Genomic DNA, 86,031 nt, shown 5'->3' on the forward strand with positions numbered 1-86,031 from the left:
CGATATGCGTGCTCATCGCGGGGCTTTTGTCCCCGACCGCCGCGGCCACCGCCCAGACGGCCCCGGGCACCGCGGAGGCGGCCGCGTCGAACGACTACTGCGGCGGCCGGTGTTCGGACATCCTCCCGCCCGGCGAGAACGGCAACGCCACCCTCGCCCAGATCCTGCTCAACCAGGTCTTCGGTACCCAGCCCGACCACGCCGAGGACCAGCTCGGCCCCTACGCCAACCTGGCCACCGGCTACTCCACGCTCACCGACGCGAAGATCGACAACTTCTTCAACGACGCCTCGTTCGGCGTCCCGTCCGATCAGGTCGCCTCCACCGAGAAGCCCGCGGGTCGCGGCGACGTGACGATCGTCCGCGACAAGAAGACGGGCGTCCCGCACATCACCGGTACCACCAGGTACGGCACGGAGTTCGGCGCCGGGTATGCCGCGGCCGAGGACCGGCTGTGGCTGATGGACGTCTTCCGGCACGTGGGCCGCGGACAGCTCACCTCCTTCGCGGGCGGCGCCGCCGCCAACCAGGGCCTCGAACAGGAGTTCTGGCGCAATGCGCCCTACACCGAGGCGGACCTCCAGGCACAGATCGACAACGCGGTGGCCGCCGCCGGCGACCGCGGCAAGCAGGCCCTCGCCGACGTGGGCGCCTACCTGGCCGGTGTCAACGCCTACATCGACGCCTCCGACAGCGGCCGCTACTTCCCCGGCGAGTACGTCCTGACCGGTCACAAGGACTCCATCACCAACGCCGGCACGATCGACCACTTCAAGGTCACCGACCTGGTCGCGCTCGCGTCCGTCATCGGCGCGCTCTTCGGCTCCGGCGGGGGCGGCGAGGTCAACAACGCGATCTCCCTGCTGGCCGCCCAGTCCAAGTACGGCGTGGAGGAGGGCACCAGGGTCTGGGAGTCCTTCCGCGAGCGCAACGACCCCGAGGCCGTCCTCACCGTCCACGACGGCCAGAGCTTCCCGTACGCGGCCAAGCCGTCCAGCCCCCAGGGCGAGGCGCTGCCCGAGGCGGGCTCGGTGACCCAGGAACCGCTCGTCTACGACCGCACCGGCAGCGCGGCGACCTCGAGCGCGACCAGCGCGTCGAAGACCGCGGCCACCACCGCCCTGACCTCCGCCAAGCGCGGCATGTCCAACGCCCTGGTGGTGAGCGGCAAGTACACCGCGAGCGGCCACCCCATCGCCGTCTTCGGCCCGCAGACCGGCTACTTCGCGCCGCAGCTGCTGATGCTGCAGGAGATCCAGGGGCCCGGCATCAGCGCCCGCGGCGCCTCCTTCGCGGGCCTGAGCATGTACGTCGAACTGGGCCGCGGCCAGGACTACTCGTGGAGCGCCACCACCTCCGGCCAGGACATCATCGACACCTTCGCGGTCGAGCTGTGCCAGGACGACTACCACTACCTGTACCACGGCACCTGCACCGCCATGGACAAGGTCGAGCAGAAGAACTCCTGGTCACCCACGACCGCCGACTCGACCCCGGCCGGCTCCTACACCATGCGCGTGTGGCGTACGAAGTACGGGCCCGTGGAGTACCGCGCCACGGTCGGCGGCAAGAAGGTCGCCTACACCACCCTGCGCTCGTCCTATCTGCACGAGGCCGACTCGATCATCGGCTTCCAGATGCTGAACGACCCCGGCTACGTCAAGGGCCCGAAGGACTTCCAGAGCGCGGTCCAGCACATCAACTACACCTTCAACTGGTTCTACGCCGACTCCCAGCACACCGCGTACTACAACAGCGGCGACAACCCGGTGCGGGCGAGCGGTGTCGACGCCGAGTTCCCCGTATGGGCGCAGGCGGCGTACGAGTGGCGCAACTGGGACCCGGCGACCAACACGGCCGACTACACCGCGCCGTCCCAGCATCCCAACTCCATCGACCAGGACTACTACATCTCCTGGAACAACAAGCAGGCCAAGGACTACACGGCCGCTCCCTGGGGCGAGGGCTCGGTCCACCGCGGCAACCTGCTGGAAGACCGGGTGAGGAAGCTGGTCGCGGCCGGCGGGGTGACCCGGTCGTCGCTGGTGAAGGCCATGGCCGACGCCGCCCTCGCCGACCTGCGCGCCGAGGACGTGCTGCCGAAGCTGCTGAAGGTCGTGAACAGCTCGACGGTGACCGACACGACGGCCGCGGCGGCAGTGGGCAAGCTGCAGGCGTGGGTGTCGGCGGGCGCCCGGCGCACGGAGACCTCGGCCGGCTCGAAGACGTACGCCGACGCCGATGCCATCCGCATCCTGGACGCCTGGTGGCCGCTGCTGGTGAAGGCCGAGTTCCAACCGGGCCTCGGCAGCGACCTGTACACCGCCTTCGGCGCCAACCTGCCGATCGACGAGTCCCCGTCGGCCGCGCACGGCCCGACCGGCTCGCACGCCGGAAGCTCCTTCCAGTACGGCTGGTGGAGCTATGTCGACAAGGACATCCGGGCGGTCCTCGGGGAGCCGGTGCAGGGCCCGCTCGCGCAGAAGTACTGCGGCGGCGGCAGCCTGGGCGCCTGCCGCGACATCCTGATCAGCACGCTGAAGCAGGCGGCGGGCATGACCGCGTCCCAGGTCTACCCGGGCGACGACCAGTGCTCGGCCGGTGACCAGTGGTGCGCCGACTCGATCGTCCAGCGCACCCTGGGCGGCATCAAGCACGGCAGGATCAGCTGGCAGAACCGGCCGACGTTCCAGCAGGCGGTGGAGTACACCTCACACCGGTAGGCCGGGAGGCGACGTGCGGCGGCGGGTCAGCTCACCCGGCCCGCCGCCAGTACCACCCGGGCCAGCTCCGGATGCACGATGTCGCTGTGCGCGCCCGACGGCGGACCGCCTTGGCAGACCACTGCGCAGGCGTCGACGTTGACGCAGCCGGACGTCGGCAGTCCGCCGCCGAGCGCGTCGGCGAGCGTCATGCTTCGCGTACCGTCCACCGCCTGGATCCCGTCGTGCCCCATCGCCCCCCACCGGGGGCCGAGGAGCCGGCCGATGTCGAAGTCCGCCGCGAAGTCCCCGGTCAGCGACCGGTCGTCGTCCGCCATCCGGGACGCCAGCGGGTAGAGCGTGCCGAGCGCCGAGTCGAAGTGGGAGTAGCAGCACACCAGGGGGCCGTCGACCCGGTTCTGCCGCCCGTCCAGCACACCGCTGGTATGCGGGTCCTCCGGCAGCCGGGCCGCGAACGCGTAGTGCGAGAAGGCGCCCTGCAGCAACGTCACCGACTTCACCGTGCGCACCCCCTCCGGCAGCCCGCGCAGCGCGAACGACACCAGCCGCCCGCCGAAACTGTGCCCGACCAGGTGCACCCGCACCCCCGGCGCCGCCTGCGCCAGCTGCCCGATCACCTGCCCGAGCCCCCGCTCGCCGACCGTCCCCGCGCGCCGCTTCATCGCGTAGTACGTGGCCTGTCTGAGCAACTCGCGCGCTCCGTCCCACACCCCCTTCGGAGTGAACGAGAACCCCTCCGGCGACTCCCCGCCGGCCGACTGGACCTGCTCCAGCGCCCGCGCGAAGCTCCGGCACACCTCGGTCGTGTCCCCGGTCAGCATTCCGGGCTCGTCCTCGGGCGCCCCCTGGGTCAGGGTGTCCGCGGCGAACGCGACCTGCGGCTCCTGTGGCCGCACCTCCACCAGCAGCCGTACCAGCCGCCCGAACTCCTCCAGCGAGGCACCGTCGTCCGGGTGCCGCTCCAGCAGCCGTGAGAGCTGCTCCACCACGGTCGCACGGCCGGGGAACACCTCGAGCAGCGCTTGGCGGCTGTCCTTGTCCAGCAGCGGAGCCGTCGGCGCCTCGGCCGCGACCGACGGCGGGAAATGGGGGATCGGCTCGTCCGCGAACATCATCGACGGCCAGATCACTCCCACGTACCCGAGGCGGGCCCTGGGCGCGATCAAGGGCATCGGCGCGAAGAAGCTGCTGTAGAGCCGGGTGGCGCCGGAGCGCTGGTTGTTCCAGCCGTGCGCGAAGACCAGCAGGTCGCGCACTCCACGCCGTGTCACCTCGGCCGTCAGTCGGTCCCGCTCCGGCCCGTCGACGTCGCCGTCCGCGTCGAAGGTCAGCTCCCAGTAGGGACTCACGCTCACTGCCGGTATCGCCATGACGGGCCCCCTTGCCCCGAGGTCGAGTGCGCTGCGCGCGGTGCGCGTATCGTCCTGCGGGCGGACACGGTTGGCCATACGTCACGGCTCATCCGTACAGCAGGTACTCCCTGCGGATCCGCCGAAAGGCGGCCAGCTCGTCCTGCCACGCCGCCGTCACCTCGTCGGCCGTGGCGCCGGCGTCGATCATCGTGCGCACCCGCGCGGAGCCCGTGAGCTTGTCGATCCAGTCGTCGGAGCGCCAGGCGAAACCGCTCCACACCTTCTTCGCGGTCACGAGCAGCGCGATCCCGGTGCGGACGGGGTCGTAGGCGGCCCGGTCGTGCACATGGATCTGCACTCCACCGATCGTCTTCCCCTGGAACTTGGAGAAGGTGGGCGCGAAGTACGCCTCCCTGAAGTGCACGCCCGGCAGCCCCAGCCGCTCCGCTTCGGCTGCCCACCGGCCGTCGACGCCCTCCGCGCCGAGGAGTTCGAAGGGGCGGGTGGTGCCGCGTCCCTCGGACAGGTTCGTGCCCTCGAACAGGCACGTCCCCGAGTAGACCAGCGCGGTGTCGGGTGTCGGCATGTTGGGGCTCGGCGGCACCCAGGGCAGGCCGGAGGCGTCGTAGAAGTCGGACCGCCTCCAGCCGGTCATCAGGACGGTGTCGAGCGGAACGGGCGCGGCCAGGAACTCCCCGTTGAACAGCCGCGCCAGCTCCGCGACCGTCATCCCGTGCGCCTGTGCGATCGGCTGTCGGCCGACGAAGGTCGCGAACTCCCTGTGCAGGACCGGGCCGAGGGCGGCGCGTCCGGTCACCGGGTTCGGCCGGTCCAGGATCATGAACCGCTTGCCCGCGAGCGCGGCGGCCTCCATGCAGTCGTAAAGCGTCCAGATGTAGGTGTAGAAGCGGGCGCCCACGTCCTGGATGTCGAAGACGACGGTGTCCACACCGGACGCGGTGAAGATGTCGGCGAGCGGCCGGCCGCTCTTCAGGTACGTGTCGTATACGGGAAGCCCGGTCGCCGGGTCGTCGTGGCGGCCCTCCGATCCGCCGGCCTGGGCGGTGCCGCGGAAGCCGTGCTCGGGACCGAAGACCGCGACCAGGTTCACCCGGGGGTCGGCGTGCATCACGTCCACGATGTGACGCACGTCCCTCGTCACGCCCGTGGGATTGGTCACGATGCCGACCCGGTGGCCCGCCAGCGGCGCGTAACCGTCCGCAGCCAGCCGTTCGAAACCTGTGCGCAGCCGCCTGCCGCCGCCGGGCCCGGACGCTGCGGGGAACGGCACGGTCGCCGCCGTGGTGGCGGCGAGCAGCCCTCGTCTGGACAGCCTCATGCGATGACCTCCCTGCTCGATGGAACTGTCATGCCCGCGTAATGGCCGATGAAGCAGCCTCTTCCCTCGTTACATACCGACTGGTTAGTCTGGCCGCCGTACAGAGCCGACGGCAGCAGAGCCGGTGCGTGTCGCGTCGAAGGAGACCGATGGTGGAAGCCGTGCAGGATGCGGGAGTGGTCGTCACCGGGGCGGGAGGCGGCATCGGGGCCGCGCTGGCCCGCCGCTTCGCCGCCGAGGGGGCCCGGGTCGTCGTCAACGACCTGGACGCCGGGAGGGCGAAGGCCGTGGCCGACGAGATCGGCGGCATCGCCGTCCCGGGCGACGCCTCCGCGATCGTCTCCGAGGCGCGGGACGCCCTCGGCGGCACGATCGACGTCTACTGCGCCAACGCGGGCCTCGCCTCCGGCGGCACCGAGGCCGCCGACGAGGACGTCTGGGCGCGGGCCTGGGACGTGAACGTGATGGCGCACGTCCGCGCGGCCCGGGAACTCCTGCCCGCCTGGCTGGAGCGCGGCGCGGGCCGCTTCGTCTCCACGGTCTCCGCCGCCGGACTGCTCACCATGATCGGCGCCGCCCCCTACAGCGTCACCAAGCACGGCGCGTACGCCTTCGCCGAGTGGCTGTCCCTGACGTACCGCCATCGCGGCCTGAAGGTCCACGCGATCTGCCCCCAGGGCGTCCGCACCGACATGCTGACCGCCTCCGGCACCGCCGGGGAACTGGTGCTGGCACCGACCGCGATCGACCCCGAGGACGTCGCCGACGCCCTGTTCAAGGGGATCGAGGAGGACCGGTTCCTGATCCTGCCGCACCCCGAGGCCGCCGCGTACTACCAGGCGCGCGCCACCGACCCGGACCGCTGGCTGACGAGCATGAACCACATCCAGCAGAAGTGGGAGGCCGGCCGGTGACCGCCTCCCGCTACGCCGCCAAGCCCTGGCTCGCCCTTCTGAACGACGCGCAGCGCGCCCCGGTCAGCCCCGCCGACTCGCTCCCGCAGGCCCTGCGCGAGGTGCCCGCGGACCGCACCGCCCTGGCCTACTTCGACGGCCGGATCAGCTACGCGGAACTGGACGCACTGACCGACTCCGTCGCCGGGTTCCTCGCCTCGCGCGGTCTGGAGCGCGGCGACCGGGTCGCGATCCTGCTGCAGAACTCCCCGCACTTCGTGCTGGCCCTGCTCGGTGCCTGGAAGGCCGGCGCCACCGTCGTTCCCGTCAACCCGATGTACAAGTCGGGCGAGGTCACGCACGTCCTGAAGGACGCCGAAGTGACCGCCCTGGTGTGCTCCGACCGCGCCTGGGAGTCGTATCTGCGGGACACGGCCGCCGCGTCGCCCGTGCGGATCGTGCTGACCGCCTGCGAACGGGACCTCCAGACCCGGGACGACGCGCGTGTGCTCACCTTCGAGCGGCTGGAGCAGGCCGCCGACGCCGACGACCTGGTCACCGTCGCCCGGCAGGGCCACAAGGCGCCCGAGGGCCGCGACGTGGGCCCCTCCGACATCGCCCTGATCAGCTACACCTCGGGTACGAGCGGCACCCCCAAGGGCGCCACCAACACGCACGGCAACATCATGTACAACGCCGAGCGGCAGCGCACGGGCCTCGGCCTGCCCGAGGCGCCCGTCTACTTCGCGCTGGCACCGCTCTTCCACATCACCGGGATGGTGTGCGAGCTGGTGGCCTGTCTCACCAGCGGCGGCACGCTCGTCCTCGCCTACCGGTTCGAGCCGGGCGTCGTCCTCGACGCGTTCGCCGAGCACCGCCCGCACTACACCGTCGGCCCCTCCACCGCCTTCATGGCGCTCGCCGCCCACCCGTCCGTCACCCCGGACCACTTCTCCTCCTTCCGGGTCATCTCCTCCGGTGGCGCGCCGCTGCCGCCCGCCCTGGTGGAGAAGTTCCGGGCCGGCTTCGGGCCGTACATCCGCAACGGCTACGGCCTGACCGAGTGCACCGCACCCTGCGCCTCCGTCCCGCCCGGTCAGGAGGCCCCCGTGGACCCGGTCTCCGGGACTCTGGCGGTCGGCCTGCCCGGGCCGGACACGGTCGTCCGCATCGTCGACGAGCGGGGCGAGGAGGTGCCGTTCGGCGAACAGGGCGAGATCGTCGTCCGCGGCCCCCAGGTCGTGCCCGGCTACTGGCGGCGCCCCGAGGCCACCGCCGAGACCTTCCCCGACGGCGAGCTGCGGACCGGCGACATCGGGTTCATGGACGAGCGCGGCTGGCTGTACGTCGTGGACCGCAAGAAGGACATGATCAACGCGTCCGGCTTCAAGGTGTGGCCGCGCGAGGTCGAGGACGTCCTCTACACCCACCCGGCGGTGCGCGAGGCGGCCGTCGTGGGGGTGCCGGACGGGTACCGGGGCGAGACCGTCAAGGCGTACATCAGCCTGCGCCCGGGCGCGGAGACGGACCCCGACGCGCTCGCGGCGTACTGCAAGGAGAGACTGGCCGCCTACAAGTACCCGCGCCAGGTGGAGATCCTGCCCGAGCTGCCGAAGACGGCGAGTGGCAAGATCCTGCGTCGGGAACTGCGTTCCCGGACCCAGACGAGCCAGTAGAGATCGCCGGTACATCACGGAAAGGCAGGTGGCGGCAGTGCCCAGAACGACGGACGGGGACGGGACGCCGGTCCCGCAGCGGCTCCTGGCCGCCGCCACACGGCTCTTCGCCGAGCAGGGCTACGACCGCACGTCCGTGCAGGAGATCGTCGAGGCGGCCGGCGTCACCAAGGGCGCGCTCTACCACTACTTCGGCTCCAAGGACGATCTGCTGCACGAGGTGTACGCGCGCGTGCTGCGTGTCCAGCAGGAGCGGCTCGACGCCTTCGCGGACGCCGACGAGCCGGTGGACAAGCGCCTGAGGGACGCTGCGGCCGACGTCGTCGTCACGACGATCGAGAACCTCGACGACGCGATGATCTTCTTCCGGTCCATGCACCACCTCAGCCCGGAGAAGAACAAGCAGGTACGCGCGGAGCGGCGCCGCTACCACGAGCGGTTCCGTGCGCTGATCGAAGAGGGCCAGAAGGAGGGCGTCTTCTCCACCGCCACCCCGGCCGACCTGGTCGTCGACTACCACTTCGGCTCGGTGCACCACCTGTCGACCTGGTACCGCCCCGACGGCCCGCTCAGCCCCCGGGAGGTCGCGGACCACCTGGCGGACCTGCTGCTGAGGGCGCTGCGGCCGTAGCCGTAGCCGATCGACGCACATGGGTGAGGGGCGGACGCCGCGGCGTCCGCCCCTCACCCATGCCTCACAGGTACTTCTTCAGCTCCCGCCGCGCCAGCGACCGCTGGTGGACCTCGTCCGGGCCGTCCGCCAGTCGCAGGGTGCGGGCCGCCGCCCAGAGTTCGGCCAGCGGGAAGTCCTGGCTCACCCCGCCCGCGCCGTGCAACTGGACCGCCTTGTCGATGATGTCGACGACCGTGCGCGGAGTGGCGATCTTGATGGCCTGGATCTCGGTGTGCGCGCCCTTGTTGCCCACCGTGTCCATCATCCACGCCGTCTTCAGCACCAGCAGCCGCAACTGCTCCACGGCCACGCGCGCGTCGGCGATCCAGTTGTGCACCACGCCCTGCTGGGCGAGTGCCTTGCCGAACGCCGTACGGGACACCGCCCGCCTGCACATGAGCTCGATCGCGCGCTCCGCCATGCCGATCAGCCGCATGCAGTGGTGGATACGGCCGGGGCCCAGCCGCGCCTGGGCGATGGCGAACCCGCCGCCCTCCTCGCCGATCAGATTCGCCACCGGCACGCGCGCGTGGTCGAAGACGACCTCGGCGTGGCCGCCGTGGTAATGGTCCTCGTAGCCGTACACCTGCATCGCGCGCTTGACCGTGACACCCGGCGTGTCGCGCGGGACCAGCACCATCGACTGCTGACGGCGGATGTCCGGCCCGTCCGGGTCCGTCTTGCCCATCACGATCAAGATCCGGCAGTCGGGGTTCATCGCCCCGGAGATGTACCACTTGCGGCCGGTGATGACGTATTCGTCGCCGTCCCGTTCGATGCGCGTGGTGATGTTGGTGGCGTCCGAGGAGGCCACCTCCGGCTCGGTCATCGCGAACGCCGAGCGGATCTCCCCGGCCAGCAGCGGCTCCAGCCACTGCTTCTTCTGCTGCTCGTCGCCGAACTGCGCGAGCACCTCCATGTTGCCGGTGTCGGGCGCCGCGCAGTTCGTCACGGTGGGCGCCAGCTGCGGGGAACGGCCGGTGATCTCGGCGAGCGGGGCGTACTGAAGGTTGGTGAGCCCGGCGCCGTACTCGGCGTCCGGCAGGAAGAGGTTCCACAGGCCCTGCCGGCGTGCCTCGGCCTTCAGCTCCTCGACGACCGGCGGGATGTCCCACGGCGAGGCGAGCCGCGCGTGCTGCTCGTGGGCGACCGCCTCCGCCGGGTAGACGTACTCGTCCATGAAGGCGAGCAGCTTGGCGCGCAGCTCCTCGGTGCGCGCGTCGAACGTGAAGTCCATGACGGATCAGCCCTCCTGCAGGGTGGTCAGGCCGTGCTCGATGAAGACGGGCACCAGCTCGCCGATGCGGTCGAAGCCCCGCCCGACCGTCTGGCCGAGCGTGTAGCGGTAGTGGATGCCCTCGAGGATCACGGCGAGCTTGAACCAGGCGAACGCCGTGTACCAGGAGACGGCGGAGACATCGCGCCCCGAGCGGGCCGCGTACCGCTCGATCAGCTCGGCCGGATCGGGGTGGCCCGGGGCCTCGGCGGTCGTGGAGACGGGGGAGTCGGGCGTGCCGAGCGGCACGCTGTACATCACCAGCAGACCCAGGTCGGTCAGCGGGTCGCCGAGCGTGGACATCTCCCAGTCCAGGATGGCGGTGATCCTGTCGTCGTCACCGAGGAGAACGTTGTCCAGGCGGTAGTCGCCGTGGATCACGGCCGGCGCGGGGGAGTCGGGCAGCGCGCGGCCGAGCGCCGCGTGCAGCTCGTCGATGCCGGGCAGCTCCCGGTTGCGGGAGGCGTCCAGCTGCTTGCCCCAGCGGCGCAGTTGGCGGTCCAGGAAGCCCTCCGGGCGGCCGAAGTCCGCGAGCCCCACCGCCTCGGGGTCCACCGCGTGCAGCTCGACCAGCGTGTCCACCAGGCCGAGGATCGCGTTCCGGGTGCGCTCCGGGCCGAGCGGCGCCAGCTGTTCGGCGGTGCGGTAGGGGGTGCCCTCGACGAAGTCCATCACGTAGAAGGGGGCGCCGAGGACCGACTCGTCCTCGCACAGCAGCACCGGGCGCGGCACCGGCACCGGCGTCGGGTGCAGCGCGCTGATCACCCGGTGCTCGCGCCTCATGTCGTGCGCGGTGGCCAGGACGTGGCCGAGCGGGGGACGGCGTACGACCCACCGCGCCGTGCCGTCCGAGACGGCGTAGGTGAGGTTGGACCGCCCGCCCTCGATCAGCCGCCCGGTCAGGGGGCCGTTCACCAGGCCGGGCCGCTCGGCGTCGAGCAGGCCGCGCAGCCGGCCGAGATCGAGACCCGGCGGGTGGTCTGGGCTCATCGTTGCTCCTCACGTGCGACGTACGCGGAAAACAGGACCTGCCTCATGATGCCGACCGGTCGGTATGTCGTCCAGTGTGCGGGGCGAACGTGATCGGCGCCACGGTGCCATCGTGGCGCCGGCGGTGGCGGGTGTCACGAAGGCGGGGCGCCGCCGCGGCCGGCCGCGGCCCTCACGCGTGGCTGGCCATCATCTCCCCGCCGTTCATGACCGCCATGTCCCGGAAGGCCGGCAGCGGATCGAGAGGCGCCCCCTCGGCCAGGCCGTCCAGCTCGGCGTAGGCGCGGTGCAGGTTGGCCACCAGTCGCTCGCTCTCCCGCCACTCGGCGAACTCCCCGAGATCCGTGGACCGCGCCGCCTCGAGCGGCGTACGGCCCGCCGCGTGGTGCTTCTGCGCGACCTCGGCGACGAACCGCAGATAGCGCTCCGTACGGTCGAACGCCGACGGGTCGGTCACCGGCCCGTGCCCGGGCACCACCGTCTCGGCGCCGAGCGCACGCAGCCGTTCCAGCGCGCGCAGGGAGCCGCTGAGCGAGCCCATCAGGAAGAACGGCGTCCCGCCCTCGAAGACCAGGTCGCCGGTGAACAGCACGCGCCGGTGCGGCAGCCAGACCACCGAGTCGCCGACGGTGTGCCCGACGCCGGGGTGGATCACCTCGGCGTCCACCGCGCCCGCGTGCACCGTCGTGTGGTCCCGGTACGTCAGGTCGGCACCCTGTATCCGGACGTCCCCGTAGTCGATCGTGGGCCAGATCAACGGCAGGTTGTGCCCGGCGGCGAGTGCTTCCCGGCGGCAGTCGGCGTGCGAGACGATCATCGCGGCCGGCGCGAAGAAGGCGTTGCCGTAGGTGTGGTCGCCGTGATGATGGGTGTTGACCACGACCCGCGGCGCGGGGGCGCCCGTCGCCGCGATCGCCGCGCCAAGGGCACGGGTGCGGCGCTCGGTCGCGGTGGTGTCCACCAGCAGGGTGGCCGTCCCGTCGCTCACGAACCCGGCGTTGTTCAGGCACCAGCCGCCGTCCGGCTGGACGTAGGCGTGTACGTCGTCGGCGAGTGCGACCGTGTACGGCTCAGCCGCGGCCATGGAACCCCCTGTTGTGTTGCCAACCGGTACGGGACAGCCTGCCAGTCGACAACGAGACTCCCTTGTCGGGGGTACCTCTCACCGGCCTCGGTCAGTGCCATCAGAACACCAGGGCCGCCGCGCACACCGCGAGCGCGGCCGTGCACAGGGTCGCGGCCGCGGCGTGGCGGGGCGTGAGCCGCGGGGGGTGGCCGGGCTCGGCGGTCGCCAGGGCGTGGATGCGGCGTCCGGCCAGGGAAAGGAAACCGAGCCAGAGCAGGCAGCACAGCGCGACGGCGACGAAGCCGCTCGTCGTCCTGCCGTGCAGTGCCGTCTTCGCGGCCAGGACGGCGGCCACGGTGCAGGACAGGGTGGTACGGCGCCATGCGAGCCGGGTGCGTTCCGGCTGGAGCCCCGGGTCGCGGTGACCGGCCGGGGCGCTCATCCGGCCCAGCCGACGACGACGATCACGACCATGGCGACGGCCACCACGGCGATGGCGAGGCTGAGCACCGCCGGGAAGCGGGAGGCGGGAAGGTCCTCGCCCCGCCGCATCGCCCGCTCGCAGCGCACCCAGTGGTTGATGGCCCGCAGCGAGCACAGCACCCCGGAGCCGAGCAGCGCGAGGGCGAGCCCCGCACGCCAGCCCCAGCGCAGGCCGGGCAGGAACTGGTCCACGGCGAAGCCGCCGCCGATCAGCGCCAGCGCGGTGCGCAACCAGGCCAGGAAGGTGCGCTCGTTGGCCAGGGAGAAGCGGTAGTCGGGCGTACGGCCTTCCTCACGGACCTCCTGGGGCGCGAACCACAGCCGGACGTTCCGTACGAATTCGATCACGGGCAGGACCCTACCGGGGGCGCCGTGCCGCGCTCAGTCTGTGGACCGGCGGTACTCCTTGAGCCGCCGGTACGCGGCGAGCCCGTCCGGGACCCACTCCCACTGCGGCAGCCGCCGTTCCACCTCCTCCTCGGGCAGGAAGGCGTGCCAGGCGACCTCCTCCGCCTGGGGGTTCACCGGCAGCTCGCAGATGACCTGGTAGACCGAGGACCACCAGCTCCGGCCGGTGCCGTCGTCGTACAGGAACTTGAACAGCGGCTCGGGCCGGGGGAGCCCGCTGACGCCGAGTTCCTCCTCCGCCTCGCGCAGTGCGGCGTCGTCGTAGGTCTCTCCCGCGCCGACGACGCCGCCGACGAACATGTCGTAGAGGGAGGGGAACACGAGTTTGGTCGGGGTGCGGCGGTGCACGAAGACCCGCCCGTCGCCATCGCGCGCCAGCACGAACACGCAGCGGTGCCGCAGCCCCTGCGCGTAGGCCTCGCCGCGCGGCGACTGCCCGACGACCCGGTCGTCCTCGTCCACGATGTCAAGAAGCTCGTCAGCGGCACTCATACGGCCATCCAACCAGGCGCTCCCGTCCGCCGGTCGCCGAGGTTTCGCCCTTCGGCCCGCCGCAAGGGGCCGACCGTCCCCGCCGGGGGCCGGCACCGAGCCCTCACCGGGGCTGCAGATCCTTCTCCTGTTCCACTTCCCCGAGCCCCCGAGGCATCGCCGGGTGCAACCCGAGCAGCACGATGCCCAGCACGATCGCCGCGAGGCCGGACGCCTCCCAGGCGAGCGCTCCCGTGTCGGTGCGCAGACGGTCACCGAGGAAGCCCACCCCGCATGCGATCCCGGCCAGCGGCTGGGCCGCGGTCAGGGCCGGCAGGGACATCCGCAGCGGCGCCGTCTCGAACGCGCTCTGCACCAGCACCAGTCCGGTGACCCCCAGCGCGAGCACCGCGTACGGCTGCCAGCCCGTGATGAACTCCGCCCACCCGCCGGTGGTCAGACGCTGCCCGCTGACCCGGGTGAGCGCGTCCTGCACGCCGTACAGCAGGCCGGCCGCCAGTGCCAGCAGCGACGGTCCGATGATCATCCGGGACTTCTTCGCATACGTCGTCAGCACCAGTGCCGCGCCGACCATCGCCCCGATGATCACCCAGTGCCGTACCGGATCGGTGACCGCGTCGCCCGCTCTGGGCCGGCCCGCCACGATGAACGCCGTGACACCGCCGGCCAGCAGCACCAGGCCGGTCCAGCCCTGACGGCCCAGCGGCTGCCTCGTCTGCCGGCGGGAGAGGGCGAGCGCGAACAGCAGGTTCGTGGCGACCAGCGGCTCGACCAGCGAGATCTCGCCCTGGGACAGCGCGACCGCGCTGAGGATCATGCCCGCCACCATCAGGCCGATGCCGCCGAGCCAGCGCGGCACCCTCATCAGGTCCAGCAGCAGCCGGGGGGAGAGGAAGTCGCTGAGCGGTGCCTGCTGGGCGGCGTTCTGCTGCAGGACGAACCCGGTGCCCAGACAGAAGGCCGCGCTCACGGCGAGAGCCAGAACCAGTACCGACACGCTGTGTACCTCAATGATTCAGCGGGGTCACGGGATGCGTATCACGCTGACTCTAGCGCTCGCGGCTGTGACCTGCCCGTGCTTGACAACTTCTCGGCACGCTCCCGCTCGTACGACACGCCGGGTGTACCGCACCCCCGCCCGGCACCGGGAGGACCTCAACAGCCCTGCCAGGGGCTCCTTTTCGCCCCAGGTGAGAGCCCGCTGCCGCACGACGGCGCACGCGTCCGCGCGGCGGACGACGTGAGTTTGCCGACAGCGGCGAGTACCCGGAAACATGCGGTTGACGCCGTCACTCTTCTGCCGAAGGATCTGACCCGTCAGTAACAAGGAGACGGACCGGTCGTCACCGTGAGTGGACGGGCGCATGGCCTACGACGCTGATGTCATCGTGATCGGGGCAGGCCTCGCCGGGCTCACCGCGACCGCCGAACTGGTGGACGCCGGCCGGAAGGTCATCCTGCTCGACCAGGAACCCGAACAGTCGATGGGCGGCCAGGCGTTCTGGTCCTTCGGCGGCCTCTTCCTCGTGGACTCGCCGGAACAGCGCCGCCTCAGGATCCGCGACAGTCATGCGCTCGCCCTCCAGGACTGGATGGGCACGGCCGCCTTCGACCGCCCCGAGGACCACTGGCCGCGCAAGTGGGCCGAGGCGTACGTCGACTTCGCGGCGGGCGAGAAGCGGGCCTGGCTGCACGGGCAGGGCGTGCGTTTCTTCCCGGTCGTCGGCTGGGCCGAACGCGGCGGCTACGACGCCACCGGGCACGGCAACTCCGTCCCCCGCTTCCACATCACCTGGGGAACCGGGCCCGGTGTGATCGCCCCCTTCGTGCGGCGGGTGCGGGCCGGTGTCGCGCGTGGCCTCGTCGAGCTGAGGTTCCGTCACCGCGTCACCGGCCTCGCGCGCAGCGCGGGCACCGTCGACACCGTCACCGGCGAGATCCTTCAGCCCTCGGACGCGCCGCGGGGCAAGGCCAGCAGCCGCACGGTCACCGGCGCCTTCGAGCTGCGGGCCCAGGCGGTGATCGTCACCTCGGGCGGTATCGGCGGCAACCACGACCTGGTCCGCGCCAACTGGCCGAAGCGTCTCGGCAACCCGCCCGAGCGCATGGTCTCCGGCGTGCCCGCCCACGTCGACGGCAGGATGCTCGGCATCGCCGAGGAGGCGGGCGCCCGTCTGATCAACCGTGACCGGATGTGGCACTACACCGAGGGCCTGCACAACTGGAACCCCATCTGGGACAACCACGGCATCCGCATCCTGCCCGGCCCGTCCTCCCTCTGGCTGGACGCCCGCGGCCGACGCCTGCCCGTCCCGCTCTTCCCCGGCTTCGACACCCTCGGCACGCTCGAGCACATCATGAGGACCGGGTACGACCACACCTGGTTCGTGCTCGACCAGAAGATCATCGGCAAGGAGTTCGCGCTCTCCGGCTCCGAGCAGAACCCCGACCTCACCGGCAAGTCCGTCCGGGACGTGATCGTGCGGGCCCGTGCGGACGTGCCGGGCCCGGTCAAGGCGTTCATGGACCACGGGGTGGACTTCGTCGTGGAGAAGGACCTCGGCGCGCTGGTGCGCGGCATGAACGCGCTCACCAAGGAACCGCTCATCGACGAGGCCGAACTGCGCCGCGAGATCGTCGCGCGCGACCGGGAGATCCTCAACCCCTTCACCAAGGACCTCCAGGTGACCGCGATACGCGGGGCCCGCCGCTTCCTCGGCGACCGGCTGATCCGTACGGCGGCCCCGCACCGCATCCTGGACCCCAAGGCGGGCCCGCTGATCGCGGTACGCCTCAACATCCTCACCCGCAAGACGCTCGGCGGCCTGGAGACCGACCTGTCCTCCCGGGTGCTGACCGAGGGCGGCGACCCGCTGCCGGGCGTGTACGCGGCCGGCGAGGCGGCGGGCTTCGGCGGCGGCGGCGTGCACGGCTACCGCTCCCTGGAGGGCACGTTCCTCGGCGGATGCCTGTTCTCGGGCCGCACCGCCGGACGGGCGGCGGCGAAGGCGGTCGGCTGAGCGCCCGCGGGGCGGAGGCGGCGGCGCCACGACGACCGCCACGCCCCACATCCATGCAGCAGCCGGTGTTCAACACCCGTGCCGCACAGCGCGGTTGACACGTGTATGCACGGCGGTAGGCCCTTGACGCACACCGCAGGCGGAGGGTTTGCTGTGCGTGACCGCACTCTGACGAGCCGCGTTCGGTAAGGAATCACCGCGGTGCCACCCCCACCCCCACCCCCACCGGCGTTCGGCCGTGCCCGCAAGCGCGCGGACCGGCTCTTCGACGCCGCGCTCGACGACACCGAACTCATCGCTGCCCGGGCCTCGCTCGCCCGCGGACGGTGGGCGACCGTGCGCGCCCTGCTCGCCGCGACCCGGGACGACTGGGACCGCCGCGGGCACCGCGTCACCGTCCTCGCCCAGGAGCCCACGGCGCTCGCCTGGGCGCGCGACTGGCAGCTCGCCGAACCGGAGTCGCCCTGCGCCGCGGTCCTCGTGGCCCACGCCGTCGTCCACCGCGCGCTCAACGGCAAGGAGAGCCCGGACGCGGCCCGCGAGGCCTGCCGGGCCGCCGCCGCGCTCGCCCCGGAGGACCCCACGCCGTGGCTCGGCCTGCTGATCCTGGAGCGGTCGCTCGGCACCGAGGAGGACGTGGTCCGCCTCTTCGACGAGGTGCGCGCCCGCTACCCGGACCACCATCACGCGCACCACCTGGTGGTCGCCCGGCTCGCCGAGCGTCGCGCCGACGCCGGCCAGGACCCTTTGCACGAGGTCTACGACTTCGCCAACTGGGCCGCCGAACAGGCACCCGCCGACTCGCCGCTCGCCATCCTCCCGGTCGTCGCGCACGCCGAGCGCTACCGCGTGCTGGCCGCCACGGGCAGTGAGCCGCCCGATCCCGTCGCCTCCGGGCACTGGGTGGGGCGGCGTGCCCGCCAGGTGATGAAGGCGGCGTTCGACTGGTGGCTGGAGTGGGAGCACGACGACCACCCGCGCCGCCATGTCGACCTCAACTTCCTGGCCCACGCCAAGTACTGCGAGGGCCGGGGTGCCGAGGCCGCCGCCCTGTTCCACCGCATCGGGTCGTACGCGACCCCGGCGCCGTGGTCGTACCCCGACCGCGACCCGTACACGGCGTTCCGTACGGCGCGCGACACGGCGTTGGGCACGGTGTGACGACACCGACGGCCCCGAAAGCCCCTGAAGTCCCGAAAAGTCCCGACAATCCAGTCCCGTCCAAGGCATCCGAAAGGACAACCGCGCGATGACGACCGGCAGTTCGAGCACGAGCAGACCGGCCGCCGCCGACGGCGGCGCCATCCCCACCTTCAAGGGGCAGGAACGCGCCCTGCGCGCCGACCGGCTCGGCACGACGGGCCTGCTGCTGTCCGTGCTGGCGGCGACCGCCCCCCTCATGGTCGTCGCAGGTGTCATGCCCACCACATTCGGAGTGATGGGCATCGTCGGCCAGCCGCTGCTGTTCGTCGTCCTGGGCGTCGTGCTCGCCCTGTTCTCCCTCGGATACGCGGAGATGAGCCGCCACGTCCACAACGCGGGCGCGTTCTACGCCTACATCTCCCGGGGGCTCGGCGGCACGGCGGGGGCGGCCGCGGCGGCGGTGGCCCTCGTCGCCTACAGCGCGCTGCAGTTCGGGATCTACGGCATCTTCGGCTTCGAGGTCTCCGGACTCTTCGCCACCTATCTGGACGTCCAGGTGGCCTGGTGGATCCCGGCACTGGCCGCCGTCCTCGTCGTCGGCACGCTCGGCTGGCTGAAGATCGACGTCAACGCGCGCGTGCTCGGAGTGCTGCTGCTGGTCGAGGTCGCGCTCGTCGTCATCTTCGACGTGGCGGCCGTCGCCGATCCCTCCAAGGAGGGGCTGTCCCTGCACGCCTTCAACCCGGACACCCTGACGGGGGCGGGCGTCGGCACCGCGCTGTGCTTCTGCCTCGCCGCCTTCACCGGCTTCGAACAGGCACCCGTCTACGCCGAGGAGACCAGCCGCCCGCATGTCCTGGTGCCCCGGGTGATGTTCCTCGCGATCGGTTTCGTCGCCGTCTTCTTCGCGGTTGGCTCATGGGCGCTGACGGTCGCCGCCGGGCCCTCCCAGATCGTCCCGGCCGCGCAGAAGCAGAGCGCCGGGCTGCTGTTCTGGCTGACCGAGTCCCTCCTCGGGCACACCTTCACGGACGTGCTGCACGTGCTCTTCGTGACCGGCATGTTCGCGGCGCTCCTCAGCTTCCACAACGTGGTCGCCCGATACGCGTTCGCCATGGGCCGCGAGGGACTGCTGCCGGCCGCCTTCGGGCGGACGACCGGCGCGAGCGGGGCCCCCGGCACGGGCTCGCTGCTGCAGAGCGCGGTGTCCGCGGTGATCGTGATCGCGTTCGCGGTGGCCGACGACAGGCCGAACGGCGACCCGACCGCGCCCGTGCTGCACCTGTTCACCTGGTTCGGCAGCGTAGGAGCGCTCGGCGTCACCGTGCTGATGGTGGCCGCCTCCGCCGCCGTGATCGTCTTCTTCGCCCGGCGTGGCTCCGCCCGCGCCCAGGCGTGGCGGCTGGCCTCCTCCGCGGTGGCAGGACTCGCCCTGCTGGTGATCGCCGCCTACACGGTCAAGGACTTCGACGTCCTGGTCGGCACGGGCCCGGACTCGGACCTCGGATGGCTGCTCCCCGCGATCATCGGCGTCGCTCTGCTGCTCGGCCTGGTGCAGGGTCTGCTGCTGCGCTCCCGCAGGCCCCAGGCGCACGCCCGCATCGGCCTGGGCAACGAGGCGTTCCAGCTGGAGAAGGCGGCGGAGTCGACGGCATGACCGGCGCCCGCCGCTGATCCACCTCGCTGGTCCGGCTTCCTGAGAAGCCGGTGAGAAGTGTGACGGAATCCTGACGGGCACCCGGTTCCCCTGGCATCGAGGGGGTGCCGGGTGCTCGAATCGTTGTGTGAACCCTGAACGACCGCAAGAGCCGGACGCACCGGAGGCCCCGGCGACCGGTACGCCGATCGGCCGCCGGGTGCTGCTGGGCACCCTGGGACTCGGCGCGCTCGGCGTGATCGCGGCGCCCACCCTCCAGCGCGGCCTGGAGTCCTTTCTCGGCGGTGTCGCCGGCAAGGACCCGACGGGCCTGACCGGACTGCTGCCCAACGGCGGCGGCTTCCGCTACTACTCGGTGACCGCGTCCGTCCCGCACCTCGGCGAGACGAGCTACCGGCTCACCGTGAACGGCCTGGTCGACCACCCGAAGACGTACACCCTTGCCGACCTGCGCGCCCTGCCCCAGACCCGGCTCGTGCACGACGTCCAGTGCGTCACGGGCTGGCGGGTGCCGAAGACGCCGTTCGAAGGCGTGCGGCTGTCCGCGCTGCTGGACGCCGCGGGCGTGCAGTCCTCCGCCGGCGCCGTCCGCTTCACCTGCTTCGACGGGGCGTACACCGAGAGCCTCACCCTGGACCAGGCGCGCCGCGACGACGTCCTGGTCGCCCTGAAGATGCAGGACAAGCCGGTGACCCACGACCACGGCGGCCCGGTCCGGCTCTATGTCGCCCCCATGTACTTCTACAAGTCCGCGAAATGGCTCTCCGGCATCACCGTCACCCGGGCCGTGCGCCCCGGGTACTGGGAGGAGCGCGGATACGACGTCGACGCCTGGGTCGGCCGGTCGAACGGACGCGACGATGCCCCCACGAGTTGACGCCCCGCAGCCCCCCGTCTCCGCCCCGGCCCGCGTTCGCCGCTTCACACGCGCCGAACGCTGGGTCCACCGCGTGACCGCCGTCCTGATGGGCGTGTGCGTGGTGACGGCGGCCTGTCTCTACATCCCCGCGTTCGCGGAACTGGTGGGGCGCCGCGAACTGGTGGTCAGGGTCCACGAGGTGGCGGGCGTGCTGCTGCCGGTCCCGGTCCTGCTCGGCCTCGCCTCCCGCGCCTTCCGCGCCGACCTCGGTCACCTCAACCGCTGGGGGCCGCACGACCGGGTCTGGCTGCGCGCGGCCCTGCGGCGCGACCGCCGCCGCGAGTCCCGGCCCGCGGGCAAGTTCAACGCGGGGCAGAAGACGTACGCGGCCTGGATCGCGGGCGCCACGCTCGTCATGCTCGGCACCGGACTGCTGATGTGGTTCACGCACCTGACGCCGCTGATGTGGCGCACCTCGGCGACGTTCGTCCATGACTGGCTCGCCCTGACGATCGGTGTGGTCCTGGCCGGCCACATCGGCATGGCCCTCGGCGACCCGGAGTGCCGCCGGGGCCTGCGCACGGGCCTGGTCGGCCGCGACTGGGCGGAGCGGGAACACCCGCTGTGGCGCCCGTAGGAAGAACGGCGAAGGAACGGGCGCGGATCAGGGCGGCGGTCGACGGCCTGACCGCCGCCCGCGACGCCCACGACTCACCGGCGGGCCGCCCCGGTCAGCCACCCCGGCCGAAGTCCAGCAGCACCTTGCACGACCGGCTCCGGTCCGCCGCCAGGGCGAACGCCGACTCCGCCTCCCGCACCGGGACCACCTCGCTGATCAGCGCGTCGAACGCCGGTTCCGAGGCGAGCAGGCCGAGCGCGTCGTCGAACTCCGTGTCGAAGCGGAACGCGCCGCGCAGGTCGATCTCCCGGCTCACCAGCAGGTTGCCCGGGAAAGGACTCCGACCCGGGGGCAGCATGCCCAGCTGGACCACGACACCGCCCCGGCGGACCAGCCGCAGACAGGTGTCGAGCCCGGCGGCGACCCCCGACGCCTCCACCGCCACGTCCACCTCGGCGGGCCACCCCGCGTCGTCCGGGTCGTCCGCCCGTACGAGGGTGTCGGCGCCTGCCGCCGCGGCGAACTCCAGCGCCCGAGGCAGCAGGTCCGTGACCGTGACCCGTGCCGCGCTCGCCGCCTTCGCGGCCGCCACCACCAGGCAGCCGATCGGGCCCGCACCGGTCACCAGGACGTGCCGGCCGGCCACATCACCGGCCCGGCGCACCGCGTGCAGCGCCACCGACAACGGCTCGGCGAGCGCCGCCCGGCGCAGCTCCAGACCGGCCGGGAGCGGCCTCAGCTGCTCGGCCGGAACGGCCGTCCGCGCCGCGAAGCCGCCCTGCACGTGCGGGAAACGGGCCGCGCTGCCCAGGTAGCGGGTGTCCCGGCACACGTTCCGCCGCCCGCCCGCGCACTCCGGACACACACCGCACACAGTGGCCGGGTGCACCGCGACGGCCGTACCGACGGCGGGACCTGACGCACCGTCACCGTAGTCGATCACCGTCCCGACCACCTCGTGACCGAGCACCATCGGCTCCCTGAGCCGGAAGTCCCCGACCCCGCCGTGCCGCCAGTAGTGCAGATCCGAGCCGCACACCCCGCCGTAGCGGACGGCGACCAGCGCCTGCCCGGGTCCCGGCTCCGGGACCGGCAGTTCGTCGACCCGCAGGTCTCCCCGGCCGTGGATGACGCAACCCGGCATCGTGGACATCTCGAGGGCCCCCTTCACAGCACGCTGGTCATTCCGCCGTCGACGTACAGCACCTGTCCGCTGACGAAGTCCGCCGCGGGGGAGGCGAGGAACAGCACCCCGCCCACCAGGTCCTCCGTACGCCCCCAGCGCCCGGCCGGAGTGCGCCCGCGCACCCAGGCGCTGAACTCCTCGTCCGCCACGAGCGGCCGGGTCAGCTCCGTCTCGATGTAGCCGGGACCGAGCCCGTTGACCTGCACACCGTGCGGACCCCAGTCCGCGCACATGCCCTTGGTGAGCATCTTCAGCGCGCCCTTGGTCGCCGCGTACGGCGCGATCCCCGGGCGGACCACCTCGCTCTGCAGCGAGCAGATGTTGATGATCTTGCCGTGGCCGCGCTCGGTCATGTGCCGGGCCGCCTCACGGCCGACCAGGAACGCGCTGGTCAGGTTGGTGTCCAGGATCCGGTGCCAGTCGGCGTCGGTGAACTCGAGCAGAGGCGCGCGCAGCTGCATGCCGGCGTTGTTGACCAGGATGTCGAGCGGGCCCACCCGCTCCTCGACGTCCGCGATCCCGGCGGCGACCGAGGCGCCGTCGGTCACGTCGAACACGGCCGTGTGCACGTCGCCCGGCAGTTCCGCCGCCGCCTTCGTGAGCCGGTCGGTGTCGCGCCCGTTGAGGACCACCGTGCAGCCGGCCTGCGCCAGCCCGCGGGCGAGCGCGAGGCCGATGCCCCGGCTGGAGCCGGTCACCAGCGCCGTACGGCCGCCGATGTCGAAGAGGGGGTGAGCCGTCATCGCCGTACCACTCCTAGATGATGAGGGAGAGCAGGAGGACCAGTCCGCCGGCGACCACGGAGATGATGCACTCCATGACCGACCAGGTCTTCAGGTTCTGGCCGACACTGAGCCCGAAGTACTCCTTCACCAGCCAGAAACCGGCGTCGTTGACATGGCTGAGGAAGAGCGAGCCGGCGCCGATGGCCAGCACCAGCAGGGCCGCGTGCGTGGTCGACATGTCGGCTGCGAGCGGCGCGACCAGACCGGCGGCCGAGACGGTCGCCACGGTCGCCGAACCGGTCGCGAGCCGGATCGCCACCGCGATCAGCCAGGCCAGCAGCAGCGCGGGGATCGACCAGTCCTTCGATATGTCGAGGACCATCTGGCCCACGCCGCAGTCGATCAGCGTCTGCTTGAAGCCGCCGCCCGCGCCCACGATCAGCAGGATGCCTGCGATGGGTGCGAGGCCCTTCTCGACGAGCCGGGAGATCCGCTCCTTGCTGAAGCCGGCCGGGCGGCCCAGCGTGAAGATGCCCACGATCACGGCCGCGAGCAGTGCGATCAGCGGCGAGCCGATCACGTCGAAGACCCGCTGCACCATCTTGGCCGGGTCGTCGACGACGATGTCCACCAGCGCCTTCGCCAGCATCAGCACGACCGGCAGCAGCACGGTGGCCAGCGTGGGGCCGAACCCGGGGCGCCTCTCCAGCTCTTCGGAGGCGCGCGGGGGGATCATGCGGTCGGGGACCGGGGCGTCCACCCAGCGGGCCGCGACCCTCGAGAACAGCGGGCCCGCGATGATCACCGTCGGCACGGCGACCAGCACGCCGAGTGCCAGCGTCACACCGAGGTTCGCCTTGACCGCGTCGATCGCGACCAGCGGACCGGGGTGCGGCGGGACCAGACCGTGCATCACGGACAGGCCCGCGAGCGCCGGGATGCCGATCCGCATCAGCGAGTAGTTGCCGCGCTTGGCGACCATCAGTACGACCGGGATCAGCAGCACGATGCCGACCTCGAAGAACAGCGGCAGCCCGATCACCGAGGCGATCAGCACCATCGCCCACGGCATCGCACGGCCCTTGGCCTTGGCGAGGATCGTGTCGACGATCTGGTCCGCGCCGCCGGAGTCGGCGAGCAGCTTGCCGAGGATCGCGCCGAGCGCGATCAGGACGCCCACACCGGCCACGGTCGAGCCGAGCCCGGTGGTGAAACTGGTGATCGCCTTGTCGAGCGGCGCCCCGGCGAACGCGCCCAGCGCGAGCGAGCCGATGGTCAGGGCCAGGAAGGCGTGGAGCTTGAACTTGGTGATGAGCAGCACGATGACGGCGATGCCCGCCACCGCCGCGATGCCCAGTTGAGCGTGGCCCGCCGACGTGATCGGCTCGACGGGGTCCGCTGCCAGCATCTCGACGCTGAGTCTGGTCACGGGTGTTCCCTAGGAGTGAGGAGAGGAACTCTCGGTTTCGGGTGAGGACGACCCCCGGCGGCCCCTGGGGAGAGGGCCGTCGCCGAGGGTGGGGGGAGTTACTGCGAGGACCGCGCGGAGGACCGCTCGAGGTCGCGCAGAGCGCTCACGGCGCGGGCGGTGATCTCCTCGGGGCTGCCCGAGACGTCCACCGCGACCCCTGGCTCGTCAGGCTCCAACGGCTGGAGCGTGGCGAACTGGGAGTCCAGCAGCGCCGTGGGCATGAAATGCCCCTGGCGGTGCGCCATCCGTTCCTCGATCAGCCCCCGGTCGCCCGTCAGATGCACGAAGACGATGCCGGGAGCCGCGGCCCGCAGCCGATCGCGGTACGCCCGCTTCAGCGCCGAGCTGCTGACCACCCCGCCCAGCCCCGCCCGCTCGTGCGCCCAGCCGCCGATGGCGTCCAGCCACGGCCACCGGTCCGCGTCGTCGAGCGGGATCCCGGCCGACATCTTGGCGATGTTGGCCGGGGGGTGGAAGTCGTCGCCCTCGGCGTACGGAACGCCGAGCCGGGCCGCAAGCAGGGGACCGATGGTGGTCTTGCCGGTGCCTGCGACGCCCATGACCACGACGACGTGGGGGGTGCTCATCGCTGCCTCGCTGTCTTCGTCGACATCTGGTGTCGACGTCACTGAAACCGATTAGGTACGACGAATTCAAGACCCTGTGACATATAAGTCTGACTTTTTCTTCTCGTGACCTTCCTCGTACGCTGAGTCCATGAGCACACCGGGCCGGGGGCTGCACGGCCATGTACTGGACACCCTCGGCCCCGCGATCACCGCGGGCGAGTACCCGCCGGGCAGCGTCCTGCGCACCGACGAACTCGCCCAGCACTTCGAGGTGTCCCGGTCCGTGATGCGCGAGGCGGTGCGCGTCCTGGAGTCCATGCACCTGGTGGAGTCGCGCCGCCGGGTGGGCGTGACGGTCCTGCCCTCCTCCCAGTGGAACGTCTACGACCCCCAGGTCATCCGGTGGCGGCTGGCCGGCGCCGACCGCCCCCGCCAGCTGCGCTCGCTGACCGTGCTGCGCTCGGCGATCGAACCGGTCGCGGCCGGCCTCGCCGCGCGTCACGCCACCGCCGAGCAGTGCGCCGAACTCACCGAATGCGCCCTCGGGATGGTGGCCAACTCACGTGGGCACAGACTGGAGGGCTACCTGGTCCACGACATGGCCTTCCACCGGGTGATCCTCGAGGCGTCCGGCAACGAGATGTTCGCGCGCCTCGGCGACGTGGTCGCCGAGGTCCTCTCGGGCCGCACCCACCACGACGTGATGTTCGAGGACCCCGACCCGGCCGCGGTCACCCTGCACGTCCAGGTCGCGGAGGCGGTACGGGAGGGCGACGCGGCCCGCGCCGAGCAGCTCACCCGCGAGATCACCGTGGGCGCGCTGCACGAACTGGACATCCTCGCGCCGTGACGGCGCCGGGAGCCGTCACGAGCCGTCAGTCCCGGTCGAGGAACTCCCCGTCGACGTACACCCACGCTCCGTCGACCCGCTCGAACCGGCTGCGCTCGTGCAGCGAGCCACCCCGGTAGGAGGCGCGGAAGGTCACGGTCCCCGTGGAGTGGAACGCCGAACCCTCCGTCGTCCCCAGGATCTCCAGCCCCGTCCACCGCATTCGCGGGTCGAGGTCGAGCCGCGCCGGGCGGGTGCGCGGATGCCACGTGCGCAGCAGATACCCCGCGTCCCGCCGAACGAAGGCGCTGTACCGGGACCGCATGAGCGCCTCGGCGGTCGGCGCGGCGGCGGCCCCCGTGTGGAAGCGGCCGCAGCAGTTCTCGTAGGCCTCGGGCAGCCCGCACGGGCAGGAACGCGTGGTCATGACCGCCATTCTGCCGGGCCCGGCAACGCGCCCCGCGGGGGACTGTGCGGCACGCGCCCATCGGAGTCACAGTGGAAGGGGGCCGCACCCCTTTCAGTCCTCTTGCCTCGCACCCGCGTGAGGAGGGACGGACGATGACCCGAGCCGCCGACAGCCGCCCTGTGTCCGCCAAGGAGTGGACGCTGCACCTGTACCTGTCCGAACACGACCCGGCGACCACGGCCCGGGCCGTCCTGGACACCGGCGAGAACGTGCTCGAAAGCCACGCGGAGGCCCACCGCAGCCCGTACGACACGGCGGTGCCAGAGATCGGCGACGAACTCGCCGCCGGACGGGCCCTGATCGCCCTGGGCCACCGGCTGGTCGCCGCCGCCGTCGGTGACATCACGGCGGCAGGGGGGCCCGAGGAGCCCCCGCCCACACCGCTCTGGTCCCCCCGGGAGTGAGGAGGCTGCATCGTGGTCTTCACCGATCGTCTCGAAGCCGGACGGCAGTTGGGCGCCCGCCTCAGGCACCTCAGGGGCCGGGACCTCGTGGTGCTGGGGCTGCCCAGAGGAGGCGTGCCCGTCGCCGCCGAGGTCGCCGATGCGCTCGGGGCGCCGCTGGACGTGTGCCTGGTCCGCAAACTGGGCGTGCCCTTCCAGCCGGAGCTGGGGATGGGGGCGATCGGCGAGGACGGCGTACGCGTGATCAACGACGCGGTGGTACGGGACGCCCGCGTCACCCCGGAGGAACTGGCGCAGGTCGAGGAGCGCGAGCGCGAGGTGCTGGAACTCAGGGCCCGGCGCTACCGGGGCGGGCACTCACCGGTCCCCGTCCAGGGGCGGACCGTGGTGGTCGTCGACGACGGGGTGGCCACCGGCTCCACCGCGCGCGCCGCCTGCCGGATCGCCCGCGCCCGGGGGGCGGCAAGGATCGTGCTGGCGGTGCCCGTCGCGCCATACGACTGGACCGATCGGCTCGCCGACGAGGCGGACGAACTGGTCTGCCTGGACACCCCGCAGATCTTCTTCGCGGTCGGCCAGTTCTACGCCGACTTCGCCCAGGTCGACGACGCCGAAGTGGCCGCCTGCCTGCAACGGACCGCGGGGCGCACGGGCACCGTGGACCGCGAGGTGGAGGTCGCCGCCGGTGACGTACGCCTCGGCGGACGGCTGACCGTGCCCGATGACCCGACCGGGATCGTCGTCTTCGCCCACGGCAGCGGCAGCAGCCGGCACAGCCCGCGCAACCGCTTCGTGGCCGAGGGCCTGAACCGGGCCGGGCTCGGCACGCTGCTGTTCGACCTGCTCACCGAGGAGGAGGAGCGCGACCGGGCCAACGTCTTCGACACCGAGCTGCTGGCCCGGCGGCTCTCCGACACCACCGGCTGGCTGCGCACCCGGCCGGAGACGGGGGAACTCGCCGTCGGCTACTTCGGCGCCAGCACCGGCGCCGCCGCCGCGCTGTGGGCGGCCGCCGAACCGGGGACGCACATCGCCGCCGTCGTCTCCCGCGGCGGCAGGCCCGACCTCGCCGGACCGCGCCTGCCCGAGGTGACGGCACCCACGCTCCTCGTCGTCGGCGGCGCCGACCCGCTCGTCCTCGACCTCAACCGGCAGGCCCAGGCCCGGATGCGCTGCGAGAACCACCTCGCGGTCGTCCCCGGCGCCACCCACCTGTTCGAGGAACCGGGCGCCCTTGAGGCGGTCACCGACCTGGCCCGCGACTGGTTCACCGACCACATGGCCCCCGCGCACGTATGACCGGGACCACGCGGGACCGCGACCCTTCGCGCCGCGCCCGATACCGCCTTAGCGTGGGAGAGTGCACACGGGCGCGGTGAACCTGTTCCTGTGCGGGGACGTCATGCTCGGCCGGGGCGTCGACCAGATCCTCCCGCACCCCGGCGATCCGGCGCTGCGCGAGACCTACATCCACGACGCCCGGGCCTACGTCGGGCTGGCCGAGGCCGCCAACGGGCCCATTCCCCAGCCGGTCGACTACTCCTGGCCCTGGGGCGAGGCGCTGGCGGTCCTGCAGGACGCCGCACCCGACGTGCGGGTGGTCAATCTCGAGACCGCCGTCACCGGCGACGGGGAGTTCGCGCCCGGCAAGGGCGTCCACTACCGGATGAGCCCCGCCAACCTGCCCTGCCTGGCCGCCCTCCGCCCGGACGTCTGCGCCCTCGCCAACAACCACGTCCTCGACTTCGGCCGGCGCGGCCTCGAGGAGACCCTCGACTCCCTGGCGGCAGCGGGGCTGCGCACGGCCGGGGCGGGCCGGGACGCGACCGCGGCCGGGCGGCCCGCGATCGTCCCCCTCGACGGTGGCGGACGTGTGCTGGTGTTCTCCTTCGGCATGCCCTCCAGCGGGATCCCGGAGGACTGGGCCGCCACCGAGGACCGGTCCGGCGTCGACTTCGTCACGGGCCCGACCGTCGCCGTGGCCGCCGGGTTCGCCGCCCGGCTGCGGCAGCTCAAGCACCCCGGAGACATCGTCGTCGCCTCGGTCCACTGGGGCCCCAACTGGGGCTACGACGTCTCCCGCGCCGAGATCCGCTTCGCCCACGCGCTCGTCGACGCGGGCGTGGACATCGTCCACGGGCACTCCTCGCACCACCCGCGCCCGCTGGAGACCTACCGGGGCAGGCTCGTCCTGTACGGCTGCGGGGACCTCGTCGACGACTACGAGGGCATCGGCGGCTACGAGCGCTACCGAGACGACCTGCGCCTGCTGTACCTGGTGACGGTCGACCCGGACACCGGCCGGACGACCGGCGCCCGCATCGTCACCCTCCAGACATGCAGAATGCGACTGGAGCACGCCTCGGACGAGGACACCTCCTGGCTGCGCACCGCCCTGGACGGAGTCAGCCGGGAGTTCGGCACCCGCATCGACCGCGAACCAGACGGCACGCTCACGCTCCGCGCCCTGCGCTGACCTACAGCTCTTCCTCCCCGTTCTCCGGCACGACGTGCACCGCGGCCTCCTCGGCGGTGCGTGCGCCGCTGTCGAAGCCGACGTCGTTCGCGACGGCCTCCGCGTCGGCGTCCTCGTGCGCGCCCTCGTCCGGCGCGACCAGCCGCCCGGCGTCCGGGCCGCCGACCTCGTCGTCCCTCGGCTCAGCCGCACCGCCGGGCAGGTCCCCGATCCCGTCGCCCACCACGGCCGTGTCCTCGGGCACCTCCCGGGCCAGCCGCTCGTCCAGCGACTCCCCGTCGCGCTGCTCTGCCGCGGTGGTGCCCACGTCGTTCACCGCGAGAGGCTTCTCCGGCGGAGAGTAGCCCTCCTCCATGGGCTCCACGACCCGGTTCTCCAGGCTGTCCGGGGACTCCAGCGGGCTCATGTCCTCCACGACGTCCTCGTCCTGCTGGGGCTGGTAGACCTCGTCACCCATGCTGTTCTCAGTCATCGGGGCACCCCCTCACATATCGCGTCCCACGAGTTGCGGCGACCACTGTCGGGTCTCCGGTCCGCCCTACGGCAAACGCGCGCCATCTCACCCCGACCGGTCCTTGGCCAGGAACCGGCGCAGCCGCCGCAGCGGCCAGGTGTTGATCACGTCGTCCGCCGTGAGCCAGCCGCGCTGCGCGGTACCGACGCCGTAGCGCAGGTGGGCGAGGTGCAGCACGGAGTGCGCGTCGGTGTTCACGGCGAACTTCACGCCGTGCTGCCGGGCTCGCAGGATGTCCTCGTCGCACAGGTCGAGCCGGTCCGGCTGGGCGTTGATCTCCAGCGCGGTGCCGGTGCGGGCGCAGGCCGCGAAGACCTCGTCCCAGTCGGCGTCCACCCCCGGCCGCTTGCCGATCAGGCGCGTGGTCGGATGGCCGATGATGTTGACGTGCGGATTCTCACAGGCCCGCACCAGCCGCCGCGTCATCGCCCTGCGGTCCAGGTCGAAGTGGGAGTGCAGCGAGGCCACGCACAGGTCGAAGCCGGCCAGGAACGCGTCGGGCCAGTCCACCTCCCCCTCGGCGCTGATGTTGAGCTCGGTGCCGTGCAGCAGCCGCATTCCGTGGTGCGCGCCGTCCAGGGCCCGCAGCTCCTCCCGCTGGGCGAGGATCTTCTCGTCCGTCATGCGCTGCATGTACAGGTTCGGCGCGTGGTCGGTGACCGCGTAGTACGCGTAGCCGCGCTCGGCCGCCGCCTCCACCATCGCCTCCAGGGAGGCCAGCCCGTCGGTGAGGTTCGTGTGCGTGTGCAGATCACCGCGCACGTCCCGCTCCGTCACCACCTCGGGCAGTTCCCCGCGCACGGCCGCCTGGATCTCCCCCCGGTCCTCCCGCAGCGTCGGCGGAATCCACGGCAGGCCCAGCCGGGCGTACACCTCCTCCTCGCTGCGGGAGGCGACCGACTCCCCGCTGCCCGTGTCGAACAGGCCGTACTCGGACAGCTTCAGACCCTGGCGCACGGCGATGGTGCGGGTCCGGATGTTGTGCGCCTTGGAGCCGGTGAAGTACTGCAGTCCGGCGCCCCACGAGTCGGGCGGCAGCACCCGCAGGTCCACCTGCACGCCCTTGGAGGTGCGGATCGACGTCTTCTTCTCACCGTGCGCGATCACCTCGGCGGTCGAGGGCAGCGCCTCCAGGGCCTCCATGAAGGGGGCCGACCGCTTCGCGGCGACCAGGATGTCGATGTCGCCGATCGTCTCCCTCATCCGCCGCAGCGATCCCGCGTAGGTGCAGCGCTTGCAGCCGGTGACCTGGGACAGCTCGGCGACGATCTCCTCGGCGGTGTCCAGCGCCAGATGGATCGGGATACGGCCGCCCGCCTGCTGCATCAGCCGGATCCCGTGCAGGATGTTCTCCTGCGTCTTCTCGCCGAACCCCTTCAGATCGGCCAGCGCGTCCGCCTCGATGGCGGCCGCCAGCTCGCTCACCGATGAGATGTGCAGGTCCTCGTACAGCCGCATCGCCTTCTTCGGACCCAGCGTGGGGATCGTGATCAGCTCCCGCACCCCGGCGGGGATCTTCGCCCGGCGCTCCTCGACCACAGCGACGGTGCCGGTGCGCAGATACTCGATGACCTTCTCGGCGATCGACCGACCCACGTTCGGGATGTCCCGCAGCCCGTCGGCGTCCAGATGGGAGATGTCGGCCGGGTGGCCGCCGATGGCACGCGCGGCCTTCTCGTAGGCGCGCACCTTGAAGGCGTCGCCTCCCGTGATCGCGACGAGGTCCGCGTACTCCTGCAGGAGCGCCTCGACCTCTTCGTTGGCCCGGGCCACACCTCGAGTCTAGGAACCGCCCGGGAGGTGGGCCACACGCGAAAGGGTGCCGACCGGAACCGGTCGGCACCCTTGGTGGTGAAGTGTCCGAGGGGGGACTTGAACCCCCACGCCCGATAAAGGGCACTAGCACCTCAAGCTAGCGCGTCTGCCATTCCGCCACCCGGACAAGGTGTCTGTCGTGCGGGCTTCCCCCGCGGCGACGAGGGAAACATTACCAGGCTTTCGGCGGCGTTCGATCACACCCGTTCCCGCGTGAACGGCCTGTGACGGGCCGTACACCGCCTTGGGCCGCGACGGGGGTCGGGGGGAGGATGAGGAGGACCACCAGCAGGGAACCGGGAGGAAGCAGCGTGACCGACACCGGCACGGCCAGGAGCGTCACCGGCGAGGACGAGGTCGTCGACCTCTGCCGTGAGCTGATCCAGATCGACACCAGCAACTACGGCGACCACTCGGGTCCCGGCGAGCGCAGGGCCGCCGAGTACGTCGCCGAGAAGCTCGCCGAGGTGGGGCTCGAACCGAAGATCTTCGAGTCGCACCCGGGCCGTGCCTCCACGGTGGCCCGTATCGAGGGCGAGGACCCCTCGCGGCCCGCGCTGCTCATCCACGGCCACACCGACGTCGTACCGGCGAACGCGGACGACTGGACGCACCACCCGTTCTCCGGCGAGATCGCCGACGGATGCGTGTGGGGACGCGGCGCGGTCGACATGAAGGACATGGACGCCATGACCCTGGCGGTCGTCCGCGACCGGCTGCGCAGCGGGCGCAGGCCGCCGCGCGACATCGTCCTCGCCTTCCTCGCCGACGAGGAGGCGGGCGGCACCTACGGCGCCCGGTACCTGGTCGACCACCACCGCGACCTCTTCGAGGGCGTCACCGAGGCCATCAGCGAGGTCGGCGGGTTCTCGTTCACGGTGAACGAACACCGGCGGCTCTACCTGATCCAGACGGCCGAGAAGGGCATGCACTGGATGAAGCTCACCGTGGCCGGCACCGCGGGCCACGGGTCGATGATCCACCGGGACAACGCGATCACCGAGCTCTCCGAAGCCGTGGCACGCCTCGGCCGGCACAAGTTCCCGGTACGGGTCACCAAGACGACCCGGGCCTTCCTCGACGAACTCGGCGACGCGCTCGGCACCGAGCTCGACCCGGAGAACATGGAGGGCACCCTCGCCAAGCTCGGCGGCATCGCCAAGCTCATCGGCGCGACCCTGAGCAACACGGCCAACCCCACCCAGCTGAACGCCGGTTACAAGGTCAACGTCATCCCCGGCGAGGCCACCGCGCACGTCGATGGGCGCTTCCTGCCCGGCTTCGAGGAGGAGTTCCTCGCCGACGTGGACCGGATCCTCGGGCCGAACGTGCGGCGCGAGGACGTGCACGCCGACAAGGCCGTGGAGACCGGCTTCGACGGTGCGCTGGTGGAGGCGATGCAGTCGGCGCTGCTGGCGGAGGACCCGGCCGCGAAGGCGATCCCGTACATGCTCTCCGGCGGCACGGACGCCAAGTCCTTCGACGACCTCGGCATCCGGGGCTTCGGCTTCGCGCCGCTGAAGCTGCCGCCGGAGCTGGACTTCGCGGGCATGTTCCACGGGGTCGACGAGCGGGTGCCGGTGGACGCGCTGCAGTTCGGCGTGCGGGTGCTGGACCGGTTCATCGACGCGTCCTGAGCCCGCGCCGGTCCCGGGCGCTATTCGCCAGCGTGTACGGGAAAACGCCGGGACGGGTGAATGCGACCATACGCTCGTAGCTCCATTACTCCCTCCTCGTTACACGTGGTGCGGTCCGAGGCTTGGATCGCTTTGCCAACAAGGAGGAATAATGATCAAGAAGGTCGTCGCTGCTGCGGCTGCCACCGGTGGTCTGGTTCTCGCGGGTGCGGGTCTGGCTGTCGCCGACTCGGGCGCCCAGGGTGCCGCCACGCACTCCCCGGGTGTCGTGTCGGGCAATGTGATCCAGGTTCCGGTGCACGTCCCGGTGAACGTCTGCGGCAACACGATCTCGGTGATCGGGCTGCTGAACCCCGCCTTCGGCAACACCTGCATCAACCACTGACGTGGTGCCTCACCCCATGAGGGGCCCGAACCCCGTGAGGGTGTGAGTCCGTCGGCCCCGGAGTGCGTGCCATGCGCTCCGGGGCCGACCGGTTCCCCCGCGTCCGCGCCCACCGCGGGACGCGTTCCCGAAGGTCCACGATCAGCTCGAAGACAGGGAAATCAGCAATGCGACAGGTCACCCGCAAGGGCCTGATGACCATGGCGGCGGCGACCGGAGTCCTCGCCGTCACCGGCGGATACGCGCACGCCGACGCCGGAGCGAACGGCTCCGCCACCAACTCGCCCGGCGTGCTGTCGGGCAACCTGATCCAGGCGCCCGTGCACGTCCCGGTGAACGTCTGCGGCAACACCGTGAACGTCATCGGGCTGCTCAATCCGGCGGCCGGCAACACGTGCGCGAACACCGGCGGCCAGTCCGGCGGTGGGGGCGGCGCCCAGGCCGGCGGGCACACCAGCGACTCGCCCGGCGTCGGCTCCGGCAACACCGTGCAGGTGCCGGTGGACGTTCCGGTGAACGTCTGCGGCAACTCCGTCAACGTGGGCGGGATCGGCAACCCGGCGGGCGGCAACGACTGCGCCAATCCGGGCGGCGGCCACTCCACCAACCCGCCCGGCGGTGGTGGCGGCACCACGCCGCCCGGCGGCGGTGGCGGCACCACGCCTCCCGGTGGCGGTGGCGGGACGACTCCTCCCGGTGGTGGTGGCGGGACGACTCCTCCCGGCGGCGGGGGCAGCACCACGCCTCCCGGTGGCGGCACCACCACGCCTCCGGGCACGCCCCGTCACCCCGGCACCCCGCAGCAGCCGGGCGGCGGCGGCCGGCACGTCAACCACCCCGGCGGTCAGTCCGTCACCCAGCCCGCGGCCACCGCACAGCTCGCCCACACCGGCAGCGACCTGCCGCTCGGCCTCCTGGCGCCGGTCGGCGCGGGAGCACTGCTCGGTGGCGCGCTGCTCTACCGCAGGGCGCGGGCGCACGCGTAACGGCACCGGCACCGCCCGCTTCCCCCGTGGCGGGCGATACGGATCGGGCCCCGTCCGTGCGGGGCCCGATCCGTTTCAGTCACCTTCGCTCACCATGTGGCGCGCACCTGGCGGATGATGCGCCGACGCAACCGCACCTTGCGGCTCCCGTCGCGCAGCAGGCTCAGGCGGTCCAACTCCCAGTGTCCGTACTCGGCATGGTCTGTCAGCAGGCGTGTGGCGTCCTTGCGGGAGACCCCGCGAGGTACGTACACGTCGACAAATTCGTATTCCGGCATCGCATCTATTGTGCGGGCTGGGGCCCGGTACGGATAGCGTCTGCACTATGTCTGATGCTGCGCAGCCCACCGCTGCCGAGGTACGTGCCGCCGCCGAGGCGGTCAAGACCGCACTCGACCGCCACCTTGCCGCGGTCGAGCGCAGGACGGGTGAGGACGACCCGGCCGTCTACGAGGCGTTCAACGAGCTGGCCGCGGCGGCCGAGGAGTACGACGAACTGCTCTACGACCGCTACGACGAGGTCACCCCCTTTGAGATCCCCGGTGCGGAGGAGCCCCTTCCGCCGTACACGGGCCCCGAGGAACCGAGCGCGCTGAGCGTCCTGATCCGCCGGGACTACGCGGTGGCGGAGCCCCATCGGCTGCTGGCACAGGCGGAGCGCGTGGAGGCCGCGGACGAGGAGCCCATGCCGGTGTCGTCGGCCGGCACCGTCCACGGCGCGCTCGGCGTGCTCTTCGGGGAGTTCGAACCGGACGAGATCGCCTCCCGGCACAAGGAGTTCGGCCTCGAGGAGGGCGACTCCACGCTGTGGGTGGTGGCCGCCGAGGAACCGGCCGAGCCGGGGGAGTGGCTGGAGGCGCCCTTCGAGCAGGTCGATCCCCAGCGGGTGATCTGCCGCTTCGACGTCAGCTCCGTCTTCGACGAGGAGGCGGACGTCGAGGAGCTGCGGGACGGGGAGCTGCCGGACGAGGAGCTGGAGGACGACGAGCTCGAGCTGGACGACGACGAGGACCTGGAACCGCTGGATCGTTGATCCTCAGCACGGGCTTCCCCGGCGGTGCCGTGTGGCCTGGGGCAGCACGGCACCACCGGGCCACCGCCTTGGTGAGGGCCCGCCGTGGTGCGGTGCCCCTCTCAGTCCGACGTCGGGACCTGGGGCTTCAGCAGCGCGAGCAGACGGGTCGTACGCGGCTTCGCCTGGATCTCCGCCACGGCCCGAGGCAGGGCCTGGTCCGCACCGTGCACCACCGACAGATGGCGGACCGCTCGGCCGAAGGCCGTGTAGACCCACGGCCGGGTGAGGCTCTGAGCGGCGTCGCCCGGCAGGACCACGACCACCGCCGGCCACCGCTGTCCCACCGCCTGGTGCGCGGTCAGCGCCCAGCCGTGCCGTAGGGTCTGCTCCACCCGCTCCTTCGGCACGACCACGGGGACGCCCGCGCACTCCAGGTGCAACCCCTCGACGTCGCCCTTGACGACACGGCCCGGCAGCGTACGCCCCGGCGCCGGGGAGTAGGCGATCCGGTCGCCCGGGTCGAAGCCGCCGAAGCGACCCGGCCCCGGGTTGAGCCGCTCCTTCAGAGCCGCGTTCAGCGCGCGGGTGCCCGCGGCGCCGCCGTGGCCCGGCGTGATCACCTGCGTCTCCTCCGCCGGAACCCCGATCGCCCGCGGCACCGAGTCCGCGACCAGCTGCACGGTCCGGTGCACCGCCTCCCCGGCGTCCCGCACCGGCACGATCACGACCTCCTTGCCCGGCGCGTCGACCTGCGGCAGCTCGCCGATGCCGATGGCGGAGACAAGTTCACCGAGCGGGCCCGGGTCGGGGGTCCGCGAGGCGATCTGCGGGCACACGCGGGCCGCGAGCAGATCGCCGAACACGCGCCCGGGGCCGACCGACCAGAGCACGCCAGGGTCGCCGCTCAGCACCAGCCGAGCTCCGTCGGGCAGGGACTCGACGAGCAGGGCCGCCGTCTCGACATCCAGCTGGGGCGCGTCCAGCACGATGAGCAGATCGAGGCCCAGCGCCCCGTCCGTGTCCCGTCCCGGACCCTCGCCACCGGACAGGAGGCCCGCGACGGTGGCGAGCGGCGGGTGTGCCCGCTCGTCGTCCGGCAGGTCGAGGCGGGCGAGCAGCGCGCCGAACTGGTCGCGGCCGGCCGGGCTGTGCGTGGCGGCCCAGGCGCGCAGCCCGAGCCGGCGTGCCTCACGCAGCAGTGTGGCCGGCTCGATGCGGGACGCCTCCGCCCCGGTGTGCAGCACCAGGCCGTGGCCCGCGACCGCACCGATCAGTTCCGCCGCGGAGCCCGCCGCCGACCGGGCCGCCCGCTGCCAGTCCTCCGCCGCGCCGTCCTCCTTCGGCACGGAGTTGACCAGCCGGGCCAGTCCGTCGGCGAGGCTCTCCTCCGCGAGCGCGTACCGCTCCAGGCCGATCAGGACGCGGACCGGGCGCTCCTGTTCCTCGTCACCGCCCGGTGGGGCCGACTCCAGAGCGTCCTGGAAGACCAGGGCCTCGCCCTCGGCGATGGTGTCGCGCACGGCAGCCTCGGGGTCCGGCACCTGGCGCCGGCCGAGAGCCGCCTCCAGGGCCGGGGCCTCCAGTGCGGTGTGCCCGGCCAGGGCCGCCTGCTCCAGCAACCAGAGAGTCGTCGCACGGGCCCGGCGCTCGTCGTCCGGGCGGCAATCCGCGCCGAGCAGGGCGCGGGCGAAGGTGTCGGCCTGCTCGGGGCGCACCCCGAAGACGCGCAGCAGCTGCCAGGGGTCGGAGCGCAGTCGCGCCTCCGCGCCCTCACCGAGCGCCTCGGCGACCTGGGGAGCGAGCGGGTCCGGCGCGCCGCCCTCGGCCAGGACCGCCCGCACCGACACCACCGTCTCGGCGGCGGGAGGCGCCGCGGCGGCCGTCACGGGCTGGGGGCGACGCACCGGCTCGGGGACGGTGGGACGGCGCGGTGCGGGCGTGGGCTCGCTGAAGGCGCTCGCCACTGGCTTCTCGCCGCTCTCCACGGCCCGCACGGCGGCGAGCAGGTCGGCGGCCTTCCCGCTGAGCTTTCCACCGGCCTCGACGGGGGCCTGCTTCGCGGCCTTCCGCCGCTCGATCCGCTCCCGCTCCACCCGCTGAGCGGCCAGCTCGGCCTCGGCCTCGGACATCTCGGGCGCGGCACCCTCGCCGGCGTCCTGCGAGGCACCGGGGGAGACGTCCGCCGGGTCCGGGCCGCCGACCGCCGGCGCCTCGTCCCCGGAGCCCTCTGCGATCCCCTCTGCGGGCATCGGGTCCGCGGCCCTCCCGCTCCCCGCACCGCCGCCCCCGGCGGTCCCGGCCCCGTCCTCCGCCCGAGGGGCCGTCTCCGTCGTCTCCGGGTCCGTGCTCACAGCGTGCTCCAGTCGTGATCGGGATAGCGGTGCACCGGGGCCGACACATCGTCCAGCGCCCGGCAGATCTCGTCCGGAAGACTAAGCGCCTCCACTGACAACGCCGCCGCGAGCTGCTGCGCGTTGCGGGCGCCGACGATCGGCGCGACCACCCCGGGTCTGTCCCGCACCCACGCCAGCGCCACCTGCAACGGCGTCGCGGCGAGCCCGTCGGCGGCCGTCTGCACCGCGTCGACGATGCTGCTCGCCGTGTCGTCGAGGTAGGGCGCGACGAACGGCCCCATGTGCTCCGACGCCCCGCGTGAGTCGGCCGGTGTCGAGTGCCGGTACTTGCCCGTCAGCACCCCCCGGCCCAGCGGAGACGACGGCAGCAGCCCGACCCCCAGGTCCAGCGCCGCAGGCAGCACCTCTCGCTCCACTCCCCGCTGCAGCAGCGAGTACTCCATCTGTGTGCTGGCGATCCTGGTCCGCACACCCGGCGCCGCGAGCTGCCACGTCGCCGCCTTCGCCAGCTGCCAGCCGCAGAAGTTGGACACCCCCGCATAACGCGCCCGTCCGCTGCCGACCGCCAGGTCGAGCGCCTGCAGGGTCTCCTCCAGCGGGGTGTACGGGTCGAAGGCGTGGACGTGCCAGACGTCGACGTGGTCCGTGCCCAGGCGGGCGAGCGAGGCGTCCAGGGCGGCGAGGAGATGACCGCGCGAGCAGTCGAAGCGGCGGTCCGGGTCGGGCACGCTGCCCGCCTTCGTCGAGATCACCAGGTCCCGGCGGGGCACCAGCCCGTCCATGAGCCGTCCGAGCAGATACTCGGCCTCCCCGTCCCCGTACACGTCAGCCGTGTCGACGAGGGTCCCGCCGGCCTCCCAGAACACCTTCAACTGGTCGGCGGCGTCGTGCTCGTCCGTGTCGCGGCCCCACGTCAGGGTGCCGAGCCCGATCCGTGACACACGAAGGCCGGTACGACCGAGATGCCTCTGCTCCATGAACGCCGAGATTACGGCCTGGACTCGGCTCATGGGGGGCCTGTGGACAACGCGTTTCCCCCGTACGTGAGGGGATTTCCGGGGGACCCGCCCCCACGCTAAGGTCGGGCACCAAGGGACGTTACTGATCGGTAAGGGGAATGGGCCATGCAGCTCGGGATCAACCTCGGCTACTGGGGCGCCGGAATGGACGCGGACAACCTCGCCGTGGCCCAGGAGGCCGACCGGCTCGGATACGCGGTGTGCTGGGCCGCCGAGGCCTACGGCTCCGACGCGGCCACCGTGCTGTCCTGGGTCGCCGCCAAGACCGAGCGCATCGACGTCGGCTCCGCCATCTTCCAGATCCCGGCGCGCCAGCCCGCGATGACCGCGATGACCGCCGCCACCCTCGACTCCCTGTCCGGCGGCCGCTTCCGTCTCGGTCTCGGCGTGTCGGGGCCGCAGGTGTCCGAGGGCTGGTACGGCGTGAAGTTCGACAAGCCGCTCGCCCGCACCCGCGAGTACGTGGAGATCGTACGCAAGGCGATGACCCGTGAGCGGCTGACGTACGAGGGCGAGCACTGGACGCTGCCGCTGCCCGGCGGCCCCGGCAAGCCGATCAAGCTGACCGTGCACCCGCAGCGCGAGCACATCCCCCTCTACATCGCCGCGATCGGCCCGAAGAACCTGGAGCAGACCGGCGAGATCGCCGACGGCGCGCTGCTGATCTTCCCCTCCGCCGACCATCTCGAGGACACCGCGATCAAATACCTGAGGGCCGGGCGCGAGAAGGCCGGCAAGACCCTCGAGGGCTTCGACGTCTGCCCCACGGTCCCGCTCGCCGTCGGCGACGACAAGGACGTGGCCGCGCTCGCCGACACCTTCCGCCCCTACACGGCCCTGTATGTCGGCGGCATGGGCAGCCCCAAGCAGAACTTCTACAACCAGCTCGCCCAGCGCATGGGCTACGAGAAGGCCGCCGCCGAGGTCCAGGAGAAGTACCTGTCCGGCGACAAGCAGGGCGCGGCGGCCGCGATCCCGCACGAGCTGATCGACCGGACCACCCTGCTCGGCTCCGTCGACCGGATCGCCGACCGCATGAAGGCCTACGCCGCGGCCGGCGTCACCACGCTCAGCCTGGCACCGGCGGGCTTCACCCTCGAGGAGCGGATCGCGGGGCTCCGGGCCGGCACGGAAGCGCTGGAGCGGGCCGGGCTCGCGTAGCGGGCGAAGAGGTCTCTGCGGCCGTGGTGGGGGCTCGGGGGGTCTTCCCCGCCACGGCCGTCACCGGGAACAACGCTCGGCCGCCCGCGCGGTTACGGCCCCGCCCCGGCCCGCCCCTCCTTCTTTCGGCCGAGCAGTGCGCACGCAGCTGTTGCGGCACCTTCAGGGTCCCATTTGACTCGTTCTGACTCGATCGTCGCGGGTCCTGCAGAGAGGTGCGCCCATGCTGTCGGCCAAGACCCTTTTCGAGGAGATCCTCGACCACGACGAGTCGTTCCGGCTGTTCTGCTCCATCGCGGCCAGCGGAGAGGCACAGGGCGGCTGGGAGAACGGGCGCATCGCCCGACTGGTGCCGGAGAGCGAACGCGCGCTCGCCCCCAAGATCTCCCGCCACGGCGCGGACGAGGACAAGCACGGACGCATCTTCCACGCGCTGCTCAAGAAGCGCGGCCTGCAACCCGTACCGGTGCCCCCGGAGACCGACTACACGATGCTCCTTGAGCGCCGGGGCGTCGGTCTCGCGCACGCGAAGCTCAGGGCGGACCAGCCGCTCACCGTGCAGGAGATCATCGTCTACCTGGCGCACAGCCGGGTCACCGAACAGCGCGCCGCCGAGCAGATGCTCATGCTGCGCAAGCACTTCGGGGACCACCCGGACATCGGCCGAGCCGTCCGGATGATCTCCGACGACGAGGACGACCACCTCGCGTACACCCACGAGGAACTGCTGCGCCTCACCGCCGCCGGACACGGCCGGTTCATCCGGCGCACGCTGCGCGCGTGCGCGCTGACCGAGATCCGTGTCCACCGGGACGTCAGCCTCGCGGTCATGGCCCACATGGCACGCATCCTCGGCTGGTCCCGAGCCAGGTCGGCGCTGCTCACGGCCGGAATCCACCTCGTCTACGCCTACGAGCGGCTCGTCGGCCGCCGGCGCATGGTGACCCTGCGCACGCCCGAGCGGCGCGACGCGCTCGGCGGTCCGGCTACAACCAGCCCCGCCGCTTGAACAGCCGGTACAGCAGCACCTCGAGCACCGCCATGACCACGATCACCGCAGGGTAGGACCACACCCAGTGCAGCTCCGGCATGTGGTCGAAGTTCATGCCGTAGATCCCCGCGATCATCGTGGGAACGGCAGCCATCGCGGCCCACGCCGAGATCTTCCGCATGTCGTCGTTCTGCCGCACGCTGGTCTGCGCCAGATGCGCCGACAGAACGTCCGACACCAGCCGGTCCAGGCCCTCCACCGACTCGTTCACCCGGGTCAGATGGTCGTTGACGTCCCGGAAGAAGGGCCGCGACTTCTCCTGCACGAACGGCACCGCCGCACCGTACGCACCCTGCCCCGCCAGCCGGGCCGTCGGCGGCCCCAGCGGCACCGTCGCCCGCCGGAACTCCAGGACCTGCCGCTTGAAGGCGTAGATCCGCGACGCCGTGTGCCGCGAGCCCCCGACGGACGGCGAGAAGACCTCCGCCTCCAGCTCCTCCAGATCGGTGCCCAGCTCGGTCGCCACCTCCAGGTAGTGGTCGACGATCGAGTCCGTGATCGAGTACAGCACCCCGGTGGGCCCGTGCCGCAGCATCTCGGGCTGCTGCTCCAGATGACGGCGCACGTCCCCGAGCGGCATGTCCGCGCCGTGGCGCACGGTCACCACGAACGAGTCGCCGAGGAACACCATCAGCTCGCCGGTGGAGACGGTGTCGCTGTCCGGTTCGTACGACACCGGTTTGAGCACCATGAACAGCGAGTCCTCGTACACCTCCAGCTTGGGCCGCTGGTGCGCCTTCAGGGCGTCCTCCACGGCCAGCGGATGCAGCCCGAACTCCTTGGTGACCAGCTCGAACTCGTCCTCCGTCGGCTCGTACAGGCCGACCCACAAGAACGTGTCCGACGAGGCGCGCGCCTGGTCCAGCGCGGAGGACAGGTCCTCCGGCCCCTCGTTCCCCTCGCTGCGGCGCCCGTCTCGGTAGACGGCGCAGTCGACGATCACAGTGCGCACTCTCCTCTCAGCCGCACCCCGGCACCGACGGGGGTTTGACGACACGACCTAGGCTGGTCGTCATGCCCACGTTGCTCCTCGTCCGGCACGGACGCTCCACCGCCAACACCGCGGGACTCCTCGCCGGCTGGACGCCCGGCGTCGCCCTCGACGAACGCGGCACCGCGCAGGCCGCGGCCCTGCCCGGGCGACTCGCCGAGCTGCCGATCGCCGAGGTCGTCACCAGCCCCCTGCAGCGCTGCCAGGAGACCGTCCAGCCGCTCCTCGACGCCCGTCCCGGGCTGCGCGCCCACAGCGACGACCGGATCGGCGAGTGCCACTACGGCGACTGGTCCGGCCGCAAGCTCGCCGAGCTGAAGGACGAGCCGCTGATGGAGGTCGTCCAGGCGCACCCGTCGGCGGCCGCGTTCCCCGGCGGCGAGTCGATGCGGGCGATGGCGACCCGTGCCGCGGAGGCCGTACGGGAGTGGAACGCGCGCGTGGAGCGCGACCACGGCCCCGAAGCCGTCTACCTCATGTGCTCGCACGGCGACATCATCAAGTCCCTCGTCGGGGACGCACTCGGACTTCATCTCGACCTCTTCCAGCGGATCTCCGTGGAACCGTGTTCCATCACCGCGATCCGTTACACCCGGCTGAGGCCATTTCTCGTTCGTCTCGGCGACACCGGCGATTTCTCCTCCCTCGTGCCGCGTCCGGAAGCCTCGGATCCGGACGCCACGGTCGGGGGCGGTGCGGGCGCACCGTGATCGTCGGGCGCAGTAGGGTGAAGCGGTCGAACGAGCGCAGTAGTTGTTCAGCGTAGTTGTCAGCATCCCACAGGACCGGCGCGGTCCGTCGGTCCCGAACCCGATCCAATGGAGACAGGACGTGTCCCGTCAGGTGTTCCTCTACGACCCCCCGGACCGCTTCGTGGCCGGTACGGTCGGGCTGCCCGGGCGCCGTACCTTCTTCCTGCAGGCCTCGGCCGGACCCCGGGTGACCAGCGTGGCCCTGGAGAAGACCCAGGTCGCGGCGCTCGCCGAGCGCATGGACGAACTGCTGGACGAGGTCGTGCGGCGCAGCGGCGGCAGCGCCGCCGTCCCCGCCGTGGCCCCTGCGGAGATCACCGACACGGCCCCCCTGGAGACCCCCATCGAGGAGGAGTTCCGCGTCGGCACCATGGCGCTCGCCTGGGACGCCGAGGAACAGCGCATGATCGTCGAGGCCCAGGCCCTCGTCGAGCTGGACGCCGACTCCGAGGAGGACCTCGCCGAGGCCGAGGAGCGGCTGCTGCAGGACGAGGAGAACGGTCCGCCGATGCTCCGGGTCCGGCTCACCGGCGCGCAGGCCAGAGCCTTCGCCAAGCGCGCACTCGACGTCGTCAACGCCGGGCGGCCGCCGTGCCCGCTGTGCAGCCTCCCCCTCGACCCGGAAGGACACGTATGTCCGCGCCAGAACGGATACCGCCGCGGAGCGTGACCACGGCCGAACTGCTCGCCGAGGGTGAGCTGACCGTGCGCGGCCGCATCCGCGACGCGTCCAACGCGGCGCTGTACTGCACGGTCTCCTACGACGGCCGGGAAGCCACCTGTGTCTACAAGCCCGTCGCGGGGGAGCGGCCCCTGTGGGACTTCCCGGACGGGACGCTGGCCCAGCGCGAGGTGGCCGCCTACGAGGTTTCCGAGGCGACCGGCTGGGGGCTCGTGCCGCCCACCGTGCTGCGCGACGGCCCGTACGGCGAGGGCATGTGCCAGCTGTGGGTGAAGGCCGTGCCCGACGGCGAGCTTCTCGCCCTGGTGCAGGGCGAGGAGCCCGAGCCGGGCTGGAAGGCGATCGGTCTCGCGGAGGTCGGCGACGGCGAGACGGCGCTGCTCGTGCACGCCGACGACGAGCGGTTGCGGCGGCTCGCCGTCCTGGACGCGGTCATCAACAACGCGGACCGCAAGGGGGGCCATCTGCTGCCGACGGCCGAGGGGCGGCTGTACGGGATCGACCACGGAGTCACGTTCAACGTCGAGAACAAGCTGCGGACGCTGCTGTGGGGGTGGGCGGGGGAGCCGCTGACGGGGGAGGCGGTGGAGGTGCTGAAAGGCCTCAAGGACGGCCTCTGCGAAGGGGCCGCCCTGGCCACCCGCCTGGCCGCCCTGATCACCCCTGCGGAGGTCCGGGCGACACGGGCGCGGGTGGAGGCGCTGCTGGAGTCGGGCCGGCATCCGGAGCCGAGCGGGGAGTGGCCGGCCATTCCGTGGCCGCCGGTGTGAGAAGTACCGCTCGCCGGGACTGACCGGGTGGGTCAAGGACTGCCCGCAGCTGCGCCAGGGTGGGCATGCACACCGGCCGGACTCCCGCAAGAGCGTGTTCCCGGTCATTCACCGCCCCTCCCGCCCTATCCGGTTCGTGGACAGAACTTCCCGCCGGTTACGCTCATGACATGCATGCCTGGCCCGCTTCCGAGGTCCCCGCCCTGCCTGGTCAGGGCCGCGACCTGAGGATCCACGACACCGCGACCGGCGGCCTCGTCACCCTCGACCCCGGTCCCGTCGCCCGTATCTACGTCTGCGGGATCACCCCGTACGACGCGACCCACATGGGTCACGCGGCGACCTACAACGCGTTCGACCTCGTTCAGCGCGTGTGGCTCGACACCAAGCGCCAGGTCCACTACGTCCAGAACGTCACCGACGTCGACGACCCCCTCCTCGAGCGCGCCCAGCGCGACGACGTCGACTGGGTGGCTCTCGCCGAGCGGGAGACCACTCTGTTCCGCGAGGACATGACCGCCCTCCGGATGCTGCCGCCGCGGCACTACGTAGGCGCTGTGGAGGCGATACCCGGCATCGTCCCGCTGGTCGAGCGCCTCCGGGACCTCGGAGCCGCGTACGAACTCGAAGGGGACGTCTACTTCTCCGTCGAGTCCGACCCCAACTTCGGCAAGGTCTCCCGCCTGGACGCCGCCGCCATGCGCCTGCTCTCCGCGGAGCGCGGCGGCGACCCCGACCGGCCCGGGAAGAAGAACCCGCTCGACCCGATGCTGTGGATGGCCGCCCGCGACGGCGAGCCCAGCTGGGACGGCGACTCGCTCGGCCGCGGCCGCCCCGGCTGGCACATCGAGTGCGTGGCCATCGCCCTGGACCACCTGGGCATGGGCTTCGACGTCCAGGGCGGCGGCTCCGACCTCGCATTCCCGCACCACGAGATGGGCGCCTCGCACGCCCAGGTGCTGACCGGCGAGTTCCCCATGGCCAAGGCGTACGTCCACGCCGGCATGGTGGCCCTGGACGGCGAGAAGATGTCCAAGTCCAAGGGCAACCTCGTCTTCGTCTCCCGGCTCCGCCGCGACGGCGTCGACCCGGCCGCCATCCGGCTCGCGCTGCACGCCCACCACTACCGGTCCGACTGGGAGTGGACCGACCGGGTGCTCCAGGACGCGGTGGCGCGGCTCGGCCGCTGGCGTGCCGCCGTCTCCCGGCCCGACGGCCCGTCCGCGGACGCGCTCGTCGAGGAGATCCGCGACGCCCTCGCGAACGACCTGGACGCACCCTCCGCGCTCGCCGCGGTCGATCGCTGGGTGGCACTCCAGGAGGAGAGCGGCGGCACGGACACCGGGGCGCCCGGTGTCGTCTCGCGGGCCGTGGACGCGCTGCTCGGCGTGGCTCTCTGAGCCTCTTGTCGCCGGTACGGAGCGGGGCGGTGCGCGAACTGCGCACCGCCCCGCTCAGTCCTCCGGCGAGTCCTCGTCCTCGCCGCCCGGCCGCGGCGGCTTCGGCGGACGCGGACGACCGCCCGGGTTGTCCCGCAGGAACGGGCCGCCCTCGCCGCCGTCCGCCGTGGCGTGCCCGCCGGGCGGGCTGACGTCCCGTCGCCGCAGATACCGCTCGAACTCGCGGGCGATCGCCTCACCCGACGCCTCCGGCAGCTCGGCGGTGTCCCGGGCCTCCTCCAGCGTCTGCACGTACTCGGCGACCTCGCTGTCCTCGGCGGCCAGCTGGTCCACGCCGAGCTGCCAGGCGCGCGCGTCCTCCGGCAGTTCACCGAGCGGGATGCGCAGGTCGAGGAGGTCCTCCAGGCGGTTCAGGAGGGCCAGCGTGGCCTTGGGGTTCGGTGGCTGCGACACGTAGTGCGGGACCGCCGCCCACAGCGACACCGCCGGGACACCGGCGTGCGTACACGCCTCCTGCAGGACGCCCACGATGCCCGTGGGGCCCTCGTACTTGGTCTCCTCCAGGTCCATCCGGCGGGCCAGGTCCGGGTCGGACGTGGTCCCGCTGATCGGGACCGGACGCGTGTGCGGGGTGTCGCCGAGCAGGGCGCCGAGGATCACCACCAGCTCCACGCCCAGCTCATGGGCGAAGCCCAGCAGCTCGTTGCAGAACGAGCGCCAGCGCATCGACGGTTCGATGCCGCGGACCAGCACCAGGTCGCGGGGCTTCTCACCGCCGACGCGGACCACCGAGAGCCGGGTCGTGGGCCAGGTGATCTTGCGGACCCCGGCCTCCATGAACACTGTTGGGCGGTTCACCTGGAAGTCGTAGTAGTCCTCGGCGTCCAGCGCCGCGAAGACCTCGCCCTTCCATTCCCTGTCCAGATGCGCGACCGCGGTGGAGGCGGCGTCGCCGGCATCGTTCCAGCCCTCGAACGCGGCCACCATGACCGGGTCGATCAGCTCGGGAACCCCCTCGAGCTCGATCACCCAGCGCCTCCTTCCGACGTACCCTCACGTACGCCCCAACCTTACGGCGTGCGGCGGGGGCGCCCGCAGTCCCCTGCCACGGGGGAGTGAACGGATGACTGCCCCGTCCGGGGCCGTCGAACACCCATGATCGCCTACAGGCCGGCACGCCGCACGGGTGGCCCGCACGGTGGGGCCTCACAGGGTCGAGCGCAGCCACTGCTCGACGGACGCGATGTGCACGGTCGCCCACGAGCGGGCCGCCTCGGCGTCGCGGTCGCGCAGGGCGCCGAGGATCGCGCGGTGCTCGCGAAGGGTGCGGCCGACCGCGTCCTCCTGCGTGAGGCCGCGCCAGACACGGGCCCTCGTGGTGGGCCCGGACAGGCCGTCCAGCAGGGAGCACAGCACCGAGTTGCCGGAGCTCTGCACGATCCCCCGGTGGAACTCCAGATCGGAGGCGACCAGCTCCTCCACCGAGGGCTCGGGGCCGAGCTTGTCCAACTGGGCGGTCAGCGCGTCCAGTTGCTGCTCGCTGACGCGGGAGGCCGCCATGGCCGTCGCGGCCGGCTCCAGGATGCGGCGCACCGCGAGGAACTCCAGCACGGTGTCGTCGCGGTGGAAGTCCACGACGAAGCTCATCGCCTCCAGCAGCAGCTGGGGGTCGAGGCTCGTGACGTAGGTGCCGTCGCCCTGCCGCACGTCCAGGATGCGGATCAGCGACAGGGCGCGCACGGCCTCGCGCAGGGAGTTGCGGGACAGCCCCAGCTCGGCGGCCAGCTCGCTCTCCTTGGGCAGGCGGTCGCCCGGGCGCAGCGCACCGGAGACGATCATTTCCTTGATCTTCTCGATCGCCTCGTCGGTGACTGCCATGGCGTGCCTCCCAGGTGCTCAGACATCCGATGTCTCGGCGTCATTATGGGGGTCGACGGGCCGAACGGAACCAGGATTTCCCATGTCACCTCGCGAAACGCCGTGGGCCGCTCGCCGTGGGCTCGCCGGGGCCGCTCGCGTGGGCTCGCCGTACGTCACTCAGCCCACCGCCTCCAGCTCCGCCAGCGCCGCCGCCTCGTCGAGCGTCCTCAGGGCCCGGTGGCGCATCAGGATCCGCCCGTCGACGACCGTGTCCCGCACGTCCGCGGAGTGCGCCGCGTACGCGAGCGTCGACCACACGTCGTGCCGGGGACGCAGATGCGGCCGGCCGAGATCGACCACGATCAGGTCGGCCCGCTTCCCCGCTTCCAGCGAGCCCAGCCGATCCCCGAGCCCCAGCGCGCGGGCGCCCTCGATCGTCGCCATCCGCACCGCCTGTTCGGCACCCACCGCGGTGGGATCCCCGGACGCCTTGTGCACCAGCGCTGCCTGCCGCATAGCGTCGAACACGTCCAGCGTGTTGGAGCTGACCGCCCCGTCCGTGCCGAGCCCGACGGTCACACCCGCGTCCAGCAACCGCTGCACCGGCGCGATCCCGCAGCCCAGCTTGAGGTTGGACACCGGGCAGTGCGCGACCGCCGTCCCGGTTCGGGCCAGCGCGGAGATCTCCGGGCCGGTCAGATCGACGGCGTGCGCGAGCAGCACATCGGGCCCGAGCACACCGAGCGAGTCCAGCAGCTCCACCGGCCGCCTGCCGTACCGCGCCTCGACGGTGGCGACCTCCGTCGCGTTCTCCGCGGCGTGCAGGTGCAGCAGTGCCCCGAACTCCCGCGCCAGCTCGGCGATCCACGTCAGCTGATCCGGGCTCAGGGTGTAGGCGGAGTGCGCGAACACGACCGGCCGGAACCCCGGCCGCTCCCCGGTCCGCGCCGCCAGGTCCCGGCGCGCCCACTCCATGCGCTCCCCGTACGCCCGGCCGTCGGGGGAGTCCGGGACGTCAATGAAGGTCGGCCCGGCCAGCAGCCGCCAGCCCGCCTCCAGCGCCACTCGCTCGGCCGCCTCGTGGAACCAGTACATGTCCAGCGCCGAGGTCACCCCGCCCCGTACGCTCTCGGCGACGGCCGCCCGCACCCCCGCCGCCACGTGCTCCGGCGACAGCAGCTCGGCCTCCCGGTGCAGCACTCGCTCCAGGAAGCCCTGCAGGGTGACGTCGTCGGCGCGGCCGCGCAGCAGCGTCATCGCCAGGTGCGTGTGGGCGTTGACCAGGCCCGGCAGGACCAGACAGCCCCCGGCGTCGATCTCCTCGTCCCCCGCGTACCGGGCCCGCAGCTGCCCGGCCGCGCCGACCGCGACCACCACCCCGTCCCGGACGGCGACGGCGCCCTCCCGGACCACGGTTCCGGCGTCGTCGACCGTCAGGACGTCACCGCCGTGCACCAGCAGATCGACGGGCTCGCTCATCCCGCGTCCCCCTCCGCCAGCAGCCGCAACGCCTCCAGCGAGACCACCGCGCCGCGCTCCACGCCCCGGGCGACGACCTCGCGGTGCGGGTCGTAGGCGCCCGCCGAGAACGGGGACGCCTCGTCGAGGAGTTCGTCGGCGTTGACGCCGTCCACCACGAGCACCCCGCCCGCGACCAGCCCGCGCAGCGAGGCGGTCACCAGCAGCGCGGACAGCTCCATCTCGATCGCCACCAGCCCCGCCCGCTCGTAGGCGTCGAGCGGGATCAGCCCCGGCTGGAACGCCGCCCGCGTCCAGACGATCCCCCGGTGATGCGGCACTCCCGCCTCGCGCGCCGCGCGCTGGAGGGCGAAGACCGCCTCGGGCGCGGCCACCGCCGGGTACTCCGGCGGCACCAACTGCTGGGTGACCCCGTCGTCGCGCACGGCCGCCTCCGCGATCACCAGGTCGCCGTCGCCGATCCCCGGCCTCATCGCGCCCGCCGTACCGAACCGCAGGATGGTGTGGACACCTGCGTCCGCCAGCTCCTGGAACAGCAGGATCGCGCCCGGCGCACCCACCCCGTGCGAGGCCACCGTCACCGGCAGGCCCTTCCAACTCCCGCTGAACACCCGGTACTCGCGGTGGTACGAGACCTCCTCGGCCGCCTCCAGCAGCGCGGCGACGGTCGCCGCGCGCGCCGGGTCGCCCACGACCACCGCGTACGGCGGCAGCCCGGTGCGGCGGATGCGGGCGATGGGGGACAGCTCCTGCGTCATGGGGCGACTCCAGTGGGACGGGCGTACGAACACCGTACGCAGCCCGGAGCTCCGCACAGGAGTCGCGCACAGGCAACGCGCACACGAAAGGGGCGGCTCCGTGCGGGAAGCCGCCCCTCGCTGTGTGGGACCTGGGACCCGGTGGGACCTGACCCCGGCCTACTTCTTGTCGAGCAGGTCCTGCACCTTGCTGCGCACCTCGTCCGTGGCCAGGCCGCGGATCGTCAGGGTGGTGCGGCGGCGCAGCACGTCGTCCGCCGTCTCGGCCCACTCGTGGTCCCGGGCGTAGACGACCTGCGCCCAGATCTCCGGGGCGTCCGGGTGGACGCGCTCGCCCAGCGCCGGATCGTCGTTGGCCAGCCGCGCGATGTCGAAGGCCAGCGAACCGTAGTGGGTCGCCAGGTGCTTGGCCGTGTCCGGCGCCATGCGCGGGCCGGGCGCCGGGCCGTCCACGACGAGCCGGTGCGCGACCGCGCGCGGGTTGGCGATGCCCGGCAGCGGCAGCTTCTTCGGCAGCGACGAGATCGGCTCGAAGTCGTCGCCCAGCGGGTGACCCGGCAGCGACTCCAGCTTCTGCATGACCGTACGGCCGATGTGCCGGAAGGTCGTCCACTTGCCGCCCGCGACGGACAGCATGCCGCCCTTGCCCTCGGTCACCACGGTCTCCCGCTTGGCCTTGGCGGTGTCACCGGGACCGCCCGGCAGCACCCTGAGGCCGGCGAACGAGTAGGTGATCAGCTCCCGCCGCAGCTGCTGGTCGCGGACGGAGAAGGCGGCCTCGTCCAGGATCTGGGCGATGTCCTTCTCGTTGACCGCCACCTCGGCCGGGTCGCCCTCGTACTCCTCGTCGGTCGTGCCGAGCAGCAGCATGTCCTCCCACGGGAGGGCGAAGGTGATCCGGTACTTGTCGATCGGCGTCGCCAGCGCCGCCTTCCAGGGGGAGGTGCGCTTGAGAACCAGGTGCACGCCCTTGGACAGCCGGATGGACGGCGCCGCGTTCGGGTCCTCCATACGGCGCAGGTGGTCGACCCATGGCCCGGTCGCGTTCAGCACCAGCCGCGCGTCCACACCGAACTCGTCGCCCGAGAGCCGGTCGCGCAGCTCGGCGCCGGTGACCCGGCCCTTGGTGAACCTCAGGCCGGTGACCTCTGCGTGGTTGAGGACGACGGCGCCCGCGTCGACGGCCGCGCGGACCGTCATCAGCGCCATGCGCGCGTCGTTCATCTGGTCGTCGCCGTAGACGGCCACGGCCTTGAGGTTCTCGGTGCGCAGCTCCGGCACGTCCTGCGCCGCCTTGGCCGGCGACAGCAGGTGGCCTATGCCGTCGCCGAACGCCGACAGCGCGGAGTAGGCGAACACTCCCGCCCCCAGCTTCGCCGCGCCGTGCGGCCCGCCCTTGTACACGGGGAGGTAGAACGTGAGCGGGTTCGCCAGGTGGGGGGCCACCTGACGGGAGACCGCACGGCGCTCGAAGTGGTTCTCCGCCACCAGCTTCACCGCGCCGGTCTGCAGGTAGCGCAGACCGCCGTGGAGCAGCTTGGAGGAGGCGGAGGAGGTGGCGCCGGCGAAGTCGCCGGCGTCCACCAGCGCCACCCTGAGGCCCGACTGCGCGGCATGCCAGGCCGTGGAGATGCCCAGGATCCCGCCGCCGATGACCAGGAGGTCGTAGGTCGCCCTGGACAACTGCTCCCGGGTCTCGGCACGGCTCGGGTTGGAGCCGTAGGCGGGGTGGGTCCCCAGAGCCGGAACACTCTGCAGGGTGGTCATCGTGAATTACTCCTCGTGCTCGATCCAGCCCATGGTCCGCTCGACGGCCTTGAGCCAGTTCTTGTACTCACGGTCGCGGGTCTCCGCGTCCATGTGGGGCGTCCACTCGGCGGCCCGCCGCCAGTTGGCGCGCAGGTCGTCGGTGCTGGTCCAGAAGCCGACGGCCAGGCCGGCGGCGTAGGCGGCGCCGAGGCAGGTGGTCTCGGCGACCATCGGGCGCACCACCGGCGCGTCCAGGACGTCCGAGAGCGTCTGCATCAGCAGGTTGTTGGAGGTCATGCCGCCGTCGACCTTGAGGGTCGCCAGCTCGACACCCGAGTCCTTGGTCATGGCGTCGGCGATCTCCCGCGTCTGCCAGGCGGTGGCCTCCAGGACGGCGCGCGCCAGGTGCGCCTTGGTGACGTACCGGGTCAGACCGGCGATCACACCGCGGGCGTCGGAGCGCCAGTACGGGGCGAACAGACCGGAGAAGGCCGGCACGAAGTAGGCACCGCCGTTGTCCTCGACCGAGAGCGCGAGAGTCTCGATCTCGGCGGCGGTCTTGATCAGGCCCATCTGGTCCCGCATCCACTGCACCAGGGAGCCGGTGACCGCGATGGAGCCCTCCAGGGCGTAGACCGGCTTGTCGTCACCGATCTGGTAGCCGACCGTGGTCAGCAGGCCCGAGTAGGAGTTGATGATCTTGTCGCCGGTGTTCATGACCATGAAGGTGCCGGTGCCGTAGGTGGACTTGGTCTCGCCCTCGGAGAAGCAGGTCTGGCCGAACAGGGCCGCCTGCTGGTCACCGAGCGCGGAGGCGACCGGGATGCCGCCGAGCAGCTCGCCGAGGCGGCCGCCGGTGATCTCGCCGTAGACCTCGGCGGAGGAGCGGATCTCGGGCAGCATCGCGAGCGGGACGCCGATGGACTCGGCGATCTTCTCGTCCCACTGCATCGTGTGCAGGTTCATCAGCAGGGTGCGGGAGGCGTTGGTCACGTCGGTGACGTGGCGGCCTCCGTCGACACCGCCGGTCAGGTTCCAGATGACCCAGGTGTCCATGGTGCCGAAGAGGATGTCGCCCGCCTCGGCGCGCTCGCGCAGGCCGTCGACGTTGTCGAGCAGCCAGCGGGCCTTGGGACCCGCGAAGTACGAGGCCAGCGGCAGGCCGGTCTCGCGGCGGAAGCGGTCCTGGCCCACGTTGCGGCCGAGCTCCTTGCACAGGGCGTCGGTGCGGGTGTCCTGCCAGACGATGGCGTTGTGGACGGGCTCACCGGTGTTCCTGTCCCACAGCACGGTGGTCTCGCGCTGGTTGGTGATGCCGATGGCCTTGATGTCGTCTCTGGTGATGCCGGCCTTCTCGACGGCTCCGGCCACGACGTCCTGGACGTTGGTCCAGATCTCGGTGGCGTTGTGCTCCACCCAGCCCGGCTTCGGGAAGATCTGCTCGTGCTCCTTCTGGTCGACGGAGACGATCCGGCCGTCCCGGTCGAAGATGATGCAGCGCGAAGAGGTCGTGCCCTGGTCGATGGCGGCGATGAAGGGGCCGGCGGTGTGTGCGTCGGTCACAGTGTGCTCCTGGAGTTCCATGGTTAAAAGGGGCTCTTTACGGCGCGGTGCTGATGTGCGGAAGCCTTGTACAGCTCACTCGATCTCAAGCAAAAGCGACGTTGTAGATGCCTGCGGCGATCGCCGCGCCGACCAGCGGGCCGACGACCGGGATCCAGGCGTAGCCCCAGTCGGAGCCGCCCTTGTTGGGGAGAGGGAGGAGGGCGTGCACGATGCGCGGACCGAGGTCACGGGCCGGGTTGATCGCATAGCCGGTCGGACCGCCCAGGGAGAGGCCGATCGAGACCACGACCAGCGAGGTGATCAGGGCGCCCAGGGTGCCCAGACCGTTGCCCTTGTCGTTGAGGCCCTGCGTGAGGACCGCGAGCACCAGCACGATCGTGCCGATGATCTCCGTGGCGAGGTTCTGCACCGCGTTCCGGATCTCCGGACCGGTGGAGAAGATGCCGAGCACGGGGCCGGCGCCCTTTTCCTGGGCCTCGACCGCCTTGGCGGTGGTGGCCTGCGCGCCCGGCCCGCCCACGATCTCCTTGTCGGTGAGGTGGGCCCGGAACTGGCCCGCGTAGGCGACCCACACCAGCGTCGCACCGATCATCGCACCGAGCAGCTGTCCTGCCCAGTAGACCGGGAGGTTGCTCCAGTCGCCGGTCTTGATGGCGAGTGCGAGGGTCACGGCCGGGTTCAGGTGGGCACCGGAGAGCGGTGCGGAGGTGTAGACCGCCGTCAGAACGGCGAAACCCCACCCGAACGTGATGGCGAGCCAACCGGCGTTACGAGCCTTGGAGGCCTTCAGCGTCACGGCGGCGCACACGCCGCCGCCGAGCAGGATGAGTATGGCGGTACCGATGGTCTCGCCGATGAAGATGTCGGAGCTGGACACCCGCGACTCCTTTGTCCTTCGTCCAGGGGAAGGCGAACCCCGGGTCCCTCCGGTGGTCCGCGCCCTCGGGGGTGAGAGCGATGCCGGCCCTTGGCGTTGTCACACTCTAGCGTTTATTGCCGGTAGGTGTTCGACAATGCCGACCGATGGACGGGAGTCTTGCTTCCTGTTCGCAGGGTCGTCAAGAGTCCTGTTGCACGAAGCGGGATCGTTACTGATCGACATGTGCCCACGACCTTCTCGACGGGTGCGCATCGCGTGCGAACAGGCACGTTTTCGTGGTGGCCGCACCCGGACGCGGGCAGGCTGGGGGCCGGTACGGCAATGCCGTACCGGTCTTCGGGAGTGCGGGGCTCCGGGAGTGCGGGACGCGGTGGCCGCAGGGCTCAGAAGCGTCCGGCGCCCAGGTCCCGTGAGACCGCGCGGGCGCAGTCGCGCACCGCCGCGATCAGCTCAGGGCGCAGTTCCCCGTCCCGGCACACCCGCTCCACGGCGCCGGTGATGCCCACGGCGCCCACCGGCATCCGCCGCCGGTCGTGGATGGGAGCCGCGACCGAGGCCACCCCGGTCCACGTCTCCTCGACGTCGGCCGCGTACCCGCGCGCCCGGGTGAGGTCGAGGACGTGCTCGAAGTCGTCCAGGTCGCACACGGTCCTGTCGGTGAACGCCTTGCGGTCGGCCTCCAGCACCTCGCTGTGCGCGACCGGGTCGTACGCCGACAGGACCTTGCCCAGGGCCGTGGAGTGCAGCGGCTGCATGGCGCCGATCTCCAGGACCTGCCGGCTGTCGTCGGGCCGGAACACGTGGTGCACGATCAGGACGCCCTGCTGGTGCAGGACCCCGAGGTAGACGCTCTCCCCGCTGGAGCGGGCCAGGTCGTCCGTCCACACCAGGGCGCGCGCCCGCAGCTCGTGCACGTCCAGGTAGGTGGTCCCCAGGCGCAGCAGCTCCGCCCCGAGCTGGTAGCGGCCCGAGGCCATGTCCTGCTCGACGAACCCCTCCTGCTGGAGTGTGCGGAGTATGCCGTGGGCCGTGCCCTTGGCGAGGCCCAGGGACGAGGCGATGTCCGACAGGCCGAGCCGTCGCTCGCCGCCCGCGAGCAGCCGCAGCATCGCGGCCGCCCGTTCGAGCGACTGGATGTTCCGTGCCATCGCCGTCCTGCCCTCCGTCCACTTCGACCGTCGGCTGAGTTCGCTTACCGCCGTTCGGCAATGCCGAACACTACCGGTCGTTGCCGACCTCCCGCTAATGGGTGGTCGCCATCCGTTCGGCGGAAATCCCCGCGCGGGTCATCCGGGGCCCCGCCCGTCCCGCCCCGTGGACGCCCCTGACCGTACGGCGTGCTCCGGGCTACCCTGGCCGCGTGCGTCTTCCGTGGGAAGGTCCAGGGGGAGACGCAAAGCCGACAGCCGTCGCACTCCAGGGAGCATCTTCCATGGCCTCGTTGCCGAACCCGTCCCTTTCGTCCGCCTCCACCGACAGCCGGATCCGAATCGAAGCCCTCCGGGAAGCCCTCGCCACCCGCGTGGTGGTGGCCGACGGCGCCATGGGCACGATGCTCCAGGCCCAGGACCCCACGCTGGAGGACTTCCAGGGCCTCGAGGGCTGCAACGAGATCCTCAACGTCACCCGTCCGGACATCGTCCGCACGGTGCACGCCGCCTACTTCGACGCGGGCGTCGACTGCGTCGAGACCAACACCTTCGGCGCCAACCTCACCGCCCTCGGCGAGTACGACATCGCCGACCGGGTCGGCGAACTGTCCGAGGCCGGCGCCCGCATCGCCCGGGAGACGGCCGACGAGTTCACGGCGCGCGACGGGCGCCGGCGCTGGGTGCTGGGCTCCATCGGCCCCGGCACCAAGCTGCCCACCCTCGGCCACACCACCTTCACCGGCATCCGCGACGCCTACCAGCGCAACGCCGAGGGCCTGCTCGCCGGCGGCGCCGACGCCCTGCTGGTGGAGACCACCCAGGACCTGCTGCAGACCAAGGCCTCAGTCATCGCCGCCCGCCGCGCGATGGAGACGGCCGGGTACGAGGTCCCGCTGATCGTGTCGGTCACCGTCGAGACGACCGGCACCATGCTGCTCGGATCGGAGATCGGCGCCGCACTGACCGCGCTGGAGCCGCTCGGCATCGACATGATCGGCCTGAACTGCGCCACCGGCCCGGCCGAGATGAGCGAGCACCTGCGCTACCTCGCCCGCCACTCCCGTATCCCGCTGTCGTGCATGCCGAACGCCGGCCTGCCCGAGCTGACCAAGGACGGCGCGCACTACCCGCTGACCGCCCCCCAGCTGGCCGACGCCCAGGAGACGTTCGTCACCGAGTACGGCCTGTCCCTGGTCGGCGGCTGCTGCGGTACGACGCCGGAGCATCTGCGCCAGGTCGTCGAGCGGGTCCGTGACCTCACCCCGTCCGAGCGGCGCCCGCAGCCCGAGCCCGGTGCGGCGTCGCTGTACCAGTCGGTGCCGTTCCGCCAGGACACCTCCTACCTGGCGATCGGTGAGCGCACGAACGCCAACGGGTCGAAGAAGTTCCGGGAGGCCATGCTGGAGGGCCGCTGGGACGACTGCGTGGAGATGGCCCGGGAGCAGATCCGCGAGGGCGCCCACATGCTCGACCTGTGCGTCGACTACGTGGGCCGCGACGGAGTCGCCGACATGGAGGAGCTGGCCGGCCGCTTCGCCACCGCCTCCACGCTGCCGATCGTCCTGGACTCCACCGAGGTCGACGTCCTGCGGGCCGGGCTGGAGAAGCTCGGCGGCCGTGCGGTCATCAACTCGGTGAACTACGAGGACGGCGACGGCCCCGAGTCCCGTTTCGCGAAGGTGACCCGGCTCGCCCGGGAGCACGGGGCGGCGCTGATCGCGCTGACCATCGACGAGGAGGGCCAGGCCCGCACCGCCGAGAAGAAGGTGGAGATCGCCGAGCGGCTGATCGCCGACCTGACGGGGAACTGGGGCATCCGTGAGGAGGACATCCTCGTCGACTGCCTGACCTTCACCATCTGCACCGGCCAGGAGGAGTCCCGCAAGGACGGCCTCGCCACCATCGAGGGCATCCGCGAGCTGAAGAAGCGTCACCCCCGGGTGCAGACCACGCTGGGCCTGTCGAACATCTCCTTCGGCCTCAACCCGGCCGCCCGCATCCTGCTCAACTCCGTCTTCCTCGACGAGTGCGTCAAGGCCGGGCTGGACTCGGCGATCGTGCACGCCTCGAAGATCCTGCCGATCGCCCGGTTCAGCGAGGAAGAGGTGCGGACGGCCCTGGACCTGATCCACGACCGCCGCAGCGAGGGCTACGACCCGCTGCAGAAGCTGATGGCGCTGTTCGAGGGCGCCACCGCCAAGTCACTGAAGGCGGGCAAGGCCGAGGAACTGGCCGCGCTGCCGCTCGAGGAGCGCCTGAAGCGGCGGATCATCGACGGCGAGCGCAACGGCCTGGAAGCCGACCTCGACGAGGCCCTTCGGGAGCGCCCGGCCCTCGACATCGTCAACGAGACCCTGCTGGACGGCATGAAGGTCGTCGGCGAGCTGTTCGGCTCCGGCCAGATGCAGCTGCCGTTCGTACTGCAGTCCGCCGAGGTGATGAAGTCCGCGGTCGCCCACCTCGAGCCCCACATGGAGAAGACCGACGAGGCCGGCAAGGGCACCATCGTGCTCGCCACCGTGCGCGGCGACGTGCACGACATCGGCAAGAACCTCGTCGACATCATCCTGTCCAACAACGGCTACAACGTCGTCAACCTCGGCATCAAGCAGCCCGTCTCCGCGATCCTGGAGGCCGCCGAGGAGCACAAGGCCGACGTCATCGGCATGTCCGGGCTCCTGGTCAAGTCCACGGTGATCATGAAGGAGAACCTGGAGGAGCTCAACCAGCGCGGGCTGGCCGCCACCTACCCGGTCATCCTCGGCGGCGCCGCACTCACCCGGGCCTACGTCGAGCACGATCTGCACGAGCTGTACGAGGGCGAGGTCCGCTACGCCCGCGACGCGTTCGAGGGCCTGCGCCTGATGGACGCCCTCATCGGGGTCAAGCGGGGCGTGCCCGGGGCGAAGCTCCCGGAGCTGCGGCAGCGCCGGGTGCGCGCGGCCGCCGTGGAGATCGAGGAGCGGCCCGAGGAAGGACACGTCCGCTCCGACGTCGCCACCGACAACCCCGTGCCCACCCCGCCGTTCTGGGGTACCCGCATCGTGAAGGGCATCCCGCTCAAGGAGTACGCGAGCTGGCTGGACGAGGGCGCGCTGTTCAAGGGCCAGTGGGGCCTGAAGCAGGCCCGCACCGGCGAGGGGCCGACGTACGAGGAGCTGGTCGAGACCGAGGGCCGGCCCCGGCTGCGCGGCCTGCTGGACCGGCTGCAGACCGAGAACCTCCTCGAAGCGGCCGTCGTCTACGGCTACTTCCCCTGCGTGTCCAAGGACGACGACCTGATCATCCTGGACGAGGAGGGCAACGAGCGCACCCGGTTCACCTTCCCGCGCCAGCGCCGCGGCCGCCGGCTGTGCCTGGCCGACTTCTTCCGTCCGGAGGAGTCGGGGGAGCGGGACGTCGTCGGCTTCCAGGTCGTCACCGTCGGCTCGAGGATCGGCGCGGAGACCGCGCGGCTGTTCGAGTCGAACTCCTACCGTGACTACCTCGAACTGCACGGCCTGTCCGTGCAGTTGGCGGAGGCGCTCGCCGAGTACTGGCACGCGCGCGTGCGTGCCGAGCTGGGCTTCTCGGGCGAGGACCCCGCCGACATCGAGGACATGTTCGCCCTGAAGTACCGCGGCGCCCGCTTCTCCCTCGGCTACGGCGCCTGCCCCGACCTGGAGGACCGCGCGAAGATCGCCCAGCTCCTGGAGCCGGAACGGATCGGCGTCCACCTCTCCGAGGAGTTCCAGCTGCACCCGGAGCAGTCCACGGACGCGATCGTGATCCACCACCCGGAGGCCAAGTACTTCAACGCGCGATAGCGTCCGTCCGCGGACCGCGGCGGACCGCGGCGGACCGCGTCGGACCGCGTCGGACCGCGTCGGACCGCGTCGGACCGCGTCGGACCGCGTGGGACCGCGTGGGACCGCGCCGGACCGCGGCGGGCCCCTGCGGCCCCAGTGGCGCGTCTTCCGGCGCGGCGGGTGCGCCGGTAGCCCCGTCGGTGCGTCCGCGGCGCGGCACGGGTGTGCTCCGGCGAGCCCCACCGAAGCCTCTTCCGGCGCCGCCGAGCGCCCGGCTGTCTTGGCGGCCGTGGGTGCCGCCCGGCGGTCTGCGCAGGTCCTCCTACGCCCGCACGGCGTGGCGCTCCCGCGCGGAGAGGCACTTTCCCCACCCGCGTCGTACACTGGTCGATCCACCGCAGGCCGGTTCCCTCCCTGGGAACCGGCCTGGTCGTCCCTTGAAGGAGGTATGCCGGATGACCACCACGGTTCCCGCACTCGGAACCCGTACGGCCGAAGGCTCCGCCCTGCAGGCCGTGCTCCTCGACATGGACGGCACCCTCGTGGACACCGAGGGATTCTGGTGGGACGTCGAAGTCGAGGTCTTCGCCGGCCTCGGCCACACGCTCGACGACTCCTGGCGCCATGTCGTGGTCGGCGGTCCCATGACACGCAGCGCGGGATTCCTGATCGAGGCCACCGGCGCCGACATCACCCTCGACGAGCTCAGCGTCCTGCTCAACGACGGGTTCGAGAACCGTATCGACCGCAGACTGCCCCTGATGCCGGGCGCCGCACGACTGCTGGCCGAACTCGCCGCACACGACATCCCCACCGCCCTGGTCTCCGCCTCCCACCGGCGCATCATCGACCGGGTCCTGGCCTCCGTCGGCCCGCAGTACTTCGCCCTGACCGTCGCCGGCGACGAGGTCGAGCGCACCAAGCCGTTCCCGGACCCGTATCTGCGGGCCGCCGCCGGCCTCGGCGCCGACCCCACGCGGTGCGCGGTCGTCGAGGACACACTGACCGGAGTCACGGCCGCCGAGGCCGCGGGCTGCCGTGTGGTGGCCGTGCCGTCGGTCGCCCCCATCGAACCGGCCGCCCGCCGCACCGTCGTCACCTCGCTCGAAGAGGTCGACCTGCCATTTCTGCAGCGTTTGATGGCGCACGTTTGATGACGCACATGCGCTGATCCTTCACTCAGCGTGCAGAGCGAATGGACGGATTACTTCCGGCTGTCCAACCGAATGAATTAATACCGGCTCACGGACCGAATTCCGGGGCCCTGAGAGCCACTGTTCAGTATGTGACGTTCCTCACGCTCGCGGGGGTCGACAGCAGGCCCGGCGTGTGCTGTTCCCCCCCATTCCGGCGGGCCGAACGCGCCCTTGTGTCCCGATTGGTGAAACGCTGCACGAATCCTTCCCCCGGCCGGTTTTCCGGTCCGTTCACAGCCGGTCTCACAGCGTGATGGGAACTCAACTCCGGTGGCTGTCAGCACTGGTGCAGGCGCGGACTAATCTCAGCGCGAGAACATCACCGCTTCCCCGTGATCCGCCGCACCACCCATGCATGCCGGATACACGGACCCAACAGCTCTGGAGAAACTCGAGCATGAACCGCAAGACTTTGGTGCTGCCGGCCGTCGCCGGTCTGCTCACCCCCGTCCTCGCTGCCTGCGGCGGGTCCAGCAGTGCGGGCAAGAGCGGTGACGCCATCGTCGTCGGCACCACCGACCGGTTCACCGCCTCCAGCGACGCCCCCGCGCCCGTCGACCCCGCGTACGCCTACGACGTCGGCACCTGGAACATCCTCCGGCAGACCGTGCAGACGCTGATGGTGCAGCCCCGCGGCGACGGCGAACCGCAGCCCGAGGCCGCCGAGAGCTGCGGCTTCACCGACACCGGCAACGAGCGCTACGCCTGCAAGCTGCGCAAGGACCTGAAGTTCGCCAACGGCGACCCGGTGACCGCGTCCGACGTGAAGTACTCCATCGACCGCGCCCGCGCCATCAAGGCCGACAGCGGCGTCTTCGCCCTGCTGTCCACCATCGACACCGTCGAGACGCAGGGTGACAACGAAGTCATCTTCCACCTCAAGACCGCGGACGCCACCTTCCCGTTCAAGCTGTCGACGCCGGTCGCCGGCATCGTCGATCCCAAGGACTACGAGAAGAACAAGCTCCGCGACGGCTTCGACATCGACGGCTCCGGGCCGTACACGCTGAAGGCCGAGGTCAAGAACAACGAGCTGGTCAAGGCCACCTTCACCAAGAACCCCAACTACAAGGGCCTGCTGACGCCGAAGAACGACAAGGTCGTCCTCGAGTCGTTCACCGACGCCGCCGCGATGGGCTCCGCCCTGGACAAGGGCGACATCGACGTCATGACCCGCACGATGGACCCGGACCAGATCCGCAAGCTCCAGAACGACACCAGCGGTAGCGTCAACCTCGTGGAGATGCCGGGCCTGGAGATCCGCTACCTGGCCTTCAACACCGACGCCCCCACGGTGAAGAGCAAGGCCGTCCGCCAGGCCATGGCACAGGTCATCAACCGCGGCGAACTGGTCTCCAAGGTGTACGGCACGGAGGCCGAGCCCCTGTTCTCGCTCGTCCCCGCCACGATCACCGGCCACTCCAACTCGTTCTTCAACAAGTACGGCAACCCCAGCGTGGACAAGGCCCGCAGCCTGCTGTCCCGGGCGGGTGTCACCACCCCGGTGAAGCTGACGCTGCACTACACGACCGACCACTACGGCCCGGCCACCGCCAAGGAGTTCGAGGTGCTCAAGCAGCAGCTCAACGCCAGCGGTCTGTTCGACGTCACCATCCAGGGCACCCCCTGGGACAAGTTCCGCCCGGCCGAGAAGAAGGGCGAGTACGACGTCTACGGCATGGGCTGGTTCCCGGACTTCCCGGACGCCGACAACTACCTCGCACCGTTCCTCGACAAGGACAACACCCTCGGGTCCCCGTACGCCAACCCCGAGATCATCAACACCCTGATCCCGCAGTCCCGCCGCGAGGCCGACCGCCTCACCGCGTCCAAGAGCCTCGCCGACATGCAGGACATCGTCGCCGACGACGTGCCGATCCTGCCGCTGTGGCAGGGCAAGCAGTACGTCGCCACCCGCGACGACATCACCGGCAGCGAGTACGCGATGAACTCCTCCTCCACGCTGCAGCTGTGGGAGCTCGGCCGCGGCGTCGGCAACTGACCGGTCAGTCGGCCGGTTTCCCACCGGCCATGTGACCAGCGGTTCTTCAGCCCCCCGGGCATACGCCTCGGGGGCTTGCCGCGTTCGCGGTACGATCCGGGAACTTCCGCACGGCCCGGAACGCGCGGAGTCCGGGGCGAACGACAACCGTAGACAAGGCACATGCACGTGAACATGCGCACCCAGTGGCCGGTTCTGTCCATAGCGACGGGGCTGGCCGCCGGCCTGCTCACCGGATGCGGCACCTCGGCCGACGACTCCTCAGGCACCGGCTCCTCAGTGGTGGTGGGGATGTCCGACGACGTCCTGGCCACCGACCCGGCCTCCGGCTACGACCCGGGCTCCTGGCTGCTGTTCAACAACGTCTTCCAGTCCCTGCTGGGCTTCCCCAAGGGCGGCACCGAACCGGAGCCGGATGCCGCCAGGGAGTGCACGTTCACGGACACGCAGACCAAGGTCTACTCCTGCACCCTCAGGGACGGCCTGAAGTTCAGCAATGGTGACCCGCTCACCTCGAAGGACGTCAAGTTCTCCTTCGACCGCATGCTGAAGATCAACGACTCGGCCGGCCCGGCCATCATGTTCCCCATGCTCGGCTCGGTCGAGACACCGGACACCAAGACCGTCGTCTTCAAACTGAAGTACGCCGACGCCACCTTCCCGAGCAAGATTGCCTCCGGCGCCGGCTCCATCGTCGACCACAACGCCTACCCCGCGGACAAGCTGCGCACGGACGGCAAGGCGGTCGGCTCCGGCCCCTACAAGCTGGACTCCTTCAGCAAGGACAAGGCCGTCTTCTCCGTCAACCCGCAGTACCAGGGCACCGCCAAGGTGCACAACTCCGGCATCACCCTGAAGCTCTTCCACGGCGACCAGTCCGCCCTGAAGAACGCCCTCCTGGACCAGAAGATCGACCTCGCCTACCGGGGTCTGGCCGCCGCCGACATCGCGGGCATCGACAAGGACACCTCCACCGGCAAGGGCATCGAGGTCGTCGAGGGCTCCAGCGCCGAAGTCCAGCACCTCGTCTTCAACATGGACGACCCCGTCGCCGGCAAGCTCGGCGTCCGCAAGGCCATCGCCTACCTCCTCGACCGCGACGCGCTCGTCGACAAGGTGTACAACGACACCGCGACGCCCCTGTACTCGATCATCCCGGCCGGCATCACCGGCCACGACACGTCCTTCTTCGACACCTACGGCGCCCGGCCCTCCAGGACCAAGGCGGCCGCCGCGCTGCGCGCCGAAGGCATCACCGGCAAGGTCACGCTCACCCTCTGGTCGACGCCCTCCCGCTACGGGCCCGCCACCGACGAGGAACTGAAGACGATCGCCCGGCAGCTGAACGACAGCGGACTGTTCGACGCGAGCGTCAAGTCCGTCCCCTTCGACCAGTACGAGAAGGACATCGCGGCAGGCAAGTACGGGGTCTACGTCAAGGGCTGGGTGCCCGACTACCCCGACCCCGACAACTTCACCGCGCCGTTCTTCGGCAAGGGCAACGTACTGGACAACCACTACGTCAACAGCACCATCACGGGCGAACTGATCCCCAAGACGGCCGCCCAGAGCGACCGCTCCGCCACCGACGACGAATACCGCACGCTTCAGCACATCGTCGCCGAGGACGTCCCGGTCATCCCCGTCTGGCAGGCCAAGCAGTACGCCGTCACACGGGACGACGTCTACGGACTCGAGTACTGCCTCGACGCCTCCACGGTGTTCCGCTTCTGGGAGATCAGCAAGGGCTGAGCCGGGCCCCCGCGCACGAAGGGCGCCCCCGCGCAGGGGGCGCCCTCAGCGTCACAGCCCCCGCCTACTGGGCGCCGGGACGAACCAGCCCGCTCTCGTACGCGTACACCGCCGCCTGCACCCGGTCCCGCAGCCCCAGCTTCGTCAGGACATGCCCGACGTGCGTCTTGACCGTGGTCTCACTGACGAACAGATCCGCGGCGATCTCCGCGTTGGACAGTCCGCGCGCCACCAGCTTCAGCACCTCCACCTCACGCTCGGTGAGGGTGTGCAGGGTGTCCGGCACCGGCTCGTCCCCGGACGGCAGATGGGTGGCGTACTTGTCGAGCAGCCGCCTTGTGATGCTCGGCGCGAGCATCGCCTCGCCCGCCGCGACGACCCGGATCGCCTGCACCAGCTCGTTGGCGGGTGCGTCCTTCAGCAGGAACCCGCTCGCTCCGGCGCGCAGCGCCTCCACCACGTACTCGTCCAGATCGAAGGTCGTCAGCACCAGCACCTTCGCCGGTCCGTCCCGCCCCGGCCCGGTGATCTGCCGGGTCGCCTCCACCCCGTCCATACGGGGCATGCGGATGTCCATCAGAACCACATCGGGCTGCAGGGCACGCACCTGGTCGAGCGCCTGGAGGCCGTCTCCGGCCTCGCCGACGACCGCGAGATCCTGCTCGGCCTCCAGAATCATCCGAAAGCCCGTACGCAGCAGCGGCTGGTCGTCGACCAGTAGGACGCGGATGGCCACGTAAGTCTCCTTCGCTAGTCCGGCCCCATTCTGCCCTGCGCGCCACCGCCCGCTTCGGGCACCCTGAACGACGCGGACGCCTCCGGGCCCACGGCGCCGTCCCCCCGCTGAGCCGGCAGCGCCTGCACCGCCGCCGGGACACCGGCGGCCGGGCGGACCGGCAGCGGATACGGCGGGGGAGTGCCACCGAACTCCGGGCACACCGCCTGGTGGTCGCACCAGCCGCACAACTTGCTGCGGCGCGGCCGCCAGTCGCCCGTCTCCGTCGCCGCCCGGATCGCCTCCCACAGCGCGAGCAGCTTGCGCTCCACACGCTCCAGGTCGGCAAGGACCGGGTCATACGTCAGCACGTCCCCACTGCCCAGATACACCAGCTGAAGCCGCCGCGGGACGGTCTTCTTCAGGCGCCACACCACCAGGGCGTAGAACTTCATCTGGAACAGCGCGCCCTCGGCGTACTCGGGCCGGGGCGCCTTGCCCGTCTTGTAGTCGACGATCCGCACCTCACCCGTCGGCGCCACGTCGACGCGGTCGATGATCCCGCGCAGCCTCAGCCCCGACTCCAGCTCCGCCTCCACGAACAACTCACGCTCGGCGGGCTCCAGACGCGTCGGATCCTCCAGGGTGAACCAGCGCTCGATCAGCCGCTCAGCCTCACCCAGCCAGCGCGCCAGCCGCTCACCGTCCGGATCGTCCGCGAACAGCTCCACGACCTCCGGTCTGCTCTGCCGCAGCCGGTCCCACTGGCCGGGCAGCAGCGCCTTGGCGCGCGGCGCGGTCCGCTCGGCGGCAGGTGCGTCGAACAACCGCTCGAGCACGGCGTGGACCAGCGTGCCCCTGGTGGCCGCCTCACTCGGCTTCTCGGGCAGCTTGTCGATCACCCGGAACCGGTACAACAGCGGGCACTGCATGAAATCGCCGGCGCGCGACGGCGACAGCGAAGCCGGGGGCGCGGCGGCCACGGCGGACGGCACGGCGACGCCGTCGGTGCTGGATTCCATGACCACAGACCATACGGCCCACCACTGACAGTGACCCAGCCACGTCCCGGCCCAGGCACCCACCGACCAGCCGCGAAAGACCCGACCACGGGCAGACAGAGGGGTGCCGGGGCGGAACACGGCACGACGGCCGCATACCATCGACACCGGACCCTCCCACCCGGCACGCCCGGGGCCGGGGAGACGCATCGATCGAGGGGACAGCGTGGACGAGAGCGGCGGGAGCGCGCAGCCGCGCCCCGGCAACAACGGGGCGCACCACGACACGCCCCGCGAAGAATCACCCAGTCCCGCACAGCCCCCCACCGAGCCCGCGGCACCCCCCGCCGCGACCCCGGGGCCCGATGACGAGCACACGCCGTCCCCCCACGGGCCCACCGCACCCACCGCGGCCACAGGCACGCCCGGCGACGAGCACCCCACCCCCACCGGACCGCCGACCCCGCCCGCACCCGGCGGCGAAGCCACGACACCGGCCCCTGCCCGGCCGCCCGCCACAGACCACCGCCGCACCCCGCAGCCCCCTGTGAGCGGCGCCCCCGACACCCCGGCGGACGGCCACCCCGCGCCCTCTCACTCCGACGGCCCAACCACCCCCCAGCCGCACACCGGCCACGGCCAGGCACCCACCAACCATGGCCAGGCACCCCCCGCGGACACCCACCCGACCCCCGAGAACCCGCACGGCCCCACCCCCGCCCGCACCAGCGCCCACTCCGGCACCGCCGGCCAAGGACGCCCCCCGCAGCGCCCCAAGGACCCCGGCGGCGGCATCCTCATGGGACGGCCCTTCGGCGTCCCCGTCTACGTCGCCCCCAGCTGGTTCCTCGTCGCCGCCCTGATCACCTGGGTCTTCGGCGGACAGCTCGACCGCGTGCTCCCCGAACTCGGCGCCGCCCGCTACCTCGTATCCCTCTTCTTCGCCGTCGCCTTCTACGCCTCCGTCCTCGTCCACGAACTCGCCCACACCGTCGCCGCCCTCCGCTTCAAACTCCCGGTACGCCGCATCCAGCTCCAGTTCTTCGGCGGCGCCTCAGAGATCGAGAAAGAGGCCGAGACCCCCGGCCGCGAGTTCGTCCTCGCCTTCGTCGGCCCACTGCTCTCCCTCGCCCTCGCCGCGATCTTCTACCTCGCACTCCAGCCCGTCGAACCCGGCACCGTCCCCGGCGTCCTCCTCGCCGGCCTCATGGTCTCCAACCTCATCGTCGCCGCCTTCAACCTGCTCCCCGGCCTCCCCCTCGACGGCGGCCGCATGCTCCGCGCCGTCGTCTGGAAGATCACCGGCCGCCCCATGAGCGGCACCATCGCCGCCGCCTGGGTCGGCCGCGCCCTCGCCATCGCCGTCCTCGTCGGACTGCCCCTGCTCACCCAGTCCGGCGCCCTCGGCTCCACCGCCGAGGACAACGTCGGCATGGACACCGTCACCGACGCCCTGCTCGCCGCCATCCTCGCCGCGATCATCTGGACCGGCGCCGGGAACAGCCTGCGCATGGCCCGCCTGCGCGAACACCTCCCCGAACTGCGCGCCCGCGCCCTCACCCGCCGCGCCGTCCCCGTCGAGACCGACACCCCCCTCTCCGAGGCCCTGCGCCGCGCCAACGAAGTCGGTGCCCGCGCCCTCGTCGTCGTCGACGCCCACGGCCGGCCCCTCTCCCTCGTCCGCGAGGCCGCCATCGTCGGCGTACCCGAACACCGCCGCCCCTGGGTCCCCGTCAGCGGCCTCGCCCAGGACATCACCGACGGCATGCGCGTCTCCGCCGAACTCGCCGGAGAAGACCTCCTCGACGCCCTGCGCGCCACCCCCGCCACCGAATACCTCGTCGTCGAGGAGACCGGAGAGATCTACGGCGTCCTCTCCGCCGCCGACGTCGAGCGCGCCTTCGTCAAGGCCATGGCCCGCCCCACGTCCTAGTGGTCGGCGGCCCCCTCCACTGCCGGTAGGCTGGTCACATGTCCGAACCGACCGGTGCCGCCCGCCGTCGCGGGCCCTTCAAGGTCGGGGACCAGGTACAGCTGACCGACCCCAAGGGCCGCCACTACACGTTCACACTCGAAGCGGGAAAGAACTTCCACACCCACAAGGGCTCCTTCCCGCACGACGAACTGATCGGCGCACCCGAGGGCAGCGTTGTCCGCACCACCGGGAACGTCGCCTACCTCGCGCTGCGCCCCCTGCTCCCCGACTACGTCCTGTCCATGCCCCGCGGGGCAGCCGTCGTCTACCCCAAGGACGCGGGGCAGATCCTCGCCTTCGCCGACATCTTCCCCGGCGCCCGCGTCGTGGAAGCCGGCGTCGGCTCCGGCTCGCTCAGCACCTTCCTGCTGCGCGCCATCGGCGACCAGGGCATGCTGCACAGCTACGAGCGCCGCGCCGACTTCGCCGAGATCGCCCAGGCCAACGTGGAACGCTACTTCGGCGGCCCCCACCCCGCCTGGCAGCTCACCGTCGGCGACCTCCAGGACAACCTGTCCGACACCGACGTCGACCGCGTCATCCTCGACATGCTCGCCCCCTGGGAGTGCCTCGAGGCCGTCTCCAAGGCACTCGTCCCCGGCGGCATCGTCTGCTGCTACGTCGCCACCACCACCCAGCTCGCCCGGACCGTCGAGTCCATCCGCGAAATCGGCTGCTTCAACGAGCCGACCGCCTGGGAAACCATGATCCGCAACTGGCACATCGAGGGCCTCGCCGTCCGCCCCGACCATCGCATGATCGGCCACACCGGATTCCTCCTCACCGCCCGCCGCCTCGCCGACGGCGTCGAGCCGCCCATGCGCCGTCGCCGCCCCGCCAAGGGCGCCTACGGCGAGGACTACACCGGCCCCAACGCCGACGGAGGCACCGGCCGCTGACCCCGGCCTTCACGGCCCCCAACACACCAGCGCCGTGGTCGAGTTCCCGCACACCTCGCGGAACTCGGCCACGGCGCTCACGCGTTCAAGCACACACCCGCACACCCCCACCCGTCGAAGCACACACACGCGCACACACCCACCCACTGGCGCGCCCATCCCTCTCCACCCCCCGCGCGCACGGAAACTGACGCGCCACCAGTGCCCACCCCGCCATTCCCCCGCACTGTGACGTGTGGCACGATGCGGGGCACCCCCACCGGCACAGCCCTCACAGGAGACACCTCCCCAGTGCAGCACTCCGCCGTCCCGGAACTGGCTCACACCACCACCCGGCCCATCCACTGGGTCGCCACCGCCACCGCAGTGTCCGGCGTGATCGCCCTGTCCTCCGTGCTGCAGCCCGGCGCCGCAACGGCAGCCCAACCCCAGAACGAGACCAAGGCCGCCCCCGTCGCCACCGCACCCCCCGACCCCGCCAAGGCCGACTTCCCCCTCGACTGCGGCCCCACCAAGCTCCTCGTCGTGAAGAAGGCCACCGGCGATCTCGACGGCGACGGCCGCCCCGAGACCGTCGTCGTCGTCCACTGCGACGCCGGCATGGGCACCCCACCCGACGGCCTCTACGTCCTCACCCAGGCGGCGGGCACCGCGACACCCCGCGTCGTCGCCACCCTCGTCGACCCCAAGGACCGCACCACCGTCACCGACTTCGCCGTCCGCGACGCCGCCGTCACCGCCACCCTCCTCGGCTACTCCTCGCCCGACGTACCGAGTTGCTGCCCCGACGTCAAAGCCGACGCCAAGTGGCAGTGGAAGAACGGCGCATTCCTCCGCACCACCGTCGGCGGCAGCCGCGACGCGTGACACCACGACCCGGACAGGGTGACGCACAGCCCCGAGGGTGTGAGAAAAGAGACACAGCTGACGAGAGGTGGCCGCGTGATCACGCAGCGTCCGGGCCGTACACCTCCACCCTGTCCGAAACCCGACGCACATGGATGCACTCGCCAGGACACTCCTTCGCCGAATCCACCACGTCCCCCAGCAGCGGCAACGGCACCCGCGTCGCAGCGCCCCTGACCTGCATAAGCTCCTCGTCCGGCCCCTTCACATAAGCCAGACCGTCGATGTCCAGCTCGAAGACCTCCGGCGCGTACTGGGCACAGATACCGTCACCGGTACACAGGTCCTGGTCGATCCAGACCTCCAGCTCCTCGCCGCCGACACCGGCCTCCTGCTGCACGGTCATCTCCCCTGCCGTCTTAATGCGCAGAGCCCCGGGAATCCGGCCAGCTCTGACGGGTGTTGAACATCTCGACCCTACCTTCGGCCGCTTCCCAATCATGTTCGGTGGGTATTCCCCTGGCGTGAGGGAGAGCGCAAGGGTGAAGATCGGACACACCCCGACAGTCTTTGTGATCTAGGGGTTTCAATCGACACCCACCCAGGTAGGGTCTGGAAGCGTCCAGCTCCCCTTGGAGGAGGTGAGGACCGTGGCAGCCCACGACGACGACATGAACCGCGGCATCCGCCCGGGACGAGGGTCCGACGACCCTGCCGGGCAGATCGCCTACCTTGAGCAGGAGATCGCCGTCCTGCGACGCAAGCTCGCCGACTCTCCGCGACACACGAGGATTCTCGAAGAGCGGATCGTCGAGCTGCAGACCAATCTGGCCGGCGTGTCCGCGCAGAACGAGCGGCTCGCCAACACGCTCCGTGAGGCCCGCGACCAGATCGTGGCCCTCAAGGAGGAAGTCGACCGGCTCGCACAGCCACCGGCCGGCTTCGGTGTCTTCCTGCAGGCGAACGAGGACGGCACCGCCGACATCTTCACCGGAGGCCGCAAGCTCCGCGTGAACGTCAGCCCCAGCGTGGACCTCGACGAGCTCCGTCGCGGCCAGGAACTGATGCTCAACGAAGCGCTCAACGTGGTCGAAGCCATGGAGTTCGAGCGCGTCGGGGACATCGTCACCCTCAAGGAGATCCTCGAGGACGGCGAGCGCGCCCTGGTGCTCGGGCACACCGACGAGGAACGGGTGGTACGGCTCGCCGAGCCGCTGCTGGACGTCACCATCCGCCCCGGCGACGCCCTCCTGCTCGAACCCCGCTCCGGCTACGTCTACGAGGTCGTCCCCAAGAGCGAGGTCGAAGAACTCGTCCTCGAAGAGGTGCCCGACATCGGCTACGAGGCGATCGGCGGCCTCGCCGGCCAGATCGAAGCCATCCGCGACGCGGTCGAGCTCCCGTACCTCTACCCCGACCTCTTCAAGGAGCACGAACTGCGCCCGCCCAAGGGAGTCCTCCTCTACGGACCCCCCGGATGCGGCAAGACCCTCATCGCCAAGGCCGTGGCGAACTCCCTCGCCAAAAAGGTCGCCGAGGTGACCGGCCAAGCCGCCGGCAAGAGCTTCTTCCTCAACATCAAGGGCCCCGAGCTCCTGAACAAGTACGTCGGCGAAACCGAACGACAGATCCGCCTCGTCTTCCAGCGAGCCCGCGAAAAGGCCAGCGAGGGCACCCCCGTCATCGTCTTCTTCGACGAGATGGAATCCCTCTTCCGCACCCGCGGCTCCGGCGTCAGCTCGGACGTGGAGAACACCATCGTCCCCCAGCTCCTCGCCGAGATCGACGGTGTGGAAGGCCTGCAGAACGTCGTGGTCATCGGCGCCTCCAACCGCGAGGACATGATCGACCCCGCCATCCTGCGCCCCGGCCGCCTCGACGTGAAGATCAAGATCGAGCGTCCGGACGCCGAAGCAGCCAAGGACATCTTCGGGAAGTACCTCACCGAAAACCTCCCCCTGCACGCCGACGACGTCAGCGAACACGGAGGCGACAAGGGCGCCACTGTCCAGGCCATGATCCAGACCGCCGTGGAACAGATGTACGCCGAGTCCGACGAGAACCGCTTCCTCGAGGTCACCTACGCCAACGGCGACAAGGAAGTCCTCTACTTCAAGGACTTCAACTCCGGCGCCATGATCGAAAACATTGTCGGCCGCGCCAAGAAGATGGCAATCAAGGACTTCCTCGAACACAACCAGAAAGGCCTCCGCGTCTCCCACCTCCTCCAGGCGTGCGTGGACGAGTTCAAGGAGAACGAGGACCTGCCCAACACCACCAACCCCGACGACTGGGCCCGAATCTCCGGAAAGAAGGGCGAGCGGATCGTCTACATCCGTACCCTCATCACCGGAAAGCAAGGCGCAGACACCGGACGCTCCATCGACACGGTGGCAAACACCGGTCAGTACCTGTAAAAGCAAGGGCGGCTGCGGGTGCCCCCACCGGGTACCCGCAGCCCACTGCTTTTCGGGCCACGGCTGGAGCACAGCAATGACGCAAATGATCTCCCCACCAGCGCAAAGGCGTTCTAGGCTCTTTGTTACCGCCGCGTCGCGCCGTGCGGGGACGGGCACCGCACGCGCACCGGAGCACCAGCGGTATCTGAGCGCCGCCCCCGACCGAGGGCGCCGCCGGGCAAGGAGGGCCGCATGACCGTACGGCGAGTAATGGGCATCGAGACGGAGTACGGCATCTCCGTCCCCGGCCACCCCAACGCCAATGCCATGCTCACCTCGTCCCAGATCGTCAACGCCTACGCGGCAGCGATGCACCGGGCCCGCCGGGCCCGCTGGGACTTCGAGGAAGAAAACCCGCTGCGGGACGCGCGAGGCTTCGACCTCGCCCGCGAGGCCGCCGACGCCAGCCAGCTCACCGACGAGGACATCGGCCTCGCCAACGTCATCCTCACCAACGGCGCACGGCTCTACGTCGACCACGCACACCCCGAATACAGCGCCCCCGAGGTGACCAACCCCCGCGACGCCGTCCTCTGGGACAAAGCCGGCGAACGCATCATGGCAGAAGCCGCAGAACGAGCCGCCCAGCTCCCCGGCGCCCAACCCATCCACCTCTACAAGAACAACACCGACAACAAGGGCGCCAGCTACGGCACGCACGAGAACTACCTGATGAAGCGGGAAACCCCCTTCTCCGACATCGTGCGCCACCTCACCCCCTTCTTCGTCTCCCGCCAGGTCATCGCCGGAGCCGGCCGCGTCGGCATCGGCCAGGACGGCCACGAACACGGCTTCCAGCTCAGCCAGCGCGCCGACTACTTCGAAGTGGAGGTCGGCCTCGAGACGACACTCAAGCGCCCGATCATCAACACCCGGGACGAGCCACACGCGGACGCGGAGAAATACCGCCGCCTGCACGTGATCATCGGCGACGCGAACCTGTCGGAGATCTCCACCTACCTGAAGCTGGGCACCACCGCCCTGGTCCTGTCCATGATCGAGGACGGCTTCATCGCGGTGGACCTGGCGGTCGACCAGCCCGTGCGGACACTGCACCAGGTCTCCCACGATCCAACGCTCAAGCGCCTGATCACCCTGCGCAGCGGCCGGACACTCACCGCGGTCCAGCTCCAGATGGAGTACTACGAGCTCTCTCGCAAGTACGTCGAGGAGCGCTACGGCGCCGACGCGGACGACCAGACCAAGGACGTCCTCGCCCGCTGGGAAGACACCCTCAACCGCCTCGAGCACGATCCGATGAGCCTGGCGGGAGAGTTGGACTGGGTCGCCAAACGAGAGCTCATGGAGGGCTACCGGCGCCGCGACGGCCTCGAGTGGGACGCCGCAAAGCTCCACCTCCTCGACCTCCAGTACGCCGACGTACGCTCCGAGAAGGGCCTGTACAACCGCCTGGCGGCCCGCGGACGCATGAAGCGCCTCCTGGACGAGGCCGACGTCGAACGAGCCCGTACGAAGCCACCTGAGGACACCCGCGCCTACTTCCGCGGCCGCTGCCTCGAGCAGTACGCGGACGACGTCGCGGCCGCCTCCTGGGACTCGGTCATCTTCGACCTCCCCGGACGGGACTCCCTCCAGCGCGTTCCAACCCTGGAACCGCTACGCGGAACGCGTAATCACGTCAAGGAGCTCCTGGACCGCTGCCGCACGGCCGAGGACCTGGTCAGGGTCCTGTCAGGCGGCTGAGGGGTACTCGGACGAGCCCGGCCGCCCGGGGTGTAAATCCCGGCGGCCGGGAATCATCGAGGTGGTCCCCGCACGTTGGAGTAACTGCGGGGCCATTGTCGGACCCGGCTAGTAGGGTCTGATCACCACCGATCGGCAGGAAAGCCGACCTGTCGACCATGTCGGGCTAACTGAGCGGGGTGAGGGTTATGGCGACCAAGGACACCGGCGGCGGCCAGCAGAAGGCCACACGCTCCACCGAGGAGATCGAGGAGCAGGAGCAGGAGGCTCAGGCTTCGGGGGATCTCAAGGAGCGGCACGAGAAGCTGAGCGACGACGTGGACTCCGTCCTGGACGAGATTGACGATGTCCTCGAGGAGAATGCGGAGGACTTCGTTCGTAGTTTCGTTCAGAAGGGTGGCCAGTAGGCCGTTTTTCCTTCGAATCTAAGGTTCGAGGGCTCGGGGGTGTGAGTGGGCGAGGAGCCGACGGTGAAGCGTTGCTCGCGGTGCAAGGAGTCCAAGCCGCGAGCAGCCTTCGCTAGTAACAAGGCGGCCCGCGACGGGCTACAGGCCTACTGCCGGGAGTGCTGGGCGGAGTACCACCAGGCCCGGCAGCTGGCGAAAGGAAGGAACGTCCGGCCGCGGGTGCAGACGCCTGAGGGCCACAAGTTCTGTCGCAGTTGCGGGGAGGTCAAGCCCCACAGCGAGTGGCACCGCAACGCAACGGCTTCCGATGGTCTCTCTACGAGCTGCAAGGCTTGCCGTGCGGCGAAGGGACGTGCGGGCCACCTGAAGCGCCAGTACGGCTTGACTGAAGCCGAGCGTGACGAGATGGTCGCCTCTCATATGGGGCTCTGTGTGATCTGCCTGAAGGCTCCGGCCGTACATGTGGATCACTGCCACAAGACGGGTAAGGTCCGTGGCGTACTGTGCTTCAACTGCAATTCGGCCATCGGCAAGTTGGGTGATGACCCCGACGCCGCCCGTCGGGTTGCCGCCTACTTGGAAGGAAACTCGTGGAAGCCAATTCTCGTGGCGCCGGGCGTCTACCAGCTGCCTTCCTGACGCCTGGCTCGTCGTCCTTCATGGACTTCCTGTCGGAGCACCAGCCCGAGCTGCTGCCCGGCAAGCGGCAGCTGCCGCCCACTCAGGGCGTGATCGAGGCTCCGCACGGCACGACCATCGTGGCCACGACGTTCCCGGGGGGCGTCGTGCTCGCGGGTGACCGCCGGGCGACCATGGGCAATGTGATCGCGCAGCGGGACATCGAGAAGGTGTTCCCGGCGGACGAGTACTCGGCCGTGGGCATCGCCGGCACGGCGGGTCTGGCCGTCGAGATGGTGAAGCTGTTCCAGCTGGAGCTGGAGCACTTCGAGAAGGTCGAGGGCGCGCAGCTGTCCCTGGAGGGCAAGGCGAACCGTCTGTCGACCATGATCCGTTCCAATCTGGGCATGGCCATGCAGGGTCTTGCCGTGGTCCCGCTTTTCGCCGGTTATGACCTGGACCGTGGTAAGGGCCGCATCTTCTCCTACGACGTGACGGGCGGCCGCTCCGAGGAGCACGGCTTCGCGGCCACGGGTTCCGGTTCGATCTTCGCGCGTGGCGCCATGAAGAAGCTCTACCGTGAGGATCTGACCGAGGAGCAGGCCACGACCCTGGTGGTTCAGGCCCTGTACGACGCGGCGGACGACGACTCGGCGACCGGTGGTCCCGATGTCGCTCGCCGGATTTACCCGATCGTCACCGTGATCACCGAGGACGGTTTCCGCCGGCTCGGCGACGACGAGTCGTCCGAGATCGCCCGCTCGATCCTTGAGCGGCGTCTGGAGCAGCCCGACGGTCCGCGGGCCGCGCTGCTCTGACGGCGGGACCGGTTGTTGTCAGGTGATCGTGTGACTTCGACAGAAAGGGACGGATAACCGGTGTCGACGCCGTTCTATGTCTCCCCCCAGCAGGCCATGGCCGACCGGGCGGAGTACGCCCGCAAGGGCATCGCGCGCGGCCGCAGTCTGGTCGTGATGCAGTACGCCGACGGCATCGTGTTCGTCGGTGAGAACCCGTCCCGTGCGCTGCACAAGTTCAGTGAGATCTACGACCGGATCGGTTTCGCGGCCGCCGGCAAGTACAACGAGTACGAGAATCTCCGCATCGGTGGGGTCCGTTACGCCGACCTGCGGGGTTACACCTATGACCGTGACGATGTGACCGCCCGTGGTCTGGCGAACGTGTACGCGCAGACGCTGGGCACGATCTTCTCGAGTGCGGCGGAGAAGCCGTACGAGGTCGAGCTGGTGGTCGCCGAGGTGGGGGAGACCCCGGAGGGTGATCAGATCTACCGTCTGCCGCATGACGGGTCGATCGTGGATGAGCACGGTTCGGTGGCGGTCGGTGGCAACGCCGAGCAGATCAGCAGTTTTCTCGATCAGCGTCATCGTGACGGGATGACGTTGGCGGAGGCGTTGAAGCTGGCCGTTCAGGCGCTGTCGCGGGACACGAACGGCAGTGAGCGGGAGATTCCGGCGGAGCGTCTGGAGGTCGCGGTGCTGGACCGTACGCGGCCGCAGAAGCGCAAGTTCAGGCGGATCACCGGTCGTCAGTTGTCGCGTCTGTTGCAGGCGGACGGTGCGTCGACGGCGGCGGAGGCGGAGGCCGACGCGGACGCCGACGCCGAGTCGGAGGAGTAGGTCGTCTGCCTCGTACGGCCGTATGACGCTGCGCGCCCCGCCCGGTTCCGGGTCGGGGCGCGCAGCGTTGTCTCCCGGGTCGCTCCCGGGTCACTGGCGCGGTGGTGCTGTGGAGCCCCGTACGACGAGTTCCACGGGGATGTCGCCCTGTTGGGGTGTGCGGCCTTCCAGGACCGCCAGCAGGGCCTGCATGCCGCGTTCTCCGAACAGTTCGGCGTCCAGTCGTACGGTCGTCAGTTCGGGGTCGATGGCGGTGGCGAGGGCGAGGTCGTCGAGGCCGGTGACGGAGAGGTCGTCGGGGATGCGCAGGCCGAGGCGGCGGGCGGCTTTGTAGGCGCCGGCGGCGAGTTTGTCGTCGTCGCAGACGAGGGCGGTGGGGCGGGGGCCGGGTGCGGCGAGGGCGGTTTCGGCGGCGGTGAGGGCGCCTTCGATGGAGATGGGGGCGTGGGCGGTGCGGAGGGTGGTGCCGGGTGTGGTGCCGACGCGTGCCGCGAGTTCCCGGGCGCGTACACGGAAGGTCCAGGAGGGGACGTCGGCGGCGAGGTGGAGGAAGTCCCGGTGGCCCAGGCCGAGGAGGTGTTCGGCTACTTGGCGTACGCCGTCGGTGATGTCGAGGTTGACGGTTGCGGCGCCGGGGCTGCCGTCGGGGTCGCTGTCGAGCATGACGAGGGGGAGTTGGTCGCCGTGGATGGCGCTGAGGGCGTCGGCGGCCATGGAGGAGGCGATGACGCCGTCGAGGGCGGCTTGTGCGGAGTGGAAGGGGTCTCTGGCGGGGCCGACGCCTTCGGGTGAGGGGTAGAGGACGACGCCGAAGCCGTGGTCGGCGGCGATGCGGGCGGCGCCGGTGTAGACGCCGGCGAAGAATTCGGTGGTGAGGGCGGGTACCACCAGCAGGACTGTGCGGGTGCGGCCGAGGCGGAGGTTGCGTGCCGCGAGGTTGGGCCGGTAGCCCAGTTCCCGGGCTGCCTCGCGGACTCGCTGGGCGACGGGTTCGGAGACGCGTCCGCGCCATTTGTCGCCGAGGACGAGGGAGACGGCTGCCTGGGAGACGCCGGCGGCCTGGGCGACATCGCGGCTGGTGGGTCGCGTGTTACCGGGTGGCACGGTGGGCGTGCTCCTTCGTGCGGGCTGGTGGGGCGCCGTGTGGACGGCCGGTCAGCGCTCATGGTACGTATGGCAGGCGAGGTTATACGTAAAACTTCACCGTCGCGGGTACGGAGAAGCGGGGTGGGGCCGGGAGAAGGGACGCGCATGGCCGCGGGGTACGTGGAGATCCTCAGGGCGAGGCATGCGGCCCGCCTGCTGGTGGGGACGCTGGTGGGCCGGTTGCCGAACGCGGTGGCCGCGATCGCGGTGGTGCTGTTCGTGCGGGCCGAGGGCGGCACGTACAGCCTCGCGGGGGCGCTCGCCGCGGTGTACGGGGTGGCCAACGCCGTGGGGCAGCCGGTGCTGGGGCGGCTGGTCGATCTGCACGGGCAGCCGCGGGTGCAGCTTCCGGCGGCGGTGGTGTCCGCCGCCGCCATGACGGTGCTCGCGCTGACGGGTCTGGAGCCGATCGCCGGGGCGTATGCGGCGATGGTGGTCGCGGGACTGTTCACGCCGCCGCTGGAGGGCGGTCTGCGGGCGCTGTGGCCGGCGGTGCTGCGCCGGGAGGAGCAGGTGCACACGGCGTATGCGATGGACGCGGTGGCTCAGGAGGTGATGTTCACCGTCGGCCCGCTGCTGCTGACTCTGTGTGCGGCCCTGTGGTCCGCGCGGGTCGCACTCGTGGTGCTCAACGCCGTGGGCGTGCTGGGCGCGCTCTCCGTGGTGCTCTCGCCGCCGTCGCGTGCGTGGCGGTCGGCGCCGCGTGAGGCGCACTGGCTGGGGGCGTTGCGCTCGCGGGGGTTGCTGGTGCTGCTCGGTGCGTTCCTGTTCGTGGGGATGGCGCTGGGTTCGATCACGGTCGCGGCCGTGTCGTACGCCGATGGTCACGGCGGTGACGGGGTGTACGGCTGGCTGATGGCGGCGATCGGGTTGGGTGCTCTGGTCGGGGGCTCGGGGTACGGGGCGCGGCGGTGGCCGGGTGCGCCGGAGCGGCGGCTGCGTGTGCTGGTCGGGCTGTTGGCGCTGTGTTATCTGCCGTTGATGCTGATGCCGGGTGTGGTGGCGATGGTGGTGCTGGCCGCGGTGGCGGGGGTGTTCCTGGCGCCGTGCATCGCGTGTGCGTTCGTGCTGGTGGACCGGCATGCGCCGGGCGGTACGGTGACGGAGGCGTTCTCGTGGCTCGTGACGACGTTCACGGTGGGTGCGTCGGTCGGGACGGGCGTTGCGGGGCCGGTGGTGCAGGCGGGTGGCGCCCTGTGGGGTTTCGCGGTGCCGGGGGCCGCGGGGGCCGTGTCGCTGCTGGTCCTGGTGGTCGCGGGGCGGGTCCTCGCAGCTCCCGCCGGGGGCGGGGTGGTTGCGGGTTCACCGGAAAATGATCCAAACCGTGCTGTCGAACCCCGTTTCAGCTCGGGGGATCGGGCGTAATGTTCAGTCATGGACCGCCGCATTTTCGGGCTGGAGAACGAGTACGGCGTCACGTGCACGTTCAGGGGACAGCGCCGTCTGTCGCCTGACGAGGTGGCGCGGTACCTCTTCCGCCGTGTCGTGTCATGGGGCCGCAGCAGCAATGTGTTTCTGCGCAACGGGGCCCGTCTCTATCTCGACGTGGGCTCGCATCCGGAATACGCGACACCCGAATGTGACAACGTGATCGAACTGGTCACCCACGACAAGGCCGGCGAGCGCATTCTGGAAGGGCTGCTGGTCGACGCCGAACGCCGCCTGCACGAGGAGGGAATCGCGGGCGACGTCTATCTCTTCAAGAACAACACGGACTCGGCGGGCAACTCCTACGGTTGTCACGAGAACTACCTGGTGGCGCGGCACGGGGAGTTCTCGCGGCTCGCGGACATCCTGATTCCGTTCCTGGTCACCAGGCAGTTGCTCTGCGGTGCCGGCAAGGTGCTGCAGACCCCGCGCGGGGCGGTGTACTGCGTGAGCCAGCGGGCCGAGCACATCTGGGAGGGTGTCAGCTCGGCGACGACCCGTTCCCGGCCGATCATCAACACGCGCGACGAGCCGCACGCGGACGCGGAGCGTTACCGGCGTCTGCACGTCATCGTCGGCGATTCGAACATGTCCGAGACGACGATGCTGCTGAAGGTCGGCGCGACCGATCTGGTGCTGCGCATGATCGAGGCGGGGACGGTGATGCGTGACCTGACCCTGGAGAACCCGATCCGGGCGATCCGCGAGGTCAGCCATGACATCACGGGCCGCCGCAAGGTGCGCCTGGCGAGCGGCCGGGAGGCGTCGGCGCTGGAGGTGCAGCGGGAGTACTACGAGAAGGCCGTGGACTTCTGCGAGCGCCGGGGTATCCGGACGGGCACGGTCGAGCAGGTGCTGGAGCTGTGGGGCCGTACGCTGGACGCGATCGAGTCGGAGGACCTCGACCGGATCGGTACCGAGATCGACTGGGTGATGAAGTACAAGCTCATCGAACGGTACCGGGCCAAGCACAACATGACGATGTCGCATCCGCGGGTGGCGCAGATAGACCTCGCCTACCACGACATCCACCGTCGTCGTGGCCTGTACTACCTTCTGGAGAAGAAGGGCCAAGCCGCCCGGATCTGCAACGACTTGAAGATCTTCGAGGGCAAGTCGGTTCCGCCGCAGACCACTCGCGCGCGGCTGCGCGGTGACTTCATCCGGCGGGCGCAGGAACAGCGCCGTGATTTCACGGTCGACTGGGTGCATCTGAAGCTCAACGACCAGGCGCAGCGAACGGTGTTGTGCAAGGACCCGTTCCGTTCGGTGGACGACCGGGTGGAGAAGCTGATCGCCGGAATGTGAGACCGGAATCCGGGATGCGCGTTCCGCGTGTGTCACCGGAACGCCACACGGGCGCCGTATGTTTGCCGTACGGCGCCCTTCTCACGCCGGCAGTGCCGTTCCGGGGGACAACCCCCGGACCTCCGGCCGAAACTGAGGCGGGCCGGAACCCGGATCGGCACCCAAACGTCAGTAAGGTAGCGCGCACGCCATCCATCAAGATCGACCGATTGAGGCCCCATCGTGCGCCGACGCTCTCTTCTTCTCGCCGCTGTGCCCGCCGGGCTGGTGACCGTCTCCGGATGCGGTGACGACAAGTCCGGCAAGGGTGCGAGCGGTACCAGTTCGTCCCCCGCGCCCTCGGCGACGTCGGCCGCCCCGCCGCCGAAGATCGTCGAGGGGCCCTTGCCGGCCATCACCGCCGGCACCGGGTTCGACCAGAAGCCGACCGTGGCCAAGGGGCCCGGCTCCCCGTCGAAGGACCTGGCCGTGAAGACGGTGATCGCGGGCGGTGGGCAGACGGTCGCGGAGAACGACTACGTCCAGGCCAACTACCTGGGCCAGATCTGGGACACGGCCAAGGTCTTCGACAACTCCTACGACCGCAAGACGCCGCTGGTGATCCAGCTCGCCGAGGGCGGCATCATCGACGGCTGGCGGTATGCGCTGGCGGGGAAGAAGGTCGGCAGCCGGGTGCTGATGGCCGTGCCCCCGACCTGGGGTTACGGTACGCAGGGCAACCCGCAGGCGGGCATCAAGGGCACCGACACGCTGGTGTTCGTGGTGGACTTGCAGAACACGTTCAACGCGAAGAGCTCCGCCAAGGGCAAGGCGGTGGCGCAGAGCGACTCCGACCTGCCGAAGGTGGGCACGAACACCGACGGCAAGGCGCCGTCCATCGACGTGCCGAAGGTGAAGCCGCCGACGGGGCTGGTCGCGAAGTACGTCATCGAGGGCGACGGCGACGAGGTCAAGGCGGACAACACCGTTCTCGTGCAGTACAAGGGCGTGCTGTGGGACACCGGCAGGGAGTTCGACTCCACGTACGGCCGTGGCCAGCTTGCGTCGTTCTCGCTCCAGCAGGTCGTCAAGGGCTGGGCGCAGGGGCTGACCGGGAAGAAGGTGGGCAGCCGCGTGCTCGTCGTCATCCCGCCGAAGCTGGGCTACGGGGACAACCCGCCGAGCGGCAGCAGCATCAAGAAGGATTCCACGCTGGTGTTCGTGGTCGACATCCTGGCGAAGATGTAAGCCCTGCGGGGATGTGAGAGTGTCGGTGGTGCCGCAATGGCCTCAACACGAAACAGCAGGAGCTTTTGACGTGAGCATCGAGAAGCCCGAGATCGACTTCCCGGGTGGCGAGCCCCCGGCCGACCTCGAGATCAAGGACATCTGGGAGGGTGACGGGCCGGAGGCCAAGGCGGGCGACACCGTCTCCGTCCACTACGTGGGCGTGGCCTTCTCCACCGGTGAGGAGTTCGACGCGTCCTGGAACCGCGGTACGCCGCTGAGGTTCCAGCTGGGCGTCGGCCAGGTCATCAAGGGCTGGGACCAGGGCGTCCAGGGCATGAAGGTCGGCGGCCGCCGCCAGCTGACGATTCCCCCGCACCTGGCGTACGGCGACCGTGGCGCGGGCGCCCGGATCAAGCCGGGCGAGACGCTGATCTTCGTCTGCGACCTGGTCGCGGTCTGACCGAGGCACCAGCCATCGACCGCCGCCGGGCCGGAGCCCGGCGGCGGAACGCCTGTCGGCCACCGGGGCCGTCCGGCAGCCGCTGTGCGGGGCCGCGGAAGCGGACACCCGGCGGCTGCGCGGGTGATCCGGCCGCCGAGCCGCCTCCTGCGGGGGGTGCTTCGCGGAGCGTTTTCGGCAGCTACCGGGCGTCCGAGGCCGGGCCGCCTCGGACGACGCGGGCGGCCGGCTGGAGGCGACCGGAAACGATCAGTTGGGTCCATGCCTGCGCGGGCATGGGCCCTCGGCTTTTGCCGGGGTGCTTGCGGGCGGTACGGTCGTCCGTCGTAAGCACCATGGGGAGGCGAAGGGCGTCGATGGCCATTGCCAAGGCCGAGCGGCTGATGAATCTGGCGCTGTGTCTGCTCGGGACGCGCCGGCCGCTCAGCAAGCGTGAGCTGCGCGAGTCCATCGAGGCGTATCTGGAAGCCGGGTCCGACGACTCTTTCAACCGCATGTTCGAGCGGGACAAGGATGACCTGCGTGAGCTCGGACTCGTGATCGAGACCGTGGAGAACCTCGAGGGCGAGGTCGGCTATCTGGCCCGCCGCGACAGCAACCGCCTTCCGCCCATCACGCTCGACGCCGAGGAGGCCGCCGCGCTCGGCCTGGCCGCCAAGGTGTGGCAGCAGGCCCGGCTCGCCGGGGCAGCGAGCGGCGCCCTGCAGAAGCTGCGCGCCGCCGGCCTGCCCGAGGACGTCGACCCGTACGAGGCCCACGGCGCCCTGGAACCCCGCATCCCCGTGCACGAGGCCGCGTTCGAGCCGCTGATGCTGGCCTGCCGGGACCGCCGCCCCGTCGTCTTCGACTACCGCAAGGCCACAGCCGCCCACCCCGAGCAGCGCCATGTCGAACCCTGGGCGCTGGAGTGCTGGCGCGGCCACTGGTACCTGGCGGGCTGGGACCGCGACCGGGGCGCCGAGCGCGTCTTCCGGCTCTCGAGGATCACCGGCAAGGTGCGCAGCCGCGGCGGCGCCTTCACCGCCCCGGTGCCCGACGTGGTCACCGTCCGTGAGACCGTGGCGAGCTGGGCGGGGGAGACCGCCGACCGTTCGGCGCGGATCCGGCTGCGCAGGGACGCGGGGTACCCCCTTCGGGCGAAGGCCACCTCCGTGCGGGAACTCGGCGACGGCTGGGACGAGTTGGAGATTCCGTACGGGCACGGCCTCGACGCCTGGCTGGTGGAGTTCGGGCCCGACGTGGTGGTCCTGGAGCCGGCGGAGCTGAGGGCCGACGTGGTCGACCGGCTGCGTGCCGTGGCCAAGGGCTGAGGGGGGAGGTACGACCGTGGCAGGCAAACCGGCCAGGCCGGCGAACGCCATCGACCAGACCCGGCGGATGCTGTCCCTGGTGACGTATCTGCGGGAGCGCCCCGGCGCGCGTGTCGAGGACGTCGCCCGGGCGTTCGGGATCACCGAGGAGGAGCTGGCCTCGGACCTCGACGTGCTGCCCATGTGCGGCACCAGCTTCCGCGGCGGCGACCTCCTCGACATCGACACCGACGGCGAGCGCATCTGGTGGCACAACCCGGCCGCTCTCGGCGCGGAGGCGGCCGAGCCCCTGCGGCTGGCGGCGGACGAGGCGACCGCGCTGCTGGTGGCCGCGCGGGCCGTGGCCACCCTGCCGGGACTGCGCGAGAGCGACCGGCAGGCGCTGCTGCGCGCCACCGCCAAGGTGGAGGCCGCCGCCGGCGAGGCCGCGGGAGCCAGCTCCCGGCTGTCGGTGACGTTCGAGTCCGAGGGCGGTGTCTTCGCCGACGTCGACCGGGCCATCTCCGAGCGCCGGCGCCTGTGGATCCGCTACTACTCGCCGGCCCGCGACGAGGTCACCGAGCGGGAGATCGACCCGATCCGCCTGGTCAGCGTCGGCCACACGTATGTGGAGGCGTGGTGCCGCCGCTCCGAGGCGCGCCGCACCTTCCGGCTCGACCGGGTCGCCGAGATCAAGATCCTCGACGAGCCGTCGGCGCCCCCGGAGGTCGAGCTGCGGGACCTGTCCGAGGGGCTGGTCCAGCCCGCCGCCGAGGACCCCGAGGTGGTCGTCGAGGCCGGACCGGGCGGCCGCTGGGTCGCCGAGTACTACCCGCACGACAGCGCGGATGAGCTGCCGGACGGCGGGCTGCGTATCACCTTGCGGACCCCCGACCCGGCGTCGCTCAGACGGCTGGCGCTGCGGCTCGGACGGGACGGCCGGATCGTGTCACCGCAGGACCTCGCGGACAGCGCCCGCCGGGCGGCCCGCGAGGCGCTCGCGGCGTACGACGGGCCGGATCCGGTTCAGGACGGGCTGTACGACAGGCAGGAGCAGCAGCTGTGAGCAGGTCGGCGATGTCTGGTGCGTCGGAGCAGTCGGAGGCGTCGGCCGGTGCGCCGCAGGGGCCGGGGGCCGCGGAGATGTCGGTGCGGACGGCGTTCGCCGGGATGAGGCGGGTGGCCGACGTGGTGTTCCGGGCCGGCTGCCCGGACTGCCGGGCCCGTTTCGAGCTGGGGGCCGGCGCCCTGCGGCTGGCCATCGGCGCCACCAGCAAGACCACGTTCTACTCCTTCACGTGCCCCGAGTGCGGCGCGTCCGTCCGCAAGCCGGCCGGGGACCGCATCGTCGAACTGCTCACCGGCGGCGGGGTGCGGACCCTGCGGCTGCACTCGACCCTCTAGGCTCTTACGTCATGTTCTGGCCGATGCTCGCGATCGTCCTGGGGTTCCTGGGGCTCGCCGTTCTGGGTGTGTTCGCCGTCCGGGTCTTCCTGGAGGCCCAGCGCCTCGGGCGGCAGGTCGCCGACTCGGCGCGCCGGATCAACCGCGCCGCGGAGGACCTGGAGCGTGCGGCCGTGGGCGCGGCCCGGGCCGCGGACCGGATATGAAATCCGCTGTGGCCCGGCAATCCCGCCGTGGCTCGGCAATCCGCCGCACGCCGGTACTCGGGCGCATGCCCTTCTCCGCTACAGCCGTACCCGCGACGGTAATCCGTGGATCCGGTAAGAGGGGTCGCAAGAGGCGCAATGAGGCACTTCGCCCTGTCTACTTGCCACCGCCTACAGGTACGCTGCTGGTCGCGGCCCGGAGAACGAGGCGCGGTCCGCAGACCGGGAGTACGCACAGGGATTGCCTCACGTTCACCCCTGAGCGTTACGATCGCTGCACGGTTGTCGGACATTTGTCCGACTGACCGAACAGCACCCCCACCCAATGCCGCCTCGGTGAGAAGGTAAAGACTTATGTTCGGAAGGCTCGGAGCCCCCGAGATCATTCTCATCCTCGTCGTCATCATCCTGCTGTTCGGCGCGAAGAAGCTTCCGGACATGGCGCGCTCCCTCGGCAAGTCCGCACGCATCCTGAAGAGCGAGGCCAAGGCGATGAAGGAGGAGGGCAAGTCCTCGGCGCCGGCCGGCCCGCCGAACGACGAGCAGCCCCCGGCCCAGCGCACCATCCAGGCGGCTCCCGGCGACGTGACCAGCGCCCGCCCGGTCAACGAGCCGACGGACACGACCCAGCGCTGACGGGAGGACCGGAGCTCCCGGTCCACTGCACGAGATGAGGATGTGGGTTGCTCAAGTCTGCCCGCAAACAGGAGAAGGACCCCGAGGGGCGGATGCCCCTAGCGGAGCACCTGCGTGAACTGCGCAACCGGCTCGCCAAGGCCATGCTGGCCATCATCGTGGTCACGGTCGTCGCCGCCTTCTTCTACAACGACATCATCAACTTCCTCACCAAGCCGATCCTCGACTCGGTCGGGTGCGGGAAGAGCTTCGAGGAGCTGGCGAGGTCCTCGAGCCACAACCAGCAGTGTGCGCGGATCACGATCAACGGTCTGCTCGCGCCCTTCACCCTGGCCCTGCAGGTCTCCCTGATGGCCGGCGTGGTGTTCGCCTCGCCGGTCTGGCTCTACCAGCTGTGGGCGTTCGTCGCGCCGGGTCTGCACCGGCACGAGAAGAAGTACGCCTACGGGTTCGTCGGCACCGGAGTCCCGCTCTTCCTCGGCGGCGGGTTCTTCGCCTACAAGGTGCTGCCCACCACCGCGAAGGTGCTGATCGACTTCACGCCGTCCGGCGTCGACAACCTGCTGCCGCTGGACGACCTGCTGCAGCTCGTCACGCGCATGGTGGTCGTCTTCGGGCTGTCCTTCGAGCTGCCCCTGCTGCTGATCATGCTCAATCTCACCGGGGTGCTCAGCGGCACGCGCATGCTCGGCTGGTGGCGCGGCATGATCCTGGGCATCACGGTCTTCGCGGCCGTGGCCACCCCCAGCACCGACCCCCTCTCCATGCTGGCGCTGGCCGGGCCGATCTGGGTGCTGTACTTCGGCGCGGTCGCCTTCTCGCTGCTCAACGACCGGCGCAAGCGGCGGCGTGAGGCCGAGGGACCCGCCGACGACGAGGCCTCCGAACTGGATCTCACGCCCGAGGACATCGGCGAGGTCGAGAGCGTCACCGCGAGCCGGGCACTGCCCCAGGCGCCGAGCACGGACCGGGTCAACGGATATGACGACGTGACGTGACCGCGCGGAAGCGGCATGTGAGGTGCTGACCGACGGCCGTGGGGGGCCCCCCCCCCCCCCCGGGGGGGCCCCCCCCCCCGCGCCCCCCCCCCCGCGGGCCGGGTGCGCCAAAATTAGGTGCGGGGGGTATGGGGGCGCCCGACGCGCCCAAACACCACGCCCCCGGTCCCCA

78 protein-coding genes and 1 tRNA gene (1 of these 79 cut by a window edge) are annotated in these 86,031 nt (G+C 71.0%); 46 read left to right on the forward strand and 33 right to left on the reverse strand.

Annotated elements, in window-relative coordinates:
* Positions 1 to 2,723 carry the 3' portion of a penicillin acylase family protein gene (locus ACFYZE_RS23825; RefSeq protein ID WP_388997520.1) on the forward strand. 79 nt of this gene lie to the left of the window's left edge, so the window shows 2,723 of its 2,802 coding nt (coding positions 80–2,802); the start codon falls outside the window, past its left edge; it ends in the stop codon at positions 2,721 to 2,723.
* A gap of 26 nt (positions 2,724 to 2,749) precedes the next feature.
* On the opposite strand, the gene ACFYZE_RS23830 is transcribed toward ACFYZE_RS23825, so the two are convergent.
* Both ACFYZE_RS23830 and ACFYZE_RS23835 read right to left on the reverse strand, forming a co-directional pair.
* Positions 2,750 to 4,093: a serine-threonine protein kinase gene (locus ACFYZE_RS23830; RefSeq protein WP_388997523.1), complete on the reverse strand. Its 1,344-nt coding sequence runs from the start codon at positions 4,091 to 4,093 to the stop codon at positions 2,750 to 2,752.
* A gap of 88 nt (positions 4,094 to 4,181) precedes the next feature.
* A complete protein-coding gene (locus tag ACFYZE_RS23835; protein WP_388997526.1) occupies positions 4,182 to 5,414 on the reverse strand; it encodes an exo-beta-N-acetylmuramidase NamZ domain-containing protein in 1,233 nt (410 codons plus the stop codon).
* A gap of 149 nt (positions 5,415 to 5,563) precedes the next feature.
* On the opposite strand from ACFYZE_RS23835, the gene ACFYZE_RS23840 reads away from it, so the two are divergent.
* The 3 genes from ACFYZE_RS23840 to ACFYZE_RS23850 are packed head-to-tail and all read left to right on the forward strand — an operon-like array spanning position 5,564 to position 8,614.
* Complete coding sequence (locus tag ACFYZE_RS23840) at positions 5,564 to 6,328, forward strand: SDR family oxidoreductase (protein WP_388997529.1); 765 nt, start codon at positions 5,564 to 5,566, stop codon at positions 6,326 to 6,328.
* A complete protein-coding gene (locus ACFYZE_RS23845) occupies positions 6,325 to 7,983 on the forward strand; it encodes a class I adenylate-forming enzyme family protein (protein ID WP_388997532.1) in 1,659 nt (552 codons plus the stop codon). The genes ACFYZE_RS23840 and ACFYZE_RS23845 overlap by 4 nt, the downstream gene beginning before the upstream one ends.
* A 37-nt stretch (positions 7,984 to 8,020) precedes the next feature.
* The gene (locus ACFYZE_RS23850; protein ID WP_388997535.1) at positions 8,021 to 8,614 is read left to right on the forward strand and encodes a TetR/AcrR family transcriptional regulator; all 594 of its coding nucleotides are present in this window, start codon (positions 8,021 to 8,023) and stop codon (positions 8,612 to 8,614) included.
* 64 nt (positions 8,615 to 8,678) lie between these two features.
* Here the strand turns inward: ACFYZE_RS23850 and ACFYZE_RS23855 are convergent, their stop codons facing one another.
* From ACFYZE_RS23855 to ACFYZE_RS23885, 7 genes are all read right to left on the reverse strand, one after another.
* Complete coding sequence (locus ACFYZE_RS23855; RefSeq protein WP_388997538.1) at positions 8,679 to 9,893, reverse strand: acyl-CoA dehydrogenase; 1,215 nt, start codon at positions 9,891 to 9,893, stop codon at positions 8,679 to 8,681.
* Positions 9,894 to 9,899: 6 nt separating this feature from the next.
* Positions 9,900 to 10,922: a phosphotransferase family protein gene (locus ACFYZE_RS23860; RefSeq protein WP_263229086.1), complete on the reverse strand. Its 1,023-nt coding sequence runs from the start codon at positions 10,920 to 10,922 to the stop codon at positions 9,900 to 9,902.
* Positions 10,923 to 11,094: 172 nt separating this feature from the next.
* Positions 11,095 to 12,006 (reverse strand): MBL fold metallo-hydrolase, encoded by a 912-nt coding sequence (locus ACFYZE_RS23865; RefSeq protein ID WP_388997541.1) that lies wholly within the window; start codon positions 12,004 to 12,006, stop codon positions 11,095 to 11,097.
* A 100-nt stretch (positions 12,007 to 12,106) separates the two neighbouring features.
* Positions 12,107 to 12,430 carry a DUF202 domain-containing protein gene (locus ACFYZE_RS23870; protein WP_388997544.1) on the reverse strand — a complete coding sequence of 108 codons (324 nt, stop codon included), beginning with the start codon at positions 12,428 to 12,430 and terminating at the stop codon, positions 12,107 to 12,109.
* The gene (locus ACFYZE_RS23875; RefSeq protein WP_388997547.1) at positions 12,427 to 12,819 is read right to left on the reverse strand and encodes a YidH family protein; all 393 of its coding nucleotides are present in this window, start codon (positions 12,817 to 12,819) and stop codon (positions 12,427 to 12,429) included. Before ACFYZE_RS23875 ends, ACFYZE_RS23870 begins: the two co-directional genes overlap by 4 nt.
* 33 nt (positions 12,820 to 12,852) lie before the next feature.
* Positions 12,853 to 13,371 (reverse strand): NUDIX hydrolase, encoded by a 519-nt coding sequence (locus ACFYZE_RS23880; RefSeq protein ID WP_388997550.1) that lies wholly within the window; start codon positions 13,369 to 13,371, stop codon positions 12,853 to 12,855.
* A gap of 103 nt (positions 13,372 to 13,474) precedes the next feature.
* Entirely contained in the window at positions 13,475 to 14,368 is an 894-nt protein-coding gene (locus tag ACFYZE_RS23885) for a DMT family transporter (RefSeq protein ID WP_388997553.1), read from the reverse strand.
* 367 nt (positions 14,369 to 14,735) lie between these two features.
* On the opposite strand from ACFYZE_RS23885, the gene ACFYZE_RS23890 reads away from it, so the two are divergent.
* From ACFYZE_RS23890 to ACFYZE_RS23910, 5 genes are all read left to right on the forward strand, one after another.
* Positions 14,736 to 16,391: an FAD-binding dehydrogenase gene (locus ACFYZE_RS23890; RefSeq protein WP_388997555.1), complete on the forward strand. Its 1,656-nt coding sequence runs from the start codon at positions 14,736 to 14,738 to the stop codon at positions 16,389 to 16,391.
* 201 nt (positions 16,392 to 16,592) lie between these two features.
* A complete protein-coding gene (locus ACFYZE_RS23895) occupies positions 16,593 to 17,552 on the forward strand; it encodes a hypothetical protein (RefSeq protein WP_388997558.1) in 960 nt (319 codons plus the stop codon).
* Between the two features lie 88 nt (positions 17,553 to 17,640).
* On the forward strand, positions 17,641 to 19,191 hold the full coding sequence (locus ACFYZE_RS23900; RefSeq protein WP_388997561.1) for an APC family permease: 1,551 nt from the start codon (positions 17,641 to 17,643) through the stop codon (positions 19,189 to 19,191).
* 127 nt (positions 19,192 to 19,318) lie between these two features.
* On the forward strand, positions 19,319 to 20,068 hold the full coding sequence (locus tag ACFYZE_RS23905; RefSeq protein WP_388997564.1) for a molybdopterin-dependent oxidoreductase: 750 nt from the start codon (positions 19,319 to 19,321) through the stop codon (positions 20,066 to 20,068).
* Positions 20,052 to 20,687: a cytochrome b/b6 domain-containing protein gene (locus ACFYZE_RS23910; RefSeq protein WP_388997567.1), complete on the forward strand. Its 636-nt coding sequence runs from the start codon at positions 20,052 to 20,054 to the stop codon at positions 20,685 to 20,687. The genes ACFYZE_RS23905 and ACFYZE_RS23910 overlap by 17 nt, the downstream gene beginning before the upstream one ends.
* 94 nt (positions 20,688 to 20,781) lie before the next feature.
* Here the strand turns inward: ACFYZE_RS23910 and ACFYZE_RS23915 are convergent, their stop codons facing one another.
* The 4 genes from ACFYZE_RS23915 to ACFYZE_RS23930 form a co-directional block, all read right to left on the reverse strand.
* Positions 20,782 to 21,813 (reverse strand): L-idonate 5-dehydrogenase, encoded by a 1,032-nt coding sequence (locus ACFYZE_RS23915; RefSeq protein WP_388997751.1) that lies wholly within the window; start codon positions 21,811 to 21,813, stop codon positions 20,782 to 20,784.
* Between the two features lie 23 nt (positions 21,814 to 21,836).
* Positions 21,837 to 22,598 (reverse strand): SDR family oxidoreductase, encoded by a 762-nt coding sequence (locus ACFYZE_RS23920; protein WP_388997570.1) that lies wholly within the window; start codon positions 22,596 to 22,598, stop codon positions 21,837 to 21,839.
* A gap of 13 nt (positions 22,599 to 22,611) precedes the next feature.
* Complete coding sequence (locus ACFYZE_RS23925) at positions 22,612 to 24,009, reverse strand: GntP family permease (protein WP_388997573.1); 1,398 nt, start codon at positions 24,007 to 24,009, stop codon at positions 22,612 to 22,614.
* 98 nt (positions 24,010 to 24,107) lie between these two features.
* Positions 24,108 to 24,638 (reverse strand): gluconokinase, encoded by a 531-nt coding sequence (locus tag ACFYZE_RS23930; RefSeq protein WP_388997576.1) that lies wholly within the window; start codon positions 24,636 to 24,638, stop codon positions 24,108 to 24,110.
* Between the two features lie 130 nt (positions 24,639 to 24,768).
* Between ACFYZE_RS23930 and ACFYZE_RS23935 the strand changes: the two genes are divergently transcribed.
* Positions 24,769 to 25,470, forward strand: a complete 702-nt coding sequence (locus tag ACFYZE_RS23935) for a FadR/GntR family transcriptional regulator (protein ID WP_388997579.1) — start codon at positions 24,769 to 24,771, stop codon at positions 25,468 to 25,470.
* A 25-nt stretch (positions 25,471 to 25,495) separates the two neighbouring features.
* Here the strand turns inward: ACFYZE_RS23935 and ACFYZE_RS23940 are convergent, their stop codons facing one another.
* Positions 25,496 to 25,876 (reverse strand): YchJ family protein, encoded by a 381-nt coding sequence (locus ACFYZE_RS23940; RefSeq protein WP_388997582.1) that lies wholly within the window; start codon positions 25,874 to 25,876, stop codon positions 25,496 to 25,498.
* A gap of 134 nt (positions 25,877 to 26,010) precedes the next feature.
* On the opposite strand from ACFYZE_RS23940, the gene ACFYZE_RS23945 reads away from it, so the two are divergent.
* The 3 genes from ACFYZE_RS23945 to ACFYZE_RS23955 all read left to right on the forward strand — a co-directional run bounded on the left by ACFYZE_RS23945 (position 26,011) and on the right by ACFYZE_RS23955 (position 28,798).
* Positions 26,011 to 26,322: a dsRBD fold-containing protein gene (locus ACFYZE_RS23945; RefSeq protein ID WP_388997585.1), complete on the forward strand. Its 312-nt coding sequence runs from the start codon at positions 26,011 to 26,013 to the stop codon at positions 26,320 to 26,322.
* Between the two features lie 12 nt (positions 26,323 to 26,334).
* The gene (locus ACFYZE_RS23950) at positions 26,335 to 27,621 is read left to right on the forward strand and encodes a phosphoribosyltransferase family protein (RefSeq protein ID WP_388997588.1); all 1,287 of its coding nucleotides are present in this window, start codon (positions 26,335 to 26,337) and stop codon (positions 27,619 to 27,621) included.
* 61 nt (positions 27,622 to 27,682) lie between these two features.
* Positions 27,683 to 28,798, forward strand: coding sequence for a CapA family protein (locus ACFYZE_RS23955; protein ID WP_388997590.1), 1,116 nt, complete (start codon positions 27,683 to 27,685; stop codon positions 28,796 to 28,798).
* A gap of 1 nt (position 28,799) precedes the next feature.
* Here the strand turns inward: ACFYZE_RS23955 and ACFYZE_RS23960 are convergent, their stop codons facing one another.
* The 3 genes from ACFYZE_RS23960 to ACFYZE_RS23970 all read right to left on the reverse strand — a co-directional run bounded on the left by ACFYZE_RS23960 (position 28,800) and on the right by ACFYZE_RS23970 (position 31,254).
* A complete protein-coding gene (locus ACFYZE_RS23960) occupies positions 28,800 to 29,270 on the reverse strand; it encodes a DUF5709 domain-containing protein (protein WP_388997592.1) in 471 nt (156 codons plus the stop codon).
* Between the two features lie 87 nt (positions 29,271 to 29,357).
* Positions 29,358 to 31,085 (reverse strand): DNA polymerase/3'-5' exonuclease PolX, encoded by a 1,728-nt coding sequence (gene polX, locus ACFYZE_RS23965; protein ID WP_388997596.1) that lies wholly within the window; start codon positions 31,083 to 31,085, stop codon positions 29,358 to 29,360.
* 84 nt (positions 31,086 to 31,169) lie between these two features.
* A tRNA-Leu gene (locus tag ACFYZE_RS23970) sits at positions 31,170 to 31,254 on the reverse strand.
* Positions 31,255 to 31,438: 184 nt separating this feature from the next.
* Here ACFYZE_RS23970 and ACFYZE_RS23975 point away from each other — a divergent pair.
* From ACFYZE_RS23975 to ACFYZE_RS23985, 3 genes are all read left to right on the forward strand, one after another.
* Positions 31,439 to 32,764 (forward strand): M20/M25/M40 family metallo-hydrolase, encoded by a 1,326-nt coding sequence (locus tag ACFYZE_RS23975; RefSeq protein WP_388997599.1) that lies wholly within the window; start codon positions 31,439 to 31,441, stop codon positions 32,762 to 32,764.
* A gap of 151 nt (positions 32,765 to 32,915) precedes the next feature.
* On the forward strand, positions 32,916 to 33,149 hold the full coding sequence (chpH, locus tag ACFYZE_RS23980) for a chaplin ChpH (RefSeq protein WP_103839114.1): 234 nt from the start codon (positions 32,916 to 32,918) through the stop codon (positions 33,147 to 33,149).
* Positions 33,150 to 33,316: 167 nt separating this feature from the next.
* Entirely contained in the window at positions 33,317 to 34,135 is an 819-nt protein-coding gene (locus ACFYZE_RS23985; RefSeq protein WP_388997603.1) for a chaplin, read from the forward strand.
* Positions 34,136 to 34,224: 89 nt separating this feature from the next.
* Here the strand turns inward: ACFYZE_RS23985 and ACFYZE_RS23990 are convergent, their stop codons facing one another.
* Entirely contained in the window at positions 34,225 to 34,413 is a 189-nt protein-coding gene (locus ACFYZE_RS23990; RefSeq protein WP_030053310.1) for a DUF5703 family protein, read from the reverse strand.
* A 47-nt stretch (positions 34,414 to 34,460) separates the two neighbouring features.
* On the opposite strand from ACFYZE_RS23990, the gene ACFYZE_RS23995 reads away from it, so the two are divergent.
* Positions 34,461 to 35,168, forward strand: a complete 708-nt coding sequence (locus ACFYZE_RS23995; RefSeq protein ID WP_388997606.1) for a hypothetical protein — start codon at positions 34,461 to 34,463, stop codon at positions 35,166 to 35,168.
* 101 nt (positions 35,169 to 35,269) lie between these two features.
* Here the strand turns inward: ACFYZE_RS23995 and ACFYZE_RS24000 are convergent, their stop codons facing one another.
* Together ACFYZE_RS24000 and ACFYZE_RS24005 are read right to left on the reverse strand one after the other, a co-directional pair.
* The gene (locus ACFYZE_RS24000; RefSeq protein WP_388997609.1) at positions 35,270 to 37,501 is read right to left on the reverse strand and encodes a helix-hairpin-helix domain-containing protein; all 2,232 of its coding nucleotides are present in this window, start codon (positions 37,499 to 37,501) and stop codon (positions 35,270 to 35,272) included.
* Positions 37,498 to 38,481, reverse strand: coding sequence for an aldo/keto reductase (locus tag ACFYZE_RS24005; protein WP_388997612.1), 984 nt, complete (start codon positions 38,479 to 38,481; stop codon positions 37,498 to 37,500). Before ACFYZE_RS24005 ends, ACFYZE_RS24000 begins: the two co-directional genes overlap by 4 nt.
* A 147-nt stretch (positions 38,482 to 38,628) precedes the next feature.
* Here ACFYZE_RS24005 and ACFYZE_RS24010 point away from each other — a divergent pair, with 147 nt between their 5' ends.
* Both ACFYZE_RS24010 and ACFYZE_RS24015 read left to right on the forward strand, forming a co-directional pair.
* Positions 38,629 to 39,684: an LLM class F420-dependent oxidoreductase gene (locus ACFYZE_RS24010; protein WP_388997615.1), complete on the forward strand. Its 1,056-nt coding sequence runs from the start codon at positions 38,629 to 38,631 to the stop codon at positions 39,682 to 39,684.
* Between the two features lie 223 nt (positions 39,685 to 39,907).
* On the forward strand, positions 39,908 to 40,693 hold the full coding sequence (locus ACFYZE_RS24015) for a ferritin-like domain-containing protein (protein ID WP_388997618.1): 786 nt from the start codon (positions 39,908 to 39,910) through the stop codon (positions 40,691 to 40,693).
* On the opposite strand, the gene corA is transcribed toward ACFYZE_RS24015, so the two are convergent.
* The gene (gene corA / locus ACFYZE_RS24020; protein WP_388997620.1) at positions 40,671 to 41,678 is read right to left on the reverse strand and encodes a magnesium/cobalt transporter CorA; all 1,008 of its coding nucleotides are present in this window, start codon (positions 41,676 to 41,678) and stop codon (positions 40,671 to 40,673) included. The genes ACFYZE_RS24015 and corA overlap by 23 nt on opposite strands.
* Before the next feature lie 71 nt (positions 41,679 to 41,749).
* Here corA and ACFYZE_RS24025 point away from each other — a divergent pair, with 71 nt between their 5' ends.
* The 4 genes from ACFYZE_RS24025 (at position 41,750) to mshC (ending at position 45,330) form a co-directional block, all read left to right on the forward strand.
* On the forward strand, positions 41,750 to 42,436 hold the full coding sequence (locus ACFYZE_RS24025; RefSeq protein WP_388997623.1) for a histidine phosphatase family protein: 687 nt from the start codon (positions 41,750 to 41,752) through the stop codon (positions 42,434 to 42,436).
* A 121-nt stretch (positions 42,437 to 42,557) separates the two neighbouring features.
* Positions 42,558 to 43,148, forward strand: a complete 591-nt coding sequence (locus tag ACFYZE_RS24030) for a DUF3090 domain-containing protein (RefSeq protein WP_388571003.1) — start codon at positions 42,558 to 42,560, stop codon at positions 43,146 to 43,148.
* A complete protein-coding gene (locus ACFYZE_RS24035) occupies positions 43,112 to 43,930 on the forward strand; it encodes an SCO1664 family protein (protein ID WP_388997626.1) in 819 nt (272 codons plus the stop codon). The genes ACFYZE_RS24030 and ACFYZE_RS24035 overlap by 37 nt, the downstream gene beginning before the upstream one ends.
* Before the next feature lie 170 nt (positions 43,931 to 44,100).
* On the forward strand, positions 44,101 to 45,330 hold the full coding sequence (gene mshC / locus ACFYZE_RS24040; RefSeq protein ID WP_388997629.1) for a cysteine--1-D-myo-inosityl 2-amino-2-deoxy-alpha-D-glucopyranoside ligase: 1,230 nt from the start codon (positions 44,101 to 44,103) through the stop codon (positions 45,328 to 45,330).
* Between the two features lie 54 nt (positions 45,331 to 45,384).
* Here the strand turns inward: mshC and ACFYZE_RS24045 are convergent, their stop codons facing one another.
* From ACFYZE_RS24045 to ACFYZE_RS24080, 8 genes are all read right to left on the reverse strand, one after another.
* Positions 45,385 to 46,359, reverse strand: coding sequence for a PAC2 family protein (locus tag ACFYZE_RS24045; protein WP_103839103.1), 975 nt, complete (start codon positions 46,357 to 46,359; stop codon positions 45,385 to 45,387).
* Positions 46,360 to 46,536: 177 nt separating this feature from the next.
* A complete protein-coding gene (locus ACFYZE_RS24050) occupies positions 46,537 to 47,208 on the reverse strand; it encodes a FadR/GntR family transcriptional regulator (protein WP_388997632.1) in 672 nt (223 codons plus the stop codon).
* Positions 47,209 to 47,367: 159 nt separating this feature from the next.
* Positions 47,368 to 48,669: an amidohydrolase gene (locus ACFYZE_RS24055; protein ID WP_388997634.1), complete on the reverse strand. Its 1,302-nt coding sequence runs from the start codon at positions 48,667 to 48,669 to the stop codon at positions 47,368 to 47,370.
* Entirely contained in the window at positions 48,666 to 49,427 is a 762-nt protein-coding gene (locus ACFYZE_RS24060) for a nucleoside phosphorylase (protein ID WP_388997637.1), read from the reverse strand. The genes ACFYZE_RS24055 and ACFYZE_RS24060 overlap by 4 nt, the downstream gene beginning before the upstream one ends.
* A gap of 159 nt (positions 49,428 to 49,586) precedes the next feature.
* Positions 49,587 to 51,194 carry an FAD-dependent oxidoreductase gene (locus ACFYZE_RS24065; RefSeq protein WP_388997640.1) on the reverse strand — a complete coding sequence of 536 codons (1,608 nt, stop codon included), beginning with the start codon at positions 51,192 to 51,194 and terminating at the stop codon, positions 49,587 to 49,589.
* A gap of 6 nt (positions 51,195 to 51,200) precedes the next feature.
* Positions 51,201 to 52,739: a glycerol kinase GlpK gene (gene glpK, locus ACFYZE_RS24070; protein WP_388997643.1), complete on the reverse strand. Its 1,539-nt coding sequence runs from the start codon at positions 52,737 to 52,739 to the stop codon at positions 51,201 to 51,203.
* 85 nt (positions 52,740 to 52,824) lie between these two features.
* Positions 52,825 to 53,619 (reverse strand): MIP/aquaporin family protein, encoded by a 795-nt coding sequence (locus tag ACFYZE_RS24075; protein ID WP_388997646.1) that lies wholly within the window; start codon positions 53,617 to 53,619, stop codon positions 52,825 to 52,827.
* Between the two features lie 386 nt (positions 53,620 to 54,005).
* Entirely contained in the window at positions 54,006 to 54,770 is a 765-nt protein-coding gene (locus ACFYZE_RS24080; RefSeq protein ID WP_388997649.1) for an IclR family transcriptional regulator, read from the reverse strand.
* A 284-nt stretch (positions 54,771 to 55,054) separates the two neighbouring features.
* On the opposite strand from ACFYZE_RS24080, the gene metH reads away from it, so the two are divergent.
* From metH to ACFYZE_RS24100, 4 genes are all read left to right on the forward strand, one after another.
* Positions 55,055 to 58,579 carry a methionine synthase gene (metH, locus tag ACFYZE_RS24085; RefSeq protein ID WP_388997651.1) on the forward strand — a complete coding sequence of 1,175 codons (3,525 nt, stop codon included), beginning with the start codon at positions 55,055 to 55,057 and terminating at the stop codon, positions 58,577 to 58,579.
* A 437-nt stretch (positions 58,580 to 59,016) separates the two neighbouring features.
* On the forward strand, positions 59,017 to 59,715 hold the full coding sequence (locus ACFYZE_RS24090) for an HAD family hydrolase (protein WP_388997654.1): 699 nt from the start codon (positions 59,017 to 59,019) through the stop codon (positions 59,713 to 59,715).
* 439 nt (positions 59,716 to 60,154) lie between these two features.
* Positions 60,155 to 61,759 carry an ABC transporter substrate-binding protein gene (locus tag ACFYZE_RS24095; RefSeq protein ID WP_388997657.1) on the forward strand — a complete coding sequence of 535 codons (1,605 nt, stop codon included), beginning with the start codon at positions 60,155 to 60,157 and terminating at the stop codon, positions 61,757 to 61,759.
* Between the two features lie 168 nt (positions 61,760 to 61,927).
* On the forward strand, positions 61,928 to 63,511 hold the full coding sequence (locus ACFYZE_RS24100; protein WP_388997754.1) for an ABC transporter substrate-binding protein: 1,584 nt from the start codon (positions 61,928 to 61,930) through the stop codon (positions 63,509 to 63,511).
* 64 nt (positions 63,512 to 63,575) lie between these two features.
* On the opposite strand, the gene ACFYZE_RS24105 is transcribed toward ACFYZE_RS24100, so the two are convergent.
* Positions 63,576 to 64,247, reverse strand: coding sequence for a response regulator transcription factor (locus tag ACFYZE_RS24105; RefSeq protein ID WP_058926326.1), 672 nt, complete (start codon positions 64,245 to 64,247; stop codon positions 63,576 to 63,578).
* A gap of 14 nt (positions 64,248 to 64,261) precedes the next feature.
* Positions 64,262 to 65,248: a RecB family exonuclease gene (locus tag ACFYZE_RS24110; RefSeq protein WP_388997659.1), complete on the reverse strand. Its 987-nt coding sequence runs from the start codon at positions 65,246 to 65,248 to the stop codon at positions 64,262 to 64,264.
* Positions 65,249 to 65,453: 205 nt separating this feature from the next.
* On the opposite strand from ACFYZE_RS24110, the gene ACFYZE_RS24115 reads away from it, so the two are divergent.
* The 3 genes from ACFYZE_RS24115 (at position 65,454) to ACFYZE_RS24125 (ending at position 68,968) form a co-directional block, all read left to right on the forward strand.
* Positions 65,454 to 67,160, forward strand: coding sequence for a site-2 protease family protein (locus ACFYZE_RS24115; protein ID WP_388997662.1), 1,707 nt, complete (start codon positions 65,454 to 65,456; stop codon positions 67,158 to 67,160).
* A gap of 38 nt (positions 67,161 to 67,198) precedes the next feature.
* Positions 67,199 to 68,101, forward strand: coding sequence for a tRNA (adenine-N1)-methyltransferase (locus tag ACFYZE_RS24120; protein WP_103839091.1), 903 nt, complete (start codon positions 67,199 to 67,201; stop codon positions 68,099 to 68,101).
* Between the two features lie 291 nt (positions 68,102 to 68,392).
* Positions 68,393 to 68,968 (forward strand): hypothetical protein, encoded by a 576-nt coding sequence (locus ACFYZE_RS24125; RefSeq protein ID WP_388997665.1) that lies wholly within the window; start codon positions 68,393 to 68,395, stop codon positions 68,966 to 68,968.
* A 79-nt stretch (positions 68,969 to 69,047) separates the two neighbouring features.
* On the opposite strand, the gene ACFYZE_RS24130 is transcribed toward ACFYZE_RS24125, so the two are convergent.
* Positions 69,048 to 69,353 carry a ferredoxin gene (locus ACFYZE_RS24130; protein ID WP_388997668.1) on the reverse strand — a complete coding sequence of 102 codons (306 nt, stop codon included), beginning with the start codon at positions 69,351 to 69,353 and terminating at the stop codon, positions 69,048 to 69,050.
* Between the two features lie 244 nt (positions 69,354 to 69,597).
* On the opposite strand from ACFYZE_RS24130, the gene arc reads away from it, so the two are divergent.
* The 6 genes from arc to prcA all read left to right on the forward strand — a co-directional run bounded on the left by arc (position 69,598) and on the right by prcA (position 75,775).
* Positions 69,598 to 71,364 (forward strand): proteasome ATPase, encoded by a 1,767-nt coding sequence (arc, locus tag ACFYZE_RS24135; protein WP_366025538.1) that lies wholly within the window; start codon positions 69,598 to 69,600, stop codon positions 71,362 to 71,364.
* A 234-nt stretch (positions 71,365 to 71,598) separates the two neighbouring features.
* Entirely contained in the window at positions 71,599 to 73,110 is a 1,512-nt protein-coding gene (gene dop, locus ACFYZE_RS24140) for a depupylase/deamidase Dop (protein WP_388997673.1), read from the forward strand.
* Positions 73,111 to 73,298: 188 nt separating this feature from the next.
* A complete protein-coding gene (locus tag ACFYZE_RS24145) occupies positions 73,299 to 73,517 on the forward strand; it encodes a ubiquitin-like protein Pup (RefSeq protein ID WP_263229040.1) in 219 nt (72 codons plus the stop codon).
* A gap of 63 nt (positions 73,518 to 73,580) precedes the next feature.
* On the forward strand, positions 73,581 to 74,156 hold the full coding sequence (locus ACFYZE_RS24150; protein WP_388997677.1) for an endonuclease VII domain-containing protein: 576 nt from the start codon (positions 73,581 to 73,583) through the stop codon (positions 74,154 to 74,156).
* On the forward strand, positions 74,108 to 74,953 hold the full coding sequence (gene prcB / locus ACFYZE_RS24155; RefSeq protein ID WP_388997680.1) for a proteasome subunit beta: 846 nt from the start codon (positions 74,108 to 74,110) through the stop codon (positions 74,951 to 74,953). The genes ACFYZE_RS24150 and prcB overlap by 49 nt, the downstream gene beginning before the upstream one ends.
* Positions 74,954 to 75,013: 60 nt before the next feature.
* Positions 75,014 to 75,775 (forward strand): proteasome subunit alpha, encoded by a 762-nt coding sequence (gene prcA / locus ACFYZE_RS24160; RefSeq protein ID WP_388997683.1) that lies wholly within the window; start codon positions 75,014 to 75,016, stop codon positions 75,773 to 75,775.
* A 90-nt stretch (positions 75,776 to 75,865) separates the two neighbouring features.
* On the opposite strand, the gene ACFYZE_RS24165 is transcribed toward prcA, so the two are convergent.
* A complete protein-coding gene (locus tag ACFYZE_RS24165; protein WP_388997686.1) occupies positions 75,866 to 76,879 on the reverse strand; it encodes a LacI family DNA-binding transcriptional regulator in 1,014 nt (337 codons plus the stop codon).
* 147 nt (positions 76,880 to 77,026) lie between these two features.
* Here ACFYZE_RS24165 and ACFYZE_RS24170 point away from each other — a divergent pair, with 147 nt between their 5' ends.
* The 10 genes from ACFYZE_RS24170 (at position 77,027) to tatC (ending at position 85,859) form a co-directional block, all read left to right on the forward strand.
* Positions 77,027 to 78,286 (forward strand): MFS transporter, encoded by a 1,260-nt coding sequence (locus ACFYZE_RS24170; protein WP_388997689.1) that lies wholly within the window; start codon positions 77,027 to 77,029, stop codon positions 78,284 to 78,286.
* A 9-nt stretch (positions 78,287 to 78,295) separates the two neighbouring features.
* On the forward strand, positions 78,296 to 79,657 hold the full coding sequence (gene pafA / locus ACFYZE_RS24175) for a Pup--protein ligase (RefSeq protein ID WP_019754142.1): 1,362 nt from the start codon (positions 78,296 to 78,298) through the stop codon (positions 79,655 to 79,657).
* A gap of 222 nt (positions 79,658 to 79,879) precedes the next feature.
* On the forward strand, positions 79,880 to 80,884 hold the full coding sequence (locus tag ACFYZE_RS24180) for an FKBP-type peptidyl-prolyl cis-trans isomerase (protein WP_388997692.1): 1,005 nt from the start codon (positions 79,880 to 79,882) through the stop codon (positions 80,882 to 80,884).
* 70 nt (positions 80,885 to 80,954) lie between these two features.
* Complete coding sequence (locus tag ACFYZE_RS24185; protein ID WP_388997695.1) at positions 80,955 to 81,326, forward strand: FKBP-type peptidyl-prolyl cis-trans isomerase; 372 nt, start codon at positions 80,955 to 80,957, stop codon at positions 81,324 to 81,326.
* Between the two features lie 356 nt (positions 81,327 to 81,682).
* Complete coding sequence (locus ACFYZE_RS24190) at positions 81,683 to 82,636, forward strand: helix-turn-helix transcriptional regulator (protein ID WP_388997698.1); 954 nt, start codon at positions 81,683 to 81,685, stop codon at positions 82,634 to 82,636.
* Between the two features lie 16 nt (positions 82,637 to 82,652).
* A complete protein-coding gene (locus ACFYZE_RS24195) occupies positions 82,653 to 83,681 on the forward strand; it encodes a helix-turn-helix transcriptional regulator (protein WP_388997701.1) in 1,029 nt (342 codons plus the stop codon).
* Positions 83,682 to 83,758: 77 nt separating this feature from the next.
* On the forward strand, positions 83,759 to 84,019 hold the full coding sequence (locus ACFYZE_RS24200; RefSeq protein ID WP_388997757.1) for a hypothetical protein: 261 nt from the start codon (positions 83,759 to 83,761) through the stop codon (positions 84,017 to 84,019).
* An 11-nt stretch (positions 84,020 to 84,030) separates the two neighbouring features.
* On the forward strand, positions 84,031 to 84,225 hold the full coding sequence (locus ACFYZE_RS24205; protein ID WP_388997704.1) for a hypothetical protein: 195 nt from the start codon (positions 84,031 to 84,033) through the stop codon (positions 84,223 to 84,225).
* A gap of 354 nt (positions 84,226 to 84,579) precedes the next feature.
* On the forward strand, positions 84,580 to 84,861 hold the full coding sequence (gene tatA / locus ACFYZE_RS24210; protein WP_200421327.1) for a Sec-independent protein translocase subunit TatA: 282 nt from the start codon (positions 84,580 to 84,582) through the stop codon (positions 84,859 to 84,861).
* Between the two features lie 47 nt (positions 84,862 to 84,908).
* Entirely contained in the window at positions 84,909 to 85,859 is a 951-nt protein-coding gene (tatC, locus tag ACFYZE_RS24215) for a twin-arginine translocase subunit TatC (RefSeq protein WP_388997707.1), read from the forward strand.
* Positions 85,860 to 86,031 lie beyond the last annotated feature (172 nt).

This window comes from Streptomyces sp. NPDC001796 (assembly GCF_042892355.1).
Taxonomy (GTDB): domain Bacteria; phylum Actinomycetota; class Actinomycetes; order Streptomycetales; family Streptomycetaceae; genus Streptomyces.

Coding starts and splice junctions, on each gene's coding strand:
- ACFYZE_RS23830 (WP_388997523.1), bottom strand. CDS start 4,093: ATGGCGATACCGGCAGTGAGCGTGAGTCCCTACTGGGAGCTGACCTTC.
- ACFYZE_RS23835 (WP_388997526.1), bottom strand. CDS start 5,414: ATGAGGCTGTCCAGACGAGGGCTGCTCGCCGCCACCACGGCGGCGACC.
- ACFYZE_RS23840 (WP_388997529.1), top strand. CDS start 5,564: ATGGTGGAAGCCGTGCAGGATGCGGGAGTGGTCGTCACCGGGGCGGGA.
- ACFYZE_RS23855 (WP_388997538.1), bottom strand. CDS start 9,893: ATGGACTTCACGTTCGACGCGCGCACCGAGGAGCTGCGCGCCAAGCTG.
- ACFYZE_RS23860 (WP_263229086.1), bottom strand. CDS start 10,922: ATGAGCCCAGACCACCCGCCGGGTCTCGATCTCGGCCGGCTGCGCGGC.
- ACFYZE_RS23865 (WP_388997541.1), bottom strand. CDS start 12,006: ATGGCCGCGGCTGAGCCGTACACGGTCGCACTCGCCGACGACGTACAC.
- ACFYZE_RS23870 (WP_388997544.1), bottom strand. CDS start 12,430: ATGAGCGCCCCGGCCGGTCACCGCGACCCGGGGCTCCAGCCGGAACGC.
- ACFYZE_RS23880 (WP_388997550.1), bottom strand. CDS start 13,371: ATGAGTGCCGCTGACGAGCTTCTTGACATCGTGGACGAGGACGACCGG.
- ACFYZE_RS23890 (WP_388997555.1), top strand. CDS start 14,736: ATGGCCTACGACGCTGATGTCATCGTGATCGGGGCAGGCCTCGCCGGG.
- ACFYZE_RS23900 (WP_388997561.1), top strand. CDS start 17,641: ATGACGACCGGCAGTTCGAGCACGAGCAGACCGGCCGCCGCCGACGGC.
- ACFYZE_RS23910 (WP_388997567.1), top strand. CDS start 20,052: ATGCCCCCACGAGTTGACGCCCCGCAGCCCCCCGTCTCCGCCCCGGCC.
- ACFYZE_RS23915 (WP_388997751.1), bottom strand. CDS start 21,813: ATGCCGGGTTGCGTCATCCACGGCCGGGGAGACCTGCGGGTCGACGAA.
- ACFYZE_RS23920 (WP_388997570.1), bottom strand. CDS start 22,598: ATGACGGCTCACCCCCTCTTCGACATCGGCGGCCGTACGGCGCTGGTG.
- ACFYZE_RS23930 (WP_388997576.1), bottom strand. CDS start 24,638: ATGAGCACCCCCCACGTCGTCGTGGTCATGGGCGTCGCAGGCACCGGC.
- ACFYZE_RS23935 (WP_388997579.1), top strand. CDS start 24,769: ATGAGCACACCGGGCCGGGGGCTGCACGGCCATGTACTGGACACCCTC.
- ACFYZE_RS23940 (WP_388997582.1), bottom strand. CDS start 25,876: ATGACCACGCGTTCCTGCCCGTGCGGGCTGCCCGAGGCCTACGAGAAC.
- ACFYZE_RS23945 (WP_388997585.1), top strand. CDS start 26,011: ATGACCCGAGCCGCCGACAGCCGCCCTGTGTCCGCCAAGGAGTGGACG.
- ACFYZE_RS23960 (WP_388997592.1), bottom strand. CDS start 29,270: ATGACTGAGAACAGCATGGGTGACGAGGTCTACCAGCCCCAGCAGGAC.
- chpH (WP_103839114.1), top strand. CDS start 32,916: ATGATCAAGAAGGTCGTCGCTGCTGCGGCTGCCACCGGTGGTCTGGTT.
- ACFYZE_RS23985 (WP_388997603.1), top strand. CDS start 33,317: ATGCGACAGGTCACCCGCAAGGGCCTGATGACCATGGCGGCGGCGACC.
- ACFYZE_RS23990 (WP_030053310.1), bottom strand. CDS start 34,413: ATGCCGGAATACGAATTTGTCGACGTGTACGTACCTCGCGGGGTCTCC.
- ACFYZE_RS23995 (WP_388997606.1), top strand. CDS start 34,461: ATGTCTGATGCTGCGCAGCCCACCGCTGCCGAGGTACGTGCCGCCGCC.
- ACFYZE_RS24005 (WP_388997612.1), bottom strand. CDS start 38,481: ATGGAGCAGAGGCATCTCGGTCGTACCGGCCTTCGTGTGTCACGGATC.
- ACFYZE_RS24010 (WP_388997615.1), top strand. CDS start 38,629: ATGCAGCTCGGGATCAACCTCGGCTACTGGGGCGCCGGAATGGACGCG.
- ACFYZE_RS24015 (WP_388997618.1), top strand. CDS start 39,908: ATGCTGTCGGCCAAGACCCTTTTCGAGGAGATCCTCGACCACGACGAG.
- ACFYZE_RS24025 (WP_388997623.1), top strand. CDS start 41,750: ATGCCCACGTTGCTCCTCGTCCGGCACGGACGCTCCACCGCCAACACC.
- ACFYZE_RS24035 (WP_388997626.1), top strand. CDS start 43,112: ATGTCCGCGCCAGAACGGATACCGCCGCGGAGCGTGACCACGGCCGAA.
- mshC (WP_388997629.1), top strand. CDS start 44,101: ATGCATGCCTGGCCCGCTTCCGAGGTCCCCGCCCTGCCTGGTCAGGGC.
- ACFYZE_RS24050 (WP_388997632.1), bottom strand. CDS start 47,208: ATGGCAGTCACCGACGAGGCGATCGAGAAGATCAAGGAAATGATCGTC.
- ACFYZE_RS24055 (WP_388997634.1), bottom strand. CDS start 48,669: ATGAGCGAGCCCGTCGATCTGCTGGTGCACGGCGGTGACGTCCTGACG.
- ACFYZE_RS24060 (WP_388997637.1), bottom strand. CDS start 49,427: ATGACGCAGGAGCTGTCCCCCATCGCCCGCATCCGCCGCACCGGGCTG.
- ACFYZE_RS24065 (WP_388997640.1), bottom strand. CDS start 51,194: ATGACCACCCTGCAGAGTGTTCCGGCTCTGGGGACCCACCCCGCCTAC.
- ACFYZE_RS24080 (WP_388997649.1), bottom strand. CDS start 54,770: ATGGCACGGAACATCCAGTCGCTCGAACGGGCGGCCGCGATGCTGCGG.
- metH (WP_388997651.1), top strand. CDS start 55,055: ATGGCCTCGTTGCCGAACCCGTCCCTTTCGTCCGCCTCCACCGACAGC.
- ACFYZE_RS24090 (WP_388997654.1), top strand. CDS start 59,017: ATGACCACCACGGTTCCCGCACTCGGAACCCGTACGGCCGAAGGCTCC.
- ACFYZE_RS24095 (WP_388997657.1), top strand. CDS start 60,155: ATGAACCGCAAGACTTTGGTGCTGCCGGCCGTCGCCGGTCTGCTCACC.
- ACFYZE_RS24110 (WP_388997659.1), bottom strand. CDS start 65,248: ATGGAATCCAGCACCGACGGCGTCGCCGTGCCGTCCGCCGTGGCCGCC.
- ACFYZE_RS24120 (WP_103839091.1), top strand. CDS start 67,199: ATGTCCGAACCGACCGGTGCCGCCCGCCGTCGCGGGCCCTTCAAGGTC.
- ACFYZE_RS24130 (WP_388997668.1), bottom strand. CDS start 69,353: ATGACCGTGCAGCAGGAGGCCGGTGTCGGCGGCGAGGAGCTGGAGGTC.
- dop (WP_388997673.1), top strand. CDS start 71,599: ATGACCGTACGGCGAGTAATGGGCATCGAGACGGAGTACGGCATCTCC.
- ACFYZE_RS24145 (WP_263229040.1), top strand. CDS start 73,299: ATGGCGACCAAGGACACCGGCGGCGGCCAGCAGAAGGCCACACGCTCC.
- ACFYZE_RS24170 (WP_388997689.1), top strand. CDS start 77,027: ATGGCCGCGGGGTACGTGGAGATCCTCAGGGCGAGGCATGCGGCCCGC.
- pafA (WP_019754142.1), top strand. CDS start 78,296: ATGGACCGCCGCATTTTCGGGCTGGAGAACGAGTACGGCGTCACGTGC.
- ACFYZE_RS24190 (WP_388997698.1), top strand. CDS start 81,683: ATGGCCATTGCCAAGGCCGAGCGGCTGATGAATCTGGCGCTGTGTCTG.
- ACFYZE_RS24200 (WP_388997757.1), top strand. CDS start 83,759: ATGTCGGTGCGGACGGCGTTCGCCGGGATGAGGCGGGTGGCCGACGTG.
- ACFYZE_RS24205 (WP_388997704.1), top strand. CDS start 84,031: ATGTTCTGGCCGATGCTCGCGATCGTCCTGGGGTTCCTGGGGCTCGCC.
- tatA (WP_200421327.1), top strand. CDS start 84,580: ATGTTCGGAAGGCTCGGAGCCCCCGAGATCATTCTCATCCTCGTCGTC.